We start from the raw sequence: 96,932 nt of genomic DNA, 5'->3' as shown, positions 1-96,932 counted from the left end.
CCTCCTTTCTAGGGAGTAGATGCAAAGACTTCGGTCAATGCAACAAGAAGAATAATTAATTTTATTTTTCAAAATGTCTACTGTAATTACTCGTAACCTATTCTCTGTTTAATTTTGAGAGACTAATAGTATAAAGAAAATAGTAAGCATTTTTAAGCACTAATTAGTGTTTAAAATGTTTATTTTTTTTTTGACTATATTATTAGTATTTTGTTATAATGATTATAGATAAAAATTTTTAATGATATTACAGCACTACAGGTGATGATTTAAAGGAGGAACAAATGAATTTAATAGCAGCAGTTGATTTAAATTGGGGAATTGGATACAACTCTAAATTGTTAGTTAAAATACCTGAAGACATGAGGTACTTCAAAGAAAAAACCCTTGGAAAAGTCATTGTAATGGGTCGGAATACACTTGAATCACTACCAAATAAAAAACCATTAGAAGGAAGAGTTAACATAGTGCTTACCAAAAACAGAAGCTATAACTGTGAAGGCGTTATTTTATGTTATTCTTTGGAAGAACTTTTTATAGAACTTAAAAACTATAATGAGGAAGACATATTTATTATAGGTGGTCAATCGATTTATGCTCAATTAATTTCATATTGTGATAAGGCGTACATAACTAAAATATATAAGGAGTACGTACACAATAAAGTATTAGTAAATTTAGATAATAATCATCAATGGCAAAAAGTTTCAACTGGTGAAAAACAACAATTTAACGATAATATATATTTTAACTTTAATATATATATAAAAAACTAATATAAAAGTAAAAAAACAAACCTCCACTATATTGTAGAAGTTTGTTTTTTTTACTTTATTTTAATATATTATATATGTTTTTTAGTAAGCAAAGGTTAAGTTACTTTTAACAGTAGCTACTTTTTTTGAAGTTAACCATTCGTTTGTTACCGTATTTTCAAAAAAATACAAGGCTCCATTAGTTGGATCTGAACCTTTTAATGACTCATAGGCTGCTTTAATGGCTATATCAGTTGGAACTTTGTTAATCATTCCATTCATTACTGGCGTAAATTGATAGTAACTATTATTTTTTTCGTTAATTACTCCACTAATGTTACTCGGAAACTTTGGACTTTGAACTCTATTTACTACTACAGCTCCTACAGAAAGCATAGTATCATAACTTTCACCACCTGCTTCGGCATTAATTAGTCTAGCTAATAGCTTTACATCACTATTTGAATAGGAAATAACTTTAGAGGTATTAAGTGGGGTAGCTTTTCCATTTGCAGAAGCAGTTGGAGCAGTTGGAATTTTAAAGACATCCCCAGGATAAATAGTATCATCCCATTTATCATTTGCAACTCTTAATTTATTTAAAGATACATTATATTTTTTTGCTATGAAATATAAGGTGTCACCACGAGCTACATTATGAGTATTAGTTGGAACCTCAAGTACTTGTCCAGAATATATGTTGTAGTTTGATAATTTATTATTTTTCATTAAATAATTAGTAGTTGTGTTATAAGCTTTGCTGATACCACCTAATGTGTCTCCTGATTTAACTGTATATGAAGCAGCATATACGGAAGTGCTGCTAAGTAAAGCTAAGGTTAAAGCAAGCAGAGTAGTTTTTAAATTTAATTTAATAATAATGAGTCCTCCTTTATAAGCCTGCGAGGTTAGTTGACGGATTCGGGTTAAAGGCACCCTACTCTAAATAAGAGATTCACCCCATAAGAAATCCCCCGTTCTCCATTTAGGAGATTCGGCAATGTAATTCCTATATTGTAACATAAAACGACAAATTAATCTATGCCAAAAAATGGTGCAATTACAATATATAAATATTTAATATTTTCAGCAAAACTTAGGATTCGGAGACTAAGGTATCTTCAGCAATATAAATATAAGTCAATAACTATACTTGACAAATCAATTCTAATCGTATACGATTAGAATTATTAATAGATTTAAATAAATAGGCTATTTACTGGAGGGGTTAGGGTGAAAGAATATGATATCGCCATTATAGGAGCAGGTTCGGGTGGTTTAACTGCTGCATACACTGCAAAAGGATTTTCAAAAAAAGTTATTTTAATTGATAGGAATAAGCCTGGAGGAGAGTGTACTTGGTCTGGCTGTATTCCAAGTAAGGCTTTAATAAATATTGCAAAAGAAATACATGTAGCAAAGAAGTATTCAGATTTATTGGTTGATACTTCTGAGGTTTTACAAAAAGTCAGAAAAGTAATTAATAATGTTTATGAAGAAGAAAGTGTTGAAGTTTTAAAAAGAGATGGCATTGATTACATTAATGGATTTGCAAAATTTATTGATAAAAATACTTTGAATGTTAATGGAGAAAAAATCAAGGCTAAGAAGATAATTATTTCCACTGGGTCATCACCAATGGTGCCACCGATTGAGGGTTTAAAGGATATAAATTACCTTACAAATGAGAATATTTTCATGGAGGAAAGACTTCCGGAGAGTATAATCGTTTTAGGTGGAGGAGCTATAGGAGTGGAATTATCCCAGGCGATGAATAGATTAGGCGTTAAAGTATCATTAGTAGAAATGATGGATACTATTTTAAATAGAGAAGAACCAAAGCTTGTAGCTGTCCTAGAGAGAAAGCTTAGATTGGAAGGGGTTAAGATATATACTTCCTATAAAGCAGAAAAGGTTTCAGAAAAAGATGGAAAGGTTTCTTTGTCTGTAGTTAAAGATGGAATTGTTGAAATTATAAATGCGGACAAAATCTTGGTATCCCTTGGTAGAGTTCCTAATATAAAGGGTTTAGATTTAGAAAAAGTTAGTATTAGATATAATCCAAAGGCTATAGAGGTTAACCAGTACTTAGAAACAACCACAAAAGGTATATTTGCAATAGGGGATGTTGCTGGTCCATATCTTTTCTCACATATGGCAAATGTGCAAGGAATTACAGCTGTAAAAAATGCATTGTTACCTATAAAGAAAAAGATTGATTACGTCCATGTAGCTTGGTGCACATTTTCAGAACCTGAACTTGCAAGGGCTGGATTAACAGAGCAGGAAGCTAGAGAAAAGTATGGTGATTCAATTAGGGTGTATGAGCAAGATTATAAAAATTTAGATAGGGCAAAAACAAAAGAAGATGATGAAGGAATTGTTAAGATAATATGTGATAAAAAGGGAAAAGTACTTGGAGCTAGCATTTTGGGAGAGAGAGCTGGAGAGATGATTTCTGAGGTGCAGGTAGTGAAGACTTTAGGAATAAACTTTGGAAAATTAACAAAGGTTATTCATCCATATCCTACTTATGGAGAGATCCTACTTAAGATAAGTAAGAAGGTTTATTTGGATAACATATTAAACAATTCTTTTGTAAAACTATTTAGGAGAAAATAGTTTTACGTATAAATTTATACCACAATATTAAGACTTGAAGGAGATGAAATTTATGGAGCTAGATGATTTAAAACTAAGTAATCAGCTTTGTTTTAAAATATACTCTGTGTCTAAGGCTATGACTAGGTTATATAAACCAATACTGGATAGTTTAAATTTAACTTATCCACAATATTTGGTTATGTTAATTTTATGGGAACATGAAAAGATATCCTTTAAAGATATGAGCAATAATTTAAAGATGAAAACTGGAACTTTGACTCCTATATTAAATAAATTAGAAAGTCAAGGACAGTTATGCAGAATTAAGGATGAAGCAGATGAAAGAAAGATTTATATTAATATTACTTCAAAGGGTGAAAAGCTTAAGTATGAAGCTTCTAATGTTCCCGGAGAAATTAGTTGTAGAGCACAGATTAGAATGGATGAGTATGTGAGGTATATGAAGGAATTTGATGAACTATTGAAAAAATTAGATAGAATTGAGAACTATAGGTACTAGTAAACAACTCATAGAATTGTACTAATTAAAATTTAAATATGATATAGGAGATGTTTAACGTGAAAATTTTAAGTACAGTAATAGGTGCAATGGCAGTAATCGTAATTTACATGTTGGTAAAAAACAATTTAACTCCAAAGAATTTGGGGGTTAATAAGGGAAAGTTAGCACAAATGCCAAATAAACCCAATGCAGTCTCATCTGAAACAGAAGAAAAAGATAAGAAAGTTGAAGCATTAGTTTTTAAAGGAAATTTAAAGAATTCAAAGGATATGATAATTAAAGTAATTGAAAACTATGGTAATGCTAAAATAATTAAAAAGGAGACAAATTATATATATGCTATCTTTACAACTGGAATAATGAAATATCATGACGATGTAGAATTTTACTTTGATGAAAGCAAAAAACTTATTCAAATTAGATCAGCTTCAAGGATTGGATATTCTGATATGGGACTAAATAGAGAAAGATATAACAAGTTAAGAGAATTTTATTATAAATAAAATTTTAAATACCATTCATTTTTCATGCATGTTTTTTTCTAATGTTGGAAATGCTATTAGTTAAACATGTTATGGTATAAAATAAGAGTTTTTGAAGAAAAAATGGAATAGGAGGTTTTATTTTGGATAATGAAAAGAACAAAGAAGTAAGAAAAGAAAAACAAAAGGAGGGGGAGAAAACTTTTATAAGCGAAGTTCAAGAATTTCATAAGCCGGAAGGTTATGAAGATGCTTTTAAAAAATATTATCCGCAGCAAAAATAAAGTCCTTAAATTTATATACATAAAATCTTTTGAAATTAGACCTAGTTAAGTGAACAAAGAAAATTCAAAGAACCAAGCCCTATATTATAGCTTGGTTCTTTGGGATTTTATAAAGCGGAGATGATTTCCACATATTTAAATTCAAACTGGGTAAAAGGATTATACATTAAATTTTTAACTTCTTTTCTGTACAAGAAATTACGTTTTGTAAATACACTTGGTGAAATTACACCTTCTTGATATATTAGAAGATTTTCTGCTTTTTTTAAATTTTCAAACCTTTCCTTAGAATTCATAGTTAAGTTTGCTTTTGAAATAAGTTCATCATATTCTTTGCTACTAAAACCTGTATTAAAAATTCCAGAAAAACTGGTCCACATATCTAAGTAAGTAAGAGGATCGTTATAATCACCAATCCAAGCAGCTTGAGTTATTTGATAATTTCCATCATCTATATTTTTTATACATACAGCCCATTCTTGATATTGGATTTTAAGCTCCACACCTAATATATTCTTATAACTTCTTTTCATGAATTCTGCAAATTCAGTGTCTCTTGGGGAAGTTCCACTCTGTAGTAAGGTTATATCCATTTTTGATGGGTCAATATCTTCTCCAAGTTCTTTTAAACCGTCCATAAGCAATGCTTTTGAATCTTTGTTTTCTTCCATAAGTTTAATTACAGGGTCCTTATCTGCTTTTTTTCTAAAGCTTTCACCTGATACTTGGATTGATGGAGGACAAAAGCTATAAGCGGGTTCACCGATTTTATTATATAGTTCCTTTATTTTCTCTGTTCTATTTTCAGCTAATATAAATGCTTTTCGTATCTTTGCATTTTTAAAATACTTGTCGTTTTTATTAAACATTGAATAGTTGACTCTTGCATTATCCGCAGTCATTAAATTATACTTTTCAGTACTTTCAAGTTTTTTATTCCATTCTGGTAGAATACTCTCAGCAATATCTATATTTCCAAGGTAAAGTTCAGTCATTCTCGAATTATCTTCTCGTATGAGCTTAAAATTTATTTGATTTAATTTTACTTTCTCTTTATCCCAATAATGAGGATTTTTTTCTAAAGTAATCTTGTTTTTAGAAAGCCAACCTTTTAATAAAAAAGGTCCATTGGAAACAATAGATTTAATATGTGTACCATAGGTATCCTTATATTTTTCTACAATGTCTAATCTTTGAGGCTTCATAATATTCATATAAGTTAGTTCTAAAAAATAAGGACATGGTTTTCCTAGTGCTATTTCAAGTGTGTTAGTATCAATAGCACGTACACCAACTTGGTTTTTATCTTTTATTTTGCTATTATTGAATTCAGTAGCGTTTTTTATTGGTAGTAATAGGAACGAATAAATAGAACAAGTGCTAGGCTCAAGACTTCTAAGTATACTATCAGCATAATGCTGCGCTGTAACCTTCACACCATCTGACCAATAGGTATCTCTTAGGTGAAAAGTCCATACATTATCTTTTTCATTGAATTCCCATTTAGAAGCCCCTGCAGGAGCAATAAAATTTGTGCCATCTGCTCTTTGCTCCATTCTAGTAAGTCCCTCATATATTTCACTTATTATTTGATTACTGTTATTATCAGTAGCAAGTGAAACATCTAGAGTTCTTGGCTCAGAATTTAGACTAGCATTTAATATTTGAGGTAGTGATTTTTCAGTTAGTGCATTTACTTTTGTGCTAAATCCAAAATTAATAGTTGATAGCAACATAAAACATAATAAAATACTTAGTGATTTTTTTGATCCAATTTTCATAGTTGCAACTCATTCCTATATATTACCATATTGTAACATTATTTGTTATATGTTACAATATTACAGAAAAGATTTCTCTTTTAGTTTCCATATTAAGATTAAGTCAGGAGTTTAATAATTTACAAATTTACGCTTAAGTGCTGGATTAGTTACAATAAGTTTATGAAGGAAATAACCCATAAATGAATTAAGCACTGAAGTAGGAAGTACTATGGATAGGAAGAGTATAAAAAAAGGTGCTGGCAAACCAAATAGAACAAGAGCTGAACCTAGAAAAATGCTTCCACTTATTATAGTTCCTAGAAAATAAATACTTGTTAATTTAAGTGGAGAATTAACATTGGAGTTTTTATATATAACATATACAACCATTGAGGTTATTATTTTATCTATAATGTTAGGCAATTGACCACCAGGAAAAGTCGTAGTTAAGGCACATAAAACACCTGCTACTATTCCTGTAATAAAGGCAATTTTAAAATCTTTGGTTAAAATTATGGACAAAATCATAAATACTAATAAGAAATCAGGTTTTATTCCAAGGAATATACCTGGGGTAATTTGATGCAATATAAGACCTATTGCAAGGAATAGAGAGGTTATTATTATTTTATTTGTTTTCATAAAAATTAGCTCCTTTTCAAAATAAATTAGATTTATTGGCTTTGTTATCTTTTTAAAAGCAATTATCTTTCAGTGCATCAAATTAAACACCACCTTTCAATTAATTTTTCAAATAAAAAAAACCTCCGCCCTGTATTAGGGCGAAGGATATTCGCTGTACCACCTAAATTATACTACAAAAAACTAGCATATTTCGTTTTTCAAGCACTAAAATGCTCTAGCCCTTTTAACAGTGGGCATCCGGTAACTACTACTCTCAAAATTTGATTTCGGGTTACTTCTAGCAGGTCCATTCACTAAAGTTATCAATACTGAGATCACACTATCCTCAGTTCTCTGAAATTGCATGGCTTTAACTACTCTTCCTGTTCTACGAATTTATAATATAAGAATGATTGTAGCATTAAAATAATTAAATGTAAATAGTAATTTAAAAAACTATTTATTTTAAAGTAATAATTTTGTACTAATATTATCTGTATTTATTAATAATGCTTATTAATACATTCATTCTTTTATGAATATCTTGGTTTATTCTATCACGTTTATAATGAAAATCATTTGAATCTAATAAGTAACTATGGGTTATACCAAAAAGTTTTTTATTTTCCAAGATTCCTTTATTTAGGATTTTTGAAAGCTTTTCAATATTAAAGTATTCCAACCTTAACTCTTCATTTTCATTTTCGGCGTAAACAGGTAAAGAAGTTAATATATTTTTGGTTACTTTGTACTGGGGTCTGTAAATATTGTGAGATTCATACTTTATGGGAGTTAACTCTGCTAATATTTTTTCTGTATTATCGTCTATTGAAAAATACCCTCCGCGGAAAGCTTCAATTGGCTCAATTCCTAATTTCGAAATATATTCGTAGCAGTGCTTTATTATAGTTTTTTGTTCATCATAAGAGTAATTAGCTATTAAATCTTCATTTTTTTCTATGAATGGGCATAGCTTTTCTATAGATTCTGGTAAATTATTTGGATGAATATGAAGGCCAAATATAACTTTGTAATTTCTCTTTATATTTTCTATTAGATTTAACTCATTCATCATTTCTGCAAAAAATGGAGTTATAAACAAAAGAGTATATATATTATTTTCAGAATTTAATTTTAATAGCCTTTCTAAGTTTAGTACATTATTTTTTAAGTTTTTATCAAAATTATATCCTTCGCAATCAATAGTTAAAATAAAATCAAAATTTGGTTTTTTAATATGATTTTCTAGAAAATATTCCATAAATCGACACAACCTCCTAAAATAACATTGCTAATTTATAATTTGCATTGTATAATCAATTGTAGCAAGTAACAACTTATTATACAATTCAAATTGCTACTTGTCAAAAGTTACTAATAATCTACGTTTAACTACTCTGAAATACAATTTTAAGATAAATACACTCAAGCGTTTAAGCATTTCAAAAAAAATCTTTTTTATTATATCTAATTTCAAATAAAAAAAATTAAAATTAAATAGCTTAATAAAGTTATCAGTTGATGACTATTTTGTACACGAAACAAATATGGGGAGGATGATATAATGAAAACTATAGGTTTTCCAAGAATGCACAAAGAAATAAACGAGAGAAGAGATTTTTTGCCATCTTTTTTTGACATGCTTAAAATGGAAAGAGTACATATATTTCTTGAAGAAGGATATGGTTCAGCTTTAGGTTATACAAAAGAAGACTATTTAAAGAATAATAAAAAAATACAATTTATAGATAATAAAGAATGCTATGAAAAAGATATAGTTGTTGTTTTAAGGTCACCGGAGTTTGAACAAATTGAATATATGAAACAAGGCAGTACACTACTTAGTATGCTTCATTATGCAACTAGAGCTACTAGAGTTGAAAAGCTTAAAGAAAAAGGTATATTTGCTGTTTCTATGGATTCTATTAGAAATGATTTTCATGAAAGAATGGTTGTAAATTATGAGGGAACTTCAGAAAATGGAATTAATCTAGCATTTACCGAGCTGGCTAAAAATTATGAAAATATCTGTATTGAAGAAAGAAAACCTATAATTGTGAGTATAATGGGGATGGGACGAGTTGGGTTAACAGCAGCAAGAATGGCTGGTAAATATGGAAATAACAAAGTTACTGAAGCTATACTTCAAGAGAAAACTAGTGGAGTAATTGTTAAGATGTTACCTAGAAATATAACCCATGATAAAAAGCAGATGATAAAAATCTTTAAAAAGACAGATATTTTAGTAGATGCAACTACTAGAGGTGATGCAACAAAATATGTTGTCAGTAATGAATTAATAGGATATTTAAAAGAGCATTCTATAATCTTAGATTTAACAGCAGATCCATATTTAGCTAGCGCTACTTCTCTTCAGATAAAGGCAGTAGAAGGTATGCCACATGGTACATTGGATAAAAATGTTATTTATCCTGGCGATGATGAGTATAATACTGTGCCAAAGTGTTTGCAATCAAACAATCAAAGAACAGTAGTAAGCTGTAATGCGTGGCCGGGAGTTAAACCAGAGGCTTGTATGGATTTATATGGAAAACAACTTATATATATTGTACAAAATCTTATAGGATATTCTATTGAGGATTTTGTTTTATATAATAGTGATTATTTTAATAGAGCAATATATAGAGCAACTATTGAATGTTTTGAAAAAAATACAGATAACTATGGCAATGAAATGGTAAATGTGGTAATATAAGATAAAACAGTGAACATATGTTTACATAGAAGGGCAAAAATGTATGCATATAGTTCCATCTTTTAAAAGAGGTGTTTCTATGTTGAAATTTACCATTATAAGCATTTTAGGAATAATTTTAGCAGTAATGAGTGCTATATTTGTTATTAAAAACTTCTTAGTAAGCTATAAGGGAAGCGAAAGTGGATTTAAAAATGTATGTGATATACTTTTAATAGTTGTGTCCATATTTTGTTCTTTAATATGTGTATGGGAAGGTTCTAGTTTAAGAGAAATATTGCTTAGATTAGAAAATCCATCTAGTATGTCAGAAGAGATGTTACAAATGTTAAAAAAAACAGTGGTGGAGCAATCAAAGGATGTAACTATAGCAATTATAGTGGGATATCTTTGTTTTATATTGGCGTATTTAATATTTAAAACTATTGAAAAAGAAATACAACGAGAAATTGATAAGCCTAAAAGAAAATGGGATTGGAACAAAATTGATAAAAATTAGAATCTAGCTATTTTTGAAAAAGTCTTATAAGAAAAAACTAAAAGGATATAAGTTAAACATCAGCCTATTAGAGAAAATTTTAATAAACTGGTGTTTTTTAGTGGGAAAGAATAATCTTTATGTTTAATAATTATTATAAAAGCTATGGAAATAAGGGGTGGGAGAATATGTGCTAGGGAATCAGAAATATAATAGTTGCTTTTTAAAAAAATTAGTATTATAATTCATATTAACATTTAACATTTAGTTTCATATTATATATTAAATAATAAAAGCTGTGACGAGAACCAGTAGTAAGACAGTTTCTTTTACAGAGAGCTCCCCTAGATGAGAAGGAGCAAAGAATAGTATTATGAATACATCTCTGAGCTGCACACCAAATCCACTTAAGTTTATCACTATGTGGTAGTAGGCTGTTGCCGGAATCCTTGCATCCGTTAAAGTGCTATAGTATAAGCGCATATTTGTGCCGTACTTTAAGAGGTTAATGTGGCAACATATTAATAAATTGGGGTGGTAACACGGGATTTTACTCTCGTCCTCTAGATTTTCTAGAGGATGGGAGTTTTTTGTTTTTTGAAATAATAAAAAATAGGAGGAATTAAAATGATTAATATCGATGAACAAATTGAAATTATATCCAAAGGCACAACCGAGATAATAGACCAGGATGAGTTAAGGCAAAAACTTATTAAAGCAGGCGAAAGTAATAGGCAGCTTATAGTTAAGCTTGGGCTAGATCCCACTGCACCAGATATTCATTTGGGGCATACGGTTGTTTTAAGAAAAGCAAGACAAATACAGGATTTAGGCCATAAGGTTATAATAATTATTGGAGATTTTACTGGAATGATAGGAGATCCTTCAGGAAGATCAAAAACAAGAAAAGAGCTAACTCGCGAAGAAGTATTGATAAATGCAGAAACTTATAAAAAACAAATGTTTAAAATACTTGACCCAGATAAAACAGAAGTTAAATTTAATAGTGAATGGCTATCAAAACTGAATTTTAAAGATGTTATTGAGCTAGCCTCAAAATACACAGTAACTAGGATGCTGGAAAGGGAAGATTTTAAAAATAGATTCAAAGCACAGCAGTCAATTGCAATTCACGAGTTTATGTACCCCTTAATGCAAGGGTATGATTCCGTAGCAATAAAAGCAGATATTGAACTTGGTGGAACAGATCAACGGTTTAATATTTTAATGGGAAGAACTCTTCAAAAGGAATATAAGGAAGATAAGCAGATTGCAATATTTATGCCCCTTTTAGAAGGAACAGATGGAATTTTAAAGATGAGTAAAAGTCTTGGGAATTATATTGGAATAAATGAGAACTGTAATGATATGTATAGCAAAGTTATGTCCATACCGGATGAATTAATTATAAAATACTACGATTTGGTAACAGATATCCATCCATATGAAGTACAAAAAATTGTGAGACAATTAGAAAGTAGAAAAATCAATCCTAGGGATATAAAGATGAAACTTTCTAAGGAGATTGTTAAATTATATCATGGTGATGTGGCAGCTGAGGATGCCCAGGAGCATTTTAAAACAGTATTTCAAAAAAAAGATATACCACAAAACATTAAAGAAATAGAGATTATAAAGAACTCTATTTTAAATGAGCAAAGTACAATTTTCAAAATAATTACTGATATGGAGTTTGCTAAAAGCAATAGGGAAGCAAGACGTCTAGTTGAGCAAGGAGCAGTTAAAATAAATGGAGAAAAAATATCCATAAAGAATGTATTTGATTTAAAAGATGGGGATGTAATTCAATGTGGTAAAAGAAATTTCGTGAAAATTATTATAATGAAGTAAGGGCCGCCACTATGGTGGTCTTTATCTTTTTCAAGAAATCAGGGGAACTTTTTTTTGTTTTTGGGCAATTAATTCTAAATAATGCATTTAAAAACACCTAAAGTTTTATCAATAAAGAACGAAATATAAGGTGAAATATATAAATTAAGGGGGAAATGTAAAATGTTTAAAAATAATGTAAAAGAAAAGAGAAATCGCTCGAAACTGAGTTTCCAGATAACGATATTGCTTATATTGGTATCTTTTTTGCCAATTATGCTTATTTCCATAAGTACATATTATAGTTTATCTAACAATTTAAGCAGAGAGCTTGAGGGGGCCACCGTTAAAAGTGTAGAGAGAGTTAATGATGCAATCAATGCATTATACAAGGAGAACTATGCATCTGTAGAAATGATTTCCAATGAAGTTAATACAAAAATGCTTAAAAGCAAAGGAGCCTATGTTGTAAATTTAATGAAGAGTTTTGAGGTGTTTAAAAATTCTCATCCACAGGTGCTAAGTATATATGTAGGAACAACAGATAAAAAAACCTATCTTATTCCTAGAGTTGTGCTTAAAGATAATTATGATCCAACTAATAGAGAGTGGTACAAGGCTGCAGAGAGTAATGATGGTAAAATAATTGTTACTAATCCATATGTAGATTCTTTTACTGATAAATATATAATGACTTTTACTAAGACGGTTAAGGATGATAAGAGCAATCTAGTAGGAGTAGTAGCATTAGATGTAGCATTAGCTTCAATTTCTCAAACAGTTACAAAAATTAAATTAGGAGACGCTGGCTATGCTACTGTTATAGATAGTAAGGGAACAATTGTTGTACATAAAAACAATGAACTTATTGGGAAAAATTCTAAACAAGAACAATGGGTAAAAACTATTATGGATTCAAAACAAAACTACTTTAACATAAAGGTTGGTACTATAGATTATATGGCATATAAAATTACTGATACTAATACAGGCTTAATATCAGTAGGATTTATCCCAGTGGCAGAAAGAACTAAAAAAATATTAGATGGTTTAACTGTACCTGTAATTGTTTTATTAGTATCCTTTGTGTTTGTGATTATTGTAGGGAAAAGGTTTGCAGGAAAGATCACAAAACCTATGGGTATTTTAATTGAAATATTAGGCAAGGTTAAAGAGGGCGATTTTACAAATAAAGTTCCTGAAATCATGAATACAAGTTTAGAGGTTGACGAAATTATACATTCTGTAAATAATATGATGGAGGATATGATATTTGTTTTAGGAAATGTAGTAGATAGCACAAATAAAGTAAAAGATTCAGCAGAATCTCTTGCAGCAACTACTGAGCAATCTAATGCGGTTGGAGATGAAGTAGCAAGAGCTGTGCAGCAAATTGCAGCAGGAGCTAATGAACAAGCTGAAATATTAGAAGAAAGTATTGGCTATGCAAATACTTTAGGGGAAGAAGTTGATAGATCAACTATAAATGCTGAAAATATGATTAGTGCTTCTTTAGAAGTTAAACAATCAACCGACGAGGGTCTTATAACAGTAAATAATCTAAAAATAGCATTTACAGAAAACATAAAGGCAAATAAAACAGTAGCGAGTAAAGTGGAAATATTAGTAGAAAACTCTACTAAAATTAGTGATATAACAGATAAGATAAAAGTTATAACAGAGCAAACAAATCTACTAGCTTTAAATGCAAGCATTGAAGCTGCAAGAGCAGGAGAGGCAGGAAAAGGTTTTGCTGTGGTTGCAGATGAAGTAAGAAAACTTGCAGAAGAATCTGCTGTTTCAGCTTTGGAAATTGATAAAGTTATTGTTGATATTAGTACAAGTGTACATGAATTACTCCAGGGAATTATGTATTCTACAGAATTAAATGATAAAACTAACAAAAGTGTAGAAGTAACAAATGAAACATTTATCAAAATTAAAAAATCTATAGAATTACTAGAGTGCAATATGGTGGATGTAAATAGTTCATTGCAAAATATCAACAAATATAAGGATATTTTAAGAGATAAACTTGGGAATGTAGCTTCAGTAGTAGAGGAAGCCGCTGCCACTACGCAAGAAGTAAGTGCATCTTCACATGAGCAATCAGAAGGAATTCAAGAAGTAGTTAAAGCAGCAGAAAACCTGAATTGTTTAGCCGATGATTTAAGAGAGAGTACTAATAAATTTAAAATATAGATATAGTATTCTTACAGTATCAAATTTAAAATAAGCAAATTTTAATTCAATTACGGGGAAAAATATTGAACTACCTAAATAAGTAGAATAAATTCAGACTAAAATTTTACAAAACATAAGAATCATTAATATAAATAAAAGGCTCCAAGAATATAGAAATTCTTGAAGCCTTTTATTTATATAATAAATTTTAATTAAATTCTAAAGTACTAGTATCAAGCCAGTTCCATTCAGGTTTAAAAACTTTTATATCATCTACAAGTTGGAATAATGCCAAATCAGCAAGTTTTGCCTCAAGCATTATATCTAAGTCAACTCCTAGTGGAATACATTTTTCAACAAACTCGATGAAGGCTGCTGGATCAATGTTATCAGCATGCTTCTTATCTTTTTCTCCAGTTTTTGGGCTCGAAAAATGTATTTTTACTGGTAGAAGTTCGTTTTCCCAAGTGGAGAATATATCTTTTAACATAGGTTCTAGTTCATCGCCACCGTTGTTGCAGTTATGATGATGTACATCTAGTACCATAGGCACATTTATTTCCTTGCATATGTTTAATACTTCTTTTGTTGTGAAGCTTTTGTCATCATTTTCAAACACTACTAATTTTGTTATTTCTTTTGGCAGATTATTATAATTCTTAAAAAATCTTTCTGTAGCAGCAAGTTTTCCGCCTTCTTTACCTCCAATGTGTAATATCATCTTTCCCAAAGGGTAATTAATATCCTGGAAAAGATTTGCATGGAACATAAGATTCTTTTCAGTAGCTTTTATTACATCTTCCTTAGAACTATTAATAACATTAGATTCATCAGGATGAGTATCGACCCTTAAATTATTATTGTTTATATAATTCCCAAGCCAATCAAAATCCATTTTTAAAATTCTTCTAAACTCCCAATCTGTAACTTCAGGATGAGTTGCTAGAGGTATTAAAGCTGAAGTTATTCTATAAAAGTGAACATCGTTTTTTACAGTGTATTCTAGAATTTTATACAAATCATTGACGTTTGATACTGCTACCTTTTGTAGTTTCTCAAGCTTATCTCTATCCGTCGATTGTTTTGTATATGTAGAAAAAGTTACTGTGCTGGCAGAAGTTATTTTTGCTGCTTTTAAAGCAGTAGCCACGTAGCCTAATCTTATTTGCATAATATCACTCCTCATATAATATAGTTATACCAATAAATATAAATTAAATCATCATTTGCGCAGCCGCTTTTCATTTTAGAAGCTGCAATATTAACAACTTCAGAAGGAATGATATACTCCACCTGAAGTTTTATCTTTGTTAGAGTAATATTTTTACTCGTGAAAGACAGGGGGGAACTCCTTCTGAAATGTCGTTAAAACATTTCTACTAACTGATATTCTTTAATATATTCTAATTATCGCTCAATAATATTGAAATTAAAATACCCTTTAATAAGTATATTTTATAATACTACCCACAATGAAGCTAACTTATAAATATTGTAGAAAATAGTTTAAGTCAGGGGATAAAATTTACTAATAAAAGAGTTATTTATAAATCTCTCTATCATAAAAGCTATAATAATATTTAAAATGTTTGTCAAAAACATCTTACTAAATAAATATAATATTTGAATAGATGTTAGAATAAACCCTTGTTTAATCATATCACATAACTATAGTGTGTGTAAAATAATATACAAATAATCAAATAAATATTTGTATAATTTCAATAGATTCATTACATAAATATGAAAAATATAAATATAAAAGGCTTTATTGCTATAAAACATCTAAATTATAGCTTTTTATATGAAAATCATATAATATTAATATCGTAGGCAAAATTATTAGAATGTGGGTAAAATTATTAATGGAGGTATAGACATGGCAGATATAAAATATGAAATAAAAGAAACATTAGGAGAATTATCAGAATCCGGTAAAATATGGAGAAAAGAATTGAATCTTATAAGTTGGAATGATAAGGACGCAAAGTACGATATTAGAGATTGGTCTCCAGAACATGAAAAAATGGGAAAAGGGATTACACTATCTAAAGAAGAGCTTATAAAACTTAAAGCATTGCTTAATGAGATAAACCTGTAATAAGTGTTAAGATACATGAAACCAAGGTGTGGTAATTTTACCATTCCTTGTTTTTTTTTATATGGAAAATTGCAACGTCTCACCTGTTAATTGATCTATGCCTAGCAACTAGATTGTTTAATAAATAACATACTTTGCCTTGAATATAAAATAATAGTGATAAAAAGCAAACTAAAAAATATCACATAAACATTTGTATTTACCGCAATGTAAAGGATTGCAAAGGTTTAGGTATTATGAATGAATAATAAAATATAATAAAAACTAAAAAAAACTGTTTACAATCATTTAAACATTGTGATATAATTAACACATAAACAAGCAAACAAACTTTTAAAACAAAAAAACGAAAAATTAAAACGCATAAACCATGGTTGTTAAAGATTTTTTCAAGTATATAACTTTCCTCAGAAAAAGTTTACCAACTACGCAAGCTATTATTATGAAAGAGGTGCAGAATATGAAAGTAACAAACGTAGAAGAATTAATGATTAGAATAAAAGAGGTTAGAAGTGCTCAAAAGGAATTTTCTACTTATACTCAAGAACAGGTAGATGAAATATTTAGACAAGCAGCTATGGCAGCAAATAATTCAAGAATTGATTTAGCAAAGATGGCAGTAGAAGAAACAGGTATGGGAATTGTAGAAGACAAGGTTATAAAAAACCATTTTGCTTCAGAATATATATATAATCAATATAAAGATGAAAAAACTTGTGGAGTTATTGATGTAGATAAATCCTTTGGTATTACAAAAATTGCAGAACCAATAGGAGTTGTAGCAGCAATTGTGCCAACTACAAATCCAACATCTACAGCAATATTTAAAGCTCTTATATCATTAAAAACTAGGAATGGTATCATTTTCTCTCCACATCCAAGAGGTAAAAAATCTACTATTGCAGCAGCTAAAATAATACTAGATGCGGCAGTTAAAGCTGGCGCACCAAAAGGTATAATTGCTTGGATAGATGAGCCTTCAGTAGAACTTTCACAGATTGTTATGAGAGAAGCGGATATAATACTTGCAACAGGTGGGCCAGGAATGGTTAAAGCTGCTTATTCATCAGGAAAACCAGCTATTGGAGTTGGAGCAGGAAATACACCAGCAATTATTGATGAAACAGCTGAAATTAAAATGGCTGTAAACTCAATTTTACTTTCTAAGAGTTTTGATAATGGCGTAATATGCGCTTCAGAACAATCAGTATTGGTTATGGAAGAAATCTATGATGAAGTTAGGAAAGAGTTTGCTGAAAGAGGAGCTTATATCCTTAAAAAAGCGGAAGTAGATAAAGTAAGAAAAGTAATATTGACTAACGGATCATTAAATGCAAATATAGTAGGTCAATCTGCTTATAAAATAGCAGAAATGGCAGGAGTAAAAGTTCCTGAAGAAACAAAGATTATTATAGGAGAGGTTGAATCTGTAGAACTTGAAGAAGCATTTTCACATGAGAAATTATCTCCGGTACTTGCTATGTATAAGGTTAAAACTTTTGATGAAGCGCTAAAAAAAGCAGAAAGACTTGTTGAACTTGGTGGATTTGGTCATACATCATCATTATACACTCACAGAACTAAGTCAGCAGACAGAATAGCTAGGTTTGGTGCAACCATGAAAACAGGAAGAGTTATAGTGAATATGCCAGCAGCTCAAGGCGCTATAGGAGATTTATACAACTTTAAGCTAGCTCCTTCACTAACACTAGGTTGTGGATCATGGGGTGGAAACTCTGTATCAGAAAACGTTGGTGTTAAACACTTATTAAATGTGAAGAGTGTAGCTGAGAGGAGAGAAAACATGCTTTGGTTTAGAGTTCCAGAAAAGATTTATTTTAAATATGGTAGTCTTGGAGTAGCATTAAAAGAATTAAAGGATATGAACAAGAAAAAAGCATTTATAGTAACTGATAAGGTTCTTTATGACCTAGGATATGTGGATAAAGTTACAAGTGTTTTAGAAGAAATTGGAGTGGAATTTAAGATATTTTATGATGTAGAACCAGATCCAACTCTTGCTATAGCAAAAAAAGGTGCTAGTGAAATGGAAATATTTAAGCCAGATACAATTATAGCACTTGGTGGTGGATCACCAATGGATGCAGCTAAAATCATGTGGGTAATGTATGAGCATCCAGAAGTAAGATTTGAAGATCTAGCTATGAGATTTATGGATATTAGAAAGAGAGTGTATCCATTCCCTAAAATGGGTGAAAAAGCTATGATGGTTTCAATACCAACTTCAGCAGGCACAGGTTCAGAGGTTACTCCATTTGCAGTAATCACTGATGAAAAAACAGGAGTCAAATATCCATTAGCTGATTATGAGTTAACTCCAGATATGGCTATAGTAGATGCAGAACTTATGATGAATATGCCAAAAGGACTAACAGCAGCTTCAGGTATAGATGCTTTAACTCATGCTATAGAAGCCTATGTATCAGTACTTGCTTCAGAATATACTAATGGTCTAGCTTTAGAAGCAATGAGATTAATATTTAAGTATTTACCACAAGCTTACAATGAGGGTACCACTAATATAAAAGCAAGAGAGAAAATGGCTCATGCTTCAACAATGGCTGGTATGGCGTTTGCTAATTCTTTCCTAGGCGTATGTCACTCAATGGCGCACAAATTAGGAGCAGAGCATCATGTACCACACGGCATTGCTAATGCAATATTAATCAATGAGGTTATAAGATTCAATGCTGTAGATAACCCAACAAAACAAGCAGCATTCCCACAATATAAATATCCGAATGCTAAGTGGAGATATACAAGAATCGCTGACTATTTACAATTAGGTGGAAACACAGAAGACCAAAAGATAGAATTATTAATTAAAGCTATTGATGAATTAAAAGCTAAGATTAACATTCCTATGACAATAAGTGAAGCAGGAGTGTCTAAACAAAAATTCTATGCTACATTAGACCATATGAGTGAGCAAGCTTTTGATGACCAATGTACAGGTGCTAATCCAAGATATCCATTAATCAGTCAACTTAAGCAAATGTATATAAATGTTTTTGAAAAATAAATTAACTAATTAGATAAACTTTAAAAGTCAATCTTAAGAAGTTTATTCAACTAATATACAGAAAAGCAGCAGCGCATGAAAATGCACTGCTGCTTTTCTGTATATTCTGCTATAAGGTCAAGTATATATTGCTAGCATAATATAAGAACAAATCTTAATTTCAAATACAATTATAATTTGTTTTTAATAGGAAGTCCAATCCTTATGGTTGTTCCCACTTCAGGTCTGCTTTCTACTACAATGGAGGCATTATGCTTGCCAATAATCCATTTTGCTATAGATAAACCAAGGCCTGTTCCACCACTTTCTTTTGTTCTCGACTTATCACATCTATAAAATCTATTGAAAATATAAGGAAGATCTTCTTTAGAAATACCTATTCCTGTATCAATAATTTCAAGAATTAGATTTTTTTTATTAATATAACTATTTAACACAATACATCCACCGCTAGGGGTATACTTTATGCTATTATCTATAAAAACTCTTAATGCTTGCTTAAGTAATTTTTTATCTGCATATATAGAAACTTGCTGATTTACATCAGTTTTAATTTGATGAATAGCATCAATTAGTTTTGTTTCTTTTATAATTTCATCTACTAACTCGTTAATATAAAAACTTGTTTTCGAGATTTTTTGAGTGTTTTTATCACTTCTTGCAAGAAATAAGAGCTTTTCCACTAACTCTTGCATATCGCAGGCTTCACCCCTTATAGCAGTTATAGATTCCTCTAATACTTCTTTATCATCTTTTCCCCAGCGGTATAGCATATTTGCATATCCTTGAATTACAGCTATTGGCGTTCGAAGCTCATGAGAAGCATCTGATACAAATTGGTTTTGTTGTTCGTAGGAAGTTTGAATACCATCTAGCATTTTATTAATAGTTTCAGCTAAATCTTTTAGCTCATCCTGGGAAACACTGACATTCAATCTAGTTTCTAAAGCATTAATTGAAATATCTTTTGTGGTTTTTGTCATGTCTTTTATAGGGAGAAGCATTTTTTTACTGGCTTTAGAACCTACCCCTAAGGTAAACAATAAAGAGAATATATTTACGAAAAAGATAATTAAAGAAAAAATCTCCCAATATTCATTTTCCTTTTTAAGGTTTTTAGAAAGCTGAAGATAAAACATTTTATTATTTTGATCTATTTTAGTAGTAACAAAAACGAGTTGTTGGTTTATTTCATTAATAACAGGGTAAGTTGAGGTATCTTTATGGAAAGATACCTCACTTTTATTTTTTTGGGTAGAATAAACAAGATTTTCACTTTTATCAAAAATACTAAAGGTTATGTATTCTATGTTAGAAAAAATATTAACGTTAAAGCTTTGAAAATTCTTGTCTGATTTAGCATAATTACTAGCTACTGAAGTGTACTTATTAAGTTCATCTTGAACTTCATGTAGTAGAAAAAATCTAAAGCCTATAATTAGACCAACACTTAATAGAAGCAGTGTTATAGAAAAAATAAGTGTATATACTGCAGTCATTTTAAAACTAATGGAAAATCTTAATCTTTTATGAATTTTGTAAATTAGCTTATTTAATAACCTTGGTATAAAACTTAATATGATTGATATTGCCTTGTAGAGAAATCGTAAGCATTGTGAAAGAAAACGAAAGTATTGTAACATAAACTTAGAGAAAAATTTTAAATTATTCATCTTTTAAAAGGTATCCCACCCCTCGAATAGTATAAATGAATTTCTTGTTGAATCTATCATCTATTTTACTTCTTAAATATCTAATGTAAACATCCACAACATTAGTATCACCCATATATTCATAGCCCCATACTATATTAATAATTTTATTTCTTGTAAGCACAATATTTTTATTTTCAATTAGGTATTTAAGTAAATCAAATTCCGTTTTAGTTAGTTCTATAGAACTATTTTTAAAGCTAACCATATGTCCACCTAAGTCTATGGATAATTCTCCTGCAGACAATACATTAGTGATTTCTTTAAATAGAGGTATCTTTTTTAATGCTGTTCTTATTCTTGCTAGTAATTCTTCAATAGCAAAAGGTTTAGTCATATAGTCATCAGCACCTATGTCAAGACCCATAACTTTATCCATTATCTCGTCTTTCGCAGTGAGCATTATAATGGGAACTGCAGATACTTGTCTTAGTCTTCTTAATACTTCTAGACCGTTTAAAGAAGGTAGCATAACATCAAGAATTATTATATCAAAAATTTCGTTAATGGCTTTATCTAAACCCTCACGTCCATCATGACATTGATAAACGTTATAACCTTCATAGGTTAATTCTAACTCAAGAAATCGTGCTATTTTTATTTCATCCTCAATTATTAAAATCTTTTGTCCGCTCATATATACACTAACCCCCAAAATATATTATATTAACAATAGCTTTATTATATATTACTTTATATATAATTGCAGACAATTGGATTATTTTTTAAAATTTTACTATATTAAAAAAACAACCTACATAAATACAATGTAGGTTACTAGGGTATTATTCAGTTTTCATTTCTTCTGTAATTTTTGTAGTTACTTTATTAACAGCAAGGGACATCTTATCAAAAAAATTATTTACTTCTAAATCTTCATTATTTTTCTTTTGAATTCTTATTTTATGGTTAGTTGCGAGGGCTAATATTAATGCTGTGATTACAATAGGTGTAGCTACTATAGTTATTATAACTCCTAGAGTTACACAGATATTTAATACTACAGCATCATCTTTTTTAACTATTATTTTTGTTTCGTTCCCTTTTTTAATAAGTTTTTTTACTTTCTTAAAGAATTTACTTTCGCTAGAAGGGATCTCGCCGGGTTTAATTTTATTTTGTTTTTCAAGATATACTAGTGCACAAAGTAGGTCCCCGTCACTTTGCTCTAAGGCGGCTTTTGCATCCTCATAACTTACATTAGCTCTTTTTCTTAACTCATCGATTTGTTCTAAATTTATTGACATTTAAATTCCTCCTAATTTTTATTTGGATTGTGTAAGAATTACTTGTTTTCTATGTTTTTATTATATAATGTAAGTATTAAAGCATTATTAGTAGAAGATTAGAATTGCATTAGAAATTTAAATTCACAATTCACTTTGGAAAGGATAGATATATATATGAGATTTTTGTTAGCTCCAGATTCCTTTAAAGAAAGTATGACAGCAAAAGAGGTAGCGGATGCTATGGAAAGAGGGATTAGAAAGATTATTCCCTATGCAGAATGCATTAAGGTTCCAATGGCTGATGGTGGAGAAGGAACAGTACAGTCACTTGTAGACGCAACAGAAGGTGAACTATATAAAGCAGTAGTTAAAGGGCCTCTTGGTGATGAAGTTGAGGCTACATTTGGAGTACTTGGAGATAAAAAAACAGCAGTAATTGAGATGGCTAGCGCTAGTGGGTTACACCTTGTGTCTAGGAAAAAAAGAAATCCTCTTTTAACTACAACTTATGGTACAGGACAATTAATTAAAGCTGCCCTAGATAAGGGCGTTAATCATTTGATCATAGGAATAGGTGGTAGTGCTACAAATGATGGCGGATCAGGAATGATACAAGCACTTGGTGGGAAGCTGTTAACATTGGATAATGAAGAAATCAATTTAGGTGGCGGATATTTAAATCTCCTTCATAAGATAGACTTAGATGGACTAGATAAAAGACTTAAAGGTACTAAGATTGAAGTAGCTTGTGATGTTACGAGTCCCTTAACAGGAAAAAATGGTGCATCTTATGTTTTTGGGCCGCAAAAGGGAGCTACTTTCGAAATGGTGAAAATTTTAGATGCTAATTTAAGTCACTATGCAAAAATTATAAAACAGCAGTTAGGTATGGATATTAAAAGTATTCCTGGAGCGGGAGCTGCGGGTGGGCTAGGTGCAGGACTTCTTGCTTTCTTTCGTGCAGAACTTAAAAGGGGAATAGAATTGGTTACAGAGCATACTAATCTTAAAGAAAAAATGCAATATGCAGATTATGTGTTTACTGGAGAAGGAAGTATAGATGCACAAACACTTTATGGTAAAACACCCCTTGGAGTGGCTTTAATAGCAAAAGAATATAATATACCTGTTATAGCCTTCGCAGGACGTATAGGTGATGGAGTAGAGGCATTATATGAGCATGGAATAAATTCTATAATAGGCATATTATCAGAAGCTGACACAATTGAAAAAGCACTTAAAAAAGGTCCGGAAAATATTGAAAGAACTTGTGAAAATATAGCTAGAATTATCTTGCTTAATAAATAAGTTTTGTAATAACAAAATAATTCTTATGTTTGAGGCTCCTACTAAAAGAACAAGAATTAATAATCTAGTAAAATTTAATAATAATCTAGTAAAATCCAATAATAATTATTAACAAATTCCTTTACTGTTGAATATAATATAATATACCATATATCTTAGATTACACTTACCCAAAATAAAACTAATTATAAATTTATAATAAAGACCATCTCAATTACTAATCTGATCTATTAGTACATATATCAATGTATAAAACTTATGTTAACAATATATATAAGTGATATATGTAGCCATAAAATAACAAATAACTTATATATCAGTATTAATGCGTACTGTCTTTTTTAAAATTTACACAAAAAGGAGTTTTATAAAATGGGTAGAGATGAAAAAGATTATAAACCAGATTGTTCAAATAATAATCAATGTGATTGTGATTTATGTCATACTATTAATGTAGATCCGGTAGATATGGAAAAACATGGTGCTAAATTACTAACTGTAAGAATACAAGTAAATAACGTATGCTTTGGAAAACAGGTATGTGTTGCATGCATTATATATAATAAGTGCCATAAAATACTCGCTTTTAGAGGTTTTTGCACAACATTATGTAAAGATGATGGATGCAATCCATGTGGTACTATTCGCCGTAAACTAGTATTTGTACTTCCAGCGGATATTGAAGACCCTGAAGAATTAGACGTTCGTTGTGCAGCCAATTATATATATCCATGTGAGTAAACCAATTAGGTACCTATATAAAGGGATAGTGAGGACATTCATTATCCCTTTTTTATTGAAATTAGAGATATGTAAATAATTAAATTTGTTCAATGTTAAAATTTGCAATAGAAATTGTGTGTCTAAATATGGTATAATATAAACTTATGAGTTAAAAATATATTTAAGTTATGCTTAAAAATTATATATGAAACAAGAGAGGAAGTTAAAATGAGTAACATAAAATTTGAGGAATTTAATATTAGTGAAGAAATATTAAAAGCAATTGTTAATTTAGGATATAAAAACCCTTCAGAGGTTCAAGCTGCGGTAATACCTATAGCTCTAAAAGGTAGTGATATAATAGTAAAATCACAAACGGGTAGCGGAAAAACAGCAGCTTTTGCTATTCCGCTTTGTGAAAGTGCAGATATAGAGGAAACAGAGCCTCAAGCATTAGTATTAACACCTACTAGAGAACTAGCACTTCAAGTAAGCCAGGATATAACACAAATAGGTAGGTATAAAAAAATTAGGGCCATAGCCGTTTTCGGTAAACAACCTATAGCAATGCAAGTAAAACAGTTAAAACAAAGAGTGCACGTAGTAGTTGGTACGCCTGGAAGGACCCTAGATCATATTGAAAGAGGCACTATTAATCTAGCCAAGGTAAAATATTTAATATTAGACGAAGCAGATGAAATGCTTAGCATGGGATTTATAGAACAAGTAGAAGCGGTTATCAAAGCTGTTCCCAAAAATAGAGTTACTATGTTATTTTCAGCTACAATACCAGAATCTATTGAAGCAATTTGCGCTAAATATATGGTGAAACCTGTTAAAATAGAAATAAATCCTGAGAATTTGACCGTTGATAAAATTGATCAAGTTTGCTATGAGGTAGAGGAAGATAAGAAATTCAGTGCGCTTAAGAGAATACTTTATATTGAGAGTCCAGATTCTTGCATAGTATTTTGTAGAACAAAAGAAAACGTTGATTCAATAACTGCTCAAATGAAAAATCGTTATTATTCATGTATTAAAATACATGGAGGAATGCTTCAAAATGATAGATTAGATGCCATGGAAAGATTTAAAAAAGGTGAATTTAGATTTTTAGTGGCAACAGATGTTGCTGCAAGAGGTATTGATGTGGAAGGCATAACTCATATTATAAATTATGATTTACCACTAGAAAAAGGTAATTACGTACATAGAATAGGTAGGACAGGACGTGCAGGAAAAAAAGGAAAAGCTATAACCTTTGCAACTCACTATGAAGGCAAATTCTTACAAGCCATAGAACAGTATATTGGTATGGAGATACCAAAAGCAGAAGTTCCAACAAAAGAAGAATCAGAACCGTTCAGGCAGGCATTTTATGAAAAACATGATGCTAAGCCTATTCTTAAAAAGACTAAAGCATCTAATTTTAGTAGTGATATAATGAAATTATATCTCAGTGCAGGTAAAAAGAAAAAAATAAGGACTGTAGATATTGTAGGAACTATTTGCAATATTGAAGGTGTTACTTCTGAGGATATAGGCATTATCGATATTCAAGATAACTTCTCTCATGTAGATATTATGGGCGGAAAGGGCAAGTTAGTATTAGAAGCCCTTAAAAATGGAACAATAAAGGGAAAAGCTATTAGGGTGGAAAAAGCGAATAAATAGCAATTATCAGGTCAATTTATTAGATGCTATGAAATAATATAAGGTAGATAATCTAATTATCTACCTTATATTATTTAGCTATTATAACAAAAATAACTAGTGATTATTAAAATTTTTAATTTGGTGTTTATTGAGAATAAAACATAAAAATTATTACAATAATAATACTTTAACGGTTTTACTTTACTATATAAAATTAATATCAACCAGTAAACTATTAAACTTTCTATTATTGTACGTATAAAATAATGGCACACTGGAATATATTTTATTAACTAGGGAATTATAAATTTGTTTATAATCATAATTTAAATATTCTTTAATATGTGTTAAAATATAAAAGTTGTGGGAAAGATTTAGTAAAGGGTGACTTTCTTAAAACAAACAAGTAGGTGATATTAAGTATATCAATGATAATATAATCAAACCATAATATTACCTGTTAAAAAGGAGAGCTAAAATGAAAACATTTCAGGAATTAGTTAATGAGACTTTAGAGGTTGAAGATTTAGAGGAATTAGAATCAGCAGCAGATTTATTTCAGTTTGGTATTGAAAAAGGGCATTACAATAAACGTCAAGCAGATCAATTTAACATTACATATTGGAAAATGAAAAATAAGTACTTAGCCTATGAAATTGCCAAAGAAATAAAAGGTAACAAATTAGATATAATTAGTATGGTTACTAGCGCTCCAAATGAGATAAAAGAGAACAAAAAAGAACTTATGAATTATGTTAATGGGCGAGTTAAGGCATTAAAGGGTAAAATGAATGGTATGAAATAGCATTGCTATTTTGGAAAAATAAAAAAAAGGGTACATATTGTTATAAGCAAATGAGCTTGTAACAATATGTACCCTTTATTCATACAAATCGCCTGCAAGTTTTTCCAATGCATTTATATTTAAAATTACAATAGAATTTTTTTCCTTTCTTATTATCTTTTCAACGCATAATTTATTTATAGTTCTGATTAAATGTCTATAGCTTGTACCAAGCAAATCTGCCATTTCTGTAAATTTATCTGTTATTATTCCGCCATCTAAATTTGAATATTCACTATTTTCTGGTGCAATAGCAAGTAGATAACTTGATAATCTGTTTTCTAGGGGATAGAGTATATTTATTGAACTGGCGATAGAAGAGCTCATAAATTTTTTGCCAAGGCTCCTGCACATACACTTTAGAAAAGTTGGATCATCAACAGCATATTTTCTTATATTACTCATAGATATTCCAATGCACAAACATTCAGTTATTGCTTCAATGTTTGAACTAGCTGTATTGCAATCAATAAATTCCGCTTCTCCAATTATATTTAGGGGTTTATATAATCGAAAAAGTAGAGATTTACCATTTTTCAGGACGGTATATACTTTTATTTTACCTTCTACAAGAAAATAGAAATAATCTACCTGTTCATTTGTTTTGAAAAGGTGGATTCCTTTATCAAAAATATGTAGCTCCATATATTTTTTCATATCTACTCCGAAGAAATCTTCAATATTATATTTTTCTATGTAATTATCTAATTTAGTTTGATTATATATACGTTTCACTTAAGTGGCCTCCTCGTAGTAATCTGGAAAGAAAAAATGATTTATAATGTATCTAAGACTTATTATAATTGTTTATTTTAGTTTTGTATAATAAATTAATGGGAATATGACATGTGTCCTATAGAACTAGAAATTTTTATGCTAGTCTTATCAAAGAAGTGTAATGAACAATTAGAGAACGGAGGAAATTAAATGTATAAAGCGTCTGCAATATTTATAGGTATAATAATCACCATAATGGTAACGTTTAACGGTGTTTTGGTAAATTATACAGATCAATATCAAGCATTATTAATAATTCATATAGTAGGGCTTATTGCTGTAATTATTATTTTAATAATAAAAAAAGAAAAGGTTAAGATAACTAAGAACATTCCAATTTACTTATTTAGTGGTGGGTTAATAGGAGTTTGGGTGGTGTTTTTGAATAATTTATGCTTCAATATTCTTGGAGCTTCGTTAACATTATCTTTAGGGGTTTTTGGACAATTAACATTAGCTAGCTTTGTAGATCATTATGGCCTGTTTGGCTTGAATGTTTATAAATTTAAAAAGAAAAAAATTATTGGATTTTTAATAGTACTATTGGGGTTAGTTACAATGATATTATATTAGAAAGGGGAGAAAGAATATGTTATATATATTTTTAGCAGCGTTGGGTGGTTGCTTTATTATACTATCTATGATTATAAATTCACATTTATCTAAAAAAATAGGGGTTTTTCAAGGAACTCTTGTAAATTATATTGTAGGATTAGTTACTACTATACTATTGTTTGTTATAGTGAGCAATTTTATAAACTTATCCATTGGCAATTTTACTAAAATACCATTATGGGCTTTTTTAGGTGGAATAATAGGGGTTGCAGTTGTTGCAAGTTCTAACATTGTAATTCCTAAAATTCCTACTATATATACTACTTTACTGATATTCATAGGACAGCTTTTTACAGGTATACTTATTGATTATTTTAGGGCTGGGTTTGTCTCAAAAGGAAAAATTATAGGTGGGGTATTGATCCTCGTAGGATTATTATATAATTCTAATGTTGATAAGAAAGAACTTGTTATATAGTAAATTTTAATAAAGCTAAGTGATTTTGCGAGATAAACTCACATAATCACTTAGCTTTATTTTTATAGTATATATCATTATTTTAAAAATTCTTAAATTTCTTTAAAAAAACTATTGCACATGACGTAACGTAATGTGTTAATATACCTATAGAAGGATAAATCTAAACATATTTATGGTCTAAGTTCCACAAGGGGTGATAACATTGAAAAATTATGAATCACATTTTTTCACAATTGGTGAATTTGCAGAAAAAGCAGGTGTTACCTTAAGAACACTTAGATATTATGATAAAATTAGTTTAATGAAGCCTAGTTCCTACAGCGCGGCAGGGCACAGATTGTATAGTAATCAAGACTTTGCAAGGCTTCAACAAATTTTAACCTTGAAATTTATTGGATTCTCCCTGGACGAAATTAAGAAAATAACTGAAAATGATGTTACTGACGAAAATTTTGTGAAATCTTTAGAAATTCAAAAGAAAATTATGAAACAAAGAGCTGCACATACTTTTATGGTAATTAAGGCTATTGATGAAGCCATTGACATGGAAAACAAACAAAATGTAAGTTGGGATAAATTTACCAACATTATCAATGTAATTAATTCTGATAAAAGGTTAATTGAGCAGTATGAAAACGCATCAAATTTAAGAGCCAGGATAAACATTCATGAGATGTTTAGTGTAAACAAATATGGATGGATGAGATGGTATTTTGATGGGTTAAATCTACCTAACCAATGCAGCATTCTTGAGCTTGGATGTGGAGATGCTAATTTGTGGAAGAAAAATAAAGATAGAATACCTAAAGACCTAGATATTACATTAAGTGATTTTTCAAAAGGAATGTTAAGTGATGCTAAGATAAATTTAGGAAAAAAATCAGAGAATTTTAAGTTTCAAATTATAGATGCGGAGGATATACCTTATGATGAGGGTAGTTTTGACGTTGTAATAGCAAACCATATGCTTTATCATGTAGACGACATTCAAAAGGCGCTGTCAGAAATATATAGAGTATTAAAGCCCGGTGGATATTTTTATTCTTCTACTGTTGGACAAAATCATATGATGGAAATTAGAGACATTATGTCTAAGTTTAAATCAGAAACAATGGATATTAAAAGCTCAGATATTACTTCAAGATTTAAGCTGGAAAATGGTGCTGAAAAATTAAAAAAATGGTTTGATAATATAGAAATGAAAAGATATGAAGATAATTTAATTGTAACAGAGAAAGCACCTATCATTGATTATATGTTCTCGATGCCAGGGAATGTACGTGAAAGTTTTAATAGTGAAAGACTTCAAGAGCTTAACAAATATTTAAAAGACAAAATTACTACAGAAGGTGGAATTTACATAACTAAGGATACAGGTTTTTTTAAAGCACAAAAGAGTATATAACTAAAAATTTCATAAATGCTATATTTTTTAGCTTTTGTGGGTTAATTATAAGATTTAAGTAAAAAATAAATTACAAATAGTTTAAATTTAAAATTTAGTTTGAAAGGTAGGATATATATGAAAATTAAAAATATTCCTTTTTCACCACCAGACATAACAGAGGAAGAGAAAAGGCTCGTAATGGAGGTTTTAGATTCAGGTTGGATTACAACGGGACCAAAGACCATGGAGTTTGAAGATAAAATTGCGAAATATTGCGATGCTAATAATGCAGTAGCACTATCAAGTGCAACTGCGGGTTTAGAACTTATATTAAAGGTTTATAACATTTCAGATGGTGACGAAGTTATTACAACACCTTACACATATACAGCTACAGCAAGTGTAATAGTTCATAGAGGAATTAAACCAACTTTTGTAGATGTTAAAGAAGGTAGCTTTTTAATAGATGAGAAAAAAATGGCTATGGCAATTACGCCTAAAACAAAAGCAATAATTACTGTAGATTTTGCAGGGGTTCCTGTAGATTATGATGCTATAAAAGCAGTGCTTAAGGAAAAAAACAGAGAAGATATTATATTTATATCAGATTCAGCTCATTCATTTGGAGCAACATATAAAGGAAACAAAGTTGGAACGCAGGCTGATTTTCATGTTTACTCCTTCCATGCGGTTAAAAATTTAATAACAGCTGAAGGCGGAGCTATTACCTTTAATGATAATAACTTTAAGGGCAAGGAAGATTTAAAGAAAGAGCTTAAAATTAATTCTCTTCATGGTCAGTCAAAGGATGCTTTGTCTAAGATGAAAGCAGGAGCTTGGAAATATGATATTATTACAGATGGCTTTAAATGTAATATGACAGATATCAATGCAGCTATAGGACTTGCACAGATTGCAAGATATGAAGGAATGCTTACAAAAAGAAGAACTATTTTTGATGTATATACCACAGCTCTTGGGACTAAACCTTGGGCCATAATTCCTTTTACAAAAGATGAAAATAAAGAGACTTCATATCATCTATATCCACTAAGATTAAAAGGATTTACTGAGATTCAAAGAGATGAACTGATACAAAAACTAGCAGATATAGGCATAGCTACCAATGTTCACTTTACACCGCTGCCAATGTTTACACTTTATAAAAATCTTGGTTATTCTATAGAAGATTATCCAAATGCATATAATCAGTATGCAAATGAAATAACCCTTCCAGTATACTCAACACTTAAATTAGAAGATGCGCAGTATGTGGTTAAAGAAGTAATAAGATGTGCTGACGAAATAATGGCTAAACAATAATTATAAATCGGAGGTTATACCATGAAAGTTAAATTTTATACACCTACAAGAGAATATCAGGAGAAAAAAGCAGAATTCGATGCTGCTGTTCTAGGACTTATGGAAAGAGGAGTATCAATGCTTGGGAAAGAGGTAACTGACTTTGAAGAAGCAGTTAAAGAATTTACTGGAGCTAAATATGCAATTGGTGTTGCATCAGGAACAGATGGCTTAGTAATGGCTTCTGACATACTAGGTTTTAAAGAGGGCACGGAAGTAATAACTTCACCCTTTACTTTCCTTGCATCAGCATCTTGCATTGCAAAGAATGGAGCAAAGCCTGTATTCGTTGATATTGATGAAGAAACTTTTAGTATAGATGCCACCAAAATAGAAGAAAAAATAACAAAGGATACTGTAGGAATTATTCCAATCCATTTATTTTCACAAATGGGTGATATGGATAAAATTATGGATATAGCTAGTAGACATAATTTAAGGGTTTTAGAAGACTCTGCGGAATCTTTTGGTATGAGATACAAAGGCAATGGATCAGAATATAAACATGCAGGTACTATAGGAGATTTTGGTGTATTCTCATTCTTCCCTACAAAGACACTAGGAGCATATGGCGATGCAGGTATGATAGTAACCAATGATGACAACTTGGCAAGTCTTGCTAAGATGTACAGAGTTCATGGAGCGTCTAAAAAGTATCATTATGATTTTATTGGATATAATTCAAGACTGGATTCAATGCAAGCTGCTATCTTACAAGTAAAAATAAAATATATAAATGATGCAATTAGTAACAGAGATCGTATTGCAAAATTATATAAAGATAGATTACAAGATTGTGAGTTTATTAAAATACCTACAATTCAAGGAAATCAAAAACCTGTTTATTATGTATTTAACATATTAGCTGAAAGAAGAAATGAACTTTCAGAATATTTAAAAGCAAATGACATAGGAACAAGCATTTATTATCCAATCCCACTTCATCTTCAAAAATGCTTTGAATATTTAGGATACAAAAAAGGTGATTTCCCAGTAGCTGAAAGAATAGCGGAGAACATTATGGCACTTCCTATATATCCAGAGATAACTGAAGAAGAAGTAGAATTTGTTTGTGAAACTATAAAGAAATTCTATAAAAAATAAGATAACCCTGCATGCTTTTCAAAAGAACATTTCCTAATTAGTCCCACTAATTTAGGAAATGTTCTTTTTTTGAAATGAATACAATTATGAATATCTAAGTTATTTAAATCCGAAACTTGGATAATTAGGTTGATATTAGGGGCTTATCTAAGTATAATAGAATTATTGTAGAAATAACTCTATAGGATTTACTCTTTAAATATGGTAGAAGAATTTACAGATTTTACAGATAATATTGGCTCCGATAAATTCAAATAATAATTACTTAATTGAAAGAAAGGTTAGAGGTATAGTCATGAAAGAAGAAACTAAAAAGAAAATAATGGTTATTTTTGGTACTAGACCAGAGGCAACAAAGATGGGAAAAGTAATTCAAGAACTTAAAAAATATCCAAACTGGTTTGAAACAATAGTTATTTCAACTGGTCAGCATAAAGAGCAGTTGTTAAAAGCCCTAAATGCTTTTAATTTAGAGCCAGATATAGACCTTGATATTATGAAAGTACAGCAAACACTTTCTTATGTCACATCTACTGTTATAACAGGCTTAGATGAAATATTTGCTAAGGAAAAGCCGGATTTAGTTTTAGTTCATGGAGATACTCAAACTACCGTAAGTGCTGCACTTGCAGCTACCTATAGTAAAATTCCCGTAGCTCATGTTGAGGCAGGGCTTAGATCATTTAACAAGACTTCACCTTGGCCAGAAGAAATTAACCGTTGTATTATTGATGTTATTTCAAGTGTTTTTTTAGCGCCCACTTCAGTAAATCGAGAGAATTTGTTAAGAGAAGGAATTAATTCAGATTACATATATGTTACTGGCCAAACACAGATTGACTCAGCTATGGCAATGCATGAACCAGACTATTGTTTTCAAGAACCAAGACTGAGAAGTATTGATTATGAAAGGAGAATAGTACTTGTAACGGCACATCGTCGTGAGAATTATGGTGAGCCAATGAAACAGATGTTTAGAGCAATGCGTCGCATAGTTAATGATCATCCAGATATTACTATGATTTATCCTGTGCATTTAAGCCCAATAGTGCAAGAAACAGCTAAATCTATATTATCAAATCATGAGAGGATAATTTTATTAGATCCAATAGATTATCGTGATATGATTAACTTAATATCAAGATCATATCTAGTTATGAGTGATTCAGGTGGACTTCAAGAAGAATGTCCTGTTTTTCATAAACCATTAGTGCTAATGCGCGATACAACAGAAAGACCTGAAGGTGTAGAGTCAGGTGTTACTATATTATGTGGAACCACTGAAGAAGCTATATATGAGGAGACGCATAAGTTATTGATAGATGATGATGAATATACTAGGATAGCAAATGCAAAAAATCCGTTTGGTGATGGTAAAGCTTCTGAACGAATAGTTAATGCACTTGCACACTATTTTGGTTTTGTTCAGGAGCCACCAATAGAGTTTTTACCTTAATTCTGAACTACAGCAAACAGTTGCTACGAGAACAACTATTCCATAGGTATAAAGTAATGTATAATAAATTTAGATATAATATAGAAGCTAAGAAGGAGATAATCATGGATAATGAAATAAAAGAAATGTTAATACAAATGCAAAAGGATATTAAGGATATTAGTTTAAGGCTTGAGAACGTTGAAAAAAATCAAAGCAATGTGGCAAATGCTGAACATAAGAATTGGCATATGCTCGCAGATAAATTAGGGCAATACGATTCAATACTACATAACCTTTATGGAAAAAAGAGTTCTGAAAAAGAAAAATAGTAAGTTGAAATAGTATTATGCACTTAATATTATTAATAAGCTATAAGATATGTGGCTTTAGAAGAAGGGGTTTTATCATTTAGATAAAGCTCTTTTTTATATACTTAAGTTTACTACAGAACTATTTATGGGCTTTGCATAAGGGATGGAAGATTTGTATCCCCGGGTACAGAAGAATTGAACAAGCCTCTTGATAGATAAGTATCCTTAATGATTTACAATCAAAACTAAATATGTTAAAATATGAAAAAGAATGTAAAATATAAGTTGGTATAGGGGTGGTGTTATTATGAGTATCTATATGTTTCATATATTTTTAAACTCTACTGCAATTGCTCCAAGCAAAGACTACTAATAAATTTAGCAGTTTTAGAAAAAGACACAAAGCAATTGGAAAATGGATTAGACACAGTGATAGGTTCTAAGGGAGTAAAACTATCAGGGGGACAATTACAAAGAGTTGCAGCAGCTCGTATGTTTGTACGTAATGCGCAATTAATTGTGGTTGATGATATATCTAGTGCATTAGATATAGAAACAGAAAAAACACTTTGGAGGAGACTTTTTAAAGATAATCTACGGACTTGTATAATTGTATCCAATAAAAGATTTGCAATGGAGCAAGCAGATAACATTATATTAATGAAAGATGGAAACATTGAAGCGCAAGGGAGCTTAATGGATTTATTAGAAGAGTGTAAAGAAATGCAGGAAATATGGAACTGAAAAACTATAACGTTGATTTACACATGGATTGATTTCTCTTATCGGAATAAAATAGTACAACAATATAATAAATATAGAAAAAAACGACAAGTTTTATTATTTGTCGTTTTTTCTTGCAATTAATTTTAAATTCTTCATGTAGATTTTTATAGAAGACCTTACCTTGTAGATTTCTGCTGCTGTAAGTAATGTTGCTGGTCCTAATATAGATAAAAAATTAATTACTTCCGTACCTTCCTGCGTAACACCTTTAGCATATACGCAATTCTGGTTTAGTAATATACCGCCCATTATACAACCTATTATAGTTGGGGTTTTATTAAATTTAGTATCCTTTAGTTTTGATTTAAAGATAGAATTATTAATGATATTTACTACGGATTGTCTGGGGTAACTTAGATTTATTGTTTTTAATATAATAAAGACCCCCTAAAAACATATATTAATTATAGTATATGAAATTAAGTGTTAAGTGACATAGATATAATAAAAAAATAAAAGCAATACAATAAAAATCTAAACTAAGTATAAAAGACTAATAAACTTTAATCAGTATCTTGCAATGTATAATAGCCTGTGTTATCATACAATTAAGGTAAAAAATTCAAAAGAAGGTGAATTAATGAATGTACAATTTAAAAAGGGTGTTCTTGAATTATGTGTGTTATCCGTGCTTGATGGTAGAGATTGTTACGGATATGAACTTGTAAATGAAATTTCGCAAGATATAGATATATCAGAAGGAACCATATATCCTTTGCTTAGGAGATTAAAAAGTGATGGGTTTGTAACTACTTATCTTCAAGAATCACAAGAAGGACCACCAAGGAAATATTATAGCATTACGCAGCTGGGGAAAAATACAAAAGAAGATTTAAAAAATGAGTGGTTAGATTTTGTAATCACAGTGAGCAAAGTTTTAAAAATAGAATAATAATGGGGGCAAAAATATGAATAAAAATGAATTTATGAAAGAACTTTCAAGAAACTTAACTAATGTTCCTGAAGAGGAAAAACAAGATATTTCAACGGATTATGATGAATATTTTACCATAGGTATAGAACAAGGGAGAAGTGAAGAAAACATAGCATTATCTCTTGGAGAACCTAAAACTATTGCAAAACAGTTAAGAGCAAATTATATGATTGAGAAAGCACAAAATACAAAATCTTCAAGAAATATTGGTAGAGCTGTTATTGCAGCAGTTGGCTTAGGATTTTTTAATATAATATTGTTAGGACCGTTTATAGCTATTGTTGGAGTACTTATAGCATTATATGCAACAGCTTTTGGATTCACCATAAGTGGAGTAGGGGCAGTTTTAGGGACATTTCTTAAATCAATATTTCCACAGTATATATCCATGGATGTAAACTGGGTAATAAGTATTTCAATGGGTATAGGTCTCAGTGCTTTAGGTGCTTTAATGTTTATGGGTTGTAAACATCTAACCAGATGGCTATATAAAGAGACTATTAAATATTTAAAAACAAATATCAAAATAATTAATGGGAAAGAGGGGCAAAACTATGAAAGAATTTAATGAGAAAAAAATTATAAAGGGATTAATAATTATAGTGATGTGTTCAATAATACTAGGGGGCATAGGGTACGTCCTTGAGTATAAACTCGGAATTATAAAATCCGGTAATGAAATAGCACAGGTAAATACTAACTCATCTAGTGATAAATTTAATATTAATACTACAAAGGAATTTAGCAAAGAAAATATTAAAACTATAAATGTAGAAACGGTAAGCACAGATGTAAATATTATCACTACCAAAGAAGATAAAATAAAAGTTCATTTTTATGGTAATACAAAATCGAAAAAAACAGTAGCATATTTAGAAACCAATCTAAATGAGGATAATTTAGATATATTAATAAAGTATCCTGTTTTTATGTTAAGTCTAAACGGAAGTATGAAAGCAAAGTTAGATATATATATTCCGGAAAGGTATAAAAACAATTTAAAAATAGATACAACCTCAGGGGATGCTATTATAGGAAACCTGCAGTTAGATAAATTTAAATTTGATACAACATCAGGAGATGCTAAGATAAACGTATTAACAACTAATGAAACAATATTTGACAGTACTTCTGGTGAAGTAAATGTAAAATCTCTATTAAGCAAAAAAAATGAATTTGATACAACTTCAGGAGATATAAAAATAGAAAATATTACAGGAGATATATTAGGAGAATCAGTTTCAGGCTCATTTAAATTTAATTATAAAGACTTTGGAAATGATATTAATATAGATACTACTTCTGGTGATGTGGAATTAAAACTTCCTAAAAAATCAGAGTTTAAATTGGATTTTGATAGTACGTCAGGTGATCTTAAAAATGACTTTCCTATAACAGTAACAGGAGAAGCGGATAAGCATGAAATTAAAGGAACTGTAGGTAATGGAAATAAAACAATAAAAATAGACACAACTTCAGGTAATGTTACTATTAATGCTTTGGGTCAGTAAAAAAACCAGGAATTTAGAGAAGAATATCTTCCTGAATTCCTGGTTTTTTCTAGAATTCTTATTTGAATATTCTATAAGGTTTTTGTTTGATTAATAAAAAACATGATAAGTATATTAAATTATATTTCAGGTGTAATGTATGATTAATGCTTTAGTATAGAGTTTTTCAACCTTATATTATTTATAATTGTATTCAAATAAAGTTGTTGCTATTTTGTAACTGGATTATACCTAATTTGTAAACCTTTTTATAAATACACATGATACTATTGGTATATAAAGTAATGAATTTTAATGGAGGAATAACTATGAAAAATAAAAGATTAACTCTATCATCTATACTTTTAGGCTCACTTATTATTGCAGGGTCTACAATAAGCGCTCAAGGTATTACAATACCGAAACAACCAAACTATAAAATAGGTTCACCTATATCAATACCTGAACTAAAATTAAGTAAAAACACTTATGTTTCAGATTATAAATACGTTGATATAACAGGTGATAAAATAAAAGACAATGTGATTTTAACAGGAACAAAAACAAATAAGGATGATATATATTTTGAGAACTTAAATATAATAGTTCAAAATGGAAAGACTAAAAAATTTATAAAATCATCCTTAGGAAAAGATAGTGGTGGATATCAATCTACAATATTTTTAGGCGATTTTAATGAAGATAGAACGCCTGATATATTTGTAAAAATGCCAACGGGTGGAAGCGGTGGAATAATCGAATATTCTATTGTTAATCTTAAGGAAAATAAGCTAAGTGTACTTTGGGATAGCAAAAAAAGTAGCAGTGAAATAGATTTAACAGGTAAGTTTGAAGATAACTTTATGGCAAGCTTAAGTAGCAAAAATTTAAATAAAACTTTTCAAATTGATTTATCACCTAATAAACAGCAATATATAGAATTAAATATATATGATAAAGATGGAAAATCAAAAGAAAACATTGAACCATGGTTGAATGGATTTGGAGAATTAACACCAGTAGACACAGATAAAAATGGGACATATGAACTAATTGCTTCTCAACGCATAGTGGGAACATGTAATGCAGATACACTTGGATATTTACAATCTGAGTGGAAATGGGATGGTAAAAATATAAAACTAGCTGCTGATAAAGTAAGTTTAAAACATGTTTTTGCTCAAACTGAGGCCGATGTTAATGGAAATGGAATAAAAGAGTTTATAAGCTTAACAGGCATCTCTGATCTTAATTTATCTGGTCTTTATGTAGATAATATATGTCTTGAGGTTTATGATTCTAAAACTAACAAGGTTAAGGAAATTCCTGTTAGTAAAAACAATTCTGGATATACTCCAACATTGTTTGCAGGAGATTTAAACAATGATAAAGCTTACGAATTACTTGTTACTATTCCAAGTGGCGGAAGTGGTGGGATGCAAGCATATAGCTTAATATCATTAAAAGATAATAAGGTTACTAATTTACTTGATCAAGAGAAATTTAACTATGGATTAGAATATGATGTTCAATTTAAAGATGGGTTCAAAGTTGATGTTAATGTTAAAGAAAGTAATAAAACCTATTCATTAGATATAAGTAGTATGAAAGATGTCTATATAGAATTTAATCTATATAATAAGGAAGGAAAACTTATGCAAAACACTTCTGGTATGAGAAATCCATTAAGCGATGTTGAGATTAAAGCTGTTAATGGTAAATATCAACTAATAAGTTCTCAAAGAGTAATCGGAACAAGTAATGCGGAAACTCTTGGATACGTTAAAGGAATCTGGGATATACAAAAGGATGGAATTAAACTTGTTAATGTGGAGGTTGTGAATCCTTAGGTATATAATATCTGAAGAATTCTGACTTAGTGTTCATATTAGACGTTACAAGCTATATAAGTTTGTGACGTTTTTATTTTGCTACGATTTAGGAAACTATGGTGCAGTAAAGTTTGGACTTTTCCAATTTTTACTGTTAAATTATATGATGGTAACAATGATTAGGAATCATTATTTATTGTGATTTATAGAAAGAATTTTAATGTAGAGGAGTATAATAAAACTAAAATTTTACCAAGTATAATTTACAATAAATTAAGCAAAATATTATTTAGAGTTAATATAAATTTACTTTCTCTGAATAGGAGGAATTTATTATGCAAAGAGGGGTATCAGGTTTTTTAGGCGGTGTATTAGGAGGGTTTATTATGTTAGTAATAAACTTTGGAGAAACAGGAACAAATTCTGTTTCAAGTTGGATTATGCATATATTGATTACTGGTTTTGTTGGTTGGATAATATCGAAAATATTATCCAAAAAATTCACAATTAACTTTATTTATTCAGGAACAATTACAGGTATAGTTTTATGGTTACTAATAAACATTGTGTTTATGCTTTCAGGAACAATTACGCCCACATGGTCAAGGGGATTAGGTACATTTATAGTAAGCTTTTTTTCATACATTATACTTGGAATAGTAATCACAGCCACTATTTCTAAATCACAAGTAAAAGTGACTAAATAGCCACTTTTATTTTATGTTATGTTGATAATATTTCTTTTGTGCATTACTATTATATACATTGATAACACTTGATTTAAGCAAAATATACTATAGCTTATAGCTTTGGTCAATATTATAAGTTATAATAGTAAGTATTATAAGGGAGTGATTAAGTGTCAAAAATAATTATTATTGGAGGAGGACCAGCAGGGATGATGGCAGCTGTTGCAGCTTCATCAAAACACGATGTGGTACTCATTGAAAAGAATGAAAAATTAGGAAGGAAACTTTATATAACTGGTAAGGGTAGATGCAATATTACAAATGCGAAGGATATAGGTGATTTTTTTGAAAATATACCATGTAATCCGCATTTTTTATATAGTTCACTATATTCATTTACTAATGAAGATACAATGAATTTCTTCAAAGAATTGGGAGTTAACCTTAAAGTCGAAAGAGGAGATAGAGTATTTCCTGAGTCAGATAAGTCTTCAGATATTATAAAAGCCTTTAATATGGAATTAAAAAATAAAAATGTTGAAGTGCTATTAAACACAAAAGTTAAAAAATTAATTAGAGATAATCAAAAAATTGCTGGAGTTGAGCTTTCTGATGGAAGTATACTATTAGGGGATTATTTTATCTTATGTACTGGTGGTCTATCATATCCGCAAACAGGTTCATCTGGAGAAGGGTTATCCTATGCTCGCGTTTTAGGACATAATATAATTAAACCTAGACCATCTCTTGTACCAATAGAGGTTGAGGAGACGTGGATTCCGGATGTACAAGGTCTTTCTCTAAAAAATGTAGAATTGAGGATTACTGATAGTAAAAATAAAAGTATATATAAAGAATTTGGAGAAATGCTTTTTACTCATTATGGTATTTCAGGACCTATTGTTTTAAGTGGCAGTAGTTTTGTGAAAGAAGGAGTAAAATTAAAAGCTTTTATAAATCTAAAACCAGCTTTAAGTGAAGTTGAGCTTGATAAGCGAATTCAAAGTGATTTCTTAAAATATGCAAACAAAGATTTTAAGAACTCATTAAATGATTTACTTCCTAGTAAATTAATTAATACAATAATTCAATTATCTAATATTGATGAAAATAAAAAAGTAAATTCTATTACTAAAGAAGAAAGAAAAGTTCTAGTGAATTTACTTCAAAATTTACCTCTTAACATAAAGGGGCTTCGCCCAATAGAAGAAGCAATTATAACCAGTGGTGGAGTAGACACGTTGCAAATAGATGCTTCTACTATGAAATCAAAGGTAATTGATAATCTTTATTTTGCAGGCGAAATGATAGATGTAGATGCATATACAGGAGGTTATAACCTTCAAATAGCATTATCCACAGGCTATTTAGCTGGAAATAATGTAGGGGAAAACTAATATTATCATGTTTATAAAGGGCGGGTGGAATATAATGAGAATTTCAGTTGCGATAGATGGACCTGCAGGTGCAGGGAAAAGTACTATTGCTAAAATAATAGGTGAAAAATTCGATCTTATGTATATCAATACAGGATCAATGTATAGAGCAGTTACACTAAAGGCTATGAATGCAAATATATCTGAAAAAAATGTAGATGACCTAGTTAAAACAGTAGAATCTTTAGAAATGCATTTTGAGGAGGACCATTTATTTGTTAACAAGGAAGATTTGACAGATATGATAAGCATGCCAATTATAAGTAACAATGTTTCAAAGTATGCAGCGGTGCCTAAAGTTAGAGAAATTCTTGTTAAATTACAACAAGACATATCTAAAAAATTCAATGTTATTATGGATGGCCGAGATATTGGCACTGTTGTACTTAAGGATGCTACTTTTAAATTTTACTTAACTGCAAGCAGTGAAGAGAGAGCTAAAAGAAGGTACCAAGAACTAATTTCAAAGGATATAGAAGTTGATTATGACACTATTTTAAGTGATATCATAAAAAGGGATTATATTGATACCCATAGAGAAGTTAGTCCACTTAAAAAAGCCGTAGATGCTATAGAAATTGATTCTAATGATTTAGACATTGATGGAGTAGCGCAAAAAATGATTAATTATATTAATTCAAATATTAAAAATATTAATTAGTATTTTGTGAGATATTTTAATCCGACTTTTCTCAAAAACACTGATCTTCTTCTAAAAATCAGTGTTTTGAGGAAAATCGGGTTAATAAGGAGGAGGCAGAATGAAAACCATAACACTTGCAGATTCAGCTGGCTTTTGCTTTGGAGTTAAACGAGCAGTAGAAACGGCTTTAAAAATGAAAGAGAAGTACAAAAGTGAAATCTATACACTAGGACCACTTATTCATAATAACGATGTTGTAGATTTTTTAAAAGGGAATTCAATATTCCCCATAGAACTTGATAATATTGATAGCTTAAAAGAAAATGATACAATCATTATTAGATCTCATGGAGTATCTGAAGAAACGTTAAATGTTTTAAAGAAACACAAGCTTAATATAATAGATGCGACATGTCCTTATGTAGAAAACATTCACAAGAAGGTAAAGAAATACTATGATTTGGGATACAGTATTATTATTGTAGGAGATAAAAATCATCCTGAAGTTATTGGAATCAATGGGTGGTGTAATGATTCGGCTTTAATACTTAAGAGTGGTGACTCCATTTTTAATGTACCCAATAAAGTATGCGTTGTATCTCAGACAACAGAAAGGCAAGCTACTTGGGAAGAGGTATTAACTATGGTTATAAAAACAAGTAAGGAAATAGTGGCGTTCAATACTATTTGTAGTGCAACAGAAGTGCGCCAAAAATCTGCAGAGGAACTTTCAACAAAAGTGGATGCTATGGTAGTGATTGGCGGGTTTAATAGTTCAAACACTACAAAACTTTATGAAATCTGTAAAAAAAATTGTGGAAACACAGTACATGTAGAAAATCTATTAGGTATACCAGACGAATTTATAAAAGATTCGAAATTAAAAAATATAGGGGTCACAGCAGGAGCTTCTACACCAGATTGGATTATTAAAGAAGCAATTACAAAGATTAATTCCCGTAAATAGATTTATAAAATTATAATATTTGATATAAAAATAATATATCATAAAAACGTGTGGCATTATAAATTATGCATACACGTTTTTTATAATTTATTGGACTTTTGAAATTGTGGAAGCCAAAATAGTTTATAAATAAATATCTTATTTACGAATTATTGAATACTAAATAAACTTAATTAATATAATTTAATAGCACTATTATAGGGAGAGAAAAAATTGAAAGGGAATGCAAGGACAGTTGAGCGCTTTAAAATAATTACAAATAAAGAAATGCAGATATTAATAACCGTAATGCATAAGTATAATATCCAGTTAGTAAGTGCAGAAAAAATTAGAGGTGCATACAAAATTACAACAGCTATTGGCAATTTCTGTTTAAAGAAAACAAAACATGGAAGAAATAAAGCTAAGAGTGGTTGCATTTTAACAGAGGAGCTAATATTGAATGGATTTCCCAATATAGCTAAGTATTTTAGAACAAAGGAGGGTGCGTTTTATGTAAGTTATAAAAGTAATATATTTTACTTAACAGAATGGTTAGAAGGCTATGAATGTGATTTAACTAATATTGATGAAGCTGTAAATTGTACAAAGCTCTTATCTGAGTTTCATAATATATCAAATAGAATTGAGCACAACAAAATTCACTTAGGAAAAAATTTAAAGGATTGGCCAAAGCTTTTCTCTAGTAATTTAAATAATCTTGAAAAATTCAAAAAAATAATTATTGGGAAAAGGATAAAAAATGATTTTGATGTGCTTTTTTTAGAGGGAATTGATAACTTCTATGATAGAGGAGTGTCAGCTATTGATATACTGAAAAAGTCACAGTATTACAAATTATCAAAAGTAGCAAATGATAAGAAGACAATATGTCACAATAGCTTTTATTATAAGAATATAATTAAAAAGGAGGGAGAGTATTTCATAACTGACCTTGATGGTATTATGATTGATTTACAAATAAGTGATTTAGGAAGGCTCATTAGGAGATTGATGTTTAAACAATCTTGTGGATGGGATTTTAATTTTGCTAAAGCTCTAATTGAAGCTTATAATTCTATTAATAGATTGTGCAAAGAAGATTTAGAAATAATGTTTGCATTAATAATTTTCCCGCAAAAATTTTGGAAATTAGGACAAAGAAGATATATAGATCAAAAAAAATGGTCAGAGACTAAATATTTTCATAAACTAAACAGAATATTAAGCTACAATGAAAATCAAGAGAAATTTTTTGCTGATTATTTGATTTTTTTACAAGAATATTTATAAAAAATAATAAATTTATTGTAAAAATGTTATTAATAGATTTATAATTAGAAATGTATTATACTTTATAAGTAATCAAATATATTTAAAATAAAAATTAATGGAGTAAAGATAAATGTATAAATCAATAAATCTAACTTTAAAAAACATTAATAAGTTTAGAAAAGTTTCCGAATTTAATAATAATTTTAGTTTGTCAAATAAAGATTTCTTTGAGCTGTACGATAACAGCAATATTATCCAAAGAATGTTTTTAAGGAAAAACGTAAACCTACTATTAGAAAAAAATAATTATATAGGTTATATATGGTTTGAAAAACATAATAAGCGTCACAGTTCAATTAACTCAATTAATGTAATGGGAGATAATAATTTAATTTATTATTATGAAACATTAATTAGTCCACTGAAAAATGATAGTTTAATAACTTATGAATGTGAAGATAATGAAGTAAATATAGATATTTTAAGTAAGCTAGGGTTTAAAAGAGCTAAGGGATTTATGGAACTTGAAAAACCCTGCACAGAATATGTTAGTAGCATCGCGCCTAAGAACATTAATTTTTCTATAGTAGAAAAGGATAAAGATGAAAAAACACGATGTTTATTACAAAATGAGATATTTAACAACGAGGATAGAATTCCCATAAATATACAAGATATTTATTATGATGAAGCACAGGAATATTATTTTGATAAGGGTGCAATATTTATTGAGCTTGGCAAAATACCGATTGGATATGGTCAAATTATAGTTGAAGATAAGATTGCGATAATAGTGAATTTTGGAATTGTAAAAAAATATAGAAAAGAAGGATACGGGAAGCTGCTACTGTGCTATTTGCTAAATATAGCTAAGGAAAATGACTTTTCTAAAGTATCACTTAAGGTAGATTCTAATAATGTTGATGCTTTTAGATTATATAGGTCACTTGGTTTTAATATTAAAAGAGAATTATATACTTGGCAAAAAACTAGACTACAATAATATAAAAGGAGGTAATGATTACCTCCTTTTATATTATTGTCTATCTATTTAATTCCATATATTTTTCAAGAGCTATTCCCAAAATTTCCATAGCTTCTTTTAATGCAGTTGTATTAAGGCAATAGGATAATCTAATTTCATTTATACCTAGCCCCTTAGTTGCATGAAAACCTTCTGCAGGTGTAACCATTACTGTCTTATTATAATTGAAGGATGTTAATAGCTATTTAGTGTGCTTCCTCATACTTCCTTAGAAGCTTAACGAATAACTCAGGAACCTTTTCCATGTTTTCTGGAGTTTCTACGAATGCGATACGCATCTGAGTGCTTCCTGGATTAGCCTGGCCTGGTTTAAGGTCATAGAAACCTTTCATAGGTGCTACCAAAAGAGTTGTTTCTACTCCGCCACAGTCCACAGAACCTTCCTGGGCACAATACATAACAAAGTTGATTGAATCAAATCCTGGTTTTACAACATTTCTAACATCGACTACTGAATATATAGATGAATCAGGGCTAGAAACAATCAGACCAGGGTCCAGTTCTCTCATACCGTTATAGAATTTAAACATGATATTTTTGTAATACTCACGAAGGCCTTTGCACCATCCATCAATCTGCTGCTTACTTTCATGAGCCAGTGCTCCGAAGATATACTGACCTATTACATTGGCGCAAAGATTAGCAGTATATTCAGCTACTGACTGAGTATGGAACTCTTCATTATCAGTGATTAAAGCTCCGATTCTTAAACCGCAGGCACTCCATACCTTTGATGCGGTATCGATGCTTATTCTTCTGCCTTCAATGCCAGGTACATCTGCATCAGTGATTCCCCAAATGCTTACCAGATCACCGTCAACATAAAACAGTCCACGATAAGCTTCATCGCTGATCATCCACATATTATATTTTACGCATATTTTAGCAAGCTCTTTAAGAGTTGCATAGTCGTAGAGCTGTCCTGTAGGATTGTCATAAGGTATTACAAGAAGTGCTCCAGGATTGTGCTTTTTAATGGTTTCTTCAATTTTGTCAAGCTCTGGAAGGCTGAACTTGCCATCAGCGCCTAAATTACGTTTTACTGTAACAGTTTTACGGCCGATTCTTTCTGCAAAAGAAATATAATTTGTATAGGCTGGGTCAATCATCATAAGAGGCTTATCATCAGTGCCTGCATCTCCGCAAACGCCCAGTAATAAAAGTTCCATACCAGAGGATCCGCCATCAGTTACCTGAACGAATAATTTACTAGTATCAAAACCTTGGCACTTTAGAATATTTTTAAATGCATCCTGAGCCTCAGCTACGCCGGCAGTACCTGAATATCTTACAACACCCTTTGCAAATGGACTTTCAGGTGCATCCAATGAAAACATCCTTTTCTGCATAGCAGGATTTGTTGGTAGGGAAACATTTCCAATTGCTACATTAACTAATGCAGGTTTAACTGTGCGCTCATCAAATTTGATTTGACCAAGTCTGACGTCTGATGGCATCCTTTTCTTCAAATGTTCTGACAGTATTGGTTTGTTCATAAAAATACCCCCTAAAAATATAATTATAATTTATAAAATATTACCTTCATATTATATTATATCAGGTTAATTAAATTATTGCTATGATGTTTAATTTATGGTAATTGACTACTAAACCTCTAAAAACGGTGGCAGATGAGTGACAATCTTTATAATTTAATTTTTCCATAACAAAATATAAAGAGGTATCTTAATTAACTAAGATACCTCTTTGTTATAATGCACACTTGCTTTAAACTTTTATTGTTGAAATAAAAAATAGGTGAGTGTTATTATTTATGTCTTTATTAAGATAAAGAATGAAAATGGAACTAAAGGGCCATGGCCCAAAGACTCCCATCCTAAATTTAAACACTACTTAAATTCTCTTATTATGATTTCAACAGGTACATAGGGTACTTTTATATTTACCATATTACTATGGGCACACATATAAAAATAACTTCTATCACCAATACAATCATATTGTAATTTTTTATCTCTCGAATTTTCACTTTTTTTTGCATCATACATATAGAATCACTCCTCTTAGGTAGCTTACCCAAAAGCAGAAAATTAATGTAAAAGCTAAACAAATGAAAATTATAGATAAATATAAAACCACATATTTATGTAATTTTTTTCTATATTACAATACAAAAGCAACTAATAATATTATAATCTACTTGAAACATATATTTCAAGTAAATAAATTAAATGAATAAATATATTGAATTATAAAAAATGACTTTAAAAAAACCTATAAATTATATATAATAGGTAGATAGTAATACTTTTTTTATAAAGGAGAATGCACTAATGAATGAAATACTTAACTATTATATAGAAACATGGGGTTGTCAGATGAATGAGGAGGATTCCGAAAAATTATCCGGCATGCTAATACCTATGGGATATAAAAAAACTAAGGATAAGGAAGCAGCTGACATAATTATTTTCAATACTTGTTGTGTTAGAGAGAATGCAGAGCAAAAGGTTGATGGAAACATAGGAGCTCTAAAGAATATGAAAAAACAGAATCCAAACCTTATAATAGCAGTGACTGGATGTATGATGCAGCAGGAAGGTATGGCTAAACATATAATCACTAAATTTCCATTTGTAGATATTATAATCGGAACACATAATGCTTACAAATTTCCTGAGTACTTAAAAAGAATACAAGGCGGGGAACCTTCTATTGTAGAAATCTGGGATAAAGAAGAAGATATCATCGAAGGAATGCCAATAGACAGGGAAAGTAGTATAAAAGGATTTGTTACTATTATGTATGGTTGCAATAATTTCTGCACTTATTGTATAGTTCCTTATGTAAGAGGAAGAGAGCGAAGTAGAAATCCAGAAGATATTATAAATGAAATAAAAACTTTGGTTTCAGAGGGGTATAAAGAAATAACCGTACTTGGTCAAAATGTTAACTCTTATGGCAAGGGATTAATTCCTGAAATAAATTTTGCGGAGTTACTTAGAAGAATTAACAAGATTGAGGATTTAGAGAGAATAAGATTTATGACATCTCACCCAAAGGATTTATCTATTGAAGTAATAGAAGTAATAGCTGAGTGCGATAAAATTTGTGAACAAGTTCATTTACCAGTACAATCGGGTTCAACTAATCTTTTAAAGAAAATGAATAGACACTACGATAGGCAGCAATATTTGGAATTAGTTAAAAATATAAAAAATATACTACCGAATGTTGGACTCAGTACAGATATTATTGTTGGATTTCCAGGAGAAACAGAAGAAGACTTTGCAGAGACATTAAGTCTTATGGAAGAGGTAAAATTTGATTTAGCATTTATGTACCTTTATTCTAAAAGAAAAGGAACTCCTGCAGATGAAATGCTCGAGCAAGTACCGGATAAAATTAAGCATGAAAGATTTAATAGATTAATCGAAGTTGTTAATAGAACTTCTAAAGAAAAAAATATAGAATATGTAGGAAAAATTGTAGAAGTACTGGTTGAAGGTTTTAGTAAAAATGATAAAAGCAAGTTAACTGGAAGAACAAGAACAGGAAAATTAGTTAACTTTGAAGGCAATTACAAAGCTATTGGAGAGCTGGTATCAGTTCAAATAACCAACGCACATTCTTTCTCACTTATGGGTGAAGAAATATTAGGCGCATAGACAAGCAAGGGGGCATTACAAGTGGCATTAACTCCAATGATGGTACAATATTTTGAGATAAAAGAAACCTGCAAGGACTGTATACTGTTTTTTAGATTAGGTGACTTTTATGAAATGTTTTTTACAGATGCAGAGCTTGCAGCAAAAGAATTAGAGCTGGTGCTTACAGGCCGTGACTGTGGACTAGAAAAAAGGGCACCTATGTGCGGAATTCCATACCATGCAGCTGGTACCTATGTGGGTAGGCTAATTGCTAAAGGATATAAGGTTGCTATATGTGAACAAGTAGAAGATCCAGCAGTGGCAAAGGGCATAGTTAAAAGAGATATAATTAAAATAATTACGCCAGGAACCTATACTGATTCTGGTTTTTTAGAAGAAAGTAAAAATAATTATGTTATGAGTATTTACATTGATAAAAAAACTAATTTCTGTGGACTCTGTTTTTGTGATGTATCAACAGGGGAATTTAGTTGCACGGATACTAAATTAAGCCTTGTTAATATATTAGATGAAATTTCAAAATTTAGTCCAAAAGAAATTATTGTATCAGAGGATATATCAGGCGAGATGCTAAGTGCCATCAAAGAAAGATTTAATGTATCCTATTCATCTTATCCAAATGATTATTTTATAAGGTCAGACTATACTTTAATAAAAAACCAGTTTCATAATTTTAGTGAAAGCACCCTGTCTGAAGCATTACTTAGGAGTACTACAGGACTTCTCAGCTATATTATGGATACTCAAAAAAATTCTCTGTCTCACATAGATACTATAGAATATTATGATATTTTAGATTATGTAAGTTTAGATGCGAATTCTAGAAGGAATTTGGAGCTGACGGAAACACTAAGAGACAAAACTAAGAAAGGTTCGCTGCTTTGGGTATTAGATAGAACCAGTACTGCAATGGGGGCTAGAAGGCTTCGAAAATGGTTAGATCAACCACTAATAAATAAAAGTTTAATAGAAGAAAGATTAGAGTCTGTTTCGGAACTTAAAAATAATATATCCACCCATGAAGATTTAAAAGAGGTACTTACGGATATATATGATATAGAAAGACTTGTAGGAAAAATTTCTTCCAAAAATGTTAATGCAAAAGAACTGATTTCTCTTAAAAATTCTATAGAAAAAATACCAAAGGTTAAGTCCATTTTAGAAGGACTTAATAGCAAATTAATGAGGAAAATATATTTAGGTTTAGATGACTTAAAAGATATATATGATACTTTAGATAAGTCCATTATTGAAAATCCAGCTATTTCTATTAAAGAAGGAAATATTATTAAGGCGGGCTTAAATACTGAAATAGATGAGCTGAGGCTGGCTAAGGCTCACGGTAAGGAATGGATTGCTACCTTAGAAAATGATGAGAAGGGCATAACTGGAATAAGATCCCTAAAAGTAGGGTATAACAGAGTGTTTGGTTATTATATAGAAATAACAAAAGCGAATATTCCATTAATCCCTGAGGGCAGGTATATAAGAAAACAAACACTATCTAATGCAGAAAGATATATTACTCCTGAACTTAAGGAAATGGAAGAAAAGATTTTAGGTGCAGAAGAAAAATTGGTAAATATTGAATACGAGGTATTTACAGGTATTCGGGAAGATATTGAAAAGCATGTTGAAAGAATGAAAAGTACTGCCCAGCTAATATCAGAAATTGATTGTTTAAGCTCTCTTGCTACAATTGCCCTTGAAAATAATTATACAAAACCTGAAATAAATACAAAGGGTCTTTTTAATATTGTGGGGGGAAGACATCCAGTAGTTGAGAAAATGATGCCTACCAATACTTTTATCGAAAATGACACATATATGGATACTGTAGATAATCAACTACTATTAATAACTGGACCTAACATGGCTGGTAAATCCACCTATATGCGTCAAGTGGCCTTAATAACTATTATGGCTCAAATAGGTAGCTTTGTTCCTTGCGCGTCAGCTGATATATCCATATGTGACAAGATATTTACGAGAATAGGAGCTTCAGATGATCTTGCTGCTGGTAAAAGTACCTTTATGGTAGAAATGTGGGAAGTGTCCAATATACTACAAAATGCAACTAATAAAAGTTTAGTTTTACTTGATGAGGTAGGTCGAGGAACTAGTACTTATGATGGACTAAGTATTGCTTGGTCTGTAATTGAGTATATTTGTAAGAATTTAAGCTTGAGGAGTAAAACCTTATTTGCAACCCATTATCATGAGTTAACAAAACTTGAGGGTATGATTAAGGGCGTTAAAAATTATTCTGTAGCTGTAAAGAAAATCCAAAATGAAATTGTGTTTATAAGAAAAATTGTACCTGGGGGAGCTGATAAATCCTATGGTATAGAGGTAGCAAAGCTGGCAGGGCTTCCAAAGGATGTAATTAACAGAGCGAATGAAATTTTAGAAGTACTAGAGAATCTTAATAATACTGAAATTGATTTAATAGATAAGAAAACTTCAAGCAAAAAAACTAATAATAAGAATGAAAAAAAGCTTATTGAAACTGTGGGAGATGAAGTAGCTATAGCTCATGAGCCTAATATAGTGAAAGATGAGGTTGTTCAAATTAATTTTATGGACATAGAGAAGGATAATATATTAAAGGAAATTAAAAACATAAATATCCTTAATCTAACACCAATGGATGGTTTTAATAAGCTATATGAGTTAGTTAATAGAGCCAAGTTGCTATAAAAACAGCTAAGTTGCTATGGAGATAGCGAAGGATGTGAGTTATCATGAGAATCAATGTATTAGAAGTTGAAACTTCCAATAAAATTGCTGCAGGTGAAGTGGTAGAGCGCCCTTCCTCAGTAGTAAAGGAGCTTGTAGAAAATAGCATAGATGCAGGTGCGAAAAATATTATCGTAGAGATTTTTGAGGGTGGCCAAAAAAATATAAAAATAATTGATGACGGCGCTGGAATACATATAGATGATATAGAAAAGGCATTTTTGCCTCATGCTACTAGTAAAATAAAATATGTTGAAGACATCTATAATATACACACCTTAGGTTTTAGAGGAGAGGCATTAGCAAGTATTGCCTCTGTATCTAGAACTACATTAAGCAGTAGAACTAAAGAATCAACGGTGGGCAAAGAAATATCACAGTCCTCAGGGGACATAATATACGTTAAAGAAATAGGATGTAATATTGGTACAACTATAGAAGTTAAGGATCTATTTTTTAATGTTCCGGCAAGACAAAAGTTCTTAAAAACACCTCAAAGAGAAGCCGCTTTAATATCAGATATTTTGGGAAGACTTGCACTTGCTAACAATGAAATTTCTTTTAAGCTAATTAATAATGATAAAAAGGGTTTAACTACCTATAGCTCTACAAATCATTGTGATACCATCAGATACATATATGGCAAAGAGGTTGTAGACAATATTACAAGTTTTGAAAAGTTGGGCGATGTAATGTCCGTTCATGGATATATTGGTAATGCAGAAATAAGTCGCGGAAGTAGAAATAGGCAAAGTATTTTTGTTAATAAAAGGTATGTTAAAAGCAGTTTAATTACCGCAGCGGTAGAAAATGCTTTTAAATCTTTTTTGACTATAAATAAATTTCCTTTTTTTGTTATATTTCTTGATATTTTTCCTGAGTATATAGATATAAATGTTCACCCACAAAAAACTGAAATTAAGTTTCAAGAGGACAAAGCTGTATTCAAGATTGTTTTTGATGCGGTGCATATGGCAATTGCTGATAGTTTGAGAGGCAATTTCACTATAGAAGAAGAGGATAATGAAGATTATGTTGGAAAAGAAGTAGAAAAAAATACTTTGAGAAGTCAAATTTATGATTTTAACAGGATAGTTATAGATGAAAGAGATAAACAGGAATTGGAAAAACAAATTCAAATTCCATTAGATTTTAATTATAAAACAGCAAACAATGAGTGGGATAATTCACATAGTGTAACTACTAATGGATTAGCCAATGAAGATGGGCGTGAAAATATTAAAGAGAACTATGGTATTAATTATGATATGCAAAAGGTGCCCTCAGAAAATAAAATTTCTGAAATCTCAAAGTTTCCTGAGCTTCGAATTATAGGGCAATTTAATAAAACCTATATCCTTGGTGAAGCGTACAATGAGCTTTATTTAATTGATCAACATGCAGCTCATGAAAAAGTACTATTTGAGAAATATAAAATTGAAATTATGAATTCAGAGGTGGTATCCCAGATTTTACTTACGCCAACAGTAATAGAACTTAGCCAAGATGATTACGCACACTACGTTGAAAATGAAGCGGTGTTTAAGAATTCTGGTTTTGATATTATAGAATTTGGTGAAAACACAATAAGTATAAAGGAAGTTCCCATTATACTTGGCATGCCGGATATTAAAAATCTCTTTAATGAGATCTTGGACAATTTAAAAAATATGGGCACGGGTAAAACTGTAGAAATTAAGTATAATCGTATAGCAACCATGGCCTGTAAAGCGGCAGTAAAAGCAAATAATCAGCTATCAGAACTGGAAACAAATAAATTGATTAATGATTTAAGATATATTGATGAACCTTTTACTTGTCCACATGGAAGACCTACAATAATAAAAATAACGCTAAATGAACTAGAAAAAAAATTCAAAAGAATACAATAGAGAAAAGGTGGAAAAATGAAAGATTTATTTATTTTAGCCGGTCCCACAGCTATAGGCAAAACGGAAATTTCTATAAAGCTTGCACAAAGGTTAAATGGAGAGGTTATATCAGCGGATTCAATGCAAATATACAAATATATGGATGTTGGCTCTGCTAAAATTTCAAAAGCTGAGATGAGGGGAGTTTCTCATCATTTAATAGATATAATAGAGCCAAGTGAAGGTTTTAGTGTGGCAGAATTTAAAGAAAAAGCTGAAAGTGCTATTGAAGAAATAACTTGTAAAAATAAACTTCCAATGATAGTTGGTGGAACTGGGTTTTATATAAATTCATTAATATACAATTATAGCTTTGCTGATACTAATAAAGATGAAGAATATAGAGATTACCTTACAGTACTTGCAGATACGAAAGGAAATGAATATGTACATAGCTTGCTTAAGGATATTGATGAGGAATCATACAATAAACTATATCCCAATGATTTAAAAAGGGTTATTAGAGCTTTAGAAGTTTATAAAGTCAGTGGTAAACCCATGAGTGAGTTTAAAGAGGAGCAAAACCTTTTAGATATACCTTATAATGTACATTATTTTGTGCTAAATATGGATAGACAAAAGCTATATAGTAGAATAAATTCTCGTGTAGACATAATGATGAAAAAAAATTTAATTAATGAAGTTATAAAATTAAAAGAAATGGGCTATAATGCAGATATGCAATCAATGAAGGGCATAGGATACAAAGAGATATTATACTACTTAAACCATGAAATATCTTTAAATGAGGCTATAGAAATGATTAAACAAGGAAGCAGAAATTATGCTAAAAGACAGCTTACCTGGTTTAGAAAAGATCCACGAATAAATTGGATTAATAAGGATGATTTTAACAATGATGATGAAATCGTAGAATATATTGTAAGTAAGCTACCTTCTATGAAAAAATTATAAATTACTATATTTTCATAAAATAAAAAGGATTTTTAGGATATTTATAGAATATTCTTAAAATACATATTATGGAGGTGAGGCGTATTTATGAGTAAATCTATTAATAATTTACAAGATATAGTTTTGAATGGTTCAAGAAAGAATAGAATACCTGTTACTTTGTATTTAACAAATGGGTTTCAGTTAAAGGGCAATGTAACAGGGTTTGATAGTTTTACAGTGATATTAAATTGCGATGGAAAACAAATGATGATATACAAACATGCTATTTCTACTATAACCCCATTAAAACCAATATTATTTAACGACAATTCAGAAGCAAGGCCTTTAGAGGAGTAGTATAACAAAGCACTCACACAGATTATATAAAGAAAGGGATATATTATATATGTATAATATATCCCTTTCTTTAGCGTGGTTTTTGTGCAGGAAGGGGTGACGCTACCCCTAATATAAAATAATTCAAAGCAGAAGTTAGATAAATCTAGCTTCTGACTTTATTTTTTTACCTAAATTTACAAATATTGAAGGTAAAAGTAGTTTTGTGTTGAAATAAGTATAGATATAAATTAGTTTTATTCATTGTAAAATGTTATCTAACTAATGCCTATGAATGGCAAAAGACATTATAATAATTATTGAGAGGAATGATACTAAATGACAAGCAATAATAGTAATACGCAAGAAATAAAAATTAATAAATCTTGTTTTGACATATTTCCAGTATTGGAATCTGAAAGATTGATATATAGGGAAGTATTTTCACAGGATGTAGAGGATATATTTAAAATTTATAGTGATCCTGAAGTTGCTAAATATGATTGGTATAAACCAATTGAAACTAAAGATGATGCACTTTCTATAATAAATCGTTACAGGAGGGAATTTAAAGATAAAGAAGAGATTACCTGGGGGGTGGCAAGAAAGAGTGATAATAAGATTATTGGTTATTGCTGCTTAGGGAGTTTTGATGACAATTCAATAAGAAGTGAGATTGGGTATGGATTTAATCGTGATGAATGGAATAAAGGATATGCAACAGAAGCTATAAAGGTTTTAGTGAAATTTGGATTTGAGAATATGAACTTTAATAGGATAGAAGCTACTGTAACCCTTGGCAATAATGCTTCTGTAAAAGCTTTAAAGAAAGCTGATTTTCTTCAAGAGGGGATTGTTAGAGAAAGAACAATTATGAAAGGCAAGTTTGAGGATGATGTAATATTGGCTATAATAAAAAAAGATTATATACTATAAGTGACAATATTGAGCAAATATTCACAGTATGTATAGTAAGTCCTAGTGGGAGACTGTTGCTACTGAAGATACAGAACATTAGTGAATATAGAAATAAAGATATTAACGTTGCAAACAATAAAAGTTTGTGGCGTTTTTATTAGCATATTGCGGCGCTACAGAATAACCCTAAAGGAGGAACAGGATTTGATATTAGCACTAAAAAAATATAAAAAGAGAAAAACTCATTATAATCTATTGGTTAAAAAGCAGCAAAAACGTATAGATAATATAAGCACTTTTCGATTTGTTATTTTTGTTCTAGGGCTTATAATTTCAATAAGAACGTATACAGTTGGAAGGTATTACTTATTTGCTTTAATAGTTTTAGGTACAATTATTTTATTTTGTTATTTAGCCTATTTACATAAAAGAATAGAAAATAGAAAAAAGTATACAGCTGCATTATATGAAATAAATGAAACTTCCATAAAACGATTTAAGGGAGAATGGAATCACTTTCAAGATACTGGTGAAGATTTTATAGATGAAAATCATAATTATTCATATGATCTTGATATTTTTGGGAAGGGTTCTTTATTCCAATGGATAAATGTAGCCTATACCTACATTGGAAGACAAAAGCTTAAAGAGATACTCACGGAAAAACCTGAAAATGAACAGAGCATATACCATAGACAAGCTGCAGTTAAAGAACTTGAGCAAAAGATATATTTTAGACAAAGACTTGAGGCAGAGGGGAAAATAAATTGCAGCAACAAAGAGAATCCCAAAGAACTTTTTTTATGGATAAAAGAAAGAAATAACTATATATTAAAAAAGCAAGTAATCTGGTTATTAAGAATTTTTTCAATGGTTACAACAATAACTACTTTAACCTTGGTAGTTAGAATAATTGACTATGTGCTAGCTGCTTTATTTGATATTGATAGAAGTGCACCAAAAATATTTTATTTAATTCCTTATTATATACCCATTTTTTTAATTATGATTCAATCCATTGTTCTAAGGATAAAAAAAGAAGATAGAATGAAGAATTTAATTATTGCTGAGAAATATAACGATAACATAAAAACATATAGAAACATGCTTAGACATATAGAAAAGCATAAATTTAAATCAGAGTATATTGTGAATTTATGTGAAAAACTTTACGATAATGAGGGGCGAAGTGCATCTAAACAGATTGATGTTTTTTCTAAAATTTGTGAAGCGATAGCAAGTAGGCGTAATACGCTATATCCTATTTTAAATCCCATTCTCATGATAGAATATCACTGGACTATTTCTATTGAAAGGTGGAAGATAAAATCAGAGAATGAATTTGAAAAGTGGATTAATACAATAGGGGAATTAGAAGCTTTGTGTAGTATTGCAGTTATCCAATACGATAATCCGTATTGGTGTATGCCCAAGGTTGAAAAGGGACCATCAAAGATTATAGCTAAAAATATGGGACATCCCCTTTTAGGAGAAAAACGGGTATGTAATAACCTAAAGGTAGAAGAAGCACACCCAGTTATGCTTATAACAGGTTCCAATATGTCAGGGAAGAGTACATTTATGAGAACTGTTGCAATAAATATTGTATTGGCCTATGCTGGAGCTCCGGTATGTGCAGAGCAGTTCAATTGTACTATTATGGATCTTTATTGTTGTATGAGGGTAAGTGATAATCTAGGGCAAAATATATCTTCCTTTTATGCAGAAATATTAAAAATTAAAAATATCGTTAAGGCTTCAAAAGAGGAAAAACAAGTACTTTTTTTATTAGATGAAGTTTTTAAAGGAACCAATTCAAGAGATAGGCACATTGGAGCTATGATTTTGGTAAAACAATTAAGTAAAACTGGGAATCTGGGATTTGTATCTACTCATGATTTAAAGCTGGGCGAAATGGAAAATCATAAAAATTCAAAAATTAAGAACTATCATTTTTCCGAATATTATAGAGAGAATGAAATTCATTTTGATTATAAATTGAAAATCGGAGTTTCACCTACAAGAAATGCTGTGTACTTAATGAAGTTAGCTGGTATTGAAATAGCTGAAAGCAATGAGTGGAATTAATATTTTTTTATATTATATTGAATTTAAAAGGACTATAAGTATAAAGTTTGTTGGGTTGGGTTGAGATGTAGAGATAATTAGTATTACATTTGATTATAAAGAAATAAAGGTAAAATTGAGTGGGTAGGTGAAAACAATAATATGAGTAATTATTGGAAAAATGTATGGACAGGAGTGGAAGTTAATGATTATAAAAAATATATAAATCTAAACTTTGACTATAACTTTATAGATATTTTTAAGCAAAATAATATTTCGCATATATGTGATGCAGCATGTGGATTTGGCAAGTATAGTGTTATTTTGAGCAAAAATAATTTCAAAGTTAGTGGTTTTGATATTTCAGAAGAAGCAGTTAATCTCACAAAGGATATGCTTAATTATTTTGGTCTCAAGTTTATGGATTTTTGTGTATGTAGTATAACTGATATAAGATACCAAGATGAATACTTTGATGGAGCAATTGCACATGCAGTAATTGACCATCTTAAGACTACGGAAGCAATTAAAGCATTAAATGAACTTTTTAGAATAACAAAGAAGAATGGACTTATATATCTTTCATTTGATGGGCTTGAGGATGATGATCTTGAAATAAGTCATGAAGTATTAGAAGATGGAAGTTTTAAATACTTAGATGATATTAGAAAAGATATGATATTTAAATATTATATTAATGAAGAAATTAAAAAACTGATTATAGGTAAAGAAATATTATATTTTAATACAAAGAAAACTGGTGAGAGGGAAATGATTTTGAGAAAAAAGTAACTTCTAAGGTAAACTTCACCTTATTGTTTCTTAGTGATTTTATATATAATGACAAGCTTGAAAAATGAATTCTGATAAGTCTAAAAAAGATTATTTTTATTTTGTAAGGAGGAAAGGATATGGCTGATATATTTAAGATTGCAATTGTACAGGAAAACCGCGATCCTTACGACAGCAAATGGAATACAGAAAAGGGGTTAAGTATCGTCAAAAAAGCCAAAGAACGTGATGCTGATATTGTTTTATTTCCTGAATGTTGGATTACAGGATATGAATTTCCAAGCATAGATGAAACATTAGCAGTTGAAGAAATCATGAAAACTTCACAGTTCAAGGAGTGGAATGACTTGGCTATAGATGAAAGCAGCCAATACATAAAAGCATTTTGTAGCATTGCGAAAGAACTAACTATTGGGATTGTTATTACCGGATATACCAAAGGAATAAATAGACCACAGAATTCTGCTTTTGTAATAAGCAAAAACGGAGAAATTCTTATGAAATACAGCAAAGTGCATACTTGTGATTTTGCTGATGAACGAATGCTGGAATGTGGAGATGAATTTAAGGTGTGCGATTTTGAGAATATAAAGATTGGAATAATGATATGCTATGATAGGGAGTATCCTGAAAGTGCAAGAATACTTATGTTAAAGGGGGCAGAAGTGATTTTACTTCCAAATGATTGTGGAGCAATGCCTCCGCGAGTTCAAGCGCTGTCTACCAGAGCATATGAAAATATGGTTGGAGTTGTGATGGCAAATCCTCCGGGAAAGAATGCGGGCTGCTCCTGTGCCTTCAGTCCAATTACTTGGGATAAAAATGGAGTGCCTATTGATAATACAGTTGTAATGGCAGACGATGAAACAGAGGATATTTTCATGGCAGAATATGATATGGAAAAACTAAGAGATTATCGAAGTCATGAAATGATGGGAAATACATTCCGTAAAGTAAAAGCATATTCTGAATTACTAACCGATGAAATAAAAGAACCATTTAAGCGCTAGATAGACTAGAAAGAGGTGTGTTGTGAGATCTCAACAAGAGATCATGTATTATTCTTATGACCTGATTTTTGCTTTACATATACTGGAAATGTCAATCAAAAAAAGCTACCGAATGTTTTTACAGACATTCGGTAGCTTTTATATCTATTCTAACTATTTGCTTTAGAACTTTTAAAATGCAATTCTCTCATTCCTTCTACTTCGTCGCAAATTGGTTTTAAATTACAACTGTGGCAATCAAAATTCATATTACTTAACACATGATTGAGGGTAAGTGTAATTTCATCAATTTTGCGCGCGTTCTCCATAAGTTGCTTAAATATTGGCATATCAGAAGTAATAAAAATAATGCGAACAGCTTTAACTAAAGGGTTTTGTTTGTATTTGTTAATAAATGCATTACCTATATTCTCAAAGGAAATACCACCCGCAACTGCACCTTTTGCAACTCTGACTTGCTCACGCCTGTCCATTGTAGAAGCTCGCATCATATAACCCTTTAAGTTCATATTATACTTAATAAACTCTAAATCTTTAATTATTTTATAGGTCGATTCATTACCATCCAATTCATTTATATGAAGAAAAACTAATCTGGCAAATGATACATCATTTTTTATTTCAGTCAAATCCTCACCGTATAACAAAATTTCATCCTTTTGAACAAGCTTTTCTGAGGTGGTTATGCATTGATAATTAACTGCTGATTTATAACTTCCGCCCAGTTCAAACTTCGAATCTTTTTTTAAAATGAGTTCGTTTGCCTTGCCTATGCTCCAAACAGGTTTCTCGGATACTGCCAGGCTTGCATACGCATATGGTGACAGCAAATCAATAGTATTTTTAATAATACTCTCGTACAATTCCATTATAATTTTGTATCTTTTTTCATATTGTCAAATCTTTTGCCTAAAGAGGAATATATATGAGCAACTAACTTCATATCAAGATTAAAAAAGTATGTTATAAAAAGAAGCATAAATAATGCTACCGGAATAATTAAAAATAACCATAATGAGTTCATATTACCTCTCCTTTGCTAAACCTTTTTGACGTGCGTATTCTGCTGCACCTAATGCACCCATAAGTTGTGGGTCAATTTTAAGTTCAATAACCTTAAGCTTTAAAACATGCTCAATAGCCTTTTTCAAGCCTGCGTTTTTAGCGCAACCACCAGTTAGTGTTATGTTACCCGTAGCACCAGATTTTTTTGCCATAACAAAGCAACGCTTTGCAACAGCAAGCTGTATTCCAGCAGCAATTTCATCACGTGGTTTGCCTTCTCCCACTAATGTGATAACCTCACTCTCTGCAAAAACTGTACATTGTGCAGTTATAGGAATAACATTTTTCGCTGATAAGGAAAGTTCTGAAAACTCTGGCAATGTTAGTTCAAATGCATTTGCCATTGCTTCAAAAAAGCGACCTGTTCCAGCAGCACATTTATCATTCATAGCAAAGGTTTTAACTGTGCCATCTGTATCAATAGAAATGCCCTTAACATCTTGACCACCAATGTCAATAACCGATTTAACCTCAGGGCTCGTAACATGAACACCCATAGCGTGACAGCTGATTTCTGAAATATTTTCTTTAGCTTGTGGCACCTTGTTACGGCCATATCCAGTACCAATTAAGTAGCTTAAATCACTAAGACTATTAAGTTTTGCTTGTTCTAATGCCTCTTGAAGGCTTATTTTCGCACTTTCTTCTGAATTCATTTTACTTCTTATTATGCTGTGTGCAACCATTTCTCCGTTTTCACCTAGAATAACTGATTTTGTATAAGTAGAGCCTACATCGCATCCACCAAAATATTTTTTCATTATAAACACTCCCTTTACCAAGTTTTTTCATCATCGAAGTCAACCAAGGTTGCGTCAAGCGGTTCTTCTTTGAATACGGTTTGCATATATCTATTAACTTTGCTTCTCATTTCTTTTCTTGAAACTGTTCTAGGATCCATTAAATCGTGGTCAATCCAAATTAGGTGAATACCACGTTCCCTTGCTTGGTCTTCAAATAGGCCAGTAAGACCAGCCATAGTTTTGCAAGAAATATGTGCAAACATTAAAACAATATCCGAATTGAATTCCGCACAAACTCGCCACAATTCATCGAGAACGTTTGCATACCCACCGTTGGTATGTCTTCTCATTGTCATTCGCTCGTAAGTGTGGGCTATATCCTTTAATGATTCTTCTTTGTCCTGCGTATTGAAAAATTTTGTAGAAACTAAACTTTCCATATCAATCAAAACATTTATTCCCCAACAGTTTTCAGCCCAACTTGAGAAATTGCTATAATAGTGTGCAGGAGGTGCCCATACTATTGCCCGATGTCGCATTTCTGCAGAGCACTTTTCTTTGTTTTTGTAACCTTTTAGCATAAGTCTATTTACTTTTTCGTCAACCTTTAAAAACCTTTTATCCATACTGCCTGGGACAAGGAATGCGTACATTCTATAAAGAGCAAGATTTGCACCTGTTATTTGTGGATAAGCTGTTTTGTTAATTTCCCACTTTTCAAGTTCATATTCTGCTTCTTTATTGTATTGCTTCATACATTTAAAGTAGTTATCCCAATCAAATTTCTCACCTGTGTTATCCTCAATAAATTTGATACAATCCTTAAGGTCTTGCACTGCATATTCTTCAACCTCTTTTTCAAGGTATCTAACAGGAAGTGATAGTTGAAATGTTGGAAGGTTGAAATATCTGTCTTGAAAAGAACTTGCCATAACAGAACCATCGCAAGGCATACTACTTGTAATATAGCACTTTCCCATAATTGGGTACTCATCAACAATAGCTACACCAGCTTCACAGGCAGGAAGCGGACAAACATCTGCAGGCAGGCCATAGTTTTCAATTGCATCAAGATAAGGAATCATGCTTTGCTGGTCAATAACCGAACACTGAAAAACAGGCGCTAATTGCGATGGAATACCAAGCAAGTTTGGAAAGCCTGCCATAAGGTGCATTGGCATCATTTCATCAAATAAAACAACTTTGTCTGAAAGACTATTTTCTCCAAATCTTTTATCTGCCTTGAACATATTTGCAATAATTACTGTTGTGTTTTTAATCACTGTGTTAAAGTGCAAATGGTTAATACGGAGGGCTGTACCTCTAAGGCCCATTGAGTGCCTATCAATAAATGCAGGGGTTGTAAGATATGATGACATCCACCTATAAGTAAAGATAGCCTTGGTAATTCTGATTGGCGAACGAAGGACGAAGCGGGTCAAATCCTTCCAAGTTATAAGCCAACGCCAAAAATCATACATTGTATCTTTAAATCCACGCCATTCACGGCGTTTTAAATACATTTGTCCAGTATATAATTTTCCGATTTTAGTCATTGTGCTGCGCCTCCTTTTCCTTTTGAAGAATCTTCACTTCAAGGCTTTCAACAAATGCCTGAATTCTTGTTCGAAGCTGTCCAGAGGTTCTTGACATGTAGGGACGATCAAGGGACAACACTGGATAGCCATATTCTGTATTCATCACATGGCTTGCAAGTGCACGTTCGTAACCCCAGTAGTCACAAAATTTGATTTGCTCATAAATGATACCATCAGCCTTAAATTTTCTTGCGTACTCATCAACCTTCTCACGTCTTTGAGTAATTTTATCTCTGCTCATATATCGTGGACATTGACTTTGCTCAAGGTATTTCCTACAAATTGATGTAAGTACATCGGCGTCCTCTGTAAGGAGAATTTCTTGTCTTCCTGGGAAAGAACCAAAGCAAAACCTATCTGCAACGATAAGTGCACCAGAATCCTCAATAAGTCGAGTAAGGTCGGGGTCATCAATTTCGCTTCCTACTAGTACCACCCTTGCACGGAAATTCTTTGTACTGTTTGGCTCTCTTGTTTTAATTTCTTCAAGTGTATCAAGAAGCTTATCTACAATAAGATATTTTGGACAACAGTAGGTAATCAAATTCAGGATATGGAACTCATAGCCAGTTATACGAGGGTTATCCTCCATTCTAAATTCGCCTATCTCGGTAATAATGCGGCAAATCTCATTGTGAAGTTTAAGAGCTTTTTTTAGTGATTCATCTGATGTATCAACACCGAATTTTTCCTTTAAAGGATTTAGCACTTTAATTTTAAGCTGTTTAACATAATGAGCAGTGGATTTTTCGTCAACCTTGTAGGGGACGTCAATATGTGAGATAAAAAAGTTCTTTTTCTCAATCAATTTTTGCACTTCAATATTTTCCATTGTACGGTTCATTTGAGCACAGGCATCAACGCCTGCAATAACATCAAGGAAGTTATAGCCTCCCTCAATTGCACGTTCTAAAAGCGCTCTGCAATACTCGCATGTGTAGTTTGACATATAGTAGGTTGCAATATCCAAGGAGCCTGTCTTAGGTGCTCGCATACGTAGAGAAACACAATTATCAACATTCAAAAGCACCTCAGGCATATGAAAACATGTATATCCAATTGTTAGTTTTCCTTCTTGCGAAGCTTGTCTTGCCAAAGTATTGTTCGCATCATCTAATAAGCCTTCAAAGTAATATAAATATTTTAAGTCTTTCACTTTATTCTCCTTTATAATATATTTAGTTTTTCAAGAGCCTCTTTAGCCCCAAGGACTATCTTGGAATTATTTGGAAGATTAAAAACGCTTTTACCTTGAACATCAAAGGATGCAAGATTTTTATCATCCTGGATGTATGAAAGCACAGGAATATCACCTGTATCAATGTACTGCTTTAAGGATAAATCACCAATACGATTAACGATAACGCCAACCTCATCATACATAACTAGGTCGGAAGCAACCTTTTTTATAGTTTGAACTACTTGAGTACCCTTTTTACTTGGATCTGTAATTAAAATTAAATGGCTTACTTTCTCCATAACTCTACGGTTAACCTGCTCAATACCAGCCTCACCATCGATAACAACATAATCAAACTCCTGAGAAAGAATGCTAATAACTTCTTTAAGGTAGGAATTGATTTTGCAATAACAACCTGTTGATTCAGGTCGACCTATTGCTAAAAAAGCAAAACCATCTTTTTCAACAATAGTGTCAAAAATTTTAAAACGTGCATCTCCTAAAAGTTCAATTGCATCTTTAGTATTTCCCTCCTCAACATTTTCGATAATAGACTTACGGATATCATCAATTGTATGTTCAGGCTCTATGCCTAGCGCGGTAGAAAGTCCTACTGCTGGGTCTGCATCAATAGCTAATATGCGAGCATCGGGATAAGCTGCCACCAATATTTTCACTATAGAAGCTGATATTGAAGTTTTTCCAACACCTCCCTTTCCTGCTACAGCAATGATTTTTGATTTATTTTCCATGATTTTTCCCCCTTAAATTAGTTGCATCTTAATATAGAATTTTATATGCGGGTTGCTAAATTATAAGCTGCGCGAGTTGCCTCAAGCACCCGTCCTGCATGATAGCTGTCACCAATGTTATATAATTCAGATGCTACGTGCTCTTTTTGCGATTCAAAGAAAATAGTTTCATCTGCACGTCCACCCATAGCTAAAACAACAAGGTCTGCTTCAAGAGTTTGGTCAACGGTTTCTTTGCCAATCTTCTTAGCTAGAGGATTAGGAATATTTGTAGGTAAAAGAGGCTGCCAAGTGTTATATGGATTTGGAACGCCTTTTGAAATATTTTTGCTTAAATTAACTTTGCCTTTGCCTAGTGAAACAACTCTAGCACAGTTGATAAGTTCAACATTTTCTTTGTTTAAATAGTAAATTAAATGTCCACGGTTTGCAGTACATACACCTTGCATAAAGTTTGGAAGCATCTCAACAACTTTTACATCACGGCCATGCTCATATTTAAGCCAAAAAGCTGTTTCACAACCAACAACGCCACCTCCTACAACAATAATTTTTTTAGCATCACCCATAAGCTTAGGGTTAAATAATAAATCGGTTGCTTGTACAGTTTTAATTTTTTCAATGCCTGGAATCCTTGGTGTAATATTTTGTGTTCCATAAGCAAAAACCACAGAGTCATATTTTTGCGACTTTAGCCATTCTGGAGTAACCTCTGTGTTAAGCCTAATTTTAAAGTTAGGCATTTCTTTGGCAACCTCAATTTCATTTTGGAGATATTTTAGGTAGTTTTCAAAATCGTATTTTATTTTTGGTACACTACCAGGACAAACCTTACCGCCTATTTTATTGCTTTTTTCAACTAGCTCAACATTGTGACCACGTTTTGCCGCTGTTATTGCGAATACAACACCAGTAGGTCCCGCACCTACAACGCAAATATTTTTAATTTTTTCTGGCGTTACAGGAATTTCAGGCATTATATCTTCAAAACCTGTGCGTGGGTTGACTGCACATTGTGGGTGACCGCCTTCAACAAACTCATTAATGCAGCCTTCTTGACAGCCAATACAAGGAATAATTCGGGAAGTCTCACCGGCATAAGCTTTATTGCACCATTCAGGGTCAGCAAGTAATGGGCGTGCCAACATAACCATATCGCAATCACCATTTCTAAGTGCTTTTTCAGCAATATCAGGGTATCCAAGTTTGCCAACAGCTACAACTGGTACTTCTACCCCAACATTAGATTTAATTTGTTTTGCTTTAAAATGCTCTTTAACAATACGTGAAATATCAAGAAAGCAACCAGCTGGCATACCAGCAGGAGGATGTGGAAGCCACCAGTTATCGTAACAACCAAGGTCCACGTCAAACATATCTACGCCAGCTTTAACCAAATTTTCCATATAGTTAAGTGTATCTGCTATTGTTCGTCCGTTTTTGAATTTCTTTAGGGAACTTACCTTATTCATTTCATCGCCATATGTTTCATTAAGTGCAAGAGAAAGATCAATACGATACATAATAGGGTAATTAGGACCAACTCTTTTTCGCATTTCATTTACAATATCAATACCAAAACATTGCCAGTCGGAATACCTTCCGAGCTTGCGACGATTAAATGCAGGGTTTGTAAGCTGTTCTAAAAGATATCCCTCATGTCCATGAAGATATACCCCATCAAGTCCACATTCTTTGGCGTCGGCAGTTGCCTGACCACAGTTTTTAATAATCTTCTTAAGTTTTAATCCAGAAAGTCTCATACAGGGAATTTGAGGTATATAAAAGTTAGGATTAAAAGATGCTGACACTGGAAATTTCTTCGCATTTACTAAACAAGTAGGAGGGCCAACACGACCCAGCCCTGGAGTAAGCTGAACAAAAATTTTACTTCCATAGGCATGAACACCTTGCGAAAGGTCACGCCAACCTGAAAGCACTGTACGAGAACGGTCGATGCGTGGGAACATAGTAAGTTTACCCGTTTCTGTTATACTATTATCAATGCCATGACTAACTGGGATTAACCCGGTAGTAAGTAAACCTGTACCACCCTTTGCACGAGCAAAGAAATATTGAAGCATCTTGTTATTCGGTCTGCCTGTTTCCTCACACATATTTACGTTTCCCATTGGACCCATTACAATACGGTTTTTTATAGTGATATTGTTCACTTTTATAGGAGAAAATAGTGTATTAAAGGGATACATATCCTTTGTCATACGAGCAGTTCCACCTGCTTTATTTTCGCACTCCCTCTGTACCCAATTTCCATAACTATCAACTAACTCCTGAACTTCTTTGTCTTTTTTCAATGCACCCACCCCTTATAGTATTGTGTTTTTATTAATTCTCTATTAAACGATTACACCTTGAAGCAATGTATGTGATTTATAATTATGTTATGACAATAAGGTCTTAATTCATAAACCCCATTGTTTTGACACCAATTATAAATGACACCACGGGCGATTAACAGTAGCTCTGATGCGATGCTTTCAGAACTTTGAGATTTTGTTATAATTCCAATCTCTTGCGCCTCCTCAACTAGCGCCTGCAACCCTTGAGGTAAACCACGTGAAGACTGTAAAAAGAAATTTGAACCCTCTGTAATCTGAGTCTTATAAACTTCGATCATCAAATCAATACCAATTTCAATAGCATACTTCATTTGACAATCAATATATTCTAATATTCTTTCAAGTGGATCTTTGCTTTCCAATTTACCGATGATGTTTTCTCTGAAAAAATTATCACATTCTCCATATCCCTCTATAATAAGACCTTGCTTACTTTTAAAGTGATGATAAAAAGCCCCTGTAGATACTCCTGCCTTTTTACAAATTAAATCGACACTCAGTTCATCATAACTATACTTTTGGCTTAATATTTTTGCTATTCCCATGATATGTTCTTTTGTTGCCTTTGCTTGTAATTGTCTATTATTCAAAAAAACATCCTCCTCTTATTATTCAGATACACAATTTAACAGAACTTGTTCACCGAACCAACTATGTATAACATAACACATTGTCAAATTTATAACAATATGTATTTCAAATAAATATTTGTAATTTATGTACAATCTTGCTACGTGCGAATATATACGTAAAAAGGTTTGAAGGTGAGCTGTAGATCAAGTCTAATTTTAACATCAGATACATGGGAATTTTATAGATCACCGAACCCAAATCCATAAAGGATTAGCGCAAGCTATGAAAACCATATAAATGAGCATAATCTACATTTACAGTTGTGTCACAACAGTATTCTAGTTTCTATAAATTCAAGAAATACGAGTAGGGTTGTTAGTGTAGATAGTGAACAAAAATAAAAGGGATATTATAGGTAAAATAAAGATTAAATGTTAAATATTATAGTATAATGAGATTATACAAAGATAAATTTAGCTATGGAAGAGTTATTAGAAGCGGTTGCAATTGTTAAAGGTATTAATGTATTCTACAAAATTGGAGTTGATGCAATAAAAGCGTGGAGAAAACATGTCCGTCTATTAGGAATAAAAATTTCATTACAAATCTATCTTTGTGAGCCGAAAAGAAATTTTAGATTATATTGATTGGAGGGAGATAAATATGGATATCACTTTTGAATTAGGAAAAGCAAATGATATTGATGAATTAGAACAGCTTTATAACGATTTGAATGATCATTTGGCAAAAGGAGTAAACTATCCTGGCTGGAAAAAAGATATATATCCCGTTCGGCAAAATGCAATTGATGGGGTTAAACATGGCAATCTCTATGTATCAAAATATAATGGAAAAATTGTTGGTTCTGTTATTTTAAGACATGAACCTGAACCAGCATATTATAAAGCTAAATGGGGATTTGAGTCGGACTATTCAAATGTTTTTGTCGTATATACATTTGTAGTGCATCCAAATTTTCTGAAATGCGGTGTAGGCAAAGCATTAATGGACTTTTCTATTGAACAGAGTAGTAAATCACAAGTTAAATCAATTAGGTTGGATGTTTACGAAGGTAATATACCTGCCATTAGGCTGTATGAAAAATGTGGTTTTAAATATATTGACACAGTAGACTTGGGACTTGGAAACTACGGGTTGAACTGGTTTAGGCTATATGAAAAATTACTATGAGATAATGAGCATCAAAAACTTGTTGAAACATATACGAATACTTAATAAAGACATTAAAAGATTCTAATTTTATTATAAAAGTTACAAGGATTAAAAAAAACACTAATTTTCGGGAGAAGTAAATTCACATCATTCATTAATTAGGTATTTATGGAGGGAAGAAGATTGAAATTATTGATTATAGGAGCAAGTGGATATTTAGGAAATACAATATATAAGAAACTCAAGGAATGTAGTAAGGATGATATTTATGGAACTTGCTGTAAGTCGAGTAATCAGGAACTTTTACAAATTAATGTATTGAATAAGTTAGATATAAAGAGATTACTTTCATTTAAACCAGATATCATTATTTGGAGCATTTATGATGTAGAAAAAGAAATGGCCTTATCACAAATAGGTATAAATGAGATAGTTAATGGTATTTCTGAAGATGTACGCTTAATTTATGTTTCCACTACAGTTGGAAAAGGAAAGCAGCAGGCTGAAAATATAATTCCTCATAAACGTATGCCTGATGAATACTTTTCAAAATATATTAACGGTAAAATAGCAGGGGAGAGTATAGTTAAAAAGCACTCTAATCATGTAATTCTAAGACCAGGAAGTATATATGGTTATGATCATGATGGCAAAATGGATTCTAGGATGAAAGGACTACTTGAAATTTCAAAAACAGGTAAAAGATGTTCAAGAACAGCAAATATGTATGCTAGTTTTGTTAATGTATGCGATCTAGCAGATGCTATAATTGAACTTGCATATAGCGATTTTACAGGAATAATAAATGTATCAGGAGAAAGGCCAGTAAGTCATTATGATTTCAACATACATTTAGCAAGATTAATGGATATTGATAACAGTTTTATAATATCTGATTATAAGCAAGATGAGGTATATCATAATATAAGTAACGACAAAAGAAAACTTTTACTCAATACTTTAGTAAGAGATATATAACAATTGTATTTTATTGCGTGTTTAACTTATAATTTTAAAAATAAAAGGAGATGCAAATGATATGACTGAAGCAAAATTTTATTATAAGAATGAAAATGCTCCAACACCTAATAAACCAAACCATATAGGCACTTGTGCCATTATTAAGTATAATGACAAAATCTTATTAGAAAAAAGAGCAGATAGCAATCTATGGGGACTAATAGGTGGGGGATTAAAGATAGATGAAAGTTTAGAACAAGGTATAATTAGAGAGATTAATGAAGAAACAGGACTTAGGGTATCAGAAGAGTCCTTATGCTTTTGGAAAATTTGCTCAGACCCATCACGAATAGGATCCTATCCAGATGGAAATATTGTCAGAATAATATCTGCTGTTTATCTAGTGAATTTAACAGAGAATCATAAGTTAATATGCAGTGAAGAATCTGAGCAATTGAAGTATTTTAGTTACGAAGAGCTAAATCAATTAAATATTGCTGAAACACAAAGACACATAATTAACGAGTTTTTCAGATAATAGTGCAGAAGAGAGATCATTGCTAATAGAATTAAATAACAAATATAAGTTTATTAAGGGGAAACAAATATGAATAATTCGATAAACAAAACTAAAATGGAATTTAATAAGATAGCAGAAGAATATGATTTTATGGAATCATTATTTGATAATAGTAAATTTTTCGTTTTAGAAATGTCAGATAGCAAAGGTTCAGCATTGGATATAGGTTGTGGTTCGGGAATTTTGGCATATAAGTTGTCAAAGTATTACGATAAAGTAATAGGTATTGATATATCAGAAGAAATGCTACATATTGCTTCGAGTAAAAGACAATCACCAAATATCAAATATATAAATATGAATGCTAATGAGTTGAAGTTATATAAAAAGTTTGATTTGATAACAAGTCGGACAACATTTCATCATATAAATAATATTCCATTATTACTCACAAAAATTAAGGATATGGTTAACCCTGGCGGTAAAATTGTAATTGTAGATGTTATATCTAACTTTGAAAAAGAACCAACAATATTTAGTATTATAGAAGCATTTGCAAGCCTTATACTAAATTGTAAAATGTTTGGTGTAAAGATTGGATTTAGAATATTTAAATTTAATATTTCAAAGGATTGGCTAAAGCATTTAGCTTCGGATAGGTATTTATCAGAACAGAAATTCAAAAAAATATTTACCACTTATTTGCCAGGATGTAGTATTGCCAGAAATGGTCACCAAATGAATGTTATCTGGGAAAATATTGTTAATGAATAATTTTGATAGCATTCCTTTAGAATTACAAGAAATTATTTATCAATTTAAAATAGTAGAAGTCATAGAAGGAAGAAGCGGAGATAAGATCTTCAAATTATCAAACAAAAACAGTAAACTTCTATATTTAAAAATAAGTGATACGAAGACTATGCAAAACGATATATTCAATGAATTTGAAGTGCTGAACTGGTTATCTTCCCATAAATTGAATGTACCAAAAGTAATATTCTTTAAAAAAGAAATGTATAAATCCTATATGTTACTTTCTAATGTTCCTGGTATTAGTGCTCATAAAATAACTGATCAATTTAGTAAAGAAGAAATCATAAAAGTAAGTGCTGAAGCTCTTCATAAAATACATAAAATTGATGTTTGCTCTATTCCATTAGGCTATTACTTACTTTAAAAAACAGAAAAAGGCTAATGGAAATTTATTGGTATAGGTCTAATTTGTAAAATAAGACACATCAACAATATTGTGAAGATATGGATGGTATTAGTGATTTAGATGAATTTGATGGAAGTATGGTAAAAATGTTTATGTGATAAATGAAAATTGTTATGGAGCTTAAATTATAGGCAAATAATTAAAACTCTCACATGAACATACAGATATAAATGAAAGGAAGCGTATAATGGATATTAAAATTAGACGAGCATCCGTAAAAGATTTAGATGCAGTGACTCAGGTAGAAGTAAATTGTTTTCCAGAGGCAGAAGCAGCTACGAAAGCATCATTAGAACAGCGTATTAAGACATTCCCAGAAAGCTTTTTTGTAGCAGAAATAGAGGGGGAAATAATTGGTTTCATCAATGGTTGCGTTATCAATGGAACTGTTATTTATGATGACCTCTTTAAAGATTCTACGCAACATATTAAACATGGGGATTATCAGACTATTTTTGGGCTTGATGTGATACCCAGTTATCGTAAACAGGGAATTGCAGCTCAGTTAATGAATTATATGATAGAAGTATCAAGAGGAGCAGGTCGCAAAGGTGTTATTCTAACTTGTAAAGAGGAACTTATTCATTATTATAAAAAGTTTGGATACGTAGACAAAGGTATATCAGAATCAGTACATGGTGGAGCAAAATGGTATGATATGATTTTAGTGATTTAGACCTTTCTACTTTGATTTTCATATAAAACTGTTCTCCATTAGTATTATATATGTTATTATTACTAAGGCAGTTTAAATAACTAGGTAGGCTATTAGTCCATTTTATTTAGGCTGCTTTAGGTGTAATTTTAAATACATATATAATAAATTAATGACAAAAGGGGACCTGGAATCATGATAGATATAACAAAAACATACCTTCAAAACAAGTATAAAATAAGCTCAAAAACCCTAGAACTCTATGATATAGCAATACAAGATGTTCAAAAGGAGTTTGAAATTCTTGATGAAATAAGAGAGTTTAATCAACTTAAGGTTTTGACAGCATTGCAAGATGAAAGAATTAGCGACGCTCATTTTACGAATTCCTCTGGATATGGTTATGGGGATATTGGACGCGATTCATTAGATAAGGTATATGCAAGAATTTTCAATTGTGAGAGTGCACTAGTTAGACCACATTTCGTAAATGGAACACATGCAATTGGAGCCGCCTTATTTGGTAATTTAAGACCTGATGATACCATGATGTCTGTATGCGGAACACCATACGATACACTTCTTAATATAATAGGTATAAATGTTACGGAAGATATAGGTTCGTTAAAAGATTATGGTGTGAAATATAAGCAATTGGAATTAAACAATAACTCTAAAGTTGATATTGCCCTAATGAAAAAGAATCTACTAGAAGACAAGTCAATTAAGCTAATTCATATTCAAAGATCTACTGGATATGGATGGAGAAAAGCACTATTAATTTGTGAAATAGAAGAGATTATAAAAGCTGCAAAAGCTATAAATCCAAAAGTGATTTGTTTTGTAGATAATTGTTATGGCGAATTTATTGATGTTCAGGAACCTACAGATGTTGGTGCAGACTTAGTTGCTGGTTCACTTATAAAAAATATTGGTGGAGGTATAGCACCTACAGGTGGTTATATTGCAGGTAAAGAAGAATATGTAGTGCAAGCTTCTTATAGATTAACAACTCCTGGAATAGGAGGGGAGTGTGGTTCGACCTTTGGAGTTATGCGTACTTTATTTCAAGGGTTATTCTTAGCACCTCATGTAGCTATGGAAGCATTGAAGGGCGCTATATTTTGTGCGAGAATTATGGAACTTGCAGGATTTGAAGTTCTTCCTAAATATACGGATAAAAGAAGCGATATAATTCAAGCTATAAAATTTAATAATAAGGAAAAGTTGATTAATTTCTGTAGGGGTATACAAGAGGGGTCTCCAATTGATTCCTTTGCTCAATGTGAACCTTGGGATATGCCAGGGTATGCAGATAAGGTTATAATGGCAGCAGGTGCATTTATTCAGGGATCATCTATAGAGTTATCTGCAGATGCACCAATTAGAGAGCCTTATATAGCATATTTACAGGGTGGATTAACCTTTGATCATGCTAAGATTGGAATACTAATAGCGCTTTCAAGAGTAATTTAAAATCAAGCTCATATATTAAACTAGCTTCACTTTGCCTGTTAAATACTTTTGTTAGTTAAACTAGCATGGGAATAACAAAAACCTGCAATGATTACATCATTTGCAGGTTTTTGCTATATACAGAATAATATTGCAACACTTCAGATGCTGATTTAATACTTTCTGTAAATACCAACAAGTACTCCCAAGATTGCACAGTCATCAACTATGATAGGGGACATAGTTGAATTTTCAGGTTGAAGTCTTATATGACCTTTTTCCTTGAAAAATCTTTTTATAGTTGCTTCATTATCAATAAGAGCTACCACTATGTCGCCATTTTTAGAGGTATTGATTTTCTCAATTATAGCTAGGTCTCCATCTAATATTCCTGCTTCAATCATACTGCTACCAGAAACTTTAAGCATAAACAATTCATTATTGGTTTTAGTAAAATTTAATGGAATAGTAAAAGTGTCTTCAATGTTTTCAACCGCAAGTATTGGTATTCCAGCTGTAATTTTTCCTATAATAGGGATATCTATTAATTCTTTTCTTGTGACACTATCCTTTAATAATTCAATCGCGCGAGGTTTGGTGGGGTCCCTACGAATATACCCTTTTTTCTCTAATCGTTCTAAGTGGCCATGAACAGTTGAGGTCGATTTTAAGCCTACTGCCTCACATATTTCTCTTACTGAAGGTGGATATCCTTTTAATTGAACTTGATCTTTTATGTAGTTATATATTTCGCTTTGTTTATCTTTTTTTTGAGTTAACATAAAAACACCTCTCATTCGTATTAAAATTATACCATATATATGTAAAACAATCAAACCTATGTTCGGCTTTTAGGCAAGATACTTTAGAGTTTAAAATTGGCATTTTCTAAATGTTGGAATAAAATTAAAATATACAGAATTGAATGTATAAAAGCGGGTTTTGTTTGATTATTGGAGTCTTATTTGTTATAATTGTCTATTATGAAGTATTTTAAATTAATGGAGCGTGGTGTTGTATGGCTAAAAATTGTATATTTAATGATAGAAAAATTTGTAATAGTTGTGGGGAATGTGAAGTCTGTGAATTGAATTCCAATAAAAAATGTAATAATTGTGGAAAATGCTTAGAACTCGAAGGCTATGATGTTAAAGCCATAAAAATTGATGAAGTTTTTGAGGCCGAAGAGTTAGAGGAAGAATTGGAAGATGATTTTTATGATAAGGATGTAATTAACTTATCCGAAGCAGAAGAAAATAATAGTGAAAATGAAAATCAAGAACTACCAGAGTCAGAAAAATTAATTGAATTTGAAGATTATGATTCATTGTTAGCAGAGAAAGAACAATCTAACCTAGATAAGAATGATTTTATACCTGAAAATAATGAAGTTTGGGAATACATAGATGACATAGAAGGGGCAAAAGAGTTACTTGAAGATGAAGAGGATAACTCAGAATTGCTTCATGAAGAGTTTCCTGGACTTATAAGACTAAAAAAGATATAAATATATATTATTTTCGTTTTTAAAACTATTTATGTTCTTATAAAGCATGACAAAAAATATTTTGTTAAAACAATTGACAAAATATTTTTTGTCGTGTATTAAGACTAAAAAAAATATAAGGATTTTCATCCTTATATTTTTTATTCATCAGAAAGTGGGTTTGATTTAACCGCATTTCTTAATTTATCATTATCTACATGAGTATATATTTGTGTAGTAGATATATCTTCATGACCTAAAATTTCTTGAAGACTTCGGATGTCAACGTCACCATACTGATACATAAGGGTAGCAGAGGTATGCCTTAATTTATGAGGAGTATATTTATTTTTATTAAGGCCTGCATTGCCAATATGTTTTTTTACAATTCTTTCTACGGTTCTTTTGTTAATTCTTCCATGTTTGGCACTGATAAAAAGGGCATCTTTATCTTCAGCATGTATTTTTTCTAAATCTTCATTTCTAATAGGTAAATACTTATAAATTGCCACTAATGAGGCTTTATTTAAATATATGGTTCGTTCTTTATTTCCTTTTCCAATAATAGATAGTGTATCATTTTTAATAGAGGATAGATTTATACCGCAAAGCTCAGATAGTCTCATACCACAATTTAAAAACAAAGTAATAATACTATGATCGCGAATAGAGTGCTTATCTCTAGAAATACTTGCATCTAGGAGATCCTTGCTTTCATCTAAAGTTAGAAAAACGGGATTTCTCTTTGCCAATTTAGGTGATTCCAGATCTATTGTTGGGTCGATATTTAGCACTTTAGCCTTAGTGGTTAAATATTTAAATAGGGACTTAATAGCTGCAATTTTTCTTGCTTTAGCATAGTTTCCATTAGCTCTATACTTTCCAAGGTAGGAGATAAAGGCGTATAAGTCTTGTAATGTAAGAGTTTTTAAAATATCTACAGTTAGGTCATTTATGATGATTTCCTCAAGTGGCAGGTCTTTTTGAGAGTTTGCTAAGCCTTTATACATTTTCAAAAACTTTAGCAGTAATGATAAATCCGCAGTGTACGCAACAATAGTAGCCACAGAACAGCCCTTAATAGTTTCTAAATAATTAAAATAATCATTTAGAAACTGAGGGAGTTCATTGTTATAAATAGTATTTATATCAGATTTCATAGGTACCTCCAAAATATATAATAATGTCGTGAAACTTACATTTCACGACATTATTATTCTACAAGAGGGGGTCAAAATCCTGCTTATTTTTAAAAATAGTTTAATTTATTTTTTTCATTATTATAAATTTATTTATTTTGCAATATAATCTATGGTTTTCTTGTTAAAACTATAGTTAAAATAAAGACGCTATCAGGTTTACATCACTGATAGCGTCTTTATTCTAATTGTTATTGTTTCTAAACAGATGTCATATTCATATCAATGGTTATACGTTTATAGAAGTTTCCACACCTAATGCATCTTTATTTGCTTCTAATATTGGATTTACATATTCCTCTATAAATTCTACAACTTGACTTGGAGCTCTACCTATAAATTTAATTGGATCAATTACTGCTAAAATTTCTTCTTTTGACATTTTAAAGCTATCATCATTTATAATTCTCTCTATAAGATCATTATTTAAGCCTTCTTCTTTAACACGTCTTGCTGCAGCCATAGAATGAACCCTAATGCTTTCATGAAGTTCTTGTCTGTCCCCGCCCCTTTTAACTGCTTCCATAAGTATATTTTCTGTAGCCATAAATGGAAGCTCATTGTTTACATGAGCAGTAATTACTTTTTCATACACTACCATATTTCCTGCTATATTCATATATAGATTCAATACTCCATCAAGGGCAAGAAAAGCTTCAGCTACGGATATTCTCTTATTAGCTGAATCATCTAATGTTCTTTCAAACCATTGTGTTGAAGCTGTTATAGCTGGATTTAATGAATCTATTATAATATATCTTGCTAGTGAGCTAATTCTCTCAGAACGCATAGGATTTCTTTTATATGCCATTGCGGAGGAGCCGATTTGACTTTTTTCAAAAGGTTCTTCTACTTCTTTCATACTTTGAAGTAATCTTAAATCATTACTGAATTTATAAGCACTTTGAGCTATTTCTGAAAGTGTATTTAGTATTATAGAGTCTACTTTTCTCGAATAAGTCTGACCAGTAACGGGATATGTATTTTCAAAACCCATTTTATTGGCTACAAATTTATCTAAGTCCTTTACTTTTTTATCATCATTATCAAATAAATTCATAAAGCTAGCCTGGGTTCCTGTTGTTCCTTTAACCCCTAGTAGCTTAATGTTATCTATTACAAAATCTAAGTTTTCTAGATCCATTATCAATTCTTGAATCCATAGAGTTGCTCTTTTACCTACAGTAGTTAATTGAGCTGGTTGTAAATGAGTAAAACCCAAAGTAGGAACATCTTTATACTTTGTTGCAAATGTTGTGGATTTACTTATTACATTAATTAGTTTCTTTTTAATTAATAATAATGCTTTTTTCATTACAATCAAATCAGTGTTATCGCCTACGTAGCAGCTAGTAGCTCCTAGATGGATAATTCCCTTAGCACCCGGACATTGAACCCCATATGCATATACATGGCTCATTACATCGTGTCTTATTTCTTTTTCCTTTTCTTCCGCAACTTCATAATTCACGTCATCTACAAAAGATCTAAGTTCTTCAACTTGAGCCTCTGTAATATTAACTCCTAGTAACCTTTCGCCTTCAGCTAAGGCAACCCAAAGCTTTCTCCAGGTTTTAAATTTCATGTCATCTGAAAATAAATAACTCATCTCTTTTGATGCGTATCTACTGTTTAACGGTGTATTATAAGAATTTCTCATATTCTGCCTCCATACGTACATATTAAAATATAAAACAATTTTCATTCACATTATAACATACAATATCATTAATGGTAATGAAAATGTTCGTATATTTCTACTGTACTTTCCGAATTATTTTTTAGTATATAGATTTATCTACTATAACATTATATATGTTTTATAGAAATTATTAAACAGTTCTAAAATAATATATTTCTAATATAATTTAAACAAGTATAACAATTATAATAGTTTGGGGGGAATTATGTATAAACTTAATATGATAGACAAACTTTCTTTTATATTTGTATTGATAGGCGCATTGAACTGGGGGCTTTTAGGATTATTGAATTTCAATCTAGTTAGTTTTATATTTGGATCTGTTCCATTCCTTGCTAGAGCAATATATATTTTAGTAGGCTTATCCGCTGTAAATATTATTGTTTTCATATTTAGGAATAAGAAAAATTAGCTCCTACTTTCTATAATATTATATGTAATAGTATAATATTTATAGCAAAAATACTCCATAAATTATTATGGAGTATTTTTGCGTATCCGAAATAAAGAAGATACAGGTTATTTATACTCCCACTGAAGTTTTCTCTTCACTATAGTAAGTGACTTCACTTATAGAAATGGAGGAGGTTTCTTCTAAAATATCGTTTAAATTTTTATTTTTTATAAGTATAACCAATGACAAAATAAGGGTGACTCCTTCGGAAATCGCGGTTGCCAGCCATATGCCAGTTTCACCTAATATTAAAGTCATTAAAAACAAGGATATACTTATGGCTACTAAACCTCTAGATATAGAAATTATTGTAGCATACTTTGGCTTAGCTATTGATGCAAAATACCCTGATATTAGTATATTGTATCCAACTAAGATAAAAGATAATGAAAATATTCGTAAGGCTCTTATGGAATAATTAAAACTTTCCGCATTTGCAGTTGCATCCATAAATACGCCCACAATGCTCGGGGTAAAAACGTTTATGATAATAAATATTAGTATAGATATAAACGCTATAGTTTTTGCACTCATTTTAAATAAAGTATTTAGTGCTCGCCTATCCCCTTTGCCATAATAGAAGCTTGTTAAGGGCTGCATTCCTTGAGTTATCCCTATCATAGTCATAAGTACTAGCAGGTTTATATATGAAATAATGCTGTACGTTACAATACCATTGTCACCCAGCTTTTTTAGTATTACTTGATTAAACACATATATCACTATGCCTGTTGTGACTTCTGTTAATCCATCTGGCAATCCTATAGATAAAATCTCTTTAATTATAGAAAACTTGAATTTACATTTTACAAACTTTAATTTCGACTTTTTTTTACTAAAATGCACTAAATAAAATACAGTTGCCATAACTTGAGAAATTCCTGTAGCATAAGCAGCACCACTTACCCCCCATTGAAATTTAATCACAAATAAATAATCTAAAACTATGTTTACTAATGCAGATATTACTACCCCAATTATTGCTAGGTATGGGAACCCATCTATCTTTGTAAGTACCTCTAAACAATAAGATGTCATAAAAAATCCATTAAATATAGTTATTATTTTAAGATAGTTAACTACATAAGTCATAGTAGCGTCGGTAGCTCCAAGAAAAACAGCTATGCTCTCTAAGTTAAGTAGTGTAATTATAACTATGGCTACTGCAACTCCTATTATTGCAATAAAATTTATAGTGAAGATTTCATTTGGTTTTTTATTTTCACCTTTGCCTAAATTTATGGCTATAAGAGTTGAAGCTCCTGTGGCAAAAAATATAGATGTTGCAAATATAAAATTTATAAATGGCATTGCTAAATTTACAGAAGCTAAGGCAAGTGGTCCTACTCCCCAGCTAACAAATATACCATCTACCATAGTATAAAGTGAGTACACCCACATAGCCACAACTGAAGGTAATAAGTAGTTTATAAACTTCTTTCTCAGTAGTTTTTTATGCTTTTTTTCGGAATTCAAAAAATCATCCCCTTTATATTAAGGATAAACCTTGGTATAATACTAAGGTCAAGCATTTATTGTTAATTCTTATATCGTTTAGTAATAAAAAGGAGGATTCTTGTGAAAGATTATTATAAAATAGGCGAAATATCTAAAATATATGGAATAGGTAGAGACTCTCTAATGTATTATGAAGAGATGGGTATATTAAACCCGGTAAGAGATTCTAATTCCTATAGGCTTTACACTATGAATGATATATGGAAGCTTAATCTAATAAAAGAACTTCGTACCTTTAACTTTTCTATAGAAAAAATCAAAGAATACATAGCTAATAGAACTATTGCCTCTACTATGGAAATGCTAAAAGAAGAAATATGTCTTATCGATAATAAAATATTAGACTTAAGCCTGCTTAAAAACACCATAATAAAAAGAATAGATAATATTAATTATGCTGAAGATAGCACAGAATTAAATGTGGTTAAGGTTATATACTTAAAGGAAAGAAAGGCGCTTAGGCTAGATGGAGAAATTCGCAGGGATGAAGAGGTGGATTTTTTAGTGAAAAAGCTTCAAAAGAAATATGAAGATAAGTTTTATCTTTTAGGTAATACGAAAATAGGCGCAATATACAATTTAGAAAGCTTATATAAAGGGGTCTACAATGAATATAATTCTGTATTTTTCCTATTAGATTCTATTGATACAAATTGTAATCTAATTCTGAGTGAGGGGTATTACTTAAGTCTTTCTTATAAAGGTCCTTACTCTGATAACAAACAGCATATAGATAAAATTTTTAATTTTATTAATGCAAATAATTATATTATTGTATCGGAACCTATTGAAATATACAAAATTGATATTCATGAAACTAGTATTTCAGAGGAATTTATAACTGAAATACAAATTCCAATAAGCAAATAAGCATTCATTGTAAAACAACCACCCTGGGAGTCTAAATCTCCTTTCGGAAGTTGTTATCATTTTTATCTATGCAAGATATCTTCAATACCGGGTTTGGATCTAAAAAATTTACTCATACCCCAAAGTACAAAAATACTAATGGTTAAGCCTATATATATTGAATTTATTTTTCCAAAACCTGATAAAATCCATATTAAACTAGCAAGAGGTCCTGCTACTATAGAATATATACCTGCCTTACTTTTTATCTTGTCTTTAAAAAACATTGCTGCAAAAACTGGAATAAAAATTGGTGTCGCTCTAAAAATCATAGAAAGGAAACCCCAATCAAGTATCATAGAATCTTTATTATTTATTACTATTATTAAAGTCATAATTCCAATAAGAATTATAGTTCCTCTCAAGATATAAAGCTGTTTTTTATCTCCTGCTTTTTTGTTTATACATTGATTATAAATATCTCTAACAAACATAGTTGCAATTCCTAAAGTGAGACCTGCTCCTGTTGCTATTGATGAAATCAGTACAGTTGCAATGCATACTCCCCCGAAAACAGGGTTTAAATAATTCATAAGAAACAAAGGAAATGCTTCACTTGGTACAATACTCGGATGATGAATTCTCATATACATGCCAATCATTGTACATACAATTCCAACTGGAAGAACTAGAAATGCTACTAAAAAAGCAGCTCTTCTTGATGTTTTAGAATTCTTTCCTGCCATTATAGATTGAAAATAAGTTTGAGTTGACAATACTCCAACTATTGTAGATATGCCAGAAGCTAAATCCGATGACACCCCTCCGCTAAAGAAATTAAACCATGGTTCTTGTGGCAAAACAGCAGTTATATCTCTAATTCCATTGAACTTAAATATTAGTAATATACCACATATAATACTTGTCCCATATAGAAGAATTGTTTTTACCGCACCTACCATTGTGCTTCCCCAAAAGCCTCCAAATACTACATATACTACAAGCAGACATACAACAATTACTGCAGTTTTAGTAATACTCATACCAAATATTACAGTAAACAAGGCAGTACAGGCTATAATCTGCCCATTAATATGTATAAACATTCCTATGGATAATAAAATACTAGATGCTGTTCTTGCTTTTTTACCATATGTATTTCCTATTATCTGTGGAATTGTTTCTGCAGATTTTTTATCTACTTGCTTTGAATAAAATAATCCCAATATTATACTTGCAATAGAAAGTCCAAGTATAAACCATATTGCTCCAATTCCTCGATTATATGCCATCTGAGCAGTTCCTACAGTAGATGCTCCACCTATTATTGAACCCATAAGCACACTTGTAACACCCATGACTCCAAGTTTATTTCCACCTGATATAAAATCTTTAGATGTTTTAACTTTTGATTTTGATAAATAACCAATTATTCCGGTTATAACCAATGTAATAATGGTACTTATTATAAGCATTATGTACTTCCCCTTTAGTAGCCTTTTAATCTTTTAATCTTTTAATCTATGACCACTTGCTCCCGCTTTATAACTCCTTAAAAACAGCTTATAAAATTCATCTATAAACTGTGAATTTTCAATTTCTTTATTTATTTTGAGCACTTCAATTGCAGCCTCAATTGTGCATAAGTTTCCTTCTTTTGCACCTCTTCTTAAATCATATCGAGATTTAAAATTTGGTTCTAATGAAATCCTAGGTAGTTTCTTTAAATAATCACTTTTTCTCAATATTTTTGCTGCTTCTTTCCAGGTACCATCTATTAAAATAAATGCAGGAATTTTCCCCGTATTCTTATATTCAACTTTTCTACACTGTGCCTGATTATCTTCTACTGGAAATAATAAATATGTTTCGTAGTTTTCATTATTTATGTTTTCAATTAATTTCTCTGGTTTATTTGTCCTTTCCCAGAGGAAAATCTCAGTTGAATGTGGATTAATGAGCTTCAATAGCCTTGCCGTGTTAGAAGGTCTATAAAACTCTCTTTCAGTTGATAGAATCCAAATCTTTGCATTAGTTTTAATTTGAGGTGCTCTAGTGCAAATGCAATTTATTTTTGGCAAACCACATTTGTTACAACTGTCATATAAACTTGTTATTGGCTTTACTTTATAATTACAATCCATATTTCCTCCAATTGTTCTACATCTAAAACTTTTTCTGCTCAATAAATTATAAATCCATAATTAAACTTAACATTCTTTCAGTATTGTTTATAAATTCCTTCATGACCTGGTAATGTTCAGTATCTGTATATTCTACTTTTTTAAATCCATTATTTAATTCATATATTATAGCATCTGGATAAGACATTATAATTGGAGAATGAGTAGCAATTATAAATTGAGAATCTTGCTGAACTAAGTCATGCATTCTAGCAAGCATGGCCATTTGTCGTGATGGTGATAATGCTGCTTCAGGTTCATCTAAAATATACAACCCTTTTCCTCTAAATCGATTGGTAAACACAGATAAAAATGATTCACCATGGGATTGTTCATGCAATGAACGTCCTCCATATGAATCTATAATTCTTGGTTCCACCCCCCCCTTATCTAATTCATCAATATTGCTTGCAACATTGTAAAAGCTTTCTGCCCTTAGAAAAAAACCATCTTCAGGTCTTTTAATTCCTTTAACTAATTTTAAGTGCTTATATAAATCAGAATGCGTACTGGTACTTGAAAAATTGAATTTTTTTGTTCCACCTTCAGGGTTAAATCCATAGGATGTAGCAATTGCTTCAAGTATAGTTGATTTTCCAGTACCATTTTCACCTACAATAAAAGTTACTTTTGGATGCAACTCCAAAGCAAACAAGTTACGTACCGCATCTAAAGAAAATGGATATGTAGAAAATGAATCAATATTTTTTCTACACAGTTCAACAGTTCTTAAGTACTGATTATATTTAAATGTTGTCATTTTAAATACCCCCCATCTAATAATAGTTTATTTCCCTTCATACCAAATTTCAAACTTTTTTATATATGAATCTTCCTTTAACTCATCGTATTTTATAAAGACTACTATGTATACTATACCACATCCCTAATAATCTTCATTTAGGGCATATCCAATTGTTAGGGTACTAGAATCTTCTTTTTTTAGTCATCTGATAATTTCAATAATTTTTTAGTTTTAAAAGTATTATCCAATTTGACTAAATACTAAATCATTTGCTTTGTTAATAAATTCATTCGGTGTCCAATACTCTCTACTTTCTAGACAGAAGAACTTTTTCTTAATGTCTTCTGATATATTATTATCTTTTTTTATAGCTTCAACGTAATTTTTTGATACAAATACAAATGCCTCAGCATAACTCAAAGATAATTTTTTATATACTATAAAAGTATGGAGGCCATCAAAACATGCCCCCTCAACCTTTTGAAGTTTATCTGATTTAAAATAAATTCTAACCCCTGGTTTGTATATAATATCACTATTATCATTAATCTTGCCAAACTGCCTTGAAGCAACAACAATTTCTGATGATATACTTTCACATGGACAGAAATCAATATAATCTAAATAATCGTCAGGTTCCTTTAACTCAAATCTTACTGTATTTATCATTTTTCCATCACTCATCAATTGTATATAACTTAAAAGTGATTTATCTTTTAATATATTTTTAAAATTTTCAATTGGAGTTGAATGACATAAAAATTTAGAATTTTCTAAATCCTTATACATTCTACCTTTATGTTCTTTTAGTTGTTGAAATATTCGTAAAGCTATTTCATAATTTTCAGACCAAATAACAACACTTCTACTGTGAGTATTTTCATAATAGATAAAATTAGCTGCCTTATAATAGTCTTCAGGTATGCCTACGCACCAAGTTCCAATTGGACTTCTTCCACAAAATTTTCCAAATTTATTCAAACAAAGTAAAGTGTCATGCCCCTTTTCCATTGCTTTAACTTCAGCATCTGACCTAGACTTAGGCCATTCATCTATTTTAAAAATTTCATAGGATTTTACTCTCATGTTTACCACCCCTTCCCCTAGAATATAAGTAAACTGGTATTATTACTATCCTTCATATACAAAACTGCATCATACATCTCTCCAAGTATTATATCATCAATGCCCCAATCATCAGCTTTATCGTCATATATAGCTCCAATTGAATTATATCTATTTGTTTTTGTTATAAAATTTTTTAACTTTGGATTATTATTAGTTTTGCTTTTGTTTTCTTCCATAAATTTCGCACCTTACTTTCGCTATAATAATAAAACATAATTTATACTAATAACTTTGTACAAAGCTCATTTACCTCTAGATTATCTTATCAGCCTTTATAAAATAGCCACTCTTGTACCAATCCAAAGTTTCTAAACTAACTTTCCAATCCCTCTTTTTTAACTCATCGACTATTTGCTCAGGCAAGAGATTATTTTTCATTCTTTTATTATTAGAAACATACCATCCCATTTGTCTGATACCTTTAGATACAATATTTGTGATATCATCAAAATACTTTTTTGTATCTTCAATAAACATGAAAACATCTCTACTCACTAAGTAATCAATTTGTTTAGATTTAAATAGTTTACCGAAATCTTTAATATCCATATTTATAAAGACTATCTTATTTTCAACTTTACACAGCTTTTCTATACCTTCCTTGCAGGATATATCATTATCAATAGCATATATTTTGTTAGTTTTATCTTCTTTCAGTAGGAATTCACTTAGAAAGCCTCCACCACATCCTAAATCTATAATCTGACCTTCAATATTTCCAAAATATGAAAGAACCTTTTTGCTATAAAAATTTGCTGCCTTTTTATTATCTATATTTACTCTTTTATTGCAGCGTGTACATTCAATTGATATTGTAAAATCCACATCATCCCATGGATGGAACTTATTTTGTAAAATGAAACATTCCTGACCACAAGTACAATAATCTCCCCATAGTACATAACTATGTTCCTTAAACAATTGCAAATCCTCCAATCACTATCATTTAATGGATACGGTTTCCATATATATAGTATTAGTTATACTTCAACAATTGATTTTTTTAAATATTTATAATTGTATTTCCTACAAATCACCTAAGAAATTATAAACATTTTATATATCTTAAATCTTTTAAATCTTTTCCAACATTAATAATTCGTGTTGCACCATCATGTATAAAACCCATTTTTTCATAAAACTTCCTTGCACGTGCATTATCTTCAAGTACCCAAATAATTATATTTTTATATCCCTTCTGGTGTAATTCGGTAACTGCCCAATTCATTAATTCTGACCCACTATTCATACCCCAAAAAGAAGGAAGTAAATATATTCTCCATATCTCTACAAATGAATAATCTAAGTTCTCATCCTTTGTCTTTCCATATGTCAAAATACCTAGTGGTCTAGCTTCATCATACATGATAACATTAACTGGTTCTCCCTCAGATAATTCTCTTAATAGTCCCTCTTTTCTTTTTTTTACTGAAAAAACATTCTCTAAGATGTTATCAGGTACTATACCTTTAAATGCTACTTGGTAGGATTGTGAATAGATTAAAGCTAATGAATCAGCATCATCCTGATTTGCATAACGAATATAAGTTGCCATTTGTTATCCCCTTTCATCTAAAAATACCTTGTTATTATTAATTGTATACTAAAATTTATATATTTTAGTATACAATGTAATTTCCTCTATCAGCCAGAAATATGGAAAATATAGCTCATTTGAAGTTAATAAAATAAATTCCCCAGCAATCTCGGTCAAATTTCCATAGCAAAGGCAACTATAACTTAGGGAATTATAGAAACTAAAAAAGAATAAAATAGGAGAGAGAGTCGCCCTAATGAAATGGCGGTTCTCTTTTCTCTGCATCAAAGATAAGACTATACAGTTATTACATAGTCTTAAAAAGGCGTTGATTAAGTTCCCATAAAGCCACTTTATTGCTATCCCATTTTAGCAATTCAATAGCTTGTTCATAAGTAAACCACCCAAAACTTATATGCTCTTCTGAAATAATTAAGTTTTTGTCCTTTACTCGTACTCCAAAAGCATTTTCTTTTACAACATATACATCTGCTCCCCAAGATAAATGATCTTTAAATACTGTTGCTGGAACGGATGAGATAGAATCAAGGCGAATAAACTCGCACTCGCTTTTAATCAAAGCTTCCTCATAGCTTTCCCGCATGGCAGCTTCTAGTATACTTTCGCCATCTTCTACTCCACCAGATATGCTTTGCCAGTAATCTCCATCTCTTCTTTTAAATATAGCATACTTTATTACATTGCTTTCAATGTAATATGGAAAAACTAATATGTTGAATGGTTGTCTCATATTTTCAGTCTCCTTTATTATTTTATCTCTATAAAAATCCCATTGAAATTATAGAAATTTTATATATCTTAGATTTTTCAACTTTTTTCATAAAACTTCCTTACACATACTCACATATTAAGGTTATAAGCCACTTTATACAACCGCTTTAAATAAAACTAGAGATTAGGTTAGGCAAAATACTTTTCAGCAATTTTTTCATTACTTTAGGAGTATTAACCCGATAATCAATCCCTTGGTTTACATCTGAATTTTCATTTTCAATAATAGGAATATCAGTTATCCCCCTTACAATACAGCATTTCACGTTATTTAATGCACATATAAATGAAATAGCTCCGGACTCCCAATCAGCACATAACACATTTTCTTTTATGAGTTTCTCTAATGATTCTTGGTTTAGATCCTGGTCTGCTGTAGCTATAATCCCTTCATGTACCTTGCCTGGAAAAGCATTAAAATCAATCCATGAGTTATCTATTAAGGTAACCAAAGGTTCATAAAATAAAGATCTTTCTTTTCCCATTTTAACAATGCAATCATATTGGACAGTTTTATTTGCAATAACTACATCTAATATATGTAGATTTCCTGATACCCCTCCACATGTGCCAAGAACAAAATTTATAGTAGGCTTCCAATTGTCTATTGCAAATTGACAAGCTGCAGATGACCTTGTCTTTGTGGCTCCACTATGATAAAAGATACACTCTTGGTTTAATATATTAAAATTAATATATTCGCCGAATGGATATTGATTTACAATACCAAGGTCTATACATAATATCTCTTTAAGCGCTTTCCACTCTCTTTTTGAACAAATCTGTATACATATCATTATTTATCCCCTTTTCTCTAAACCATCTTGTTATTAAGCTCAAATTTTCAAATCATCTATTTTGTTCATATGTTTTTCAACAACCTTGCATGCATTTATAAATGCCGCCTCCTAAAATGGAGATATAATATTGCAGCTTTCTAATCATTTCTAATACCTTTATACATTTGAAAGGAAGGCATCGCCAAATTCATGCATTAATATCCTAATAATCTATATTTAAAAATTCTTTAAAAAGATTATAAAATAAATTTTTTATCCGCAAATCAATTTCAAATGTTTTGCAAAATTCATTAAAGATACATTGTATATCCTCTTCAAAATTGTCACTAAATTTCAGATTATTAATGTTTAAATCATTAAGACTCTCTTTAATTTCTGATAAAAAATTATATGCACTATCTGTTTTATTAGATAGATACTTAACAACTCCTTTATGTAGTAGCCTTAATACGCTATACCAAGCAGATCTATTCGGCATATACTCTGAAGTTATTGTTCTTCTAATAATTAGTTCGTCATTAAGAATATAATTTTTATCATATTTTAAAAGAACTTTGCTGTTTATAAGATCTTCTTGTGATATTGTTTCTCTTATATCTAAATCCACGGAGATATTATTAGGATAGACCAAAATTAATATACCTTTAGGGTTTTCTGTAAAGTTAGTCATTATAGGTTTATCATAAAGAGTAATCAGTTCATCAACTTTATTTTTTGTAATATCTCCTAAAATTATTAAGTCAATATCGGAGTATTTTGTTGCTAAACCCTTTGCTAAAGAACCTTTCAATATCATTGAAAACTCATTTTCCTCACAGAATCTATAAACAGATTCTGTGTAATTTTTATGATTTAATGATGGATAATTAATATGGAATTCCTCTAAAATGCTCATAATACCTCCACAAATATCTAATTGGTGTTAACAATTAATAAGAACAATTTTATACATTAATGTAAATATGATTACACTACTTTTTTACACGTTCTCTAAGGATAATATATTACAAATCATCGTTAGGTGAATTATCATCACAGTATTCAGCGTTTGTCTCTGTTGCACAGTCATGAACAGCTTTAAAAACTTTCTGAAATGGGTCTCTAAAATAATTTGTTAAAATTATTATTGAAAAATTCTCCTCAGGCAATTTGATCATGATATTAGTAAATCCACCTAACTGCCCTGCATGAAATACTACTTTTTTATTATCTTTTTCTAAGGCAAACCAACCAAATCCATATATACATGGTGTGCCATCATTAAGCTTCTCTCTTAAAAACATTGTTTCTATGGTTTCTTTCGTGAAAATACTTTCATTTTCAAAGGCTTGGACCCATAATATTAAATCATCTATGCAAGAATATATTCCTCCATCACCTGTTGTTAATACATAATAATCATAGCAAAAATATTTATCTTCTATCTGCTCATAACCGTATGATCTATTGGGAATGATTGGTTTATTCTCAGTAAAAACATAGGTATTTTTCATGCCTAATGGTATAAAAAAATTTTCCATTAAGAAATCTGAAAAAGATTGACCACTTATCTTTTCTAATAACAGCGCTAATAAAACATATCCACTATTTGAATATTGAAATTTATCTCCAACAGGAAAGTTAAGTGAAGTTTCTTTCAAAATAAAATTGTAAACATCCATATTAGTTATTTGATTTATATTTTGTTTGTTTTCAAAATAACTATTAAAATAGTCCTTTAAACCAGATGTATGCTTAACTAAGTTTATAATTTTTATATCTTCACAGTAATCAGGCAAATCCGTAAAATACTTTCGAATCTTGTCTGACAAATCTAACTTTCCTTTTTCATGCAACAGCATTATCCCTGCAGCAGTAAAACTCTTTGAAAGTGAAGCTAGATAAAAAGCTGTTTTAGAAGTGATTTCGATTTTATTTTCTAAATTTGCAAGTCCATGTGACTTTTTATAAATACACTCCCCATCCTTTATTAATGCCAATGATATACCAGGTGATAATTCTTCATTGCTGATATAATCAGCTAATAATTCATTTATTTTCCCCATTTAATTTTGCCTCCCCCAATAAATCTAAGTTGCTGCAATGCTTCTTTTCTTGAATTTTCCATAGATTATGTTATTTATTGATATTTTCAACCCATCCACACCACCTAAAATCTTTGTAAAAATCAACTTCAATAATTCCACAATATGGGATATCATTGTGATATTTAAATTGTCTCATTACAACACCATGGGTTACCACAATTATTTTTTCATAGCTTAGATACTTTTCTAAACCTTTAAAAGATCTGCTTGCAACTACACTAAGTTTTTCCCAGCTTTTTTTATCGTCATCAGTATATTCACCTTTACAACAAATGCATTCCTCACTAGCAGTTTTAACTTCCTCATCAGACATATTGTTAAAGGCTAAATCGGGTACCCACTCATGAATGTCAACCTCAATACTTATATCAAGTGACCTTTCTTTTGAAATGATTGCTGCGGTCTGTAATGCTCTAGTATATGGTGAGGATACAATAAGGCTCGCTCCCTGTAATCTCTTATCTTTAGCAATACTCCTCGCTTGTTCTATTCCTTTAGGTGTAAGCTGAGCCAAATCCATACCATGTCCCTTAAAATTTCGTTCTGTTACTAAACTATAGTCAGGCTCTCCATGTCGTATTAGTATAAGTTTTGTCATTTCACTTTTCCCTCTCTTTATTCTAAGTAATATATGAATATGCTAAATAAGAATTATTAATAATAAGCAGTAAATAATTACAGTGCTTATATTCCTCTTTTAGGAATGTTTCTGATATTTTTCATGTATTTTTATAAATGCATTTTCTTCATTCTGCAATTTCATTTTATTTTTAATAATTATTACACATTCATCAATTGAATTTTCATATGTATTTACTTCTAAATCATAAATATCATTAAAATTCATATTGCTTAATTGATATTTTGCCTGTCCTATGTTCCTATCACCACGTTCTAATTCTCTTCTTTCAAGTTCATGTAAAGGACAATTTACTTTTATAAAAGTAACAGGCATATCATATAATAATTCTACACATTCTTTTAACCAATTTTCATGATGGTTTTCAATAACTGTATCAACTATTACATTTTGCCCGTTTTTGCATAAAGACAAAACAAAATTATGCATTATAGAAGCAACTGAATTTTCAGTATTTACAAAGTCATTATCAAAAATTTTTTCATGTAACATATCGCAGAATGTATCAAGTTGGACATGAAAAAATTTATCCTTTGAAACTTCCTGTATTTTTATTGCTAATGAACTTTTTCCAGAACTTGATGTGCCATTTAAAAATATAACTTTACCTTTCCCCATTTTACTCAACTACTTTCTTTTATAATATAAAATCTTATGTTAAAATTTTTATTACGGTCTTTCGCACTTGCTATAATGACATCTACTCTTGAACCTATTTTATTTTTACAAATTAAGATTTCCACTCACTTTTAATATTTTCAACTTTTTTTTGACCCTTTAAAGTTCCATTTAATTGGTTCACATACTCAGATTAAATTTACTATTTAACAAGTAATACTCATTTTATAGCTTTGAATATACAGGCTTTTGTAGTTATTGAAATATTGCCGTTTTCTTTGATATACGCTTCTATATACTTTCTGAATTCTTGCTTTTTTTCTCCCACAAGTATAGAACTTCCCTTTATTGTAGACGCTTTATAAGAAACTATAGGTTCAGCATCATGCACTACAATTTTCCCTTCTAAAATATCCATTTTAACTTCATTAAAATATTTTTTTAATAATGGCTGCCCATTTTCCAATTCAAACCTTTGGCACATTCCATTATTATTTAATCCCATTTTAGAATCGAATTTTTCTACAATTTCATTTAGTTCAACCATAGATACACCTGAATTAGTAGTTACATAAAATAAACCACCCTTAACAAGGATTCGTTTTATCTCACATAAGGCTTTTTCTATATCTGGAACAAAATAAAGCATATGCCTTGCAATTACTACATCGAAACTTTCATCTTCATATGGAATGGCTTGTGCATCGATCACCCCATATGTAAAATTATGCCCAATTGGTTTCAAGCTTTCTTGTGTACTTTCTAGCATACCTTTAGAAAAATCGGATACAGTAATACTCCAGTCTTCATTTATATTTTCCCGGTTTCTATTCCACAAATCCCCAGTACCACAACCTAATTCCAGTATTTTTGCTTTATTGGGAAACTCCATTTGATTAAAACACCAATGATTCCAATTTATTTTATTAATATTATGACTGTGAAGATTACCTCTCAAATTAAATTTTTCTGCTGTTTTATACTGCTCTTTTACTTTATATTCCATATTAGTTATCTTGATAATATCAATAAGATTCTCAACCTCTAAAAATCCATTTTCTTTTATTTGATTCTCGGCTTTATTAAAGACGGTTATAACTGATTCTATATGTTTTTTCTTTTCCTCTAAAGCTATCTTTTGAACTTGAATTATACTTTCTAAATTTCCTACTGATTCAGATATAATATGACTTATATCATTTAAAGACAAACCAATAAATTTCAAAGTAGTAATCTGTTGAAGTATTAAAAAATCCTCTTCACAATAAACTCTATAGCCCGATTCAGTTCTTTGTGATGGTTTTAATAATCCGATTTTATCATAATGAAGTAATGTTTTTACAGTTACTTCCGCTCTTTCTGCGAACTCACTGATTTTCAAGATATCACCCCCTTGTAGTTATTCTAAGCCCCTACCTTAGGTTAGAGTCAATACATATTCAGCATATTTTTTAGTGAAATATTATAATCTAACATTTTTTAATTGTGTTATAATGCGGTCATAACATTTTCTGATTTTACGCCTATTATCGGGTAATAAATTTATATCTGATAACAATGCTATTTTTTCAACTACACCCTGTATAGATAAATCTTCTGTATCTATACGTTGTTTAAATATTTCGTTACTGAATCTTTTTATACAACTATCTATCTGCTGTGCAGCCCATGAATTTTTTCCTTCACCACGGCCTTTTAGCCGTTTAAGTAAGGTCTCCTTTGAGGCACATAAAACAAAATGATTTATCAAAAATCCATCGTTTCTTAATTGAACAACAATTTCGTTAAAGTACTGTGGATTGCTTATGGTCATTGGGACTATTATTATACCCTTGTACTTATTTGCAATATATTTTAGCATAGAAAAATTAAACTCACGCCACATTGAGTAATTTTGAAAATCTCCGCTATTTAATTCTTTTGGTATGTTTTTTCTTATAAAAAGTCCTATATTTTCTGGATCATATATAAATGAATTTGGGATTCGTCTATGCAATTCATAAGCACTTTGAGTTTTTCCGACACCAAATGCTCCATTAATCCAAATTATCATAATTATTACCTCGCTCCGTTCTCTGATATAATCGAGATGTTAATTTATTTAATAGTTTAACGAAAATTACAAATTTAAATGTTTTTCAAAAATATAGTTAATTTTTTCTTTATGTAAATTCAAATCAAAATCAGAATTATCAATTGTATACTTAGTTAATGTAAGTGATTCATAAATCTCATGCTCAAGGTTTCTTCTTGCCTCAAGAATTTGTATAACCCCATCTAACTTCTTTAAGTCATTATTTAACCCGTAACCCTGATTTGTATAATAATGTATAAAACCTTCTAACCACTCTTTTGGTCTCTCATTTATAACTCTATTAAAAGACACCTTAATATCCTTTTGTTCTACGTATATTAAGACTGGATTTAATGATGCTATAATCTCAGCTAAACTATGAATATAACTCATAGTAGTATCTTTTGGAGAGTTGTTTTTAATCATGCTTACTGTTACTGGATTTTGAATAAAGCAACATTCAAAAATAACAACTTTATCTTCATTAATATAATGGTTAACAAATTCACTCCATCTGTTTAATATTAAATTTGTATGTATTCCTATTGGTAATTCATAAATATCATTTTTAGTTATATCCTTAAACAACTCATCACCAAGCGGTATTGCTTGTTCCTCAATTGCTTTTCTAAATGGAATTAAGTATCCATTACAATGTTTGATTTTTATATTCTCAAGAATACTCCAACTTTTAAAATGGGATTGCTGTAAATTATTAAAAGCTTCATTATTAAAATAAGCTACACCGTCATAGTCAGCTGGATGATTATAGTCTCCTTCAGAAAATAGTTCTACATTAATACCTTTATCTTTAAGGATATCATGTACTATTCGAGCTGTTGTTGATTTCCCTGAACCTGGTAATCCCTCTATGAGAATTAGTTTAGTTGACATTTTAATACCCCCCTTATTTTCAACACCTTTATAGGAAGTTAATACCGTTTTCCGAATTCTTTTCTTGCTTGCTTGCTCTGCAACTTTTTTAATAAAGTTTGATTTTGCATTTGTATACCCCTATCTATCAAATTATTATCATTCCGTATACTCTGAACCAATTATATATTTATTGCAACATTCATATCCATAACAAATTCGAAATCCCATTGATGAATTACTTTAATTCAGTTCCGCCCCACTCAACAACTGTAAATCCACTCCTCACGAAGGGTTTTAGCTCTTGTTCTACTATCTTTATAGATTTATTCAGTGGCTTAAAAACCATCATTACCCTTAATATAGAATCAGGTTTTGGAGTTATAGTAAGCTTTGCTATATTTTCATACGCTTCACCAGCAAAGGTTATAAGATTATATTTATTCTCTTTCATAACGGGAAGCCAATATACTATAAATTCGTTATATTCTTTTGGTGTTAATCCCAAATACTCAAGTTTTTCTTGAAGAAATTTCTCTGTTTCAGATCCTTTCACTACAAAACCCTTTGACATATCCCACTTATCATTAGAAATTCCTTCCCAGTACAAATATGAATATTCTCTGTTGTCAGCCAGATTAGTTAATGTGCCATCTGGCTCAGCTTTTACTTTCCAGCCATTTTTATAGTCTGGATAGGTACAAGTAAGGTCACCTTTATACTCTAATTTCACGCTAACCGTCTGCTGCGAAGTTGGATACAGATAAATTACAGGTTTCTCTTTCTTAGTTCCTCCACAACCAGTTAAAATCAATACAAATGATAAAACTAGAATAAAGATCTTTGGTTTTGATGTATTCATACTTTATCCTCCTAATTTTTTTGTTATTTATATACAATTCAAATAATCAGCAATAAATGCTGCTTGCAGTTCTCTAATTTCTTCTTTGAAATGAACATGATCTAAATAAATATCAGTTCCCAAATCTCTAGTAAAGTTATACATATCTATACAGGGTATGTTATATTGCTTCATTAGTTCTTTTGCAGCAATATCGTAAGCATGAATATCTTTACTATACCTTAAAACCCCTTCTTTTCTTGAATTATGAATCTCATCTATAACCGGTGTTAATCCAACCCATATAATCTTTTTTGCCATGGTTTTTGATATTTGAATTATATTAGTTAAATTAATTTTGTACTCTTCCAATTCAACCTGAATTTTATTAGAAACCCTATCTACTCGAGCATCGTGTAAGCCACAATTGATAAGTAATATTTCATATTTTGTATTTTTCATATATTCCTCTGCTAAATACTCCATAACCATTCCACTATCTCCTGCATTAGCTCCAATGGGTCTATCTAAATCTGTTAATGCTCCTTCTACACCTCTTTTTCTATCATACTCAAACTTATGCTTTATCATTTTCTTAAGATATGGACCATAGTGTATTGACACACTATCGCCTATAACAAAGATTTTTCGCTTGTCCATTAGTTTTCCTCCCATTATTTTGACAGCATTTGAATCTTCTTTGATTATACTAATGTCCAAAAGAACTTATTAGCCAAAGTGAATTTATGTCGTTTCTTATTAAAAAACTCGCAAAGAATAAAAAATCTGTAACTTACCAATTAATCTTTAGTAAATCCCATAATATAATCTTTAAGCTGTGAACCACATCTAGTTAATTCACCCATTACTTTATCTACACCATTCTCTGTAACAAACCAATTATCCCTACTTATTCCTTGAACCTCAGATGGACAAATAATTAATTCTGTATCTGGATATGCCCATTGATAATACATATAACAACGTCTTGCGTGGAAAGCTTTACAACATATTATTGCTTTATTTATATGTAAATTTAATTTGTCTGTAATCTCACGAGATTTGAACGCATTTTCATATGTGAACTGCGCATTATCCTCTCTTAAAATTGAATTTTCATCAACACCATTTTTAATTAAAACATCTTTTAAAAAATCCCATTCTGTATTATAGGTTCCATTATATTTTTCTGATTTTGATAATGGTTTGGGAAAGTATCCGCGTTTAACACCGTATTTACCCGATGGAAGAATAAGTGGCGCATATCCGCTTTTCCAGAGTACGGCTGCGTTTTCTGCTAATTCAGCATAAGCTCCTCCAGGTATAAAGATAATATCTGCTTTTTCAGGATTACTCTCAAGAAATATAAATTTCGTAATATCATCAGTTGTTTTCATATTAGCCCCCCATAAATTATGTGTTGTTTCTAATGATCTTAAATTTAAGATAGTTATTATCTTTGATTTTGGAAGGTGATT

95 protein-coding genes, 1 pseudogene, 1 riboswitch and 2 other annotated features are annotated in these 96,932 nt (G+C 30.6%); of the genes and pseudogenes, 52 read left to right on the top strand and 44 right to left on the bottom strand.

Annotated elements, in window-relative coordinates; translation table 11 throughout:
• Positions 1-284: 284 nt before the first annotated feature.
• The gene (locus ACREV6_RS13600) at positions 285-776 is read left to right on the top strand and encodes a dihydrofolate reductase (RefSeq protein ID WP_431578576.1); all 492 of its coding nucleotides are present in this window, start codon (positions 285-287) and stop codon (positions 774-776) included.
• Positions 777-857: 81 nt separating this feature from the next.
• Here the strand turns inward: ACREV6_RS13600 and ACREV6_RS13595 are convergent, their stop codons facing one another.
• Entirely contained in the window at positions 858-1,484 is a 627-nt protein-coding gene (locus ACREV6_RS13595) for a cell wall hydrolase (protein ID WP_431578575.1), read from the bottom strand.
• 153 nt (positions 1,485-1,637) lie between these two features.
• A riboswitch (cyclic di-AMP (ydaO/yuaA leader) is annotated at positions 1,638-1,765 on the bottom strand.
• Between the two features lie 223 nt (positions 1,766-1,988).
• Here ACREV6_RS13595 and ACREV6_RS13590 point away from each other — a divergent pair.
• The 4 genes from ACREV6_RS13590 to ACREV6_RS13575 all read left to right on the top strand — a co-directional run bounded on the left by ACREV6_RS13590 (position 1,989) and on the right by ACREV6_RS13575 (position 4,648).
• Positions 1,989-3,377, top strand: coding sequence for a dihydrolipoyl dehydrogenase family protein (locus tag ACREV6_RS13590; RefSeq protein ID WP_431578574.1), 1,389 nt, complete (start codon positions 1,989-1,991; stop codon positions 3,375-3,377).
• 52 nt (positions 3,378-3,429) lie between these two features.
• A complete protein-coding gene (locus ACREV6_RS13585) occupies positions 3,430-3,879 on the top strand; it encodes a MarR family winged helix-turn-helix transcriptional regulator (RefSeq protein WP_431578573.1) in 450 nt (149 codons plus the stop codon).
• 59 nt (positions 3,880-3,938) lie between these two features.
• Positions 3,939-4,385: a DUF1499 domain-containing protein gene (locus ACREV6_RS13580; protein WP_431578572.1), complete on the top strand. Its 447-nt coding sequence runs from the start codon at positions 3,939-3,941 to the stop codon at positions 4,383-4,385.
• Between the two features lie 122 nt (positions 4,386-4,507).
• Positions 4,508-4,648 (top strand): hypothetical protein, encoded by a 141-nt coding sequence (locus tag ACREV6_RS13575; protein WP_431578571.1) that lies wholly within the window; start codon positions 4,508-4,510, stop codon positions 4,646-4,648.
• Positions 4,649-4,755: 107 nt separating this feature from the next.
• Here the strand turns inward: ACREV6_RS13575 and ACREV6_RS13570 are convergent, their stop codons facing one another.
• The 3 genes from ACREV6_RS13570 to ACREV6_RS13560 all read right to left on the bottom strand — a co-directional run bounded on the left by ACREV6_RS13570 (position 4,756) and on the right by ACREV6_RS13560 (position 8,296).
• Positions 4,756-6,429: a peptide ABC transporter substrate-binding protein gene (locus tag ACREV6_RS13570; protein ID WP_431578570.1), complete on the bottom strand. Its 1,674-nt coding sequence runs from the start codon at positions 6,427-6,429 to the stop codon at positions 4,756-4,758.
• A 111-nt stretch (positions 6,430-6,540) separates the two neighbouring features.
• Positions 6,541-7,053, bottom strand: coding sequence for a tryptophan transporter (locus ACREV6_RS13565; RefSeq protein WP_431578569.1), 513 nt, complete (start codon positions 7,051-7,053; stop codon positions 6,541-6,543).
• 133 nt (positions 7,054-7,186) lie between these two features.
• Positions 7,187-7,435 (bottom strand) — a binding site (T-box leader).
• A 90-nt stretch (positions 7,436-7,525) separates the two neighbouring features.
• The gene (locus tag ACREV6_RS13560; RefSeq protein WP_431578568.1) at positions 7,526-8,296 is read right to left on the bottom strand and encodes a polysaccharide deacetylase family protein; all 771 of its coding nucleotides are present in this window, start codon (positions 8,294-8,296) and stop codon (positions 7,526-7,528) included.
• A 303-nt stretch (positions 8,297-8,599) separates the two neighbouring features.
• Between ACREV6_RS13560 and ACREV6_RS13555 the strand changes: the two genes are divergently transcribed.
• The 4 genes from ACREV6_RS13555 to ACREV6_RS13540 all read left to right on the top strand — a co-directional run bounded on the left by ACREV6_RS13555 (position 8,600) and on the right by ACREV6_RS13540 (position 14,261).
• Positions 8,600-9,751: a Rossmann-fold NAD(P)-binding domain-containing protein gene (locus tag ACREV6_RS13555; RefSeq protein WP_431578567.1), complete on the top strand. Its 1,152-nt coding sequence runs from the start codon at positions 8,600-8,602 to the stop codon at positions 9,749-9,751.
• Positions 9,752-9,830: 79 nt separating this feature from the next.
• Entirely contained in the window at positions 9,831-10,250 is a 420-nt protein-coding gene (locus ACREV6_RS13550; RefSeq protein ID WP_431578566.1) for a hypothetical protein, read from the top strand.
• Positions 10,251-10,518: 268 nt separating this feature from the next.
• Positions 10,519-10,796, top strand: a binding site (T-box leader).
• 60 nt (positions 10,797-10,856) lie between these two features.
• Complete coding sequence (tyrS, locus tag ACREV6_RS13545) at positions 10,857-12,080, top strand: tyrosine--tRNA ligase (RefSeq protein ID WP_431578565.1); 1,224 nt, start codon at positions 10,857-10,859, stop codon at positions 12,078-12,080.
• Between the two features lie 162 nt (positions 12,081-12,242).
• The gene (locus ACREV6_RS13540) at positions 12,243-14,261 is read left to right on the top strand and encodes a methyl-accepting chemotaxis protein (protein WP_431578564.1); all 2,019 of its coding nucleotides are present in this window, start codon (positions 12,243-12,245) and stop codon (positions 14,259-14,261) included.
• 190 nt (positions 14,262-14,451) lie between these two features.
• On the opposite strand, the gene uvsE is transcribed toward ACREV6_RS13540, so the two are convergent.
• On the bottom strand, positions 14,452-15,414 hold the full coding sequence (gene uvsE, locus ACREV6_RS13535) for a UV DNA damage repair endonuclease UvsE (RefSeq protein ID WP_431578563.1): 963 nt from the start codon (positions 15,412-15,414) through the stop codon (positions 14,452-14,454).
• 708 nt (positions 15,415-16,122) lie between these two features.
• Here uvsE and ACREV6_RS13530 point away from each other — a divergent pair.
• Positions 16,123-16,344, top strand: a complete 222-nt coding sequence (locus ACREV6_RS13530) for a YdbC family protein (protein WP_431578562.1) — start codon at positions 16,123-16,125, stop codon at positions 16,342-16,344.
• A gap of 442 nt (positions 16,345-16,786) precedes the next feature.
• On the top strand, positions 16,787-19,387 hold the full coding sequence (adhE, locus tag ACREV6_RS13525; protein WP_431578561.1) for a bifunctional acetaldehyde-CoA/alcohol dehydrogenase: 2,601 nt from the start codon (positions 16,787-16,789) through the stop codon (positions 19,385-19,387).
• A 170-nt stretch (positions 19,388-19,557) separates the two neighbouring features.
• Here the strand turns inward: adhE and ACREV6_RS13520 are convergent, their stop codons facing one another.
• From ACREV6_RS13520 to ACREV6_RS13510, 3 genes are all read right to left on the bottom strand, one after another.
• Positions 19,558-20,886, bottom strand: a complete 1,329-nt coding sequence (locus tag ACREV6_RS13520) for a sensor histidine kinase (protein ID WP_431578560.1) — start codon at positions 20,884-20,886, stop codon at positions 19,558-19,560.
• A 166-nt stretch (positions 20,887-21,052) separates the two neighbouring features.
• Positions 21,053-21,736: a response regulator transcription factor gene (locus ACREV6_RS13515; protein WP_431578559.1), complete on the bottom strand. Its 684-nt coding sequence runs from the start codon at positions 21,734-21,736 to the stop codon at positions 21,053-21,055.
• A 148-nt stretch (positions 21,737-21,884) separates the two neighbouring features.
• Entirely contained in the window at positions 21,885-22,346 is a 462-nt protein-coding gene (locus tag ACREV6_RS13510; RefSeq protein ID WP_431578558.1) for a DUF4342 domain-containing protein, read from the bottom strand.
• A gap of 156 nt (positions 22,347-22,502) precedes the next feature.
• Here ACREV6_RS13510 and ACREV6_RS13505 point away from each other — a divergent pair, with 156 nt between their 5' ends.
• The 4 genes from ACREV6_RS13505 to ACREV6_RS13490 all read left to right on the top strand — a co-directional run bounded on the left by ACREV6_RS13505 (position 22,503) and on the right by ACREV6_RS13490 (position 26,820).
• Positions 22,503-23,636, top strand: a complete 1,134-nt coding sequence (locus ACREV6_RS13505) for a glycerate kinase (RefSeq protein WP_431578557.1) — start codon at positions 22,503-22,505, stop codon at positions 23,634-23,636.
• A 372-nt stretch (positions 23,637-24,008) separates the two neighbouring features.
• Positions 24,009-24,377, top strand: coding sequence for a hypothetical protein (locus ACREV6_RS13500; RefSeq protein WP_431578556.1), 369 nt, complete (start codon positions 24,009-24,011; stop codon positions 24,375-24,377).
• 210 nt (positions 24,378-24,587) lie between these two features.
• Positions 24,588-26,033 (top strand): DEAD/DEAH box helicase, encoded by a 1,446-nt coding sequence (locus tag ACREV6_RS13495; protein ID WP_431578555.1) that lies wholly within the window; start codon positions 24,588-24,590, stop codon positions 26,031-26,033.
• Positions 26,034-26,493: 460 nt separating this feature from the next.
• Positions 26,494-26,820 carry a hypothetical protein gene (locus ACREV6_RS13490; protein WP_431578554.1) on the top strand — a complete coding sequence of 109 codons (327 nt, stop codon included), beginning with the start codon at positions 26,494-26,496 and terminating at the stop codon, positions 26,818-26,820.
• A 75-nt stretch (positions 26,821-26,895) separates the two neighbouring features.
• Here the strand turns inward: ACREV6_RS13490 and ACREV6_RS13485 are convergent, their stop codons facing one another.
• Complete coding sequence (locus ACREV6_RS13485; RefSeq protein WP_431578553.1) at positions 26,896-27,594, bottom strand: cyclic nucleotide-binding domain-containing protein; 699 nt, start codon at positions 27,592-27,594, stop codon at positions 26,896-26,898.
• 192 nt (positions 27,595-27,786) lie between these two features.
• On the opposite strand from ACREV6_RS13485, the gene ACREV6_RS13480 reads away from it, so the two are divergent.
• The 8 genes from ACREV6_RS13480 to ACREV6_RS13445 all read left to right on the top strand — a co-directional run bounded on the left by ACREV6_RS13480 (position 27,787) and on the right by ACREV6_RS13445 (position 35,018).
• A complete protein-coding gene (locus ACREV6_RS13480; protein WP_431578552.1) occupies positions 27,787-28,209 on the top strand; it encodes a DMT family transporter in 423 nt (140 codons plus the stop codon).
• A 16-nt stretch (positions 28,210-28,225) separates the two neighbouring features.
• Positions 28,226-28,669: a DMT family transporter gene (locus tag ACREV6_RS13475; protein ID WP_431578551.1), complete on the top strand. Its 444-nt coding sequence runs from the start codon at positions 28,226-28,228 to the stop codon at positions 28,667-28,669.
• 205 nt (positions 28,670-28,874) lie between these two features.
• Complete coding sequence (locus ACREV6_RS13470; protein ID WP_431578550.1) at positions 28,875-30,077, top strand: MerR family transcriptional regulator; 1,203 nt, start codon at positions 28,875-28,877, stop codon at positions 30,075-30,077.
• A 123-nt stretch (positions 30,078-30,200) separates the two neighbouring features.
• Positions 30,201-31,382, top strand: coding sequence for a DegT/DnrJ/EryC1/StrS family aminotransferase (locus tag ACREV6_RS13465; protein ID WP_431578579.1), 1,182 nt, complete (start codon positions 30,201-30,203; stop codon positions 31,380-31,382).
• Between the two features lie 21 nt (positions 31,383-31,403).
• The gene (locus ACREV6_RS13460) at positions 31,404-32,525 is read left to right on the top strand and encodes a DegT/DnrJ/EryC1/StrS family aminotransferase (protein ID WP_431578549.1); all 1,122 of its coding nucleotides are present in this window, start codon (positions 31,404-31,406) and stop codon (positions 32,523-32,525) included.
• Positions 32,526-32,820: 295 nt separating this feature from the next.
• Positions 32,821-33,981 (top strand): non-hydrolyzing UDP-N-acetylglucosamine 2-epimerase, encoded by a 1,161-nt coding sequence (wecB, locus tag ACREV6_RS13455; protein WP_431578548.1) that lies wholly within the window; start codon positions 32,821-32,823, stop codon positions 33,979-33,981.
• Between the two features lie 104 nt (positions 33,982-34,085).
• Positions 34,086-34,292, top strand: a complete 207-nt coding sequence (locus ACREV6_RS13450; protein WP_431578547.1) for a hypothetical protein — start codon at positions 34,086-34,088, stop codon at positions 34,290-34,292.
• 390 nt (positions 34,293-34,682) lie between these two features.
• The gene (locus ACREV6_RS13445; RefSeq protein ID WP_431578546.1) at positions 34,683-35,018 is read left to right on the top strand and encodes a hypothetical protein; all 336 of its coding nucleotides are present in this window, start codon (positions 34,683-34,685) and stop codon (positions 35,016-35,018) included.
• A 96-nt stretch (positions 35,019-35,114) separates the two neighbouring features.
• On the opposite strand, the gene ACREV6_RS13440 is transcribed toward ACREV6_RS13445, so the two are convergent.
• Positions 35,115-35,309, bottom strand: a complete 195-nt coding sequence (locus tag ACREV6_RS13440; RefSeq protein ID WP_431578545.1) for a hypothetical protein — start codon at positions 35,307-35,309, stop codon at positions 35,115-35,117.
• A gap of 331 nt (positions 35,310-35,640) precedes the next feature.
• On the opposite strand from ACREV6_RS13440, the gene ACREV6_RS13435 reads away from it, so the two are divergent.
• The 10 genes and pseudogenes from ACREV6_RS13435 to ACREV6_RS13390 all read left to right on the top strand — a co-directional run bounded on the left by ACREV6_RS13435 (position 35,641) and on the right by ACREV6_RS13390 (position 45,308).
• On the top strand, positions 35,641-35,952 hold the full coding sequence (locus tag ACREV6_RS13435) for a PadR family transcriptional regulator (RefSeq protein ID WP_431578544.1): 312 nt from the start codon (positions 35,641-35,643) through the stop codon (positions 35,950-35,952).
• Between the two features lie 16 nt (positions 35,953-35,968).
• Positions 35,969-36,562, top strand: coding sequence for an HAAS signaling domain-containing protein (locus tag ACREV6_RS13430; RefSeq protein WP_431578543.1), 594 nt, complete (start codon positions 35,969-35,971; stop codon positions 36,560-36,562).
• The gene (locus ACREV6_RS13425; RefSeq protein WP_431578542.1) at positions 36,549-37,505 is read left to right on the top strand and encodes a DUF4097 family beta strand repeat-containing protein; all 957 of its coding nucleotides are present in this window, start codon (positions 36,549-36,551) and stop codon (positions 37,503-37,505) included. The genes ACREV6_RS13430 and ACREV6_RS13425 overlap by 14 nt, the downstream gene beginning before the upstream one ends.
• Positions 37,506-37,813: 308 nt before the next feature.
• On the top strand, positions 37,814-39,334 hold the full coding sequence (locus tag ACREV6_RS13420; protein WP_431578541.1) for a YybI family spore inner coat protein: 1,521 nt from the start codon (positions 37,814-37,816) through the stop codon (positions 39,332-39,334).
• A gap of 317 nt (positions 39,335-39,651) precedes the next feature.
• A complete protein-coding gene (locus tag ACREV6_RS13415; protein WP_431578540.1) occupies positions 39,652-40,023 on the top strand; it encodes a hypothetical protein in 372 nt (123 codons plus the stop codon).
• 152 nt (positions 40,024-40,175) lie between these two features.
• On the top strand, positions 40,176-41,402 hold the full coding sequence (locus ACREV6_RS13410) for a BaiN/RdsA family NAD(P)/FAD-dependent oxidoreductase (RefSeq protein WP_431578539.1): 1,227 nt from the start codon (positions 40,176-40,178) through the stop codon (positions 41,400-41,402).
• Positions 41,403-41,436: 34 nt separating this feature from the next.
• Positions 41,437-42,102: a (d)CMP kinase gene (gene cmk, locus ACREV6_RS13405; protein WP_431578538.1), complete on the top strand. Its 666-nt coding sequence runs from the start codon at positions 41,437-41,439 to the stop codon at positions 42,100-42,102.
• A 100-nt stretch (positions 42,103-42,202) separates the two neighbouring features.
• Positions 42,203-43,042: pseudogene (locus ACREV6_RS13400) on the top strand (4-hydroxy-3-methylbut-2-enyl diphosphate reductase); the annotation flags it as partial.
• A 222-nt stretch (positions 43,043-43,264) separates the two neighbouring features.
• The gene (locus ACREV6_RS13395; protein WP_431578537.1) at positions 43,265-44,323 is read left to right on the top strand and encodes a CotS family spore coat protein; all 1,059 of its coding nucleotides are present in this window, start codon (positions 43,265-43,267) and stop codon (positions 44,321-44,323) included.
• A 112-nt stretch (positions 44,324-44,435) separates the two neighbouring features.
• Positions 44,436-45,308 carry a GNAT family N-acetyltransferase gene (locus ACREV6_RS13390; RefSeq protein WP_431578536.1) on the top strand — a complete coding sequence of 291 codons (873 nt, stop codon included), beginning with the start codon at positions 44,436-44,438 and terminating at the stop codon, positions 45,306-45,308.
• Between the two features lie 40 nt (positions 45,309-45,348).
• On the opposite strand, the gene ACREV6_RS13385 is transcribed toward ACREV6_RS13390, so the two are convergent.
• The 3 genes from ACREV6_RS13385 to ACREV6_RS13375 form a co-directional block, all read right to left on the bottom strand.
• Complete coding sequence (locus tag ACREV6_RS13385; RefSeq protein ID WP_431578535.1) at positions 45,349-45,498, bottom strand: hypothetical protein; 150 nt, start codon at positions 45,496-45,498, stop codon at positions 45,349-45,351.
• Positions 45,499-45,535: 37 nt separating this feature from the next.
• Complete coding sequence (locus ACREV6_RS13380; protein ID WP_431578534.1) at positions 45,536-46,846, bottom strand: pyridoxal phosphate-dependent aminotransferase; 1,311 nt, start codon at positions 46,844-46,846, stop codon at positions 45,536-45,538.
• A 354-nt stretch (positions 46,847-47,200) separates the two neighbouring features.
• A complete protein-coding gene (locus tag ACREV6_RS13375) occupies positions 47,201-47,359 on the bottom strand; it encodes a hypothetical protein (protein ID WP_431578533.1) in 159 nt (52 codons plus the stop codon).
• Positions 47,360-47,644: 285 nt separating this feature from the next.
• Here ACREV6_RS13375 and miaB point away from each other — a divergent pair, with 285 nt between their 5' ends.
• The 9 genes from miaB (at position 47,645) to ACREV6_RS13330 (ending at position 59,672) form a co-directional block, all read left to right on the top strand.
• Positions 47,645-48,979: a tRNA (N6-isopentenyl adenosine(37)-C2)-methylthiotransferase MiaB gene (gene miaB / locus ACREV6_RS13370; RefSeq protein WP_431578532.1), complete on the top strand. Its 1,335-nt coding sequence runs from the start codon at positions 47,645-47,647 to the stop codon at positions 48,977-48,979.
• 21 nt (positions 48,980-49,000) lie between these two features.
• The gene (gene mutS / locus ACREV6_RS13365; protein ID WP_431578531.1) at positions 49,001-51,682 is read left to right on the top strand and encodes a DNA mismatch repair protein MutS; all 2,682 of its coding nucleotides are present in this window, start codon (positions 49,001-49,003) and stop codon (positions 51,680-51,682) included.
• A 44-nt stretch (positions 51,683-51,726) separates the two neighbouring features.
• Positions 51,727-53,613, top strand: a complete 1,887-nt coding sequence (gene mutL, locus ACREV6_RS13360) for a DNA mismatch repair endonuclease MutL (protein ID WP_431578530.1) — start codon at positions 51,727-51,729, stop codon at positions 53,611-53,613.
• Positions 53,614-53,628: 15 nt separating this feature from the next.
• On the top strand, positions 53,629-54,567 hold the full coding sequence (gene miaA / locus ACREV6_RS13355; RefSeq protein ID WP_431578529.1) for a tRNA (adenosine(37)-N6)-dimethylallyltransferase MiaA: 939 nt from the start codon (positions 53,629-53,631) through the stop codon (positions 54,565-54,567).
• An 87-nt stretch (positions 54,568-54,654) separates the two neighbouring features.
• Positions 54,655-54,906, top strand: a complete 252-nt coding sequence (gene hfq, locus ACREV6_RS13350; RefSeq protein ID WP_431578528.1) for an RNA chaperone Hfq — start codon at positions 54,655-54,657, stop codon at positions 54,904-54,906.
• Positions 54,907-55,224: 318 nt separating this feature from the next.
• A complete protein-coding gene (locus ACREV6_RS13345) occupies positions 55,225-55,821 on the top strand; it encodes a GNAT family N-acetyltransferase (protein ID WP_431578527.1) in 597 nt (198 codons plus the stop codon).
• 186 nt (positions 55,822-56,007) lie between these two features.
• The gene (locus tag ACREV6_RS13340) at positions 56,008-57,891 is read left to right on the top strand and encodes a MutS family DNA mismatch repair protein (protein ID WP_431578526.1); all 1,884 of its coding nucleotides are present in this window, start codon (positions 56,008-56,010) and stop codon (positions 57,889-57,891) included.
• A gap of 141 nt (positions 57,892-58,032) precedes the next feature.
• Complete coding sequence (locus ACREV6_RS13335) at positions 58,033-58,662, top strand: class I SAM-dependent methyltransferase (RefSeq protein WP_431578525.1); 630 nt, start codon at positions 58,033-58,035, stop codon at positions 58,660-58,662.
• Positions 58,663-58,781: 119 nt separating this feature from the next.
• A complete protein-coding gene (locus ACREV6_RS13330; RefSeq protein ID WP_431578524.1) occupies positions 58,782-59,672 on the top strand; it encodes a carbon-nitrogen hydrolase family protein in 891 nt (296 codons plus the stop codon).
• Between the two features lie 149 nt (positions 59,673-59,821).
• Here ACREV6_RS13330 and ACREV6_RS13325 read toward each other — a convergent pair whose 3' ends face one another.
• The 8 genes from ACREV6_RS13325 to ACREV6_RS13290 are packed head-to-tail and all read right to left on the bottom strand — an operon-like array spanning position 59,822 to position 67,960.
• On the bottom strand, positions 59,822-60,541 hold the full coding sequence (locus ACREV6_RS13325) for a hypothetical protein (protein ID WP_431578523.1): 720 nt from the start codon (positions 60,539-60,541) through the stop codon (positions 59,822-59,824).
• Complete coding sequence (locus tag ACREV6_RS13320; RefSeq protein ID WP_431578522.1) at positions 60,541-60,696, bottom strand: hypothetical protein; 156 nt, start codon at positions 60,694-60,696, stop codon at positions 60,541-60,543. The genes ACREV6_RS13325 and ACREV6_RS13320 overlap by 1 nt, the downstream gene beginning before the upstream one ends.
• A gap of 1 nt (position 60,697) precedes the next feature.
• Positions 60,698-61,498, bottom strand: coding sequence for an acyl-CoA dehydratase activase (locus ACREV6_RS13315; RefSeq protein ID WP_431578521.1), 801 nt, complete (start codon positions 61,496-61,498; stop codon positions 60,698-60,700).
• A gap of 14 nt (positions 61,499-61,512) precedes the next feature.
• Positions 61,513-63,036, bottom strand: a complete 1,524-nt coding sequence (locus tag ACREV6_RS13310; protein WP_431578520.1) for a 2-hydroxyacyl-CoA dehydratase family protein — start codon at positions 63,034-63,036, stop codon at positions 61,513-61,515.
• Positions 63,029-64,234 (bottom strand): 2-hydroxyacyl-CoA dehydratase family protein, encoded by a 1,206-nt coding sequence (locus tag ACREV6_RS13305; protein ID WP_431578519.1) that lies wholly within the window; start codon positions 64,232-64,234, stop codon positions 63,029-63,031. The genes ACREV6_RS13310 and ACREV6_RS13305 overlap by 8 nt, the downstream gene beginning before the upstream one ends.
• A gap of 11 nt (positions 64,235-64,245) precedes the next feature.
• The gene (locus ACREV6_RS13300; protein ID WP_431578518.1) at positions 64,246-65,010 is read right to left on the bottom strand and encodes an ATP-binding protein; all 765 of its coding nucleotides are present in this window, start codon (positions 65,008-65,010) and stop codon (positions 64,246-64,248) included.
• A 41-nt stretch (positions 65,011-65,051) separates the two neighbouring features.
• Positions 65,052-67,325, bottom strand: a complete 2,274-nt coding sequence (locus tag ACREV6_RS13295; RefSeq protein WP_431578517.1) for an oxidoreductase — start codon at positions 67,323-67,325, stop codon at positions 65,052-65,054.
• A gap of 50 nt (positions 67,326-67,375) precedes the next feature.
• Positions 67,376-67,960: a TetR/AcrR family transcriptional regulator gene (locus ACREV6_RS13290; RefSeq protein WP_431578516.1), complete on the bottom strand. Its 585-nt coding sequence runs from the start codon at positions 67,958-67,960 to the stop codon at positions 67,376-67,378.
• Positions 67,961-68,606: 646 nt separating this feature from the next.
• On the opposite strand from ACREV6_RS13290, the gene ACREV6_RS13285 reads away from it, so the two are divergent.
• The 7 genes from ACREV6_RS13285 (at position 68,607) to ACREV6_RS13255 (ending at position 73,949) form a co-directional block, all read left to right on the top strand.
• Positions 68,607-69,134 carry a GNAT family N-acetyltransferase gene (locus ACREV6_RS13285; protein WP_431578515.1) on the top strand — a complete coding sequence of 176 codons (528 nt, stop codon included), beginning with the start codon at positions 68,607-68,609 and terminating at the stop codon, positions 69,132-69,134.
• A gap of 165 nt (positions 69,135-69,299) precedes the next feature.
• A complete protein-coding gene (locus ACREV6_RS13280; protein ID WP_431578514.1) occupies positions 69,300-70,094 on the top strand; it encodes an NAD-dependent epimerase/dehydratase family protein in 795 nt (264 codons plus the stop codon).
• Between the two features lie 61 nt (positions 70,095-70,155).
• Positions 70,156-70,614: an NUDIX domain-containing protein gene (locus tag ACREV6_RS13275; protein WP_431578513.1), complete on the top strand. Its 459-nt coding sequence runs from the start codon at positions 70,156-70,158 to the stop codon at positions 70,612-70,614.
• Positions 70,615-70,683: 69 nt separating this feature from the next.
• Positions 70,684-71,370, top strand: coding sequence for a class I SAM-dependent methyltransferase (locus ACREV6_RS13270; protein WP_431578512.1), 687 nt, complete (start codon positions 70,684-70,686; stop codon positions 71,368-71,370).
• Positions 71,363-71,776 (top strand): phosphotransferase, encoded by a 414-nt coding sequence (locus tag ACREV6_RS13265; protein WP_431578511.1) that lies wholly within the window; start codon positions 71,363-71,365, stop codon positions 71,774-71,776. The genes ACREV6_RS13270 and ACREV6_RS13265 overlap by 8 nt, the downstream gene beginning before the upstream one ends.
• A gap of 229 nt (positions 71,777-72,005) precedes the next feature.
• On the top strand, positions 72,006-72,494 hold the full coding sequence (locus tag ACREV6_RS13260; RefSeq protein WP_431578510.1) for a GNAT family N-acetyltransferase: 489 nt from the start codon (positions 72,006-72,008) through the stop codon (positions 72,492-72,494).
• Between the two features lie 174 nt (positions 72,495-72,668).
• The gene (locus tag ACREV6_RS13255) at positions 72,669-73,949 is read left to right on the top strand and encodes a methionine gamma-lyase family protein (RefSeq protein WP_431578509.1); all 1,281 of its coding nucleotides are present in this window, start codon (positions 72,669-72,671) and stop codon (positions 73,947-73,949) included.
• 152 nt (positions 73,950-74,101) lie between these two features.
• Here the strand turns inward: ACREV6_RS13255 and lexA are convergent, their stop codons facing one another.
• Complete coding sequence (lexA, locus tag ACREV6_RS13250) at positions 74,102-74,710, bottom strand: transcriptional repressor LexA (protein ID WP_431578508.1); 609 nt, start codon at positions 74,708-74,710, stop codon at positions 74,102-74,104.
• 236 nt (positions 74,711-74,946) lie between these two features.
• On the opposite strand from lexA, the gene ACREV6_RS13245 reads away from it, so the two are divergent.
• On the top strand, positions 74,947-75,435 hold the full coding sequence (locus ACREV6_RS13245; protein ID WP_431578507.1) for a hypothetical protein: 489 nt from the start codon (positions 74,947-74,949) through the stop codon (positions 75,433-75,435).
• Positions 75,436-75,575: 140 nt separating this feature from the next.
• On the opposite strand, the gene ACREV6_RS13240 is transcribed toward ACREV6_RS13245, so the two are convergent.
• Both ACREV6_RS13240 and purB read right to left on the bottom strand, forming a co-directional pair.
• The gene (locus ACREV6_RS13240; protein ID WP_431578506.1) at positions 75,576-76,574 is read right to left on the bottom strand and encodes a tyrosine recombinase XerC; all 999 of its coding nucleotides are present in this window, start codon (positions 76,572-76,574) and stop codon (positions 75,576-75,578) included.
• Between the two features lie 268 nt (positions 76,575-76,842).
• Positions 76,843-78,273 carry an adenylosuccinate lyase gene (gene purB / locus ACREV6_RS13235; RefSeq protein WP_431578505.1) on the bottom strand — a complete coding sequence of 477 codons (1,431 nt, stop codon included), beginning with the start codon at positions 78,271-78,273 and terminating at the stop codon, positions 76,843-76,845.
• Between the two features lie 247 nt (positions 78,274-78,520).
• Between purB and ACREV6_RS13230 the strand changes: the two genes are divergently transcribed.
• Positions 78,521-78,727 carry a DUF378 domain-containing protein gene (locus ACREV6_RS13230; RefSeq protein ID WP_125001252.1) on the top strand — a complete coding sequence of 69 codons (207 nt, stop codon included), beginning with the start codon at positions 78,521-78,523 and terminating at the stop codon, positions 78,725-78,727.
• A gap of 111 nt (positions 78,728-78,838) precedes the next feature.
• Here the strand turns inward: ACREV6_RS13230 and ACREV6_RS13225 are convergent, their stop codons facing one another.
• Complete coding sequence (locus ACREV6_RS13225; RefSeq protein ID WP_431578504.1) at positions 78,839-80,245, bottom strand: MATE family efflux transporter; 1,407 nt, start codon at positions 80,243-80,245, stop codon at positions 78,839-78,841.
• 102 nt (positions 80,246-80,347) lie between these two features.
• On the opposite strand from ACREV6_RS13225, the gene ACREV6_RS13220 reads away from it, so the two are divergent.
• Positions 80,348-81,157, top strand: coding sequence for a MerR family transcriptional regulator (locus ACREV6_RS13220; RefSeq protein ID WP_431578503.1), 810 nt, complete (start codon positions 80,348-80,350; stop codon positions 81,155-81,157).
• Between the two features lie 62 nt (positions 81,158-81,219).
• Here the strand turns inward: ACREV6_RS13220 and ACREV6_RS13215 are convergent, their stop codons facing one another.
• The 19 genes from ACREV6_RS13215 to ACREV6_RS13125 form a co-directional block, all read right to left on the bottom strand.
• Positions 81,220-82,611, bottom strand: a complete 1,392-nt coding sequence (locus tag ACREV6_RS13215) for a sodium:solute symporter family protein (RefSeq protein ID WP_431578502.1) — start codon at positions 82,609-82,611, stop codon at positions 81,220-81,222.
• Positions 82,612-82,644: 33 nt separating this feature from the next.
• Positions 82,645-83,280 (bottom strand): tRNA-uridine aminocarboxypropyltransferase, encoded by a 636-nt coding sequence (locus tag ACREV6_RS13210; RefSeq protein WP_431578501.1) that lies wholly within the window; start codon positions 83,278-83,280, stop codon positions 82,645-82,647.
• Positions 83,281-83,326: 46 nt separating this feature from the next.
• Positions 83,327-84,079, bottom strand: coding sequence for an AAA family ATPase (locus tag ACREV6_RS13205; RefSeq protein ID WP_431578500.1), 753 nt, complete (start codon positions 84,077-84,079; stop codon positions 83,327-83,329).
• A 225-nt stretch (positions 84,080-84,304) separates the two neighbouring features.
• Entirely contained in the window at positions 84,305-85,150 is an 846-nt protein-coding gene (locus tag ACREV6_RS13200) for a hypothetical protein (protein WP_431578499.1), read from the bottom strand.
• Between the two features lie 17 nt (positions 85,151-85,167).
• The gene (locus ACREV6_RS13195) at positions 85,168-85,368 is read right to left on the bottom strand and encodes a hypothetical protein (RefSeq protein WP_431578498.1); all 201 of its coding nucleotides are present in this window, start codon (positions 85,366-85,368) and stop codon (positions 85,168-85,170) included.
• Between the two features lie 76 nt (positions 85,369-85,444).
• Positions 85,445-86,113: a class I SAM-dependent methyltransferase gene (locus ACREV6_RS13190; protein WP_431578497.1), complete on the bottom strand. Its 669-nt coding sequence runs from the start codon at positions 86,111-86,113 to the stop codon at positions 85,445-85,447.
• A 124-nt stretch (positions 86,114-86,237) separates the two neighbouring features.
• Entirely contained in the window at positions 86,238-86,747 is a 510-nt protein-coding gene (locus ACREV6_RS13185; protein WP_431578496.1) for a GNAT family N-acetyltransferase, read from the bottom strand.
• A 289-nt stretch (positions 86,748-87,036) separates the two neighbouring features.
• A complete protein-coding gene (locus tag ACREV6_RS13180; protein ID WP_431578495.1) occupies positions 87,037-87,480 on the bottom strand; it encodes an NUDIX hydrolase in 444 nt (147 codons plus the stop codon).
• A gap of 148 nt (positions 87,481-87,628) precedes the next feature.
• The gene (locus ACREV6_RS13175; RefSeq protein ID WP_431578494.1) at positions 87,629-88,318 is read right to left on the bottom strand and encodes a 5'-methylthioadenosine/S-adenosylhomocysteine nucleosidase; all 690 of its coding nucleotides are present in this window, start codon (positions 88,316-88,318) and stop codon (positions 87,629-87,631) included.
• Positions 88,319-88,523: 205 nt separating this feature from the next.
• Positions 88,524-89,216, bottom strand: coding sequence for a nucleotidyltransferase domain-containing protein (locus ACREV6_RS13170; RefSeq protein ID WP_431578493.1), 693 nt, complete (start codon positions 89,214-89,216; stop codon positions 88,524-88,526).
• 109 nt (positions 89,217-89,325) lie between these two features.
• A complete protein-coding gene (locus ACREV6_RS13165) occupies positions 89,326-90,366 on the bottom strand; it encodes a serine hydrolase domain-containing protein (RefSeq protein WP_431578492.1) in 1,041 nt (346 codons plus the stop codon).
• A 70-nt stretch (positions 90,367-90,436) separates the two neighbouring features.
• Complete coding sequence (locus ACREV6_RS13160) at positions 90,437-91,006, bottom strand: histidine phosphatase family protein (RefSeq protein ID WP_431578491.1); 570 nt, start codon at positions 91,004-91,006, stop codon at positions 90,437-90,439.
• 99 nt (positions 91,007-91,105) lie between these two features.
• Complete coding sequence (locus tag ACREV6_RS13155) at positions 91,106-91,666, bottom strand: chloramphenicol phosphotransferase CPT family protein (RefSeq protein ID WP_431578490.1); 561 nt, start codon at positions 91,664-91,666, stop codon at positions 91,106-91,108.
• Positions 91,667-91,886: 220 nt separating this feature from the next.
• Complete coding sequence (locus ACREV6_RS13150) at positions 91,887-93,047, bottom strand: MerR family transcriptional regulator (RefSeq protein WP_431578489.1); 1,161 nt, start codon at positions 93,045-93,047, stop codon at positions 91,887-91,889.
• Positions 93,048-93,128: 81 nt separating this feature from the next.
• Entirely contained in the window at positions 93,129-93,719 is a 591-nt protein-coding gene (locus tag ACREV6_RS13145) for an ATP-binding protein (RefSeq protein WP_431578488.1), read from the bottom strand.
• Between the two features lie 66 nt (positions 93,720-93,785).
• Positions 93,786-94,634 (bottom strand): P-loop NTPase family protein, encoded by an 849-nt coding sequence (locus ACREV6_RS13140; protein ID WP_431578487.1) that lies wholly within the window; start codon positions 94,632-94,634, stop codon positions 93,786-93,788.
• 217 nt (positions 94,635-94,851) lie between these two features.
• Positions 94,852-95,475: a hypothetical protein gene (locus tag ACREV6_RS13135; protein WP_431578486.1), complete on the bottom strand. Its 624-nt coding sequence runs from the start codon at positions 95,473-95,475 to the stop codon at positions 94,852-94,854.
• A gap of 27 nt (positions 95,476-95,502) precedes the next feature.
• Positions 95,503-96,114 (bottom strand): SGNH/GDSL hydrolase family protein, encoded by a 612-nt coding sequence (locus tag ACREV6_RS13130; protein WP_431578485.1) that lies wholly within the window; start codon positions 96,112-96,114, stop codon positions 95,503-95,505.
• A gap of 140 nt (positions 96,115-96,254) precedes the next feature.
• Positions 96,255-96,851 carry a YdcF family protein gene (locus tag ACREV6_RS13125; RefSeq protein WP_431578484.1) on the bottom strand — a complete coding sequence of 199 codons (597 nt, stop codon included), beginning with the start codon at positions 96,849-96,851 and terminating at the stop codon, positions 96,255-96,257.
• Positions 96,852-96,932 lie beyond the last annotated feature (81 nt).

The sequence above is a fragment of the Clostridium sp. genome (genome assembly GCF_050717515.1).
Classification (GTDB): Bacteria; Bacillota; Clostridia; order Clostridiales; family Clostridiaceae; genus Clostridium_AD.
Note: the sequence above shows the minus strand (reverse complement) of the source record. Positions and strands in the feature narration are given on the sequence as shown.

Coding starts and splice junctions, on each gene's coding strand:
- ACREV6_RS13175 (WP_431578494.1), bottom strand. CDS start 88,318: ATGATATGTATACAGATTTGTTCAAAAAGAGAGTGGAAAGCGCTTAAA.
- mutL (WP_431578530.1), top strand. CDS start 51,727: ATGAGAATCAATGTATTAGAAGTTGAAACTTCCAATAAAATTGCTGCA.
- ACREV6_RS13140 (WP_431578487.1), bottom strand. CDS start 94,634: ATGTCAACTAAACTAATTCTCATAGAGGGATTACCAGGTTCAGGGAAA.
- ACREV6_RS13510 (WP_431578558.1), bottom strand. CDS start 22,346: ATGTCAATAAATTTAGAACAAATCGATGAGTTAAGAAAAAGAGCTAAT.
- ACREV6_RS13245 (WP_431578507.1), top strand. CDS start 74,947: ATGGCTAAAAATTGTATATTTAATGATAGAAAAATTTGTAATAGTTGT.
- ACREV6_RS13335 (WP_431578525.1), top strand. CDS start 58,033: ATGAGTAATTATTGGAAAAATGTATGGACAGGAGTGGAAGTTAATGAT.
- ACREV6_RS13330 (WP_431578524.1), top strand. CDS start 58,782: ATGGCTGATATATTTAAGATTGCAATTGTACAGGAAAACCGCGATCCT.
- ACREV6_RS13345 (WP_431578527.1), top strand. CDS start 55,225: ATGACAAGCAATAATAGTAATACGCAAGAAATAAAAATTAATAAATCT.
- ACREV6_RS13490 (WP_431578554.1), top strand. CDS start 26,494: ATGAAAACATTTCAGGAATTAGTTAATGAGACTTTAGAGGTTGAAGAT.
- ACREV6_RS13300 (WP_431578518.1), bottom strand. CDS start 65,010: ATGGAAAATAAATCAAAAATCATTGCTGTAGCAGGAAAGGGAGGTGTT.
- miaB (WP_431578532.1), top strand. CDS start 47,645: ATGAATGAAATACTTAACTATTATATAGAAACATGGGGTTGTCAGATG.
- ACREV6_RS13520 (WP_431578560.1), bottom strand. CDS start 20,886: ATGACTGCAGTATATACACTTATTTTTTCTATAACACTGCTTCTATTA.
- purB (WP_431578505.1), bottom strand. CDS start 78,273: ATGAGAAATTCTTATAATACACCGTTAAACAGTAGATACGCATCAAAA.
- uvsE (WP_431578563.1), bottom strand. CDS start 15,414: ATGCAAATAAGATTAGGCTACGTGGCTACTGCTTTAAAAGCAGCAAAA.
- ACREV6_RS13160 (WP_431578491.1), bottom strand. CDS start 91,006: ATGACAAAACTTATACTAATACGACATGGAGAGCCTGACTATAGTTTA.
- adhE (WP_431578561.1), top strand. CDS start 16,787: ATGAAAGAGGTGCAGAATATGAAAGTAACAAACGTAGAAGAATTAATG.
- ACREV6_RS13505 (WP_431578557.1), top strand. CDS start 22,503: ATGAGATTTTTGTTAGCTCCAGATTCCTTTAAAGAAAGTATGACAGCA.
- ACREV6_RS13285 (WP_431578515.1), top strand. CDS start 68,607: ATGGATATCACTTTTGAATTAGGAAAAGCAAATGATATTGATGAATTA.
- ACREV6_RS13275 (WP_431578513.1), top strand. CDS start 70,156: ATGACTGAAGCAAAATTTTATTATAAGAATGAAAATGCTCCAACACCT.
- ACREV6_RS13195 (WP_431578498.1), bottom strand. CDS start 85,368: ATGGAAGAAAACAAAAGCAAAACTAATAATAATCCAAAGTTAAAAAAT.
- ACREV6_RS13180 (WP_431578495.1), bottom strand. CDS start 87,480: ATGAGACAACCATTCAACATATTAGTTTTTCCATATTACATTGAAAGC.
- ACREV6_RS13420 (WP_431578541.1), top strand. CDS start 37,814: ATGAAAAATAAAAGATTAACTCTATCATCTATACTTTTAGGCTCACTT.
- ACREV6_RS13570 (WP_431578570.1), bottom strand. CDS start 6,429: ATGAAAATTGGATCAAAAAAATCACTAAGTATTTTATTATGTTTTATG.
- ACREV6_RS13495 (WP_431578555.1), top strand. CDS start 24,588: ATGAGTAACATAAAATTTGAGGAATTTAATATTAGTGAAGAAATATTA.
- ACREV6_RS13515 (WP_431578559.1), bottom strand. CDS start 21,736: ATGAGCGGACAAAAGATTTTAATAATTGAGGATGAAATAAAAATAGCA.
- ACREV6_RS13595 (WP_431578575.1), bottom strand. CDS start 1,484: ATGAAAAATAATAAATTATCAAACTACAACATATATTCTGGACAAGTA.
- ACREV6_RS13230 (WP_125001252.1), top strand. CDS start 78,521: ATGTATAAACTTAATATGATAGACAAACTTTCTTTTATATTTGTATTG.
- hfq (WP_431578528.1), top strand. CDS start 54,655: ATGAGTAAATCTATTAATAATTTACAAGATATAGTTTTGAATGGTTCA.
- ACREV6_RS13385 (WP_431578535.1), bottom strand. CDS start 45,498: ATGGTTACACCTGCAGAAGGTTTTCATGCAACTAAGGGGCTAGGTATA.
- ACREV6_RS13475 (WP_431578551.1), top strand. CDS start 28,226: ATGTTATATATATTTTTAGCAGCGTTGGGTGGTTGCTTTATTATACTA.
- ACREV6_RS13135 (WP_431578486.1), bottom strand. CDS start 95,475: ATGAATACATCAAAACCAAAGATCTTTATTCTAGTTTTATCATTTGTA.
- ACREV6_RS13555 (WP_431578567.1), top strand. CDS start 8,600: ATGAAAACTATAGGTTTTCCAAGAATGCACAAAGAAATAAACGAGAGA.
- ACREV6_RS13265 (WP_431578511.1), top strand. CDS start 71,363: ATGAATAATTTTGATAGCATTCCTTTAGAATTACAAGAAATTATTTAT.
- ACREV6_RS13200 (WP_431578499.1), bottom strand. CDS start 85,150: ATGAGAGTAAAATCCTATGAAATTTTTAAAATAGATGAATGGCCTAAG.
- ACREV6_RS13155 (WP_431578490.1), bottom strand. CDS start 91,666: ATGGGGAAAGGTAAAGTTATATTTTTAAATGGCACATCAAGTTCTGGA.
- tyrS (WP_431578565.1), top strand. CDS start 10,857: ATGATTAATATCGATGAACAAATTGAAATTATATCCAAAGGCACAACC.
- cmk (WP_431578538.1), top strand. CDS start 41,437: ATGAGAATTTCAGTTGCGATAGATGGACCTGCAGGTGCAGGGAAAAGT.
- ACREV6_RS13390 (WP_431578536.1), top strand. CDS start 44,436: ATGTATAAATCAATAAATCTAACTTTAAAAAACATTAATAAGTTTAGA.
- ACREV6_RS13480 (WP_431578552.1), top strand. CDS start 27,787: ATGTATAAAGCGTCTGCAATATTTATAGGTATAATAATCACCATAATG.
- ACREV6_RS13540 (WP_431578564.1), top strand. CDS start 12,243: ATGTTTAAAAATAATGTAAAAGAAAAGAGAAATCGCTCGAAACTGAGT.
- lexA (WP_431578508.1), bottom strand. CDS start 74,710: ATGTTAACTCAAAAAAAAGATAAACAAAGCGAAATATATAACTACATA.
- ACREV6_RS13260 (WP_431578510.1), top strand. CDS start 72,006: ATGGATATTAAAATTAGACGAGCATCCGTAAAAGATTTAGATGCAGTG.
- ACREV6_RS13550 (WP_431578566.1), top strand. CDS start 9,831: ATGTTGAAATTTACCATTATAAGCATTTTAGGAATAATTTTAGCAGTA.
- ACREV6_RS13145 (WP_431578488.1), bottom strand. CDS start 93,719: ATGATAATTTGGATTAATGGAGCATTTGGTGTCGGAAAAACTCAAAGT.
- ACREV6_RS13450 (WP_431578547.1), top strand. CDS start 34,086: ATGGATAATGAAATAAAAGAAATGTTAATACAAATGCAAAAGGATATT.
- ACREV6_RS13440 (WP_431578545.1), bottom strand. CDS start 35,309: ATGGGCGGTATATTACTAAACCAGAATTGCGTATATGCTAAAGGTGTT.
- ACREV6_RS13325 (WP_431578523.1), bottom strand. CDS start 60,541: ATGGAATTGTACGAGAGTATTATTAAAAATACTATTGATTTGCTGTCA.
- ACREV6_RS13415 (WP_431578540.1), top strand. CDS start 39,652: ATGCAAAGAGGGGTATCAGGTTTTTTAGGCGGTGTATTAGGAGGGTTT.
- ACREV6_RS13380 (WP_431578534.1), bottom strand. CDS start 46,846: ATGAACAAACCAATACTGTCAGAACATTTGAAGAAAAGGATGCCATCA.
- ACREV6_RS13530 (WP_431578562.1), top strand. CDS start 16,123: ATGGCAGATATAAAATATGAAATAAAAGAAACATTAGGAGAATTATCA.
- ACREV6_RS13500 (WP_431578556.1), top strand. CDS start 24,009: ATGGGTAGAGATGAAAAAGATTATAAACCAGATTGTTCAAATAATAAT.
- ACREV6_RS13185 (WP_431578496.1), bottom strand. CDS start 86,747: ATGGCAACTTATATTCGTTATGCAAATCAGGATGATGCTGATTCATTA.
- ACREV6_RS13130 (WP_431578485.1), bottom strand. CDS start 96,114: ATGGACAAGCGAAAAATCTTTGTTATAGGCGATAGTGTGTCAATACAC.
- ACREV6_RS13320 (WP_431578522.1), bottom strand. CDS start 60,696: ATGAACTCATTATGGTTATTTTTAATTATTCCGGTAGCATTATTTATG.
- ACREV6_RS13425 (WP_431578542.1), top strand. CDS start 36,549: ATGAAAGAATTTAATGAGAAAAAAATTATAAAGGGATTAATAATTATA.
- miaA (WP_431578529.1), top strand. CDS start 53,629: ATGAAAGATTTATTTATTTTAGCCGGTCCCACAGCTATAGGCAAAACG.
- ACREV6_RS13255 (WP_431578509.1), top strand. CDS start 72,669: ATGATAGATATAACAAAAACATACCTTCAAAACAAGTATAAAATAAGC.
- ACREV6_RS13205 (WP_431578500.1), bottom strand. CDS start 84,079: ATGACAACATTTAAATATAATCAGTACTTAAGAACTGTTGAACTGTGT.
- ACREV6_RS13565 (WP_431578569.1), bottom strand. CDS start 7,053: ATGAAAACAAATAAAATAATAATAACCTCTCTATTCCTTGCAATAGGT.
- ACREV6_RS13460 (WP_431578549.1), top strand. CDS start 31,404: ATGAAAGTTAAATTTTATACACCTACAAGAGAATATCAGGAGAAAAAA.
- wecB (WP_431578548.1), top strand. CDS start 32,821: ATGAAAGAAGAAACTAAAAAGAAAATAATGGTTATTTTTGGTACTAGA.
- ACREV6_RS13270 (WP_431578512.1), top strand. CDS start 70,684: ATGAATAATTCGATAAACAAAACTAAAATGGAATTTAATAAGATAGCA.
- ACREV6_RS13375 (WP_431578533.1), bottom strand. CDS start 47,359: ATGTATGATGCAAAAAAAAGTGAAAATTCGAGAGATAAAAAATTACAA.
- ACREV6_RS13210 (WP_431578501.1), bottom strand. CDS start 83,280: ATGGATTGTAATTATAAAGTAAAGCCAATAACAAGTTTATATGACAGT.
- ACREV6_RS13560 (WP_431578568.1), bottom strand. CDS start 8,296: ATGGAATATTTTCTAGAAAATCATATTAAAAAACCAAATTTTGATTTT.
- ACREV6_RS13315 (WP_431578521.1), bottom strand. CDS start 61,498: ATGAAAAAATATTTTGGTGGATGCGATGTAGGCTCTACTTATACAAAA.
- ACREV6_RS13430 (WP_431578543.1), top strand. CDS start 35,969: ATGAATAAAAATGAATTTATGAAAGAACTTTCAAGAAACTTAACTAAT.
- ACREV6_RS13125 (WP_431578484.1), bottom strand. CDS start 96,851: ATGAAAACAACTGATGATATTACGAAATTTATATTTCTTGAGAGTAAT.
- ACREV6_RS13600 (WP_431578576.1), top strand. CDS start 285: ATGAATTTAATAGCAGCAGTTGATTTAAATTGGGGAATTGGATACAAC.
- ACREV6_RS13240 (WP_431578506.1), bottom strand. CDS start 76,574: ATGAAATCTGATATAAATACTATTTATAACAATGAACTCCCTCAGTTT.
- ACREV6_RS13165 (WP_431578492.1), bottom strand. CDS start 90,366: ATGGGGAAAATAAATGAATTATTAGCTGATTATATCAGCAATGAAGAA.
- ACREV6_RS13435 (WP_431578544.1), top strand. CDS start 35,641: ATGAATGTACAATTTAAAAAGGGTGTTCTTGAATTATGTGTGTTATCC.
- ACREV6_RS13310 (WP_431578520.1), bottom strand. CDS start 63,036: ATGACTAAAATCGGAAAATTATATACTGGACAAATGTATTTAAAACGC.
- ACREV6_RS13215 (WP_431578502.1), bottom strand. CDS start 82,611: ATGCTTATAATAAGTACCATTATTACATTGGTTATAACCGGAATAATT.
- ACREV6_RS13585 (WP_431578573.1), top strand. CDS start 3,430: ATGGAGCTAGATGATTTAAAACTAAGTAATCAGCTTTGTTTTAAAATA.
- ACREV6_RS13170 (WP_431578493.1), bottom strand. CDS start 89,216: ATGAGCATTTTAGAGGAATTCCATATTAATTATCCATCATTAAATCAT.